Source organism: Escherichia sp. WS1118, from assembly GCF_046487695.1.
GTDB lineage: Bacteria > Pseudomonadota > Gammaproteobacteria > Enterobacterales > Enterobacteriaceae > Escherichia > Escherichia coli.
The window spans coordinates 1-115,343 of sequence record NZ_JBJQIZ010000006.1 but is presented as its reverse complement, the minus strand read 5'-3'; the positions used below and the strand labels follow the sequence as shown (position 1 = coordinate 115,343).

At 50.4% G+C, this 115,343-nt stretch carries 110 protein-coding genes, 1 tRNA gene and 1 other annotated feature (1 of these 112 running past the window's edge); of the genes, 43 read left to right on the top strand and 68 right to left on the bottom strand.

Annotation, left to right across the window (positions count from 1 at the left end; genetic code table 11):
- Together yicI and ACJHYO_RS12520 are read right to left on the bottom strand one after the other, a co-directional pair.
- A protein-coding gene (yicI, locus tag ACJHYO_RS12525) for an alpha-xylosidase (RefSeq protein ID WP_000702873.1) crosses the window boundary here: on the bottom strand, nucleotides 1-404 show its 5' end (the start). The gene continues 1,915 nt to the left of window position 1, outside the view; 404 of the gene's 2,319 nt are visible here — the first part of the coding sequence; the start codon lies at nucleotides 402-404; the stop codon falls past the left edge of the window.
- A 9-nt stretch (nucleotides 405-413) separates the two neighbouring features.
- Nucleotides 414-1,796 (bottom strand): glycoside-pentoside-hexuronide family transporter, encoded by a 1,383-nt coding sequence (locus ACJHYO_RS12520; RefSeq protein WP_000834420.1) that lies wholly within the window; start codon nucleotides 1,794-1,796, stop codon nucleotides 414-416.
- Between the two features lie 292 nt (nucleotides 1,797-2,088).
- Here ACJHYO_RS12520 and ACJHYO_RS12515 point away from each other — a divergent pair.
- The 3 genes from ACJHYO_RS12515 (at nucleotide 2,089) to ACJHYO_RS12505 (ending at nucleotide 6,242) form a co-directional block, all read left to right on the top strand.
- Nucleotides 2,089-2,183: transfer RNA gene (locus tag ACJHYO_RS12515), tRNA-Sec, on the top strand.
- 162 nt (nucleotides 2,184-2,345) lie between these two features.
- The gene (locus tag ACJHYO_RS12510) at nucleotides 2,346-3,509 is read left to right on the top strand and encodes a tyrosine-type recombinase/integrase (RefSeq protein WP_001218976.1); all 1,164 of its coding nucleotides are present in this window, start codon (nucleotides 2,346-2,348) and stop codon (nucleotides 3,507-3,509) included.
- A 12-nt stretch (nucleotides 3,510-3,521) separates the two neighbouring features.
- The gene (locus tag ACJHYO_RS12505; RefSeq protein ID WP_410232477.1) at nucleotides 3,522-6,242 is read left to right on the top strand and encodes an SIR2 family protein; all 2,721 of its coding nucleotides are present in this window, start codon (nucleotides 3,522-3,524) and stop codon (nucleotides 6,240-6,242) included.
- 201 nt (nucleotides 6,243-6,443) lie between these two features.
- On the opposite strand, the gene ACJHYO_RS12500 is transcribed toward ACJHYO_RS12505, so the two are convergent.
- Genes ACJHYO_RS12500 through ACJHYO_RS12490 form a run of 3 tightly spaced genes read right to left on the bottom strand, consistent with a single transcriptional unit; the run spans nucleotide 6,444 to nucleotide 8,007 of the window.
- On the bottom strand, nucleotides 6,444-7,007 hold the full coding sequence (locus ACJHYO_RS12500) for a phage polarity suppression protein (protein WP_000058233.1): 564 nt from the start codon (nucleotides 7,005-7,007) through the stop codon (nucleotides 6,444-6,446).
- Nucleotides 7,008-7,030: 23 nt separating this feature from the next.
- On the bottom strand, nucleotides 7,031-7,276 hold the full coding sequence (locus ACJHYO_RS12495; protein ID WP_000984201.1) for an ogr/Delta-like zinc finger family protein: 246 nt from the start codon (nucleotides 7,274-7,276) through the stop codon (nucleotides 7,031-7,033).
- Nucleotides 7,273-8,007 (bottom strand): hypothetical protein, encoded by a 735-nt coding sequence (locus ACJHYO_RS12490; protein ID WP_001283022.1) that lies wholly within the window; start codon nucleotides 8,005-8,007, stop codon nucleotides 7,273-7,275. Before ACJHYO_RS12490 ends, ACJHYO_RS12495 begins: the two co-directional genes overlap by 4 nt.
- A gap of 552 nt (nucleotides 8,008-8,559) precedes the next feature.
- Here ACJHYO_RS12490 and ACJHYO_RS12485 point away from each other — a divergent pair.
- The 9 genes from ACJHYO_RS12485 to ACJHYO_RS12445 all read left to right on the top strand — a co-directional run bounded on the left by ACJHYO_RS12485 (nucleotide 8,560) and on the right by ACJHYO_RS12445 (nucleotide 16,689).
- Nucleotides 8,560-8,826, top strand: a complete 267-nt coding sequence (locus ACJHYO_RS12485; protein ID WP_001149160.1) for a helix-turn-helix transcriptional regulator — start codon at nucleotides 8,560-8,562, stop codon at nucleotides 8,824-8,826.
- Nucleotides 8,823-9,413 (top strand): host cell division inhibitor Icd-like protein, encoded by a 591-nt coding sequence (locus tag ACJHYO_RS12480; RefSeq protein ID WP_000980222.1) that lies wholly within the window; start codon nucleotides 8,823-8,825, stop codon nucleotides 9,411-9,413. The genes ACJHYO_RS12485 and ACJHYO_RS12480 overlap by 4 nt, the downstream gene beginning before the upstream one ends.
- Nucleotides 9,406-9,693 (top strand): hypothetical protein, encoded by a 288-nt coding sequence (locus tag ACJHYO_RS12475; protein ID WP_001244665.1) that lies wholly within the window; start codon nucleotides 9,406-9,408, stop codon nucleotides 9,691-9,693. Before ACJHYO_RS12480 ends, ACJHYO_RS12475 begins: the two co-directional genes overlap by 8 nt.
- A complete protein-coding gene (locus ACJHYO_RS12470) occupies nucleotides 9,686-10,141 on the top strand; it encodes a hypothetical protein (protein WP_000459327.1) in 456 nt (151 codons plus the stop codon). Before ACJHYO_RS12475 ends, ACJHYO_RS12470 begins: the two co-directional genes overlap by 8 nt.
- 135 nt (nucleotides 10,142-10,276) lie before the next feature.
- The gene (locus ACJHYO_RS12465) at nucleotides 10,277-10,597 is read left to right on the top strand and encodes a DUF5375 domain-containing protein (RefSeq protein ID WP_000856729.1); all 321 of its coding nucleotides are present in this window, start codon (nucleotides 10,277-10,279) and stop codon (nucleotides 10,595-10,597) included.
- A gap of 14 nt (nucleotides 10,598-10,611) precedes the next feature.
- Entirely contained in the window at nucleotides 10,612-12,945 is a 2,334-nt protein-coding gene (locus tag ACJHYO_RS12460; RefSeq protein WP_000783687.1) for a primase-helicase zinc-binding domain-containing protein, read from the top strand.
- Nucleotides 12,946-13,494: 549 nt separating this feature from the next.
- Nucleotides 13,495-14,532 (top strand): virulence RhuM family protein, encoded by a 1,038-nt coding sequence (locus tag ACJHYO_RS12455; RefSeq protein WP_001280585.1) that lies wholly within the window; start codon nucleotides 13,495-13,497, stop codon nucleotides 14,530-14,532.
- 569 nt (nucleotides 14,533-15,101) lie between these two features.
- Nucleotides 15,102-15,599, top strand: coding sequence for a hypothetical protein (locus tag ACJHYO_RS12450; protein WP_000509811.1), 498 nt, complete (start codon nucleotides 15,102-15,104; stop codon nucleotides 15,597-15,599).
- A gap of 166 nt (nucleotides 15,600-15,765) precedes the next feature.
- Entirely contained in the window at nucleotides 15,766-16,689 is a 924-nt protein-coding gene (locus tag ACJHYO_RS12445; protein WP_000535950.1) for a carboxylate/amino acid/amine transporter, read from the top strand.
- 3 nt (nucleotides 16,690-16,692) lie between these two features.
- Here the strand turns inward: ACJHYO_RS12445 and nlpA are convergent, their stop codons facing one another.
- Complete coding sequence (gene nlpA, locus ACJHYO_RS12440; protein WP_000779409.1) at nucleotides 16,693-17,511, bottom strand: lipoprotein NlpA; 819 nt, start codon at nucleotides 17,509-17,511, stop codon at nucleotides 16,693-16,695.
- Nucleotides 17,512-17,732: 221 nt separating this feature from the next.
- On the opposite strand from nlpA, the gene yicS reads away from it, so the two are divergent.
- On the top strand, nucleotides 17,733-18,026 hold the full coding sequence (yicS, locus tag ACJHYO_RS12435; RefSeq protein WP_001297978.1) for a protein YicS: 294 nt from the start codon (nucleotides 17,733-17,735) through the stop codon (nucleotides 18,024-18,026).
- Nucleotides 18,027-18,066: 40 nt separating this feature from the next.
- On the opposite strand, the gene nepI is transcribed toward yicS, so the two are convergent.
- The 3 genes from nepI to adeQ all read right to left on the bottom strand — a co-directional run bounded on the left by nepI (nucleotide 18,067) and on the right by adeQ (nucleotide 21,307).
- A complete protein-coding gene (gene nepI / locus ACJHYO_RS12430) occupies nucleotides 18,067-19,257 on the bottom strand; it encodes a purine ribonucleoside efflux pump NepI (RefSeq protein ID WP_001288559.1) in 1,191 nt (396 codons plus the stop codon).
- A 210-nt stretch (nucleotides 19,258-19,467) separates the two neighbouring features.
- Nucleotides 19,468-19,920, bottom strand: a complete 453-nt coding sequence (locus tag ACJHYO_RS12425) for a DUF1198 domain-containing protein (RefSeq protein ID WP_021513875.1) — start codon at nucleotides 19,918-19,920, stop codon at nucleotides 19,468-19,470.
- Nucleotides 19,921-19,972: 52 nt separating this feature from the next.
- Nucleotides 19,973-21,307 carry an adenine permease AdeQ gene (gene adeQ, locus ACJHYO_RS12420; protein WP_001442062.1) on the bottom strand — a complete coding sequence of 445 codons (1,335 nt, stop codon included), beginning with the start codon at nucleotides 21,305-21,307 and terminating at the stop codon, nucleotides 19,973-19,975.
- A gap of 174 nt (nucleotides 21,308-21,481) precedes the next feature.
- Here adeQ and adeD point away from each other — a divergent pair, with 174 nt between their 5' ends.
- Nucleotides 21,482-23,248 carry an adenine deaminase gene (gene adeD / locus ACJHYO_RS12415; protein ID WP_021513877.1) on the top strand — a complete coding sequence of 589 codons (1,767 nt, stop codon included), beginning with the start codon at nucleotides 21,482-21,484 and terminating at the stop codon, nucleotides 23,246-23,248.
- A gap of 46 nt (nucleotides 23,249-23,294) precedes the next feature.
- On the opposite strand, the gene uhpT is transcribed toward adeD, so the two are convergent.
- From uhpT to uhpA, 4 genes are all read right to left on the bottom strand, one after another.
- Nucleotides 23,295-24,686, bottom strand: a complete 1,392-nt coding sequence (uhpT, locus tag ACJHYO_RS12410; RefSeq protein WP_000879194.1) for a hexose-6-phosphate:phosphate antiporter — start codon at nucleotides 24,684-24,686, stop codon at nucleotides 23,295-23,297.
- A 137-nt stretch (nucleotides 24,687-24,823) separates the two neighbouring features.
- Nucleotides 24,824-26,143 carry an MFS transporter family glucose-6-phosphate receptor UhpC gene (gene uhpC, locus ACJHYO_RS12405; RefSeq protein WP_001298006.1) on the bottom strand — a complete coding sequence of 440 codons (1,320 nt, stop codon included), beginning with the start codon at nucleotides 26,141-26,143 and terminating at the stop codon, nucleotides 24,824-24,826.
- Between the two features lie 9 nt (nucleotides 26,144-26,152).
- Nucleotides 26,153-27,655, bottom strand: a complete 1,503-nt coding sequence (uhpB, locus tag ACJHYO_RS12400; RefSeq protein ID WP_001332272.1) for a signal transduction histidine-protein kinase/phosphatase UhpB — start codon at nucleotides 27,653-27,655, stop codon at nucleotides 26,153-26,155.
- A complete protein-coding gene (gene uhpA, locus ACJHYO_RS12395) occupies nucleotides 27,655-28,245 on the bottom strand; it encodes a transcriptional regulator UhpA (RefSeq protein WP_000633668.1) in 591 nt (196 codons plus the stop codon). The genes uhpB and uhpA overlap by 1 nt, the downstream gene beginning before the upstream one ends.
- 414 nt (nucleotides 28,246-28,659) lie before the next feature.
- Here uhpA and ACJHYO_RS12390 point away from each other — a divergent pair, with 414 nt between their 5' ends.
- Complete coding sequence (locus ACJHYO_RS12390) at nucleotides 28,660-29,520, top strand: DUF6708 domain-containing protein (RefSeq protein ID WP_001259006.1); 861 nt, start codon at nucleotides 28,660-28,662, stop codon at nucleotides 29,518-29,520.
- A gap of 190 nt (nucleotides 29,521-29,710) precedes the next feature.
- Here ACJHYO_RS12390 and ilvN read toward each other — a convergent pair whose 3' ends face one another.
- The 4 genes from ilvN to ysdE form a co-directional block, all read right to left on the bottom strand.
- Entirely contained in the window at nucleotides 29,711-30,001 is a 291-nt protein-coding gene (gene ilvN / locus ACJHYO_RS12385; protein WP_001181706.1) for an acetolactate synthase small subunit, read from the bottom strand.
- Nucleotides 30,002-30,004: 3 nt separating this feature from the next.
- The gene (ilvB, locus tag ACJHYO_RS12380) at nucleotides 30,005-31,693 is read right to left on the bottom strand and encodes an acetolactate synthase large subunit (protein WP_085455603.1); all 1,689 of its coding nucleotides are present in this window, start codon (nucleotides 31,691-31,693) and stop codon (nucleotides 30,005-30,007) included.
- 105 nt (nucleotides 31,694-31,798) lie between these two features.
- The gene (gene ivbL / locus ACJHYO_RS12375; protein WP_085455604.1) at nucleotides 31,799-31,897 is read right to left on the bottom strand and encodes an ilvB operon leader peptide IvbL; all 99 of its coding nucleotides are present in this window, start codon (nucleotides 31,895-31,897) and stop codon (nucleotides 31,799-31,801) included.
- 244 nt (nucleotides 31,898-32,141) lie between these two features.
- Nucleotides 32,142-32,216, bottom strand: a complete 75-nt coding sequence (ysdE, locus tag ACJHYO_RS12370; protein WP_211180519.1) for a protein YsdE — start codon at nucleotides 32,214-32,216, stop codon at nucleotides 32,142-32,144.
- An 81-nt stretch (nucleotides 32,217-32,297) separates the two neighbouring features.
- On the opposite strand from ysdE, the gene emrD reads away from it, so the two are divergent.
- Nucleotides 32,298-33,482: a multidrug efflux MFS transporter EmrD gene (gene emrD / locus ACJHYO_RS12365; RefSeq protein ID WP_001553641.1), complete on the top strand. Its 1,185-nt coding sequence runs from the start codon at nucleotides 32,298-32,300 to the stop codon at nucleotides 33,480-33,482.
- A gap of 7 nt (nucleotides 33,483-33,489) precedes the next feature.
- Here emrD and ACJHYO_RS12360 read toward each other — a convergent pair whose 3' ends face one another.
- The 5 genes from ACJHYO_RS12360 to ACJHYO_RS12340 are packed head-to-tail and all read right to left on the bottom strand — an operon-like array spanning nucleotide 33,490 to nucleotide 37,948.
- Nucleotides 33,490-33,987, bottom strand: a complete 498-nt coding sequence (locus tag ACJHYO_RS12360; RefSeq protein ID WP_000148045.1) for a radical SAM protein — start codon at nucleotides 33,985-33,987, stop codon at nucleotides 33,490-33,492.
- Nucleotides 33,984-34,346 (bottom strand): DUF202 domain-containing protein, encoded by a 363-nt coding sequence (locus ACJHYO_RS12355; RefSeq protein ID WP_001113432.1) that lies wholly within the window; start codon nucleotides 34,344-34,346, stop codon nucleotides 33,984-33,986. Before ACJHYO_RS12355 ends, ACJHYO_RS12360 begins: the two co-directional genes overlap by 4 nt.
- Nucleotides 34,336-34,683: a YidH family protein gene (locus ACJHYO_RS12350; protein ID WP_000703959.1), complete on the bottom strand. Its 348-nt coding sequence runs from the start codon at nucleotides 34,681-34,683 to the stop codon at nucleotides 34,336-34,338. Before ACJHYO_RS12350 ends, ACJHYO_RS12355 begins: the two co-directional genes overlap by 11 nt.
- Before the next feature lie 59 nt (nucleotides 34,684-34,742).
- Nucleotides 34,743-36,236, bottom strand: a complete 1,494-nt coding sequence (locus tag ACJHYO_RS12345) for a sulfatase-like hydrolase/transferase (protein WP_000828477.1) — start codon at nucleotides 36,234-36,236, stop codon at nucleotides 34,743-34,745.
- Complete coding sequence (locus ACJHYO_RS12340) at nucleotides 36,233-37,948, bottom strand: solute:sodium symporter family transporter (protein ID WP_085455606.1); 1,716 nt, start codon at nucleotides 37,946-37,948, stop codon at nucleotides 36,233-36,235. The genes ACJHYO_RS12345 and ACJHYO_RS12340 overlap by 4 nt, the downstream gene beginning before the upstream one ends.
- Nucleotides 37,949-38,114: 166 nt before the next feature.
- Between ACJHYO_RS12340 and ACJHYO_RS12335 the strand changes: the two genes are divergently transcribed.
- Nucleotides 38,115-38,981, top strand: a complete 867-nt coding sequence (locus ACJHYO_RS12335; protein WP_001297975.1) for a helix-turn-helix transcriptional regulator — start codon at nucleotides 38,115-38,117, stop codon at nucleotides 38,979-38,981.
- 89 nt (nucleotides 38,982-39,070) lie between these two features.
- Here the strand turns inward: ACJHYO_RS12335 and ACJHYO_RS12330 are convergent, their stop codons facing one another.
- The 3 genes from ACJHYO_RS12330 to ibpA form a co-directional block, all read right to left on the bottom strand.
- Nucleotides 39,071-40,732 carry a putative transporter gene (locus ACJHYO_RS12330; protein WP_001279776.1) on the bottom strand — a complete coding sequence of 554 codons (1,662 nt, stop codon included), beginning with the start codon at nucleotides 40,730-40,732 and terminating at the stop codon, nucleotides 39,071-39,073.
- Between the two features lie 195 nt (nucleotides 40,733-40,927).
- Nucleotides 40,928-41,356, bottom strand: coding sequence for a small heat shock chaperone IbpB (gene ibpB / locus ACJHYO_RS12325; RefSeq protein ID WP_001243431.1), 429 nt, complete (start codon nucleotides 41,354-41,356; stop codon nucleotides 40,928-40,930).
- A gap of 111 nt (nucleotides 41,357-41,467) precedes the next feature.
- A complete protein-coding gene (gene ibpA / locus ACJHYO_RS12320) occupies nucleotides 41,468-41,881 on the bottom strand; it encodes a small heat shock chaperone IbpA (protein WP_001243437.1) in 414 nt (137 codons plus the stop codon).
- Nucleotides 41,875-41,947: a sequence feature (ROSE (Repression Of Heat Shock gene Expression) occurs in the 5'-region of heat shock genes and acts as an RNA thermometer to modulate expression.), on the bottom strand. (Overlaps the previous gene by 7 nt.)
- A gap of 239 nt (nucleotides 41,948-42,186) precedes the next feature.
- Here ibpA and ACJHYO_RS12315 point away from each other — a divergent pair.
- Nucleotides 42,187-42,519 carry a YceK/YidQ family lipoprotein gene (locus ACJHYO_RS12315; RefSeq protein ID WP_001332265.1) on the top strand — a complete coding sequence of 111 codons (333 nt, stop codon included), beginning with the start codon at nucleotides 42,187-42,189 and terminating at the stop codon, nucleotides 42,517-42,519.
- A gap of 3 nt (nucleotides 42,520-42,522) precedes the next feature.
- Here the strand turns inward: ACJHYO_RS12315 and ACJHYO_RS12310 are convergent, their stop codons facing one another.
- Nucleotides 42,523-43,737: a DUF3748 domain-containing protein gene (locus tag ACJHYO_RS12310; RefSeq protein WP_001683403.1), complete on the bottom strand. Its 1,215-nt coding sequence runs from the start codon at nucleotides 43,735-43,737 to the stop codon at nucleotides 42,523-42,525.
- A gap of 100 nt (nucleotides 43,738-43,837) precedes the next feature.
- Between ACJHYO_RS12310 and cbrA the strand changes: the two genes are divergently transcribed.
- Nucleotides 43,838-44,938: a colicin M resistance lipid reductase CbrA gene (cbrA, locus tag ACJHYO_RS12305; RefSeq protein ID WP_085455612.1), complete on the top strand. Its 1,101-nt coding sequence runs from the start codon at nucleotides 43,838-43,840 to the stop codon at nucleotides 44,936-44,938.
- On the opposite strand, the gene ACJHYO_RS12300 is transcribed toward cbrA, so the two are convergent.
- From ACJHYO_RS12300 to dgoR, 5 genes are all read right to left on the bottom strand, one after another.
- Complete coding sequence (locus ACJHYO_RS12300; protein WP_000253471.1) at nucleotides 44,899-46,236, bottom strand: MFS transporter; 1,338 nt, start codon at nucleotides 46,234-46,236, stop codon at nucleotides 44,899-44,901. The two genes, cbrA and ACJHYO_RS12300, sit on opposite strands and share 40 nt — an antisense overlap.
- Before the next feature lie 74 nt (nucleotides 46,237-46,310).
- On the bottom strand, nucleotides 46,311-47,459 hold the full coding sequence (dgoD, locus tag ACJHYO_RS12295) for a galactonate dehydratase (RefSeq protein WP_000705012.1): 1,149 nt from the start codon (nucleotides 47,457-47,459) through the stop codon (nucleotides 46,311-46,313).
- Complete coding sequence (gene dgoA, locus ACJHYO_RS12290; RefSeq protein WP_001198717.1) at nucleotides 47,456-48,073, bottom strand: 2-dehydro-3-deoxy-6-phosphogalactonate aldolase; 618 nt, start codon at nucleotides 48,071-48,073, stop codon at nucleotides 47,456-47,458. Before dgoA ends, dgoD begins: the two co-directional genes overlap by 4 nt.
- On the bottom strand, nucleotides 48,057-48,935 hold the full coding sequence (dgoK, locus tag ACJHYO_RS12285) for a 2-dehydro-3-deoxygalactonokinase (RefSeq protein ID WP_000127060.1): 879 nt from the start codon (nucleotides 48,933-48,935) through the stop codon (nucleotides 48,057-48,059). The genes dgoA and dgoK overlap by 17 nt, the downstream gene beginning before the upstream one ends.
- Nucleotides 48,932-49,621, bottom strand: coding sequence for a D-galactonate utilization transcriptional regulator DgoR (dgoR, locus tag ACJHYO_RS12280; RefSeq protein ID WP_000174305.1), 690 nt, complete (start codon nucleotides 49,619-49,621; stop codon nucleotides 48,932-48,934). The genes dgoK and dgoR overlap by 4 nt, the downstream gene beginning before the upstream one ends.
- 278 nt (nucleotides 49,622-49,899) lie before the next feature.
- Between dgoR and ACJHYO_RS12275 the strand changes: the two genes are divergently transcribed.
- Entirely contained in the window at nucleotides 49,900-50,556 is a 657-nt protein-coding gene (locus tag ACJHYO_RS12275) for a hypothetical protein (RefSeq protein ID WP_001467792.1), read from the top strand.
- Nucleotides 50,557-50,599: 43 nt separating this feature from the next.
- Here ACJHYO_RS12275 and yidA read toward each other — a convergent pair whose 3' ends face one another.
- The 6 genes from yidA to dnaA form a co-directional block, all read right to left on the bottom strand.
- Complete coding sequence (yidA, locus tag ACJHYO_RS12270) at nucleotides 50,600-51,412, bottom strand: sugar-phosphatase (RefSeq protein ID WP_000985549.1); 813 nt, start codon at nucleotides 51,410-51,412, stop codon at nucleotides 50,600-50,602.
- 114 nt (nucleotides 51,413-51,526) lie between these two features.
- Entirely contained in the window at nucleotides 51,527-51,925 is a 399-nt protein-coding gene (locus ACJHYO_RS12265; RefSeq protein ID WP_001467791.1) for a YidB family protein, read from the bottom strand.
- 239 nt (nucleotides 51,926-52,164) lie between these two features.
- Complete coding sequence (gyrB, locus tag ACJHYO_RS12260) at nucleotides 52,165-54,579, bottom strand: DNA topoisomerase (ATP-hydrolyzing) subunit B (RefSeq protein ID WP_001334472.1); 2,415 nt, start codon at nucleotides 54,577-54,579, stop codon at nucleotides 52,165-52,167.
- 28 nt (nucleotides 54,580-54,607) lie between these two features.
- Nucleotides 54,608-55,681, bottom strand: coding sequence for a DNA replication/repair protein RecF (recF, locus tag ACJHYO_RS12255; RefSeq protein WP_000060112.1), 1,074 nt, complete (start codon nucleotides 55,679-55,681; stop codon nucleotides 54,608-54,610).
- Complete coding sequence (gene dnaN / locus ACJHYO_RS12250; RefSeq protein WP_000673464.1) at nucleotides 55,681-56,781, bottom strand: DNA polymerase III subunit beta; 1,101 nt, start codon at nucleotides 56,779-56,781, stop codon at nucleotides 55,681-55,683. The genes recF and dnaN overlap by 1 nt, the downstream gene beginning before the upstream one ends.
- A 4-nt stretch (nucleotides 56,782-56,785) precedes the next feature.
- Nucleotides 56,786-58,189, bottom strand: coding sequence for a chromosomal replication initiator protein DnaA (gene dnaA / locus ACJHYO_RS12245; RefSeq protein ID WP_000059111.1), 1,404 nt, complete (start codon nucleotides 58,187-58,189; stop codon nucleotides 56,786-56,788).
- 296 nt (nucleotides 58,190-58,485) lie between these two features.
- Here dnaA and ACJHYO_RS12240 point away from each other — a divergent pair, with 296 nt between their 5' ends.
- From ACJHYO_RS12240 to yieF, 13 genes are all read left to right on the top strand, one after another.
- Nucleotides 58,486-58,566 carry a hypothetical protein gene (locus ACJHYO_RS12240; protein WP_122134670.1) on the top strand — a complete coding sequence of 27 codons (81 nt, stop codon included), beginning with the start codon at nucleotides 58,486-58,488 and terminating at the stop codon, nucleotides 58,564-58,566.
- Between the two features lie 229 nt (nucleotides 58,567-58,795).
- A complete protein-coding gene (gene rpmH, locus ACJHYO_RS12235) occupies nucleotides 58,796-58,936 on the top strand; it encodes a 50S ribosomal protein L34 (RefSeq protein WP_000831330.1) in 141 nt (46 codons plus the stop codon).
- A 16-nt stretch (nucleotides 58,937-58,952) separates the two neighbouring features.
- The gene (gene rnpA / locus ACJHYO_RS12230; RefSeq protein ID WP_000239730.1) at nucleotides 58,953-59,312 is read left to right on the top strand and encodes a ribonuclease P protein component; all 360 of its coding nucleotides are present in this window, start codon (nucleotides 58,953-58,955) and stop codon (nucleotides 59,310-59,312) included.
- Nucleotides 59,276-59,533 (top strand): membrane protein insertion efficiency factor YidD, encoded by a 258-nt coding sequence (yidD, locus tag ACJHYO_RS12225; RefSeq protein WP_001307474.1) that lies wholly within the window; start codon nucleotides 59,276-59,278, stop codon nucleotides 59,531-59,533. The genes rnpA and yidD overlap by 37 nt, the downstream gene beginning before the upstream one ends.
- Before the next feature lie 2 nt (nucleotides 59,534-59,535).
- Nucleotides 59,536-61,182: a membrane protein insertase YidC gene (gene yidC, locus ACJHYO_RS12220; protein WP_000378258.1), complete on the top strand. Its 1,647-nt coding sequence runs from the start codon at nucleotides 59,536-59,538 to the stop codon at nucleotides 61,180-61,182.
- Between the two features lie 105 nt (nucleotides 61,183-61,287).
- The gene (gene mnmE / locus ACJHYO_RS12215) at nucleotides 61,288-62,652 is read left to right on the top strand and encodes a tRNA uridine-5-carboxymethylaminomethyl(34) synthesis GTPase MnmE (RefSeq protein ID WP_001282368.1); all 1,365 of its coding nucleotides are present in this window, start codon (nucleotides 61,288-61,290) and stop codon (nucleotides 62,650-62,652) included.
- A 241-nt stretch (nucleotides 62,653-62,893) separates the two neighbouring features.
- Entirely contained in the window at nucleotides 62,894-62,968 is a 75-nt protein-coding gene (tnaC, locus tag ACJHYO_RS12210; RefSeq protein WP_001364348.1) for a tryptophanase leader peptide, read from the top strand.
- 220 nt (nucleotides 62,969-63,188) lie between these two features.
- On the top strand, nucleotides 63,189-64,604 hold the full coding sequence (tnaA, locus tag ACJHYO_RS12205) for a tryptophanase (protein WP_001295247.1): 1,416 nt from the start codon (nucleotides 63,189-63,191) through the stop codon (nucleotides 64,602-64,604).
- A gap of 91 nt (nucleotides 64,605-64,695) precedes the next feature.
- Nucleotides 64,696-65,943, top strand: coding sequence for a low affinity tryptophan permease TnaB (gene tnaB, locus ACJHYO_RS12200; protein WP_000132074.1), 1,248 nt, complete (start codon nucleotides 64,696-64,698; stop codon nucleotides 65,941-65,943).
- A gap of 131 nt (nucleotides 65,944-66,074) precedes the next feature.
- Nucleotides 66,075-67,250 carry a multidrug efflux MFS transporter MdtL gene (gene mdtL, locus ACJHYO_RS12195; RefSeq protein ID WP_000085966.1) on the top strand — a complete coding sequence of 392 codons (1,176 nt, stop codon included), beginning with the start codon at nucleotides 66,075-66,077 and terminating at the stop codon, nucleotides 67,248-67,250.
- On the top strand, nucleotides 67,225-68,184 hold the full coding sequence (gene yidZ, locus ACJHYO_RS12190; RefSeq protein ID WP_000748500.1) for an HTH-type transcriptional regulator YidZ: 960 nt from the start codon (nucleotides 67,225-67,227) through the stop codon (nucleotides 68,182-68,184). Before mdtL ends, yidZ begins: the two co-directional genes overlap by 26 nt.
- Nucleotides 68,185-68,340: 156 nt before the next feature.
- A complete protein-coding gene (locus ACJHYO_RS12185; RefSeq protein WP_001350414.1) occupies nucleotides 68,341-69,090 on the top strand; it encodes a 4'-phosphopantetheinyl transferase family protein in 750 nt (249 codons plus the stop codon).
- Between the two features lie 21 nt (nucleotides 69,091-69,111).
- The gene (yieF, locus tag ACJHYO_RS12180; protein ID WP_410232476.1) at nucleotides 69,112-69,678 is read left to right on the top strand and encodes a class I chromate reductase YieF; all 567 of its coding nucleotides are present in this window, start codon (nucleotides 69,112-69,114) and stop codon (nucleotides 69,676-69,678) included.
- A gap of 52 nt (nucleotides 69,679-69,730) precedes the next feature.
- Here the strand turns inward: yieF and adeP are convergent, their stop codons facing one another.
- Entirely contained in the window at nucleotides 69,731-71,068 is a 1,338-nt protein-coding gene (gene adeP, locus ACJHYO_RS12175; protein ID WP_000082693.1) for an adenine permease AdeP, read from the bottom strand.
- Nucleotides 71,069-71,234: 166 nt separating this feature from the next.
- On the opposite strand from adeP, the gene yieH reads away from it, so the two are divergent.
- Nucleotides 71,235-71,900 carry a 6-phosphogluconate phosphatase gene (gene yieH, locus ACJHYO_RS12170; protein ID WP_000078058.1) on the top strand — a complete coding sequence of 222 codons (666 nt, stop codon included), beginning with the start codon at nucleotides 71,235-71,237 and terminating at the stop codon, nucleotides 71,898-71,900.
- Between the two features lie 66 nt (nucleotides 71,901-71,966).
- Nucleotides 71,967-72,440 (top strand): protein CbrB, encoded by a 474-nt coding sequence (locus ACJHYO_RS12165; RefSeq protein ID WP_000116758.1) that lies wholly within the window; start codon nucleotides 71,967-71,969, stop codon nucleotides 72,438-72,440.
- 81 nt (nucleotides 72,441-72,521) lie between these two features.
- Here ACJHYO_RS12165 and ACJHYO_RS12160 read toward each other — a convergent pair whose 3' ends face one another.
- The 26 genes from ACJHYO_RS12160 to asnC all read right to left on the bottom strand — a co-directional run bounded on the left by ACJHYO_RS12160 (nucleotide 72,522) and on the right by asnC (nucleotide 100,757).
- Nucleotides 72,522-73,244 (bottom strand): glucosamine-6-phosphate deaminase, encoded by a 723-nt coding sequence (locus ACJHYO_RS12160; protein ID WP_000766886.1) that lies wholly within the window; start codon nucleotides 73,242-73,244, stop codon nucleotides 72,522-72,524.
- 14 nt (nucleotides 73,245-73,258) lie between these two features.
- A complete protein-coding gene (locus tag ACJHYO_RS12155) occupies nucleotides 73,259-74,428 on the bottom strand; it encodes an alpha/beta hydrolase (protein ID WP_001346611.1) in 1,170 nt (389 codons plus the stop codon).
- Nucleotides 74,429-74,454: 26 nt separating this feature from the next.
- Nucleotides 74,455-76,071 carry a carbohydrate-specific porin BglH gene (bglH, locus tag ACJHYO_RS12150; protein ID WP_410232475.1) on the bottom strand — a complete coding sequence of 539 codons (1,617 nt, stop codon included), beginning with the start codon at nucleotides 76,069-76,071 and terminating at the stop codon, nucleotides 74,455-74,457.
- A gap of 85 nt (nucleotides 76,072-76,156) precedes the next feature.
- Nucleotides 76,157-77,551 (bottom strand): 6-phospho-beta-glucosidase BglB, encoded by a 1,395-nt coding sequence (bglB, locus tag ACJHYO_RS12145; protein ID WP_085455608.1) that lies wholly within the window; start codon nucleotides 77,549-77,551, stop codon nucleotides 76,157-76,159.
- 18 nt (nucleotides 77,552-77,569) lie between these two features.
- Nucleotides 77,570-79,444 carry a PTS beta-glucoside transporter subunit IIABC gene (gene bglF / locus ACJHYO_RS12140; RefSeq protein WP_085455609.1) on the bottom strand — a complete coding sequence of 625 codons (1,875 nt, stop codon included), beginning with the start codon at nucleotides 79,442-79,444 and terminating at the stop codon, nucleotides 77,570-77,572.
- 133 nt (nucleotides 79,445-79,577) lie between these two features.
- Nucleotides 79,578-80,414, bottom strand: a complete 837-nt coding sequence (gene bglG, locus ACJHYO_RS12135; RefSeq protein WP_001312208.1) for a transcriptional antiterminator BglG — start codon at nucleotides 80,412-80,414, stop codon at nucleotides 79,578-79,580.
- A gap of 285 nt (nucleotides 80,415-80,699) precedes the next feature.
- Complete coding sequence (gene phoU, locus ACJHYO_RS12130) at nucleotides 80,700-81,425, bottom strand: phosphate signaling complex protein PhoU (RefSeq protein ID WP_000377784.1); 726 nt, start codon at nucleotides 81,423-81,425, stop codon at nucleotides 80,700-80,702.
- A 14-nt stretch (nucleotides 81,426-81,439) separates the two neighbouring features.
- Nucleotides 81,440-82,213 carry a phosphate ABC transporter ATP-binding protein PstB gene (gene pstB / locus ACJHYO_RS12125; RefSeq protein ID WP_000063125.1) on the bottom strand — a complete coding sequence of 258 codons (774 nt, stop codon included), beginning with the start codon at nucleotides 82,211-82,213 and terminating at the stop codon, nucleotides 81,440-81,442.
- Between the two features lie 90 nt (nucleotides 82,214-82,303).
- Entirely contained in the window at nucleotides 82,304-83,194 is an 891-nt protein-coding gene (gene pstA, locus ACJHYO_RS12120) for a phosphate ABC transporter permease PstA (RefSeq protein ID WP_001251985.1), read from the bottom strand.
- Complete coding sequence (gene pstC / locus ACJHYO_RS12115; protein WP_000741620.1) at nucleotides 83,194-84,153, bottom strand: phosphate ABC transporter permease PstC; 960 nt, start codon at nucleotides 84,151-84,153, stop codon at nucleotides 83,194-83,196. The genes pstA and pstC overlap by 1 nt, the downstream gene beginning before the upstream one ends.
- A gap of 86 nt (nucleotides 84,154-84,239) precedes the next feature.
- On the bottom strand, nucleotides 84,240-85,280 hold the full coding sequence (pstS, locus tag ACJHYO_RS12110; protein WP_000867146.1) for a phosphate ABC transporter substrate-binding protein PstS: 1,041 nt from the start codon (nucleotides 85,278-85,280) through the stop codon (nucleotides 84,240-84,242).
- Nucleotides 85,281-85,593: 313 nt separating this feature from the next.
- Nucleotides 85,594-87,423 (bottom strand): glutamine--fructose-6-phosphate transaminase (isomerizing), encoded by a 1,830-nt coding sequence (gene glmS / locus ACJHYO_RS12105; RefSeq protein ID WP_000334083.1) that lies wholly within the window; start codon nucleotides 87,421-87,423, stop codon nucleotides 85,594-85,596.
- A gap of 160 nt (nucleotides 87,424-87,583) precedes the next feature.
- Complete coding sequence (gene glmU, locus ACJHYO_RS12100) at nucleotides 87,584-88,954, bottom strand: bifunctional UDP-N-acetylglucosamine diphosphorylase/glucosamine-1-phosphate N-acetyltransferase GlmU (protein ID WP_000933729.1); 1,371 nt, start codon at nucleotides 88,952-88,954, stop codon at nucleotides 87,584-87,586.
- A 352-nt stretch (nucleotides 88,955-89,306) separates the two neighbouring features.
- Complete coding sequence (locus ACJHYO_RS12095; protein WP_001251965.1) at nucleotides 89,307-89,726, bottom strand: F0F1 ATP synthase subunit epsilon; 420 nt, start codon at nucleotides 89,724-89,726, stop codon at nucleotides 89,307-89,309.
- A 20-nt stretch (nucleotides 89,727-89,746) separates the two neighbouring features.
- On the bottom strand, nucleotides 89,747-91,129 hold the full coding sequence (gene atpD, locus ACJHYO_RS12090) for a F0F1 ATP synthase subunit beta (RefSeq protein WP_000190506.1): 1,383 nt from the start codon (nucleotides 91,127-91,129) through the stop codon (nucleotides 89,747-89,749).
- Nucleotides 91,130-91,155: 26 nt separating this feature from the next.
- A complete protein-coding gene (gene atpG, locus ACJHYO_RS12085; RefSeq protein ID WP_000896498.1) occupies nucleotides 91,156-92,019 on the bottom strand; it encodes a F0F1 ATP synthase subunit gamma in 864 nt (287 codons plus the stop codon).
- 50 nt (nucleotides 92,020-92,069) lie between these two features.
- On the bottom strand, nucleotides 92,070-93,611 hold the full coding sequence (gene atpA / locus ACJHYO_RS12080; RefSeq protein ID WP_001176745.1) for a F0F1 ATP synthase subunit alpha: 1,542 nt from the start codon (nucleotides 93,609-93,611) through the stop codon (nucleotides 92,070-92,072).
- 12 nt (nucleotides 93,612-93,623) lie between these two features.
- A complete protein-coding gene (atpH, locus tag ACJHYO_RS12075; RefSeq protein WP_001288583.1) occupies nucleotides 93,624-94,157 on the bottom strand; it encodes a F0F1 ATP synthase subunit delta in 534 nt (177 codons plus the stop codon).
- Nucleotides 94,158-94,171: 14 nt separating this feature from the next.
- The gene (gene atpF / locus ACJHYO_RS12070) at nucleotides 94,172-94,642 is read right to left on the bottom strand and encodes a F0F1 ATP synthase subunit B (protein ID WP_001052219.1); all 471 of its coding nucleotides are present in this window, start codon (nucleotides 94,640-94,642) and stop codon (nucleotides 94,172-94,174) included.
- Nucleotides 94,643-94,703: 61 nt separating this feature from the next.
- Entirely contained in the window at nucleotides 94,704-94,943 is a 240-nt protein-coding gene (atpE, locus tag ACJHYO_RS12065) for a F0F1 ATP synthase subunit C (protein WP_000429386.1), read from the bottom strand.
- A 46-nt stretch (nucleotides 94,944-94,989) separates the two neighbouring features.
- Entirely contained in the window at nucleotides 94,990-95,805 is an 816-nt protein-coding gene (atpB, locus tag ACJHYO_RS12060) for a F0F1 ATP synthase subunit A (RefSeq protein WP_000135618.1), read from the bottom strand.
- An 8-nt stretch (nucleotides 95,806-95,813) separates the two neighbouring features.
- The gene (gene atpI, locus ACJHYO_RS12055; RefSeq protein WP_000116695.1) at nucleotides 95,814-96,194 is read right to left on the bottom strand and encodes a F0F1 ATP synthase subunit I; all 381 of its coding nucleotides are present in this window, start codon (nucleotides 96,192-96,194) and stop codon (nucleotides 95,814-95,816) included.
- A gap of 616 nt (nucleotides 96,195-96,810) precedes the next feature.
- A complete protein-coding gene (rsmG, locus tag ACJHYO_RS12050; protein ID WP_000932839.1) occupies nucleotides 96,811-97,434 on the bottom strand; it encodes a 16S rRNA (guanine(527)-N(7))-methyltransferase RsmG in 624 nt (207 codons plus the stop codon).
- Between the two features lie 63 nt (nucleotides 97,435-97,497).
- On the bottom strand, nucleotides 97,498-99,387 hold the full coding sequence (gene mnmG, locus ACJHYO_RS12045; RefSeq protein ID WP_000499788.1) for a tRNA uridine-5-carboxymethylaminomethyl(34) synthesis enzyme MnmG: 1,890 nt from the start codon (nucleotides 99,385-99,387) through the stop codon (nucleotides 97,498-97,500).
- A gap of 378 nt (nucleotides 99,388-99,765) precedes the next feature.
- A complete protein-coding gene (mioC, locus tag ACJHYO_RS12040) occupies nucleotides 99,766-100,209 on the bottom strand; it encodes an FMN-binding protein MioC (protein ID WP_000763758.1) in 444 nt (147 codons plus the stop codon).
- A gap of 89 nt (nucleotides 100,210-100,298) precedes the next feature.
- Entirely contained in the window at nucleotides 100,299-100,757 is a 459-nt protein-coding gene (gene asnC, locus ACJHYO_RS12035; protein WP_000432970.1) for a transcriptional regulator AsnC, read from the bottom strand.
- A 151-nt stretch (nucleotides 100,758-100,908) separates the two neighbouring features.
- Here asnC and asnA point away from each other — a divergent pair, with 151 nt between their 5' ends.
- Nucleotides 100,909-101,901, top strand: a complete 993-nt coding sequence (asnA, locus tag ACJHYO_RS12030) for an aspartate--ammonia ligase (protein ID WP_000845129.1) — start codon at nucleotides 100,909-100,911, stop codon at nucleotides 101,899-101,901.
- A gap of 4 nt (nucleotides 101,902-101,905) precedes the next feature.
- On the opposite strand, the gene viaA is transcribed toward asnA, so the two are convergent.
- Complete coding sequence (viaA, locus tag ACJHYO_RS12025; RefSeq protein WP_000956636.1) at nucleotides 101,906-103,357, bottom strand: ATPase RavA stimulator ViaA; 1,452 nt, start codon at nucleotides 103,355-103,357, stop codon at nucleotides 101,906-101,908.
- Nucleotides 103,351-104,847, bottom strand: coding sequence for an ATPase RavA (gene ravA / locus ACJHYO_RS12020; RefSeq protein ID WP_001296585.1), 1,497 nt, complete (start codon nucleotides 104,845-104,847; stop codon nucleotides 103,351-103,353). The genes viaA and ravA overlap by 7 nt, the downstream gene beginning before the upstream one ends.
- A 222-nt stretch (nucleotides 104,848-105,069) precedes the next feature.
- On the opposite strand from ravA, the gene kup reads away from it, so the two are divergent.
- The 7 genes from kup (at nucleotide 105,070) to rbsR (ending at nucleotide 112,973) form a co-directional block, all read left to right on the top strand.
- Nucleotides 105,070-106,938 carry a low affinity potassium transporter Kup gene (gene kup / locus ACJHYO_RS12015; RefSeq protein WP_000102319.1) on the top strand — a complete coding sequence of 623 codons (1,869 nt, stop codon included), beginning with the start codon at nucleotides 105,070-105,072 and terminating at the stop codon, nucleotides 106,936-106,938.
- A 166-nt stretch (nucleotides 106,939-107,104) separates the two neighbouring features.
- Nucleotides 107,105-107,524, top strand: a complete 420-nt coding sequence (gene rbsD, locus ACJHYO_RS12010) for a D-ribose pyranase (protein ID WP_001314250.1) — start codon at nucleotides 107,105-107,107, stop codon at nucleotides 107,522-107,524.
- A 7-nt stretch (nucleotides 107,525-107,531) separates the two neighbouring features.
- On the top strand, nucleotides 107,532-109,037 hold the full coding sequence (gene rbsA / locus ACJHYO_RS12005) for a ribose ABC transporter ATP-binding protein RbsA (RefSeq protein ID WP_000387770.1): 1,506 nt from the start codon (nucleotides 107,532-107,534) through the stop codon (nucleotides 109,035-109,037).
- A 4-nt stretch (nucleotides 109,038-109,041) separates the two neighbouring features.
- The gene (gene rbsC / locus ACJHYO_RS12000; RefSeq protein ID WP_000211858.1) at nucleotides 109,042-110,007 is read left to right on the top strand and encodes a ribose ABC transporter permease; all 966 of its coding nucleotides are present in this window, start codon (nucleotides 109,042-109,044) and stop codon (nucleotides 110,005-110,007) included.
- Between the two features lie 24 nt (nucleotides 110,008-110,031).
- Nucleotides 110,032-110,922: a ribose ABC transporter substrate-binding protein RbsB gene (gene rbsB / locus ACJHYO_RS11995; RefSeq protein WP_001297966.1), complete on the top strand. Its 891-nt coding sequence runs from the start codon at nucleotides 110,032-110,034 to the stop codon at nucleotides 110,920-110,922.
- 125 nt (nucleotides 110,923-111,047) lie between these two features.
- Nucleotides 111,048-111,977 (top strand): ribokinase, encoded by a 930-nt coding sequence (gene rbsK, locus ACJHYO_RS11990; protein WP_001361791.1) that lies wholly within the window; start codon nucleotides 111,048-111,050, stop codon nucleotides 111,975-111,977.
- Between the two features lie 3 nt (nucleotides 111,978-111,980).
- A complete protein-coding gene (gene rbsR / locus ACJHYO_RS11985; protein WP_000224470.1) occupies nucleotides 111,981-112,973 on the top strand; it encodes a ribose operon transcriptional repressor RbsR in 993 nt (330 codons plus the stop codon).
- On the opposite strand, the gene mdtD is transcribed toward rbsR, so the two are convergent.
- Nucleotides 112,939-114,366, bottom strand: coding sequence for a multidrug transporter subunit MdtD (mdtD, locus tag ACJHYO_RS11980; protein ID WP_001280828.1), 1,428 nt, complete (start codon nucleotides 114,364-114,366; stop codon nucleotides 112,939-112,941). The genes rbsR and mdtD overlap by 35 nt on opposite strands.
- Nucleotides 114,367-114,388: 22 nt before the next feature.
- The gene (locus tag ACJHYO_RS11975) at nucleotides 114,389-115,081 is read right to left on the bottom strand and encodes a FadR/GntR family transcriptional regulator (RefSeq protein WP_001131161.1); all 693 of its coding nucleotides are present in this window, start codon (nucleotides 115,079-115,081) and stop codon (nucleotides 114,389-114,391) included.
- Nucleotides 115,082-115,343 lie beyond the last annotated feature (262 nt).

Here is a 115,343-nt window from a genome sequence, read left to right as displayed (position 1 = left end):
TTCACCTGACTACCGGTAATACGTTCGCCGTTGCGCAGAAAATCCAGTGACCAGAACTCACCTTTGCTGACACGCGCACTTAAGTTGCCACTTTTAAACTCAGCGTAACGTTCTGTGTTTTCGATAGTGACCTTCACGTCCTGCAAAATATTGAGCGGGTAATGAGGACCGTTATTCAGCGCCCCCTGAAAATGCTCAATCCGTACACCGACAATACCTTCCTGTGGGGAGAAAAAGCGCAGCGTAAATAAAGACGTATCAAGCTGCCAGGTACGTTCACGCACATCACGAGGGGCAGCATAGACCACCATTTCATTACCCTGCTGTTCAACCTCGAACATCTGAAGCGGGTGAATCAAATTGAGGCCAGGTTGAATCAACCAGTTTCCGTCGCTAATTTTCATTGCCGTTCCTTAGTTCTGCACTTCTTGAGAGGTGAATTGTTGCTGGCAACGGCGTTTGCCCTGCGCCAGCTGTTCCATAACGGTTTTCAGATTGTGCGTCGTGAGCGAGTAGTAGCGTTTAGCGATAATCGCGCTCAGCAAGTAACAGATCGCCGGAACAATCGTGAATAGCGCGATAATGATGCTAATTGTGACGCTGTTCTGCGCTTTTTCTGCCGCATCATATCCGCCATAAGCCAGCATCCAGCCGATAAGGGCACCACCGAAGGCCAACCCCAGTTTGAGCACAAACAGCGTGCCAGCAAAACTGATCCCGGTCAGGCGTTTACCATTACACCACTCGCCGTAGTCGACGGTATCGGACATCATTACCCACTGGATAGGTGTCACCAGTTGATGCAACACACCAATCACGAAGATGAAGACAAACATGGTGATGCTGGCCTGCATAGGAACAAAGAACATCGCCAGGCTAATCACTGCCAGCAGGGCGTTCGTCCACCAGAAGATAGTGACTTTACATTTCCAGTCGGTCAGCGGTTTCGCCAGTGCGGAGCCAATCAGGTTACCCACGCAATAAGTGGTGAGAAAAGCGACAAACACTTCCGGCGTACCCAAAATCCATGTGACGTAATACATCATCGCCCCACCGCGTACGCACACCGCCAGGATATTGAAAATTGTCAGGAAACCGACAATACGCCACTGGTCGTTTTGCCAGATATCACGTAAATCATCCCGCATAGACGTCGTTGTAGGTGGTGCTTCAACGCGTTCTTTAGTGGTGAAGAAACAGAATGCCAGCATCATAAATGCCACCACGGAAAGGACCGCGATACCGCCCTGGAAACCGAGTGGTTTATTATCACCACCAATTAAATTAACCAGTGGCATCATCAGAACAGTAGAGAGCATGCCTCCCGCGGTCGCCAGCACAAAACGCCAGGATTGCAGCGAGATACGCTGAGTCGGGTCATTGGTGATTACACCACCCAATGCGCAGTAAGGGATATTGACGATGGTATAAAGTAAGGTAAGTAGAGTGTAAGTAATTGCTGCATAAATCATTTTTCCGTTCATACTGAGATCTGGCGTGCTATAGGCCAGTACACAGACGATCCCGAATGGCAGTGCGCCAAACAGTACCCACGGACGAAATTTACCCCAGCGAGAGCGCGTTCGATCGGCCAACAACCCCATGCAAGGATCGGAAATCGCATCCAGTGCACGAGCGACCAAAAACATGGTTCCGACAAATCCGGCAGGAATGCCAAAAATATCGGTATAAAAGAACATCATATATAACATTACGTTATCGAAAATAATGTGGCTGGCGGCGTCTCCCATGCCATAACCAATTTTCTCTTTAACGGACAACACTTCACTCTTCATCTGCTTTTCCTTGATGCTATAGGGGTGCTGAGACCGATAACGCATTTTGTAAACCATCCCTGCGAGAGCGAATATTCCGATATCTGGTTATTAATTTATGATTCTTGTTTTATGTGATCGTGGTAGCGTTAATTTCGCTCATATATCATTGTAAAATATGAGTTTTATATGAACTATAATGTTTTCGTGATAATACGCTGCGTGTATTAGGCGGAAAAAACTGATCTGGGGGATGTAGAAACTCAAGGAAGTAGCTATAATGCGCCCCGCCTCCATGTAGCAATCGAGGCGCGGAAGATCGTCGTCTCCGGTGAGGCGGCTGGACTTCAAATCCAGTTGGGGCCGCCAGCGGTCCCGGGCAGGTTCGACTCCTGTGATCTTCCGCCAAACTTCATCCAGCCAGTTCCGAGATGATCCATAAAACCCTTTATATTCAATATGATGAATAATCATCTTATCCGTAACAGTCCGAGATCGTCTCCCTAAATCCGCGAAAAATATGTATAGTAATGTGTATAGATTTTTTATAAGTAGTTTTCAGTTATACACATGGCTCTCACCGATATACAGATCAAACGTGCAAAACCACAAGACAAGCCATACACATTGAACGATGGACAAGGTCTGTCATTGCTTATCAATCCCGATGGCTCGAAAGGCTGGCGTTTCCGTTTCCGGTTTGCAGGGAAAGCGCGGTTAATGTCATTTGGCAGCTACGATTTAGTAAGCCTCGCAGAAGCACGTGAGAAGCGTGATATCGCCCGTAAGCAGGTTGCTAATGGCATTGACCCGGTAGAGGAACGCAAAGCTTTAAGACTCGCCCAAAAGCTATCAACAGAAAATTCTTTCGAAGCAATATGTCGAGAATGGCATACCAACAAAGCTGACCGCTGGACTGTGGCCTATCGAGAAGAAATCATTAAGACATTCGAGCAAGATGTCTTCCCGTTCATTGGTAAACGTCCTATCAGTGAAATCAAACCATTAGAACTGCTTGAAGTATTACGACGAATCGAAAAACGTGGAGCACTAGAGAAAACACGCAAGGTGCGTCAAAGATGCGGTGAGGTTTATCGCTATGCAATCATAACTGGCCGTGCTGAGTACAATCCTGCACCTGATTTAGCTATCGCTCTGGCCGTTCCCAAGCAAAAACACCATCCATTTTTATCCGCTGAAGAGTTGCCTCATTTTATTCGAGATCTTGAAGCGTATACCGGTAGCATCATCACCAAAAATGCTACGAAGATAGTCATGCTGACTGGTGTAAGAACGCAGGAGATGCGCTTTGCTACGTGGGAAGAAGTAGACCTCGAAAAAGGTATATGGGAGATACCAGCGGAACGTATGAAAATGCGTAGACCTCACATTGTTCCTTTATCTACTCAGGTAGTTGACCTTTTCAAACAGCTCAAACCTATTACCGGCCATTACCCTTACATCTTTATTGGCAGGAACAACCGCAGCAAGCCAATCTCAAAAGAAAGTGTTTCACAAGTGATTGAGTTAATTGGCTACAAAGGCCGTGCTACAGGTCACGGTTTTCGGCATACCATGTCGACAATATTGCACGAACAAGGGTTTGATAGCGCATGGATTGAAATACAATTGGCACATGTTGATAAAAACAGAATCCGAGGGACTTACAATCATGCTCAATATCTTGAACATAGAAAAAAAATGATGCAATGGTATTCAGATAAATTATATTGAGAGGTATATACAATGGATTTGCTAAACAAACATATAGCTAGTATTTTAAGAGCAAAAGATGAGGAGTCTTTAGCTATTTTTGTAGGGGCTGGTGTTTCAAAATCCTCTGAAACAAAAACTATCAAAATGCCTTCATGGGGGGACTTAATTGACACTCTCATTTCAGATCTCAATATCAAAGATGAATCAGATTATTTAAAAATAGCACAGCTTTATTACCTCACATTTGGTGAGCATCTTTACTACAAAAGAATCAAAGATTTCTTTCCTGAAAATGTTCCCCATTCAAAGATTCACGATCTAATATTTAAACTGAATCCTCACTCTGTTATCACAACGAATTGGGACACTTTGCTTGAAGCAGCTATAAATGCCAAATCTTACTTTTATAATATAATAAGCAGTGACAAAGATTTGATGAAATCTTACCTTGGCAAAAAATTGATAAAAATGCATGGTGATTTTAAAAATCACAACATCGTCTTTAAAGAAGATGATTACTTAAATTATAGCTTCAATTTTCCCTTAATTGAAAATTATGTTAAAAGTGTTATTTCCACCCATACTGTGCTATTTTTGGGGTATTCATATAATGATATAGATCTAAAGCAAATAATTAAATGGACTCAGAATCATTCATCTGTTAGACCCCCTATGTATTTAGTAGTATTCGAAGATATTCCTGCTCAAAGAAAATATCTTGAAAGTCATGGTATAACCACTATTATTTTAACCGATGAAACAATCAAACCTTTCAATAACAATTCATATTCAAACAAGTTATATACTTTCCTGCATAGCCTAAATAGCCTAGAACTATGTGCAGACTTAGATGATATCGAAATAATTAATGCTATTTATTCAAGAGTGAGATCTCTTCAATCGTTAAATGCAATACTTGCTGAACAAGTTACCAGATGTTTCACTAATTGCGGTTTAATGTATATTGATGACAATGGACCAAAAGCTTTATTGCAATTTTATGACACCGAAGTAACCTCTAATGATAATAATATAGAGCTAAGAGGATTTTATAAGAAGTTTTTGAGTATACTCAGTAATGATAAAAAAGTTAAAGACTATAAGCCGCATCTCCAAAAATTATTTTTTATATTAAAAAAAGCAAGTATATATGGTATTGTTTTAAACGATAAACATGATGAAGTGCTACTGATTACTGAAGTGCTACCAAATGATTCATTAATTAAAATAGATAAGGAAATTAATTTCAACTATAACGAAATAGTTACCTATACACGCCCCCATAAGGTTGCAAATAGTATAGACAAGACTAAGAAATATAATTGCTTCCAGTTAAATAAATACGATGAGGCTTACAGTATTATAGAGGAGGAATTATCAGAAGAGATCAGACGAAAGGACTATGCAAATATTCTCATATCGCTTTTCAATCAAAATATTATTTTGAATAGATTGAAGTATGATTTTTCAATTAATAGAGAAAGATACTCAACTCTTGAGGAGAATAAAATTCATGAATTATATGATAACTTACCGAGAAATATAAAAAAAACCGTCTCCGTAATCTATGATTTAGTAACCTTTAATTATTTATTAAATCTTCACTACACCGTTAGCTCATTATTAACAAAGTATAGCGATATAAGAAAAAGAAATACAAAGTTATTAGTTGACGGGGATCTTCATAAAACGGAATTTCTTTTCGAAAACCTTATAATTTTTGTTGTAAAAAATGGATGTTTAATTGATGTTTATAAAGAATTCAAGGATGTGATTCGCAAATTCATTGAAATAAAAATAATCAAGGATTCTGATAAAGACGAGATTTCTCTAACAAGATTAGAATTATATTCATGCATTAAATACATTGATAATAAAACCCTATCTCTTATACTAAGGAAAGAAGATAAAAAACTATTATCGCTGTCTGTTCAACCCAAAGAATTAGATTGGTTAATAAATACTGTACTGCAAAACCTAGCGAAGTCATATAGCAAGTTCGCTACGTTTCTCAACCCTATAGAAGGAAAGTTAATCAACGCATTAAAACTACTATCTTTAATGAAAATAACCACAGAGCAAGACGCGGTAGTATTAAAAACATTAAACGACACTTTAAAGTCCTCATACCACAACCTAGCATTCTATGATGCTATTTCCGAATATGTCGTTATAAGGTACAACACCCACAGTGAAACTTTATCCACTGACAGCATAAAAACTTTAATATACACGATTCTCGATAAGTTAATAAGTAGAAACCTTGGTAGGTATGAGGTGATAGCTATAGTCAATAGAGGCCTTGCTAATATTTTTTCAGTAGCCAAAAAACTGGGCGTTAATATAGAAGACGACAGCAAGGTCGATAAATTACTTCATGAAATTAGTTCTTATCCGAATACAGATAAAGCAAGAGCTGCTGAAACAATACTATATGATCTGTACAGAATATCAACAGAAAAGAATAGAGATAAAATAAAATCATTTATCAAAAATATTTCCACAACTGATTTCAATGAAGAAAGAAAGATTAAATTTGAATTATTTTTATTAGCATCAGAGATTTCAGACAGCTATGACAATCTTCCTGAGAAAGTATCCAAGCTTGTTGAAAACTATAAAGGATTTAGATTTAACTCAGAAGCAGAGACAATCAGAGGTTTATTACGCTATATAGTCAACACACGGAAATTAAGTGATTTCTCACAAGCACTTTTGAAGATTGAAGAGATAATAAATAATTACAAATAATTTCGTTCCTAGCGCGCAGTGCTTTCCCCGCCTCGCCCGCCCGCTTTGCGGGGCGGTTTTAATGCAGTTGCACTGACACGCTCAGACCGCGCCGGGAATGGCGCGGTCTGCAGAAAATGAGGCAGGAAAACGCATGCAAAGCCATGCACCTTATCGATGCATGGCTTTTTTCAGTAAAAACGGGCGGATTTTCGGGGAATTTTACACAGACTGACGTGATGCCAGTTGCGCACTTTTACGCGAAAAAATCATGTTCTGCGCAGGGGTGAATTTTTCACGGTTGTCATCCACCGAAGCCGCGTCAGGCCTGAATCCGATGGTCGTTAAAATGTCGCTATCCTGCGCGGAATAATTAATTTTTTCCCCCTTCGCAAGCCAGGACAGAAGGGCTTCACGCAGGGCATCTGTGGCACGCTGTATGGCACAGTTTCGGGCAATGGCCGTCAGCTCACTGTAGCCCATCAGCTCCGGTGCCAGTGCGGCCGCCAGTGCTGTGCCGTGCTGCTGCATAAAATCATTCAGCCGCTCGCGGATGCTGATGTGCTGAACGGCTTCATGCGAACGAATATAACGACCGGCGGCCTGATTCACCTGCCATTTTCTGACTTCGATAATATTGCGTAATTCGTCCAGGCGGCTGACGTTTCTGCCTTCCCCGGACAGAAGCCGCAGATATTCCTGTTCGGCTGCAGCCAGCTCATTTTTGCGTTGCAGCCATGCCGCTTTGTTATTCTGGCAGACCTCAAAAGCCTGCTGTAATGACATTGTGGTCACACCCCGTCTCCTGATTAATGGTTGAATGGTGAGCTGTAACAGCCTTTAACTTTTCGGACAACAGCCGGTGCTGTGCTTGCCGGTGCTGGTTTTTCCTCCGTGACCGGAGAACGAATCACGGCACAAATTGACTCATGCGTTTTAAATGTCGCCGAACAGTAAATATTCTGGCACTGCAGATAACTTTCTTTGACATTGTCACTCACATACCGGCTGGTGCGGGTATGCGCTGAATGACGACAGAAAGGGCAGCGCATCATGACAGCAGCCCTCTGGCCTTAAGCTCTGCTCCCTGCTGGTCTATTTTGTCCTGCCACACCTTGCGCTGTGCCGGTGTGCCTGCCACCTCATAATCCATGTGCGGGAGTGTTGCCGCTGACAGTCCTGCCAGCCGGAGAACCGGCTCACCGCTGAGGCTGATTTGCATCTGTTTAATTTTCTGTTCCAGCGATGATTTCACCTGCTGCATGACAGCTTTATCGGGTGCGACGTAGCCCTGATGGCCGGTGGTGTTGGCGAGCGGATTTTCCTGTACCAGGATACTCAGATGCATTGCCCGGACAAGCGCCTCACAGGTTTCATTCAGGGCGTGTTCCAGCTCATTCTCTGCATACAGACTCAGAAGGTGATGATGTGCCTTCCGGTAGGCGGTGGCCGTGCTGTCACACGCCCCTTTCAGGCGTTCACGTTCAAAATTCAGCACCACGGCCAGATTGTCATATTCCTGTACCAGCTCCCGGCGTGCCACGCGCTCAATGTGGCGCTGTTTCAGCTCATCGCTCAGGACACCACCGGCTGCACGAAAGGCCGTGCGCCAGTCGTCAGCGTCGTTTCCGTCGGCCTGCGCCAGCGCATTTTTTTCCTGCTCTGCCCGTTCAATGGCCGTGACGGTCTCATCCATCAGGCGGGCGTTCTCAAGGTGGGCGGCTCTGGCCTTTTCCAGTTGTGCCAGTGCGGGTTGCAGATATTCAGGGATGGTGTTGTCAGACATTTTCCGGCTCCTCGTCACTTCAGGTTAAGAAAATTGTGACGTACACCGGACAACAACACGACGCATTGCAGATGTGCCAGTCCTGACACAGGAGACTCATCCTCAGACCGGCAAGCCAGGAAAAGGTCGCAGGAAAAACCGGCTTACTGTTTGTTTTTTTATATTTTACTGTTCACCTCTGTTCACCATAAGAAAAAAGATAAGTAATACAGTAAGTTAAAGGGTGAACAATCGCAGTAATGACTGTTCACCGTCTGTTCACCACTGTTCACCCGCTCATGGACTTTTTGTGCTGTTTACTACTGTTTGTTTTTATTAATTCGCTGTGAATGAATAAGAAGAAACGATTTGTATTTCACTATAAAAATTACGAATTGCTTTAAGTGGCTTTAAATGACTTTAAGTGGGAATGAACAAAAAACACACAAGCATTGTAAGGCTGCCGGAACAAATCCCCCCTGTTGCGTCTGCCAAAAATATTCACAAAATAAAGCGCTACCCGAAGCCGGACGGACTTATCCGGTGCTGTATGGACATTAACGAGGTAGCCCGATGCAAGCTGTTTTTTCTTCCCCGTCTCCCGCCCCTGTGACGCCACTGATGCCGCTGCCGGACATCACGCAGGAGCGTTTTTTACGTCTGCCGGAAGTGATGCACCTGTGCGGCCTGTCACGCTCGACCATCTATGAACTCATCCGTAAGGGGGAATTTCCGCCGCAGGTGAGTCTTGGCGGTAAAAATGTGGCCTGGCTGCACTCTGAAGTCACCGCATGGATGGCCGGACGCATTGCCGGACGCAAACGGGGGTACGACGCATGATGATGCCCGCTCTGCAAAAACTCCCTTTTTCTGGCTTGCCTTTTTCCGGCATTTGCGGATATAGTTTTTCCGCTGCCGCAAAATCGGCAGCCGGGCGTGAGAACCCGAGTATGTTATCGGCGACATATGACGCGCCATGCGTCTTTTTTTGTGTCGCAATCAACGCCACAGAGCACCAGATTATGGTGTGGCGTGTGGTTTGCCGTGCAGGTATGATCCTGTTCGCAATCGCATGTTATGCCACTGAGTCAATGGTAGCTCAGGCGGGGCAGCCTCCGGGCTGGCCGGTTTCCGATAACGCCGGTATTCTCACCCCCGTCTGGGCTATCGCCATCGAGCGTGAGAACTCCGGCGATAGCGTCATTTACGCTGTTATCGGAGGTTGCCTTATGGCTACGACCCTTACCCCCTCACACCCTGAATTTGTCTTTGTGTTTGCGGCTGTCCGTCGCGCAGACCGTCATCCCCGTATCTGTATGCTTCGCACCGTCGCCGGTGATGAACGCAGCGCCCGCCGTTCCCTTGTCCGTGACTATGTGCTCTCCCTTGCTGCCCGTCTGCCGGTGGTGGAGGTGTCCCGTGCGTAATAAAAAAGCCCCTCAGACCGTCTCAGCGCGTCATGACGCCCGTGAACACCTCAGCATTGAGGCTTACCATAAGCTCAACCGCGCCAGCGCCGTATCCCAGTTTGTTGGGGGTGATTTGATTCACCGTGAACTCTCCGGCCTGCATCAGCTCTACATTCCGCATATTTTCAGCTACCTGAATGAAGATATTGATTTTGTGCTGAATGAGCTGAAAGCCAAAGGCCTGTGCCGCGATTTTCTCGCCCAGCAGAAAGACCGGGGAGACAGGACGCATGTTTGATTTTCCCCAGCCCGGTGAGATTTACCGTTCTGCCGGTTTTTCCGATGTGGCCGTGGTCGGCATTCTGGAAGACGGTATTCCGTGGGAAATGCCGTACCGCTGCCCGGACATTGTCTGGAATCCGTACCGCCGTAAATTCAGTATCCTTGTGCGTATCCTCGCCGACGGGCGCACCACAGACATCCCGCTGGGGCGTTTTCTGCGGGAATTTACCTGTGACCGTCCTGACCTGTTTAAACGCAGCCCCGTAAACCGGCATGCGGTACTGAAAGAAATGGCCGGAGACCCGGAATTACAGAAATGGCGGGAGAAATATCTGGATATTTACCCGCAGGATCCTGTTCCGGTCAGCCGGGCGGCACCGGTGGCGCGGGAATGGCGGGAAATTCCCCGCACGGAGCCTGACCCGGAAACCACCCCGGATAACAGTTACCGCAATTATCTGTAATTAAAAAACGACACCCGAAAAATTAAATGTGCGTATTCGCGCAGGGATACGCATGTCTTCAGGAGACGCAGATATGCCTTATCAGTTAATGCAACCGGCACGGAATGCAGTCATCTGTCACAGGGAGGAAAGCAAATGAAAACACCCTTACCGCCCGTCTTACGCGCTGCCCTTTACCGTCGCGCTGTCGCCTGTGCCTGGCTGACCGTGTGCGAACGTCAGCACCGCTACCCGCATCTCACCCTTGAGTCACTGGAGGCGGCCATCGCCGCTGAGCTGGAAGGCTTTTATCTGCGCCAGCACGGTGAGGAAAAAGGGCGTCAGATAGCCTGTGCCCTGCTGGAAGATTTAATGGAATCCGGCCCCCTGAAGGCCGCGCCGTCGCTGTCCTTTCTCGGGCTGGTTGTGATGGATGAACTCTGTGCCCGTCACATAAAAGCGCCGGTACTGCACTGAAGGAGAACAACACCATGAAAATGAACGTAACCGCCACCGTCAGCCATGCGCTCGGCCACTGGCCGCGTATCCTCCCGGCGCTGGGGATTCAGGTGCTGAAAAACCGTCATCAGCCCTGTCCGGTCTGTGGCGGGAGTGACCGCTTCCGTTTTGATGACAGGGAGGGGCGCGGCACCTGGTACTGCAATCAGTGTGGTGCCGGTGACGGCCTGAAACTGGTTGAAAAGGTGTTTGGTGTCTCCCCGTCCGACGCGGCCACAAAGGTGGCTGCCGTGACCGGCAGCCTGCCCCCGGCTGACCCGGCAGTGACGGCCGCCGCCGGTGCTGAAACAGACGCTGCCCGGAAGAACGCCGCCGCACTGGCACAAACCCTGATGGCGAAAACCCGTACCGGAACCGGTAACGCCTACCTGACCCGCAAGGGCTTTCCCGGCCGGGAATGCCGGATGCTGACCGGCACACACAGAGCCGGTGGCGTGAGCTGGCGTGCCGGTGACCTTGTGGTGCCACTGTATGACGACAGCGGCGAACTGGTTAACCTTCAGTTAATCAGTGCTGACGGCCGTAAGCGCACCCTGAAAGGCGGACAGGTCAGGGGCACCTGTCACACCCTTGAAGGACAGAATCAGGCCGGAAAACGTCTGTGGATAGCGGAGGGATACGCGACCGCACTTACCGTGCATCACCTGACCGGTGAAACGGTGATGGTGGCGCTTTCTTCCGTGAACCTCCTTTCTCTGGCCAGCCTTGCCCGGCAGAAGCATCCGGCCTGTCAGATTGTCCTTGCCGCAGACCGTGACCTCAGCGGTGACGGCCAGAAAAAAGCCGCCGCAGCCGCAGATGCGTGTGAGGGCGTTGTTGCCCTGCCGCCGGTCTTCGGTGACTGGAATGATGCCTTCACGCAGTACGGCGGGGAAGCCACCCGTAAGGCCATTTACGATGCCATCCGGCCACCGGCTGAAAGCCCGTTCGACACCATGAGCGAAGCAGAGTTTTCCGCCATGAGTACCAGCGAAAAGGCCATGCGTATCTATGAGCATTACGGTGAGGCGCTCGCGGTCGATGCCAACGGCCAGCTTCTGTCCCGCTATGAAAATGGTGTCTGGAAGGTGCTGCCGCCACAGGACTTTGCCCGGGATGTGGCCGGGCTGTTTCAGCGTCTGCGCGCGCCGTTCTCCTCCGGGAAGGTGGCCTCCGTGGTGGACACCCTGAAGCTGATTATTCCACAGCAGGAAGCCCCCTCCCGCCGCCTGATTGGCTTTCGTAACGGCGTGCTCGACACGCAGAACGGCACGTTCCACCCGCACAGTCCGTCACACTGGATGCGCACCCTGTGCGATGTGGATTTCACCCCGCCGGTGGACGGTGAAACGCTGGAAACCCACGCTCCCGCGTTCTGGCGCTGGCTTGACCGTGCTGCCGGTGGTCGTGCGGAAAAACGCGACGTAATTCTGGCCGCACTGTTTATGGTGCTGGCAAACCGCTACGACTGGCAGCTCTTTCTGGAGGTGACCGGTCCCGGCGGCAGCGGCAAAAGTATCATGGCCGAAATAGCCACCCTGCTGGCCGGGGAGGATAACGCCACGTCGGCCACCATTGAGACGCTGGAATCCCCGCGTGAACGTGCCGCGTTAACTGGCTTCTCACTGATACGCCTGCCGGACCAGGAAAAATGGAGCGGCGACGGTGCCGGACTCAAGGCCATCACCGGCGGCGATGCGGTGTCCGTGGACCCGAAATACCGGGATGCGTACTCCACGCATATCCCGGCGGTGATTCTGGCCGTGAACAATAACCCGATGCGCTTCACCGACCGCAGCGGCGGCGTGTCACGCCGGCGGGTGATTATTCACTTCCCGGAACAGATAGCCCCGCAGGAGCGCGACCCGCAGCTTAAGGACAAAATCACCCGCGAGCTGGCGGTCATCGTGCGTCACCTGATGCAGAAGTTCAGCGACCCGATGCTCGCCCGGTCACTGCTTCAGTCCCAGCAGAACTCAGACGAGGCACTGAACATCAAACGGGATGCCGACCCGACGTTTGATTTTATCGGCTATCTGGAAACCCTGCCGCAGACCAGCGGCATGTATATGGGGAACGCCAGTATCATCCCGCGTAATTACCGTAAATACCTCTATCACGCCTATCTGGCCTACATGGAGGCAAACGGCTACCGGAATGTACTCAGTCTGAAAATGTTCGGGCTGGGGCTGCCGGTGATGCTGAAGGAATACGGACTGAATTACGAGAAGCGCCATACCAAACAGGGGATACAGACCAACCTGACGCTGAAAGAGGAAAGCTACGGCGACTGGCTGCCAAAATGTGACGACCCTGCGACAGCCTGACCCACCTGACCGGCATCTGCCGGTCTTTTTTTATCCCTGAATTCCCCGAAGGTGAACAATCCACTGTTCACCCTTCACCGTATATTCACCCGTTATCACACTGAAATTTAAAGAGAAAAATGAAAGGTGAACAGTGTGAACAATCAAATCAAAAAAAAACTTTTTTCTCCCTGTGTGATTTCAGTTCGGGGGATTAATCACCGGTATGAGTCACACCGGCAGAATGCCGGAGGTGAAGAATCGAATGTTCACCCTTCACCCATTATTCACCACCTATCACTCTGAAATAAAAGGAGAAAACAGAAAGGTGAACAGTGTGAACAGTTCTTTCGAAAAAAAATTTTTTTCCTGAGTTAACATGCGTGAAGATACGTGTAAAAATTAATCGATAGATATTATATGTATAAGGATGTGTATAAATGAATTATAATAGAAAAATATAAACGATTTGAATCAAATGGTTATATGGCAATTTTGACTCCTGTGATCTTCCGCCAAAATGCCTCTCCTGAACTCTCCCGACGTCAACAACACTCCTTCGGAGGCGACATGTCAGACAAAGACTTAACCCAGCCCCCAGCAGGCGAGTTTATTATGTTTGCCAGCGGTGACGGAAGAGTGCGTGTTGAATGTCGCTTTGAGTCAGACACAATCTGGTTATCCCAGGCGGCAATGGCTGAACTGTACGATAAAGATGTTCGCACTATTAACGAACATTTAATCAATATATTTTCCGAAGGTGAACTTGTTCAAAACTCAACCATCCGGAAATTCCGGATAGTTCGCCAGGAAGGAAAACGTCAGGTTTCCAGAGAGATAGACCATTACAACCTCGAAGCCATTCTCGCTGTCGGCTATCGCGTTCGCTCGCCTCGAGGCACGCAATTCCGCCAGTGGGCCACCCAGACGCTTCAGGAATACCTGATCAAAGGTTTTGTGATGGACGATGAGCGGCTGAAGAATCCGCCTGTCGGTTCATCGGTTGTGCCCGACTATTTTGATGAGATGCTTGAACGCATCCGCGATATTCGCGCCAGCGAGCGTCGGGTATATTTGCGGGTGCGGGAGATCTTTGCTTTAGCTGCCGACTATCAGCCATCGCTTAAAGAAACCACGCAATTTTTTCAAACCATCCAGAATAAACTGCATTTTGCCTGTACCGGGCATACCGCTGCGGAACTCATCCACAAACGAGCAGATGCCAACCAGCCGCACATGGGCTTGACCAGTTATAAAGGTGAAGAGGTACGTAAGGGCGACGTGACGGTGGCAAAAAATTATCTCACCCAGGATGAGGTCAGCGAACTTAATCGCGTGGTTAATATGTGGCTGGACTTTGCCGAGGATCAGGCCCGTCGTCGTCAGCAAGTCTTTTTGCGCGACTGGCAGGATAAGCTGGATCAGTTCCTGCAATTTAACGACCGAGAGGTTCTACAGGGCGCTGGTAAAATCAGCAAGAAAATGGCCGATGAAAAAGCGCAGGCGGAGTATGTTCAGTTTGCCGAACAACAACGGCGCTTAAAAGAAGCCGAAGGCGAGAAGGATATCGCTGGTTTGCTACAGTGGAATAAAGAGTCGAAAAAGTAGCCCGGAATCCCCCCAAACGCCATACGCAAAACCATTTGGTGGTACTTATGGGGTGACTCATTTATCAAATTCAAAATATAAACATTAAATCAATAAATTAACCATCAAATGCGACTCCTGTGATCGCCAAAATGCCTCTTCAGTGATCCCCATCCTGCTTATTTCTGAGCAACCTGACCCTGCTGATGTATCTGGTAGTATGACAGAGTGATTCGTTTTTCTTGCCGAGTGTACGAAAACGTCTTCCTTGCCACCGACTATCAACCGTCACTCAAAAAAACCTCTCTTTTTTTCAAGCTATCAAGAATAAGTTGCATTTTATCTGCACCGGACACCAGCCATCCATATATGGCTTTTACCTGCTACAAAGATGAAGAAGTGCATAAATGTGATGTTAAAACAATCAAAGAAAAATTACATGCGCAATAATTTCACTATAACATTATAATCAATGGTGAAAATAACACTGCACAAGGATTGTCATCATCAAACTCATCGGAACTATTTTTTCTGTCGTCATTGGTGTAATACTGATTGTAAGTATCCTTTCAGGAGATTATTTTTGCCGTGTGGGGCATGGAACTTGTAAAGCAGCCAAAAGCGCTAGGCATTTAATTGAAAGTAAAGAGAAAAACAGAAGTAGTCGCGTCAAAGTCTTTAGCACGCATATTAATTTGAGTCATCCAGCGGCATCCTGGCTAGCAACTCAAACTTGCGCTACCAATATATTCAATCTGTTTCAAAACAATAATGCCATTTATTTATTCGAAAACGATAATAAAATTGAACTGCGAATGGGGCATGATTCTTTTTTCTCTATTGAAACGATTGATAAAATTAACAAAGAAAACATCAAAGAAATAAAACTAAAAAATGAGACAACATATATTTATCTTCCTAATCCAACCATTTTAATAACCACGACATCAACACCTGAACGACAGTTTTCTATTTCTGTTCTGAATGATGACAACAAAGAAAATATACCTACCGATACCGCACCTTGTTTTACAATTGGTATTCCTGATGAATATACTAAAGCCATAGAGTTATTGAACATTAAATAATTAAATTTCATAGTGAGTTTTTTTAAATACCATATGAATAATTGTTATATGTCATTATTTCCTCCATTCACTAAAACTGATTGATTACTCTACTCCCTCACCGTCATCGGTAGTGGTATCCTTAACGTATATTGATGAAAAGACAAAACAGTATGCAGAGGGAAAAATGGGTTCCACCAGAAAGGGGATGCTGAACGTTCTGATTGCCGCCGTGTTGTGGGGAAGTTCAGGGGTCTGCGCGCAATACATCATGGAGCAAAGCCAGATGTCGTCGCAGTTTTTGACTATGACGCGTTTGATATTCGCCGGTTTGATTCTGCTGACGCTATCATTTGTTCATGGTGATAAAATCTTTTCTATTATTAACAATCACAAAGATGCCATTAGCCTACTGATTTTTTCCGTGGTTGGCGCGCTAACCGTACAGCTCACTTTTTTGCTAACCATCGAAAAATCGAACGCAGCCACGGCAACGGTGCTGCAATTCCTCTCACCGACTATTATCGTCGCCTGGTTCTCACTGGTGCGTAAATCCCGCCCGGGCATTCTGGTTTTCTGCGCTATTTTGACATCGCTGATCGGGACTTTTTTATTGGTGACACACGGTAATCCGACGTCATTATCGATCTCTCCTGCCGCGTTATTCTGGGGGATTGCCTCGGCATTTGCTGCTGCATTCTATACCACCTATCCCTCAACGCTGATTGCCCGCTATGGCACGTTACCGGTCGTCGGCTGGAGTATGCTGATTGGCGGTCTGATCCTGCTGCCCTTTTATGCCAGACAAGGGACAAACTTTGTCGTTAACGGCAGTTTGATTCTGGCGTTTTTTTATTTGGTGGTCATTGGTACGTCCCTGACATTTAGTCTGTACCTGAAAGGAGCACAATTAATTGGTGGTCCAAAAGCCAGCATTTTAAGCTGTGCAGAACCATTAAGTAGCGCGCTGCTCTCTTTGTTGTTGCTGGGGATCACCTTCACATTGCCGGACTGGCTGGGAACGCTGCTGATTCTGTCATCGGTGATTTTGATTTCAATGGATTCCCGCCGCCGCGCCAGAAAAATAAATCGTCCGGCGCGGCATGAGTGAGAATTACCAGCCAGGCACCGCGCCTCCGTTAAAGATGGTTTCTGCCGCTTTAGCGACTTCGGGTGATTGATAAGATTGCAGAAATTCCTTCACGTTTTCTGCATTCTTATTATCTTCCCGTGCCACCAGAATATTCACATACGGCGAATTTTTATCTTCAATAAATACGCTGTCGTTAACCGGAGAAAGTCCTGTTTGCTGGATGTAAGTGGTGCTGATAATCGCTACATCCACTTTCGGGTCGTCCAGTACACGTGGCAACTGTGCCCCTTCCAGCTCCATTATCTGCAAATGGCGTGGATTATCGGTTATATCCAACGCGGTAGGTAATAACCCTTTTCCCTCTTTCAGAGTAATTAGCTTCTCTTTTTGCAGCAGTAAAAGCGCGCGACCAAGGTTAGTCGGGTCGTTGGGGATCGCCACTGTCGCGCCTTCTTTTATTTGCGCCACGGTTTTGATTTTTTTGGAATAACCCGCCATGGGGAAGACAAACGTATTTCCCACCGCTACCAGTTTATAACCATGCGCCTGATTATCTTGTTCAAGAAAGGGTCGATGCTGGAAGACGTTCGCATCAAGCTCGCCATGATTTGTCGCATCGTTCGGTAGCAACGAACCGCTAAATCCTACCAGTTCAACATCGAGGCCATATTTCTCTTTTGCTACCTTTTTAGCGACTTCCGCGACATCTTGTTCTGCGCCATTAATAACGCCAACTTTAATATGCTTTTCATCGCTGCTGCTCTGGTCGCAACCTGCCAGCAGAACTCCTGCCAGTAATAATGCGGCCCCCGCCCGTAGATGATGTGTTGTCAGTTTCATTTTTTTATCCTTTTATTAATGATTACCTGACTATAGCGGTAAGGTCGCTGCAGTTTAAAAAACGAAACGCTATCGATAAGAATAAAAAGGAATAAAAGTGGAATATAAAGTCTGGCACTTCTTACTGACCACGCAAACACCTTTCGTACAGCATGATGAGAGCGGCAAAAGCAAACTACACTTATGCTTCATTCGATGCACATTTGCAGAAGGTTGCCGCTATGAAGCCAACGATGCTACTCATGATTACCGTATTCCTGATTTTTCCAGCCATTTCTCAGGCCGAGTCGCCATTCAGTTCTCTACAGTCGGCAAAAGAGAAAACCACGGTATTGCAAGATTTACGTAAAATTTGCACGCCACAGGCGTCATTATCAGATGAAGCGTGGGAAAAGTTAATGTTGTCAGATGAAAACAATAAACAACATATACGCGAGGCCATCGTGGCGATGGAACGTAATAATCAGAGCAATTATTGGGAAGCGTTGGGTAAGGTAGAATGCCCGGATATGTAAGAACGGCAACAACCACTGACCAACGCTTCTTTACCTGATATCAGGATTTCTTCATTTTCACCTTTGCAGTCACCAACAATGCAGTCAGCAACATCAATGTGCCGGACAACATCAGCGGCGAAGTCAGACCAATGTTATCCAACGCATAACCGCCGATTGCCGCACCGCAGGTATTGGCAAGCTGAATAACGGCCACCTGAATAGATCCAGCCTTTTCTGCCTGATCGGCCAATGAGCGAGTGATCCACGTTGACCAACCAACGGGAATTAAAGCAAAGGTCAGCCCCCAGATAATCGCCACACCAGTAGCAACAATTTTATCGCTTCCCCACAGCGTCAGTACCAGCGCGCTCAGGGCGAGCACAAACGGTGCGCCCGCTAAGGCCAGTTTCACCGAACGTTTGAGAATAAACGACGAAAGCGATGTCCCGACAAAGCTGGCGATACCAAAACTCAGCAGCACCAGGGTTAAGCCATCAACACCGAATCCCGCCAGATTCATATACACTGGGCGAATATAAGTGAAAAAAGCAAACTGTCCGGCAAAGGACATAAAGATGGCGATCATCCCGGCCATCACTCCCGGACGTTGTAATAAGCGGAAAGTATTTTGTTTCTGATGCGAAGGTTCACCTGGCAGCGAAGGCAGTGATTTGATAATCCAGAAAATACACAGCACACCCATCGCCGCCGCCGCATTAAAGACATTGCGCCAACCGATAAGCTCGCCTAAAAAACTGCCCAACGGCGCGGCAATCACCAGCGCAATAGAAACCGCGCCGAAGATCACCGACAGCGCCTTCGGCACCGTACGCGGCGGTACCAGACGCATGGTCAGCGACGCCGACATCGCCCAGAACCCGCCCAGCGCCAGCCCCAGACAGGCGCGACCGATTAACAACAGACTGAATGAGTTGGCAAAGGAAACCAGCAAACAGGAAAGCGTCAGCAAAACGGCGAACAGAATGACAACGTAGCGGCGGTCAGTGGCCTGAATGGTCTGGGTAATAAACAAACTGGCAAACATCGCCACAAAGGCGGTCACGGTCACCGATTGGCCGGCAACCCCTTCCGAAATGCCTAAATCCTGGGCCATTGGCGTCAACAAACTGACAGGCAAAAACTCAACGATAATCAGACAGGCGACGCAAAACGCCACTGAGAAAACGGCTGACCAGTTCGGTCGGGTGATGGCATTCGCGCCGCGGTTTTCAGCAATAAATTCACTCATGGTGTTACCCGTGGCATGTTTCAGAGGGAAAGCCGACCACTTTAACATTGAAATGTGTGACGTATTTAACGTTTTTGCAACTTTTACGGTGTTGCTTGAGCTGGAGTTAAGATCGAAACGGAACAGGGCAAAGATTACCGGATGCGGTGTGAACGTCTTATCCACCCACCAGGTCAGGCGCGGTCTGTAGGCTGATAAGACGAAGCGGTTTTAATGCAGCCAGTGAACGCCCTCGGCAGGCTGAAAGAACGCGTTATAGCGCATCTGAAAAGCATTGATATCCTGCATTTCAGGTTCGGTTTCGCGCAGAAAACCCAGCGCCAGCCTGACCTGAGCATCGGTAATCGGCGCGGCAAGGCGGGCTTTTTGTAAAAGCCGATGCCATTGCAGCAGGTTCTGTTCGCTACCATCGACAATGACAATTTGCCAGATGAGCAACACCTGCGCGGCGTTTTGCAGGTGCGACTCATCCGGGCGATGCAAATAACGTAAAAATTCGTCACCTGCTGACTTTCCCATTTGATCGACCATCGACTCCACGGGTACGACATCGATGTTCAGCCGATCGCTGAGACGGCGAATCGCTTTTCTGGCCCCGGATGTCAGCACCCGAAAACCAACCACAAACACTACCGCCAGCGTGGCGAGCATTATCCAGATCATGAGTTCTCCTGCGTAATCAGAACTCATGATATCTGGAAACCCTCGCCAGTTACTAATCCACCAGAATAATCTTCAGTGCAAACAGAGTTGCGACCACCACCACACACAGGTTCAGATCGCGCCAGCGCCCGGTGCACACTTTCATGATGCAGTACGACATAAAGCCTAGTGCAATCCCTTCGGTGATCGAGAACGTAAAGGGCATCATCACCGTGGTAATAAACGCAGGCACCGATTCGGTAAAATCATCCCAGTTAACGCGTGCCAGGCTCGATGTCATCAATACGCCAACAAAGATTAACGCTCCGGCGGTTGCGTAAGGAGGAACCATCGCCACTAGCGGTGAGAAGAACATAACCAGCAGGAACATAACGCCAACAACAACCGCAGTCAGCCCCGTGCGACCGCCGACAGCCACACCTGAAGTACTTTCAATATAGGCGGTAACAGACGAGGTACCGATAAACGCACCCGCCACCGAACTGACGCTATCAACATACAGCGCCTTATTCATATTGGGGAATTTACCGTTACTATCTATTAAGCCAGCTTTATCAGTCACACCAATTAATGTCCCTGATGAATCAAATAAGTTGATCAGCATAAAGGAGAAAATGATACCGGCGAGTTCAAGTGATAACGCACCGCTCAAATCCACTTCACCAATGACGCCGCTAATATCAGGCGGAATGGAATAGACGCCGCTAAAATGAACATCACCGAAAAATAATCCACAGCAAGACGTCACCACAATAGAAACAAGCACCGCGGCATGAAAATGACGTGATGACAACACAGTTATAATAAAAAACCCTAAAATACCTAACAACACGCCGTGAGAACTTAAATCACCAATCATCACCAGGGTGTCTTTATTGGCGACAATAACGCCAGTATTTTTTAATCCCATTAAGGCGATAAATAATCCGATTCCGCTGGTGATACCAATACGTAAACTTAATGGAATGTTGGAGATCATCCAGTACCGGATACGAAACAGCGTGAGCAAAAATAGCCCAACTGCGCCCCAGAATATCGCGCCCATCCCGGTCTGCCAGGAGATACCCATCGCCCCCACGACCACGAAGGCAAAGAAGGCGTTCAGGCCCATTGCCGGAGCCAGTGCCACGGGTAAGTTAGCAAATACCCCCATCGCAATACTGCCGATACCGGCAATCAAACAGGTGGTAACAAACACCACTTTCGGGTCCATTTGTGCCGCGCCGAGGATTTGCGGGTTCACAAAAACGATGTACACCATGGTTAAAAAAGTGGTCATCCCCGCAATCAATTCTGTGCGGACGGTGGTCCCATGCTGAGGTAGTTTAAATAATCGCGAAAGCGTCCCTGATTCATTACTCACGTAATCGGTATTGTCATTATTCATTTTTTTGTCCATTGGAGGAGATTTAATCCCTTGCTTTTGTAAAACAAATGACAACAACGGTTCAGTGATAATTATCACATTTCAATTGCACATTAATGGATATTCTTTAATAATCTCGCGACGTTTCTTTATGATAAATAATAATCAAATTGATAAAATCAAAATGAGAAAAATATGAATAATTCTATTAACCATAAATTTCATCACATTAGCCGGACTGAATACCAGGAATTGTTAGCCGTTTCCCGTGGAGACGCTGTTGCCGATTATATTATTGATAATGTCTCTATTCTCGACCTGATCAATGGCGGAGAAATTTCCGGCCCAATTGTGATTAAAGGACGTTACATTGCCGGTGTTGGCGCAGAATACGCTGATGCTCCGGCTTTGCAGCGGATTGATGCCCGCGGCGCAACGGCGGTGCCAGGGTTTATTGATGCTCACCTGCATATTGAATCCAGCATGATGACGCCGGTCACCTTTGAAACTGCTACCCTGCCGCGCGGCCTGACGACCGTTATTTGCGACCCTCATGAAATCGTCAACGTGATGGGAGAAGCCGGATTCGCCTGGTTTGCCCGCTGTGCCGAACAGGCAAGGCAAAACCAGTACTTACAGGTCAGCTCTTGTGTACCCGCCCTGGAAGGCTGCGATGTTAATGGTGCCAGTTTTACCCTTGAACAGATGCTCGCCTGGCGGGACCATCCGCAGGTTACCGGCCTTGCAGAAATGATGGACTACCCTGGCGTAATTAGCGGGCAGAATGCGCTGCTCGATAAACTGGACGCATTTCGCCACCTGACACTGGACGGTCACTGCCCGGGTTTGGGTGGTAAAGAACTTAACGCCTATATTGCTGCGGGTATTGAAAACTGCCACGAAAGTTATCAGTTGGAAGAAGGACGCCGGAAATTGCAACTCGGCATGTCATTGATGATCCGTGAAGGGTCCGCAGCCCGCAATCTCAACGCGCTGGCACCGTTGATCAACGAATTTAACAGCCCGCAATGCATGCTCTGTACCGATGACCGTAACCCGTGGGAGATCGCCCATGAAGGACACATCGATGCCTTAATTCGCCGCCTGATCGAACAACACAATGTACCGCTGCATGTGGCATATCGCGTAGCCAGCTGGTCGACGGCGCGCCATTTTGGTCTGAATCACCTCGGCTTACTGGCACCCGGCAAGCAGGCCGATATCGTCCTGTTGAGCGATGCGCGTAAGGTCACGGTGCAGCAGGTACTGGTGAAAGGCGAGCCGATCGATGCACAAACCTTACAGGCGGAAGAGTCGGCGAGACTGGCACAATCCGCCCCGCCATATGGCAATACCATTGATCGCCAGCCAGTTTCCGCCAGCGACTTTGCCCTGCAATTTACCCCCGGAAAACGCTATCGCGTTATTGAGGTAATCCATAACGAACTGATCACGCACTCCCGCTCCAGCGTCTACAGCGAAAACGGTTTTGATCGCGATGATGTGTGCTTTATTGCCGTTCTTGAGCGTTACGGACAACGACTGGCTCCGGCCTGTGGTTTGCTCGGCGGCTTTGGCCTGAATGAAGGTGCGCTGGCTGCGACGGTCAGCCATGACAGCCATAATATTGTAGTGATCGGTCGTAGCGCAGAAGAGATGGCGCTGGCGGTCAATCAGGTGATTCAGGATGGCGGCGGGCTGTGCGTGGTCCGTAACGACCAGGTACAAAGTCATCTACCGTTGCCCATTGCCGGGCTAATGAGCACCGACACGGCGCAGTCACTGGCGGAGCAAATTGACGCCCTGAAAGCCGCCGCCCGTGAATGCGGTCCGTTACCGGATGAGCCGTTTATTCAGATGGCGTTTCTTTCCCTGCCAGTGATCCCCGCGCTGAAACTAACCAGTCAGGGGCTGTTTGATGGTGAGAAGTTTGCCTTCACTACGCTGGAAGTCACGGAATAATAAAAAAAAGCCCGGCGTCATGCCGGGCAAAAGTCACCAGTTACGTTTATGCCACTGTCAACTGCTGAATTTTTTTCTCGCGGCGGATTTTGCGTTCTTCCATCACCGCCACTATCGCCATCAGGCAGATACAACCAATCGCGGCGATATCCAGCGCGGCGAAGGTGCCTGCCCAGCCGGTAAGGCCAAATACCGGCGTCCCATCGGCAATCATTCCCAGACCTAACTTGGCAAAGCTGTCACCAATCAGGTAAGCGAAGGTGCCTTTAATACCATCGGCAGCGCCAATCGCTTTTTTAGGTACAAAGCCAACAGCAGCCACACCAATCAACAATTGCGGGCCAAAGACCAGGAAACCCAACGCAAAGAGAGAAGCCAGGTAGATATATTCGTTGCTGGCGTGTTGATACACACCGAGCGTGGCGATAATCAGCGCCAGCGCGATACAGGCCACCAGGCCACGGCGACCGTTCGCCAGGTCAGAGAGCCAGCCCCACAGCAGCGTACCGACCAGCGCACCAGCTTCAAACAGCGTAAAGCCCTGAATCGCCACCGCTTTAGAGAGTTTCAGTTCCTGGAACGCATACACGGTTGACCACTGGTCGATACCAATACGCACCACATAGAGGAAAATGTTGGCAAAGCACAGCAGCCAGATCACTTTGTTTTTCAGCACATACTCAACAAAGATCTGCCACTTGGTCATATCGGTAGATTCTGTCTCTTTATCCTCTTCACTGATCTCCTCGCCAAACAGCTCTTCAGCTTTGCCGAGGCCATAAGATTCCGGGGAGTCGCTGCCGTAACGCAGACCGATAAAACCAACAATCAGCGCGATAATCGACGGGAAAATAAACATGCCGATGACATGACCATCGAACAGGTAATTTGCGCCGAACAGCGCCACACCTGCTGCGCCTGCACCACCAAGGTTGTGAGAAATGTTCCAGAAACCGAGGAATGTCCCGCGTTTACGACGCGGCGTCCATTTGGTGATGGTGGAGTAACTGCACGAACCGCCGGTACTCTGGAAAAAGCCGCTTAAGGCGTAGAAGGCAATCATCAGGAACAGGCTAACCGAGCCGCTGCCCATACTGGCACTGAAGCCCAGCATACAAATGGCAGACAGGATCAGCATGAACGGCAGGAATTGTTTGGTGTTTTTGCCGTCGGCGTAGTAAGAAACCAGCGTTTTACCCACGCCATAAGTGATGGAGAAGCCCAGGCCGATCATCCCCAGCTGCGTCATGCTCAACCCGTAGGTCGAGATCATGTCGTTCTGCGCGATGTTAAAGTTCTTGCGAATCAGGTACATCGTAAGGTAGCCGATAAAGACCACCAGGTAGGATTGCATGAACGGTTTGAACCACATTTTGCGCCGCACTTCGAGCGGAAGGTCCAGGGTCGGCTTGCGAACCTGGTTTAAGAAAGCCAGCATGGGTTACTCCTGAAATGAATACCTGCGTGAGGCATGCATTGTAAAAATCAGCAGCAAATCAGGCCTGAGATAGCGTCCAGGCAAAACCTGGAAAATTTCTTAGTTTTGCCGGATATGAAGTGAAAAGGTGAGATGCATCACGCTTCTCGCGGTGTCTGGGCGTTCAAAAAGGGCAGTAATAGCAGTGCGGAAATCCCGGCGGCGATGGCGATAACCACAAAAAATCCGCTCCAGTGCCAGGTATCGAGTACTTTCGCCAGCGGCCAACCAGCAAGCGACGCACCAAGATAAGCAAACAAGCCGACAAACCCCGTCGCCGCCCCTGCCGCCTCTTTGTGGGAACACTCTGCCGCCGCCATGCCGATTAACATCTGCGGGCCAAAGACAAAAAAACCAATGGTGAAGAAGCAGGTTGCCTGCATCACGTAGCTGGCAAATGGCATCAGCCACAGCGAGCCGACTGAAAGCAAAATTCCGGCGGCGAAAATCAAATTCATCGGCCCGCGGTTGCCGTTAAACAGTTTGTCCGAACCCCAACCCGCTACCAGCGCACCGATAAATCCGCCCAGTTCAAACATTGTCACTGCCGTATTCGCCGTGACCAGATCGACGCCCAGCGTCTCGGACATATACAAATTGCCCCAGTCGTTTATCGCCGCCCGGACCACATAGACCAGCACATAGCAAAACGAAAGCAGCCAGATATACGGATTCAGCAACACATATTTGGTGAGGATCTCTTTACGCGTCAGCCCTGCCCCTTCTTGTTGTTGAGCAATCTCCAGTGCGTCGTGCCGCCATTCACCAACCGCCGGTAAACCTAACGCCTGCGGGCGATCGCGCAGCCGCCAGCAGAGAAAAATCCCCACGACTATCGCCATACAACCCGCAATCATCATCCCGGCACGCCAGCCGTAATGCAGCGCGCTCGCTGCCATCACAATGGGAATGAGTGCGCCGCCGACGTTATGCGCCGTGTTCCATAATGCCCACCAACCGCCGCGCTCGGTACGAGAATACCAGGCGGTTAACAGACGCGCACACACCGGTGAACCCCAGCCCTGGAAAAAGGCGTTCAACACCCAAAGCACGGCAAACGCCCATAGCGACGTCGAGAAGCCAAACAGAATGTTGATAATGCCCGTGGCAATAAGCCCTATCCCCATAAAATAACGGGCATTTGAGCGATCGCTGACAATGCCGGAGACAAACTTCGACACACCGTAGGTAATGTAAAACAGGGTCGCTAACAGGCCAATATCGCTACGGCTGAGCACGCCGTTAGCAAGGATTTCTGGTACGGCGGCGTTAAAACTTTTACGCGTGAAGTAAAACAGCGCGTAACCCAGCCAGATGGTCAGCAGAATATGCCGACGCCAGTAGCGATAGCGGGCATCAATTTCATGTTTATCAGTCATTAATGGCGCATCGGCGGGCGCTTTCAGAAACGGCAACATCATCGAACCTTAGACATAACGTTGAGGTAGAGAAACGCTGACACGCGTGCCGTGCAGGCAGGAGATGGTCAATGTGCCACCCAGCGCCGTTACGCGCTCGCGCATTCCGGTAAGGCCAAAACCGTGTTGCCCGGAATCTGGCGGTAAACCGCTGCCATCGTCTTCAATCACCAGCATTAACCGCTCATCCTGCTGCCAACCTTGCAGCGTGACCGCGCTGGCATCGGCATGTTTCACAATGTTGTTCAACCCTTCCTGGCAGACGCGAAATAGCGTCACGCGCTGGTTTTCGCTTAACGCTGATTCATCGATTCGCCATTCGAGATGACTGACAATGCCGCGCCCTTCCAGCTCCATTTCCCGCATCAGTGAGCGGATGGCCTGCTCCAGGGTGAGATCATCCAGCTGGCGCGGACGTAACCGCCCTAACAAACGGCGCACCGCGTCGTAAACGCCCAGCGATAGTTGTTCGATGAGCTGCCCGCTCTGTTTCACGCTGGCGTTATCTGCCGCCAGCCGCTGAACAATGCCCGCTTGAGTTCGAATAGCAGTAATGGTCTGACCGATATCATCGTGCAGCTCACGTGCCACATCACGGCGCACGCTCTCTTCGGTTTCCAGCAACCGTTCAGCGAGATGCTGATTGCGCGCCAGTTCCTTTTGCAGCGACTGGTTAAGTTCACGCAACCGCTGGATGCCTGCGCCCAGTAACAACCCTGTCAGACTTTGCACCAACAGCGAGAGCAATAAATCCACCGGATGATCGCGCCAGGTTTGACTGGCGATCAGCGCGATGGCGTTCATCAATGTCGCAATCAGCGCTCCTTGCCAACCATAGTGCCAGGCCAGCGCGATAATCGGCAGCGCCAGACAGAATGGCGTAAAGCGCGACAGTTCGTCTGGCAATCCCAACTGGAGCCAGAGACTGATAACAAACAGCAGTAAGTACCAGACCAGATGTCGCCCGCGCCAGTTGATTGGCTGAGAAACCAGTGACGGGCCGAGCGGCAGCCAGGTGTTATTCGCCAGATAGTGCCAGAACACCAGACATATCGGGGCCAGCGTCAGGCCGCCAGTTAAAGTCAGCAGCAGCGCATTCCACGACTCTTTGCCGTGCCAAAGCCAGGGCAGCGACTGCAACAACGCCGCCGCAGTTAACGCCGCACCCTGTAACAGCAAGGTGCGCCAGTCACGTTGATGGCGATAGCGCGAGATCAGCGCCACGGGCAATAACGTCAGTAAACTACCGATCATCAATAAGGAGAAATGGGTTAAACCGACCGCCTGCATTAGCCAGTAAATCAGCAGCCACTCCGCACCCAGTAGCACCGGCCAGTATCCGCGCGGGCATTGCAGCATTAGCCCTAGCCGCAGGCCAAACGGAAATAACAGCACCGCCATATCAGGGCGCTCAACCAGGTGCAGGCTGATACTCCACAGGCAAAACCATGCGGCAGAGAAGATAAAAAAGCAGGCAATAACGGTAATTAAGCGGGAGAACAACGTCTTCATCACCAGCCATCAAACATGCGGCGCGCCAGTTCAACGTCGTTACTGACGCCCAGTTTTTCCATCAGGTTGGCGCGATGGACATGTACCGTTTTCGGTGACAAGCCCAGTTCGGCAGCAATCTCTTTCACCGCCATTCCTTGCGCCAGTTTTTCCGCCACCTGGCGTTCGCGTTTGGTTAGCGGGTCCTGGCGACCGGATGCCAGTTTAATGGCAATATCCGGCGTCAGATAACAGCCGCCCGTGGCAACCGTATGCACCGCAGCAATGAGTTCATCCGGGCTACAGCGTTTGGAGAGAAAGCCGCGCGCCCCCGCGTTAAGCGCCTGCTCAACCAGCGCCGGACTGTCATGAACGGAGAGCATAATTGTCGCCATGCCTTTCGGCAGCTGGCTTAGAAGCTCCAGACCGGAGATATCAGGCATGGAGATATCGCAAATACACACCTGCACACCGCGCCCCGGCAGCCCCGCCAGCGCCTCGCGCCCCGAACCAAACTCGGCAACTACCTGCAAATCAGGTTCCAGCCCCAGCAGCTGCGCAAAGCCGGAGCGGACGATAAGGTGATCGTCTATAAGGGCAACGGTGATCATGGTCTTGTCCTGGCGGGTAATAAAACGCGCTTACCTTAACGATAAGCGCGCCACTGTTCAAGCCTTGAGCGGTTACTGAAAAAAGCTGCGCTCCTGTTGCTTGTGAAAAGAAATGATGCCTTCAAGGTTTGGTATATCGACTAATCATTAAAAACGCTGGCAGCATTAATACCTTGTTAGTATCCATTTTGAATAAGAAAAATATATATTTTATATTTATAGTTTGATTGTTTGTATATTTATGAATTATTACTTCAGTATAAAAACCACTCTCTAAATAATTCGCAGACACAGCACATGCAACTTGAAGTATGACAAGCATGCCTGCTTCATTATTACACTTTAATAATAAAACCCACCGATTAATGTACAAAAAAATCCCTGCGTGATATTGTCTGTAAAAAAGGAGCAGATATGCGCACTCACCCTCACTTAATAAAACAAACTATTGATCCACGACTCATTAATGAAATAAACAAAAGAACACAAAGCAACAGTGAGAAGTTATCAAACAGTGATAAATTAACATATATTAATGACAACTACTGTGAGATAACGCGAAACTACACGTCATTTTATGGTATGAACATGCTGAGCATCGTTCTTTTCTTACCTATCGTTATTTTATGTTTTGCCTCTGTTTTATTCTTTATATATGACATAACATTTAACTTCGAACGATACTTAGATACGTGGAGATACAGAGCAGACTCTGAGTTAATGCTACATATTGCTTACTGCGCAATTTTTTTCATGTCTTTTGTTTTTGCTGCTATTCTAAATTATTTTATCTTTGCTCCGCGACATTACCCAATCCGTTTTAATAGAAAAACAGGAAAGGTCTATATTTGTGATTATATTCTTAATGATATGAGTCATAAATCAACCTATACTTTCTGGTGGCACTATCCATTCTATAAACATACCAAGCCTGAATATAAAGAGTACGACTGGGAACAAATTCAAGGTATAGCTTTTTTTGCACAAAATCGCCATTCCTCATACTCCACTATTCGCTGTATTGTTTATGAATCATTAGACAGTACAAATATTATTGACACCTTTAACCTGATAACGACAGAGAGTGCTATAGATGCATTGCATATGACAAATCACAAATTATGGTTATGGATTAATAGCTTTATGAATTTTGACGATGAGTTTTTAGAGAAATCTATCAATACTGCTCCAGGTATTTGGGGCCGTGAAGTGAATTGGCCTGAAGATATGAATAAGAAATCAATGTTGTCTTCAATGGACGAATATATACTCTGAATAATTCGAGTTACAGAATATACTCGTCATACTTCAAGTTGCATGTGCTGCGTCTGCGTTCGCTCCCCCCAGTCACTTACTTATGTAAGCTCCTGGGGATTCACTCGCTTGTCGCCTTCCTGCAACTCGAATTATTTAGAGTATATAAGCTCGCCCGGATGTAAATATCCCATCCAGGCGAGAAAATCACTTACTGAAAAAACACCGCAATCTTGTTAAACATCGTCGGATCGGACTGATTACGCTGCACTTTCACCACATCTTCCAGCTTGTCTATCTGGCTTATCATCTGCTCCAGACGCTGGTCGTCATTGACCAGTAGCCAGATGTGGCTTTTGTCGCTGTCCTGAATCGGCAGGCAGAGAATGCCTTCAACGTTAAAAGCGCGACGGGCAAAAAGGCCACAAACGTGGGTCATTACACCCGGATGGTTGCGAACGGTGAGTTCCAGAATCACGTTATCATGAGTTGTGTTTTGCATGGCTTATTCCCCCACCATTTCAGTATTCGCCGCACCTGGCGGCACCATCGGGTACACTTTTTCTTCGGCATCAATGCGCACATGGATCAGCGCCGGGCCAGGGCGATTGATGATTTCCTGCAATGCAGCCTGCGGATCGGCTTCGTTATTCAAATCACAGGTTTCGAGGCCGAATCCGGCGGCAATCTGCATAAAGTTGATTTTGCCCGGATAGGTAGCGGCAAAAACGCCCTGCTTGTAGAACAGACTCTGTTGCTGATGCACCAGCCCCAGCGCTTCGTTGTTCATCAAAATGATTTTAACATCCAGCTGATTTTCACTGGCGGTCGCCATCTCCTGAATATTCATCATCAGGCTGCCGTCGCCGGAGAAGCACAACACTTTGCGGTCCGGGTTCGCCAGCGCCGCGCCAATCGCCGCAGGCAGGCCAAAACCCATCGTGCCCAGCCCGCCGGAGGTCAGCCACTGGCGTGGGCGATTGAGCGGATAGGCTTGCGCGGTCCACATCTGATGCTGACCCACGTCGGTGGTGATAATCGCATTGTCATCGACACAGGCGGCAACGGCGTTGATCAGGCCGTAATGGCTTAATGGATCGCACGCTTTCGGGATTGGACACGGGAATTCACGCTGCAAATCCGCCACCAACTGGTGCCACTCTGCACGCGGTTGCGCTTCCACCAGCGGGATCAACTGCGCCAGCACGTCATCAACATCCGCCTGAATTGCCACATGCGGTTGCTTGATTTTGCCCAGCTCTGCGCGGTCGATATCGACATGAATAATTTTGGCATTCGGACAGAACTGCTCGGTTTTGCCAATCGCCCGGTCATCAAAACGCGCACCGAGAACAATCAACAAATCCGCCTCCTGCAAAATATAGTTGGTGCTGCGCACGCCGTGCATCCCCAGCATACCCAGCGACAGCGGATGCACTTTTGGCAACATACCCAGCGCCATTAAAGTCATGGTGGTAGGCAGTTGCGCTTTCTCCGCCAGTTCACGCACTCGCGCAGGCGCGTTGATCACACCACCACCCAGATAAAGCACCGGGCGTTTGGCGGCGTTAATCATCGCCGCCGCGTCACGAATACTTTCTTCGCTAAAGGCGGGTGCGGCGGCTTTTTCTGCCATAGCGGGCTGTGTTTCAATCTCAAAAACTGCCGTTTGCACATCCTTAGGAATGTCTATCCACACCGGGCCAGGGCGGCCTGATTGCGCAATACGGAAGGCATCGCTCATGACCTGCGGGAGTTCTTCGATATGTCTGACCAGATAGTTGTGTTTGGTGATGGGGATAGAGATGCCGTAGGTGTCGACTTCCTGGAAGGCGTCGGTGCCGATCATCGAGGCGGGAACCTGACCAGTGATGCAAATCAGCGGGATGGAGTCCAGCCTCGCATCGGCAATGGCGGTCACCAGGTTAGTCGCACCCGGTCCACTACAGGCCATACAGACCGCCGGTTTACCGTCGGTGCGCGCCATTCCCTGAGCGATAAACCCCGCGCCCTGTTCATGGCGAGCCAGAATATGGCGGATTTGCGTGCTTTGGCTTAAGGCATCGTAAACAGGCAGGATAGAACCGCCCGGAATACCCGTCACAATCTTAATGCCCTGCTGTTCCAGGAAATGAACGATAAATTCTGCGCCGGTAAAGCGCTTACGCGTCGATGTTGTGCCCGAACTTGCCATGCTCCAGTCCTTTTCTTCTGGGCCGACTTTCCGGGAGGAGCTTAAACGAAAAACCCCGCCCGGTTTGCGCCGGCGGGGTTTTGGAATCGTGTGTTGTTCCAGTCCCTACGGCGCATTGCCGACGACCACCACCACACGCACGACGACCACTGCGGCGGATGGCGCAATTGGTAGTAGTTTTGCGTTGAACATGGAAGTAGTCATTGGGGACCTTGTTGGTTTTGTGTTTAACAATATTTATACAAGCACAGCTTTACAGGGGAGACAATGGAAAATTTTTCTTCCGGATAAAAATACGTGGCAGATCACATTTTGAACTGAAACTCAGGCAATAAAGCATCATCACCTGAAAGACGGTCAGATTGTTGACAGAGTGCGCCTTATTCATGTCGAATACAGCGTAAACATCTTACCCTACCAACCGCACCATCACTGTTTCCGGCAACATTTATTGCCGCTTTTGTTTACATATTCTGCCGCTAAACAATTCCCCATTCCTGGCGTATATCTGGCTAACATTCATCAATGTGATAGATTCCTCTCCCGCATTTATGGGAATGCGTAGTGACTTATTCTAATTATTTTTATAAAAGCATCCGTGATAATGAAAAGGCATAGAAACGTCAATTTGTTATTGATGTTGGTATTACTCGTGGCCGTCGGTCAGATGGCGCAAACCATTTATATTCCAGCTATTGCCGATATGGCGCGCGATCTCAATGTCCGTGAAGGGGCGGTGCAGAGCGTAATGGGCGCTTATCTGCTGACTTACGGTGTCTCACAGCTGTTTTATGGCCCGATTTCCGACCGCGTGGGTCGCCGACCGGTGATCCTCGTCGGAATGTCCATTTTTATGCTGGCAACGCTGGTCGCGGTCACGACCTCCAGTTTGATGGTATTGATTGCCGCCAGCGCGATGCAGGGGATGGGCACCGGCGTTGGCGGCGTAATGGCGCGTACTTTGCCGCGCGATTTATATGAACGGACACAGTTGCGCCACGCTAACAGCCTGTTAAACATGGGGATTCTTGTCAGTCCGCTGCTCGCACCGCTAATCGGCGGTCTGCTGGATACGATGTGGAACTGGCGCGCCTGTTATCTCTTTTTGTTGGTTCTTTGTGCCGGTGTGACCTTCAGTATGGCCCGCTGGATGCCGGAAACGCGTCCGGTCGACGCACCGCGCACGCGCCTGCTTACCAGTTATAAAACGCTTTTCGGTAACAGCGGTTTTAACTGTTATTTGCTGATGCTGATTGGCGGTCTGGCCGGGATTGCCGCCTTTGAAGCCTGCTCCGGCGTGCTGATGGGCGCGGTGTTAGGGCTGAGCAGTATGACGGTCAGTATTTTGTTTATTCTGCCGATTCCGGCGGCATTTTTTGGCGCATGGTTTGCCGGACGTCCTAATAAACGCTTCTCAACGTTGATGTGGCAGTCGGTTATCTGCTGCCTGCTGGCTGGCTTACTGATGTGGATCCCCGACTGGTTTGGCGTGATGAATGTCTGGACGCTGCTCGTTCCCGCCGCGCTGTTCTTTTTCGGTGCCGGGATGCTGTTTCCGCTGGCGACCAGCGGCGCGATGGAGCCGTTCCCTTTCCTGGCGGGCACCGCTGGCGCGCTGGTCGGCGGTCTACAAAACATTGGTTCCGGCGTGCTGGCGTCGCTCTCTGCGATGTTGCCGCAAACCGGTCAGGGCAGCCTGGGGTTGTTGATGACCTTAATGGGATTGTTGATCGTGCTGTGCTGGCTACCGCTGGCGACGCGGATGTCGCATCAGGGGCAGCCTGTTTAAGCTCACGTCACCGCAGCATCGTCATCAGCTCCATGGGAGAACGATGCTGCTTTATCAGATCACGCATCACCCGCATATGCGGCGCGGAGTAAGAATAAAACGCCTGATAGCCCGCACAAAGCACGTTGTCTGGCGTCTCCTCCCGAGCGTGCGGGCACAGGCGATGCCAGTCGCACGCCTGGCAGCCACGACGCGGTTGCGGGTTTTCGCTGCCACACCATTTTTGTAGGGTGGCGTCAAAAAGCTCAATCGAAATACGACTGATATCTGCCCGTACCCAACACTCGAACAGGGCAATTAAAAATTTCCCCCACAGCTCTGCTGTCACCGAAGCGGCCGTCAGATCGCCCCGGTCATCAAATTCAAGATGGGGAATAAGCTGTACGGAGCGGATACCCCGTTGTTTGAAATTGTGATAAAAATCGGCAGGTTGCAGAGCATCCTTGTACTCTACAACCAGTTTATGCCTGTCCTCTTCAGCATCAATGACCTGACTTCCTGTCATGCGACTCTCTCAATAAATACGATAAGTTGATGTATATGCGTTACAGCAAACAGTATTGCGAGAGATAACACCGCGAGGGAGATCAAAAATTTGTCACGGACTACGTGAAATTGGGAAAAATCGCTATTCGTGACATCCATTAAATTGCGATTACGGGTGTAGTGCCAGAGGATCAGCGCCACGATGGCGAGGATGCCAATCGAAATCCAGAATAACATGCCCGCCTGGTGCCAGTTGTGTTTGATAGCCAACGCCATCAACGCGCCGTAGCCCAGCATAGTACGAAACCACGCCAGTGATGTGCGTTCCGGCTGCAGCCCTGGGTCGGCAATGCGTCTGGCTTTGCGGCTATCCGGCATACAACACCAGTCCCATGACGATCACTGCCACGACCATCAATATTAAGCTGATGATTAATAAGCTGTTGGTATAGGGCAGGTCCTCTTTCAGGCGCATCGCTTTTTCATTGCGTAACCAGCGCAAGTAGCCATACATCGCTAACCCGCCGGAAAACAGACACAACAACAACGCCAGCAGTTCGCGGATGACGGGCGTGGCGAAATCTGGCGCAAGTTGATCAAGCCCAACCCCCGCCGCCAGAAATCCTAGTGCAGTACGGATCCACGCCAGAAAAGTACGCTCATTAGCCAGCGAGAAGCGGTAATCGGGCGCTTCTCCGAGGCGGGAAATTTTCATTGTTGCTCCTTGTAAACTGTTCCTCGCCGAAAAATTAGGCCAGGAACAGCAATAATGCATCAGAACTTCTGTTTTTTCTCTTCCACCTTCACCCCTTGTGTCGGTAAACCGGTGTCATAGTCGCGTACCACTGGAGAATAACCATCCTGTGGGCGTGGACGAAACGCCCCCATCCAGCGCGGTTGTGCATCTTTGCGCCACGGACGCAGGTTCCATTGATAACTGCGGAACGGATCGCGAATTTTGTCCATGTAATCCAATAAGGCGTCATGCATTTTGCTGCGAACGTCGGCAAAATGGATATCATCGATCAGGTTATGCATTTCATTTGGGTCATTACGGCGATCGTAAAGTTCATCACTGGTGAAGAGGTTGAGCACCAGTTTAAAGTCATCCGTTACCCAGCAACGCACCGGAATAAAACCGCCAAAGCTGTCATGCTCAATCTCGTAGCGATTAAATTCCACCAACACGCCACGTGGTTCTTTTACGGCAAGGATATTTTCCCCCGGCAGAATCTCTGGTTTTTCAATATCTGCCAGCGCCATCATTGTCGGCAGTAAGTCAATATGACTGACTGGCGTATCGACCTGTCGCCGCTCCCCTTGCGGCGAACGGATGATCAGCGGAATGCGGGTGATGTCGTCATACATCGCCGCTCCTTTACTGATCAGCTTATGTGCGCCCATCATTTCGCCGTGATCGGAGGTATAAATAACCCACGTATTTTCACGTTGCTCTGGCGTTAAGGCATTGATGACCCGTCCGATTTGGTCATCAACAAAGTCATTGCAGGCAAAATAGAGCGGATGGTGATAAAGCCCGTCATCACCGACTGGCGATGGCATCGCCTGCGCCCATAAGCGGTGATGTTCCGGTTTGTTCGCCAGGTCATCCTCTGCTTTCTCACCCAGTTCGTAGTAAAAATCAGTGTATTTCTCTAAATACTCCACCGGACAGGTGAACGGGTGATGCGGCTCATCATACGAAATCACCATCAGGAAAGGTTCGTCGGCGCGCGCGGGCTGTTGCAGAAAATCCACCGCCCGATTGCTGATGCGGTGCGCCCAGGTGAAGGTTTCGTCAATATGGTTCGCCTGTAAATCCTCAACGCTGTTTAGGCCATTGCGCCACAGGCTAATCTCTTTCTCCGTCAGTTCACTAAGATAGTTCGCGCCATCGAACCAGTAATCAGCGTCCCACTCCGGCGGACACTCGCCAGTGCCGAAATAGTCATGTCCATCGAGATGCCATTTGCCGATGTAGCAGGTGTGATAGCCCGCATCCTTAAAGTAGCGCCCCATGGTGGAAATGTTTTTGCCCGGCGCGACGTTGTTGGTCCACGGGCCGGACTGGTTAGCGTAGATACCGGTGAATAGTCCGGCGCGTGCAGGTGTACAAACCGGTGAACAGGTGTAGGCAGAATTAAAGCGAATACCTTCTGCCGCCAGACTATCAATATTTTGCGTATTCAGCGGCTTACCGCTATAGCAACCGACCATATTGGTGGCCTGGGTATCGGTCATGATGAACAGAAAATTGGGGCGTTTCATAGGCTATCCTTCGCATCGGGAGTAAAGGTGACGGCTGGGTCGTGACGATGCCGCCAGCTGTCAAAAATCAGGTAGACAATCACTACGGCGGCGATGAAATAACTGATCATCGCTAACCAGCGCGTACCGTAGCCACCGAATTCAGCCAGCCCGGCATAGACGCCAATCATCGCGAACAGGATACCAATTGACGCAATCTTGACGTTTTTCCACGGTTTCATGTCCACCGCAAACGCATCTTTGAAGGTGAACGGCGTGGCGCGCGGTTTGATAAAACCGATCACCAGCATCACGACCACGTTGATGCAGAACGTACAGGCCAGCACATAGAGGAAATGGAAGTCGAACTTCACCAGATAGTTGATGGTGATGTAGCTGATTATGCCAATCCCCATCGCCACTTTTGCCGCCAGCGCCGGAATGCGCGGGAAGAAAAAGCCCATAATGATGATGGTAACCAGCGGCACGTTGTAAATACCGTTGAGCTGTTTCATCCAGCTATACAGCCCCTGCGGCGCGTTGGCGATCCACGGCGCGACTATCACCGAAACGATGGCGATAAAGAAACCAAATTTGCGCCCGACGGTGACCAGCTGTTGCGGCTCGGCATTCTGGTTAATGATGCGCCGGTAAATACCCATACTGAATAACGTACTGGCGCTATTCAGAAAGCCGTTGAAGGTACTGATCACCGCACCAAATAACACCGCACCGAAGAAGCCCACCAGTGGCACCGGCAGAACGTTATTGACCAGCGTCGGGTAGGCCATGTCGGCTTTCGGTAAATCCTGATACAGATGAAACGCAATCAACCCTGGCAGCACCAGTACCAGCGGGTCGAGCATTTTCAGCACCGCCGTTAACAGCGCCCCCTTTTGCCCTTCCGCCAGGCTTTTTGACGCCAGCGTGCGTTGCACGATGCCCTGATTTGTACACCAGTAAAAGGTGTTCACCAGAATCAAACCGGTAAATGCCGCGCCAATCGGCAAGGGATCGGTCGGGCCGCCGACTGAGTTTAATTTCTCGGAGTGAACGGTGGTGAGTTGCTCAATGCCCTGCATAAAGCTGCCCTTGCCCATCGCGATCAGGCCAAATATCGGCACCATCAACCCGCCAATAACCAGCCCAATACCGTTAATGGAGTCCGCCACTGCCATTGCGCGCAGTCCGCCGATCACCGCATACAAAATTCCCGCCAGACCAAGCAAAATAACCAGTAACCAGATAGCCGCACCATCGGAAAGTTGTAGCGACTCACCCACATGAAACAGGCTGTTGAGCGCCAACGCGCCGGAATAGAGAACAATCGGCAGAAAGCAGACGCCGGTGGCAATGAGGAAGCAGAAGTCGATGATAATACGCGTCGTTTTATCATAACGTTCCTCCAGAAAATCGGGGATGGTGGCAATGCCGCGCTTCAGATAGCGCGGTAAAAAGATTAGCGCGAGGAAGATCAGCGTCACTGCAGAGGTGACTTCCCAGCCCATCACCGACATGCCGCTTTTGTAGGCCTGCCCGGAAAGGCCGACCAGTTGTTCCGTGGAAAGGTTGGTTAGCATTAACGAAGCGGCAATAACCGGCGCTTTTAGTGAACGTCCGGCAAGAAAATAGCCTTGTTGCGATCCAGTATCTGTTTTGCGGACTTTCCACCAGGTGATGACCGCCACCAGCAGCGTAAAACCGACAAAACTCAAGATTTGTAACGAATTCATCTCATAGCCCTTATTTATGTTTATGTCCCGGACGCATGAATATAGGGAGAGGTAAAATGTGTCGGGTCAGGCAGTCAGATTCTTAAAATACAAACGTCATATCCCTGAACGGATTGTTTTCTGTTAAGTTCAGGTTGTGAGCATAATTCGCCGGAGGGATATTAAAATGAATGGAAAATTGCAAAGTTCGGATGTAAAAAACGAAACTCCGTACAATATTCCCTTATTGATTAACGAAAATGTGATCTCCAGCGGAATTTCTCTGATATCGCTCTGGCATACCTACGCCGACGAGCATTATCGGGTGATCTGGCCGCGGGACAAGAAGAAACCGCTTATCGCCAACTCATGGGTTGCGGTGTATACCGTACAAGGATGTGGGAAAATTCTTTTAAAGAATGACGAACAAATAACTCTGCATGGCAACTGTATTATATTTTTAAAGCCAATGGATATTCACTCTTATCACTGTGAAGGTTTGGTCTGGGAACAGTACTGGATGGAATTTACCCCCACCAGTATGATGGATATTCCCGTCGGTCAGCAAAGCGTTATTTATAATGGCGAAGTTTATAATCATGAACTCACCGAAGTTGCTGAGTTAATTACTTCACCAGAAGCAATAAAAAATAATCTGGCAGTCGCTTTTCTGACGAAAATTATTTATCAGTGGATTTGTCTTATGCACACAGTCGGTAAAAAAGATCCACAACGGCGGCAAATTGAAAAATTAATTGCCACTTTACATGCCAGTCTACAACAACGCTGGAGCGTAGCTGATATGGCTGCCACGATCCCCTGTAGCGAGGCCTGGTTGCGTCGTCTGTTTTTACGCTATACCGGCAAGACGCCGAAAGAATATTACCTCGATGCGCGTCTGGATCTGGCGCTATCGCTATTAAAGCAACAAGGGAACTCGGTTGGCGAAGTCGCTGATACGCTCAACTTCTTCGACTCCTTTCATTTCAGCAAAGCCTTTAAGCATAAATTTGGTTATGCGCCGTCAGCTGTGCTGAAGAATACGGACAGGTAATAACCAGAATGGCGAGTGTGTAAATGACTCGATGATGTTCAGAAATACCAGGCGGAGTACCATTTACGGCGACTCCACCGGGAAAAGAGTTAACCGATACTCCAGAAGAGCACCGCCAGTAATTGGGGTGTGATAATGCGCAGGAACATCACTAACGGATAGACAGTGGCGTAAGAGAGCGCCGCCGCACCGCTGGTTGGATGAAGATTATTAGCAAACGCCAGCGCCGGAGGATCGGTCATGGAACCTGCCAGCATCCCGCACATGGTCAGGTAATTCATTTTGGCTAACATCCGCGCCAGAATGCCAACAGTAATCAGCGGAACGGCGGTGATCAGGGCACCATAACCAATCCAGCTTAGCCCTTCGCCATCCACCAGTGTATGGATAAAATCGCCACCGGATTTCAGGCCAACCACCGAGAGAAAGAGCACAATGCCTAACTCGCGTAGCGCCAGGTTAGCGCTTGGTGGCATAAACCAGTACAGCTTGCCGATACTGCCGATACGCCCGAGGATCAACGCCATAATCAGCGGACCGCCCGCCAGCCCGAGTTTCAACGCCGCCGGGAACCCAGGCACAAAGACGGGAATAGAACCTAACAATACGCCAAGCCCGATACCAATAAACACTGGCAGCATCTGAACCTGTTGCAGTTTTTGCTGCGCATTCCCCAGCACATTGGCAACGGCATCAATTGCGGACGGACGCCCCACCAGGTTGAGGATATCGCCGAACTGCAGGCTGATATCGCTACTTGCAACTAATTCAACACCAGCACGGTTCAGGCGCGAGATAACAACGTCATAGCGTTCTTTAAAGTGCAGGTCGCGAATACGTTTACCGAGCACGTTTTCATTGGTGACCACCACACGCGCGACGCGCAAATCAGTGCCTTTCGTAGACAGCGAGGTATCGACCTCCTGACCAATCACCAGTTGCGCATTATGTAAATCCGCAGGCTGCCCCACCAGATGCAGCAAATCGCCCAGTTGAATAACGGTTTCTGGCGAAGGCACTTTTAGGGTTTCTTCTCGTTTCAATCGTGAGCAAATAACTTTATCGCCATTGAGAATCGGCACATCTTTAATGGCTAAATTATGCAAATTAGGATTCTCAACTCGGATGTTAATCGTCCTGATTAGCGCACCGCCGTTGGTTCGCGTGGACTCGTGCTGCTGGGCCTCAGTCTCAACATTGACGCGGAAAATAACCCGCAGCATCCACATAGTGAACAAAATGCCGCAAATCCCAAATGGATACGCCATCGCATAGCTCATCCCCATTTGATCGACCATTTCCATTGGTGTCCCCAGGTCGCGCAAGATCTGCTGCCCTGCCCCCAGCGCTGGCGTATTGGTGACCGCGCCGGAAAAAATCCCCAGCACTACCGGCAGTGGAATATCAAACAGTTTATGCAGGATGGCGGTAACCAGACCACCGATGATGACGATCAGAACAGCAAACAGGTTGAGGCGTAATCCGGAGACGCGCAATGAGGCAAAGAAGCCCGGCCCTACCTGAATCCCGATGGTATAAACGAACAGGATCAGGCCAAACTCCTGAATAACATGCAGCATATCGCTACTTAATGTCATCCCCGCCTGAGAAACAAAATGGCCGACGATGATCCCACCGAACAGCACGCCGCCAATGCCCAATCCAACACCGCGAAACTTGACGTTGCCGATAAACAACCCGACGACCGCCACCAAAGCCAGAATACTGACCGTTAATGCTATATCACTCATCGTCCATTTCTCTTGAAATAACATTTTAATTGCTACGGATTATGGCTGAATCGGTGAAGCAGATTTGCCTTATAGCGCACATTATCACGGGAAATAACGTGCCGAAATATCTTAAACAGGCGAAATTTAACGCATTGCTGAAGAAAAAAGACAAAAAAAGCCCCACCAGAATGGCGGGGCAAAGAGAATAGCTAGTTAGCTATTTAACGCGGGACGTTCGCTGATAGCGATACGCTGCGCTGCGATGGGTTCAGGCTCATTACGAATTAAATCAATATGCAGTAAACCGTTTACGAAGGTTGCGCCAGAGACTTCCATATTTTCAGCCAGCGTAAAGCTCAGACTAAAAGGCTGATTCATAAGCCCTTGATGCAGCCATTTTTTCTCTTCTTTTGGCTGCTCCGGCGTGCCTTTTACGCTCAGGCGCGTACCTTCCAGTTGAATCTCTAAATCTTCCTGACGGAAACCTGCCAGCGCAAGGGTAATGCGGTAGTGGTTATCGTCGCTTTTCTCAATGTTGTACGGCGGGAAGCTCTGGCTTTCACCGGCGTTTTGCAGTGCGTTGGCCAGTTTGTCAAAACCGATCCATTGACGCATCAGTGGGGATAAATCGAAGTTACGCATAGTCATTTCTCCTTCTAAGAAGCGAGTAAGTACCTGCAAATCCGAAGATTCGCATATGCTCCCTGACGGCGAGCATGGAAATGTCAGGCCGCGCCAGGCGGCCTTAGGGAATTAGTTGATTTCGATACGGCGCGGTTTTTTCGCTTCCGGAATCACGCGTTCGAGATCGATATACAGCAGACCATTCACCAGGTTAGCACCACGAACATGAATGTTCTCAGCTAACTGGAATTTACGTTCAAAGTTGCGTTCAGCGATGCCCTGGTACAGATAGGTGCGCTCTTTTTGTTCGTCGGCGTGAGCACCTTTCACCACCAGCAGATTATCCTGGGCGGTAATTTCCAGTTCGCTCTCAGCAAAACCAGCCACAGCGATAGCAATGCGATAATGGTTTTCGTCTACCAGTTCAACGTTATACGGAGGGTAGCCGCCATTACTCTGGCTCTGGTTGTTTTCTAAGTGGTTAAACAAACGGTCAAATCCAATAGCAGAACGGTAAAGCGGGGATAAATCAAAGTTACGCATAATCAATAGCTCCTGAAATCAGCGAGAATCTAAGACCTTCCACAATGGACAGGTCAGGTAGCCAGAACACCCATCAGGCGCGTCCTCATCGGCTACGATGTAAAAATGGGTCTGGAAATGAACTTTTCAAGCCTTATCAGCGGACTTTTTTTTGCAGTTTATGGTCTATTGCATAGACTGAGGGGGCAGCACGAAACGTTAAAGTGCGATAGCCGCCACAGTGCGACGTAATGATGATGTTATTTTCAGCAAGGGATCGCTATAACTCATCAGGCCAACACCCACGATCAACAGATGAATTTATTATGATAAGAAATGTGTTGTTAGCGTTCATGATATGCAGCGGAATGACATTACTCGGAGGATGCTCCAGCGTGATGTCCCATACCGGGGGGAAAGAAGGAACGTATCCTGGCACCCGCGCCAGCGCAACCATGATTGGCGACGATGAAACCAACTGGGGCACAAAATCGCTGGCGATACTCGACATGCCATTTACCGCAGTACTGGACACAATATTGCTACCGTGGGATGTGTTCCGCAAAGACAGCTCAGTGCGCTCGCGCGTTGAAAAAAGCGAAGCCAACGCGCAAGAAACCAATAACGTCATTCCCCCCGCCAAAATGCCTGCAAACTGAGAGCTAGCGGTCAGTTTCGGTGATCCACAACTGACCGTCCTCCATCCACGCCAACCATTGACCATCCGGCGAGAAAACCACGGCGTCCGCAGAAGGTGGATTGGCGTGGTTTTCGGTTAAATACTCAACCTCGCCGCTTTGCGCATGGGCACAAGCAATCCGATTATCCAGCACAAATCCCAGCCATTCGCCTGATGGATGCCAGTTAAATGCAGACTGAATATCCGTTTTATTATGGGTTAACTGGCGTGGTTCACCGCCCTGTGGCGAGATAAGCCACAGTTGCACAATGCCGTTATCATCACGCATTAAAAACGCAATTTGTGTTCCTTGAGGATTACAACGCACCCAGTGGCGCGGAATGTTAACCAGGCCCGGGTAAATACGATGGTGCGTAAAGGTTAAACGTCGCTGCACGACGCCACGCGGTGGCGCAGGCAGGGTTGTTTCCGTTCCGCTTAACGGCGCATCACCTGCCACTTTCCAGCCAGCTTCATCTTGCGGCAACTCGACAATAAACAGCTCCGGCACTTTCTCGCCCTTTGCCGAAAGTGTGTCGCCAATAAACGCCAGTGCGTGATTTCCTACCCATCCTTCTTCATAAGCACGATTGATTTCATCACTGCCAGGCTGTGGCGTGGGCGTGGTTTTACTTACCAGCACGCACCAGTGGCTACCGCTGTATTCACGCGGATGCTGCTTTTGTACGTTGACCGGGCAAAACGGTGCAGCAACACCGACATTTCGCAAATCCAGCGCCGGATCGAGTTCATGCATTACATGGTCGTTGTAGGTAAAGCTCACCCTTTCACCGTTTGGGCTAAAGACATGTACATGACTGCCGCCGCGCAGCGCTCCTGGCGTATATGGCGCGGTAATATCCATTGCATCGAGATTGCTCACCTTGCCGCTTTCAACAATCACTCCGCGCCGATGATGAAAGTCGTAATACCATGTTTCATCAGGATTTTCCGGGCCGTGGATGAAGACATACTTCTCTGACTTCGGATGAACGGTCACCACGCCGACGTGTGCGCCCTGTGACGCGCGATAGATAACCTCGACCTTGCCGGTATGGATATTCACACGCTCAATGGTCTCGCCGGTAAACGACGCCCCAGAAGGCCGCACGTCAAACACCAGCCACTGGCTGTCGGGCGTCCAGGTATTGGTGTTGGTGAGCAGGTGATTACGGGGAGCAAAGGTTATCTGTTTCATGGCGCGGTCCTGATACAAAACGGTTCCCGCCATCATACTTCACAAGGACTTCACTTTCAGACAATAGTCTTTTGCCATCGTGATGAATGTGAGTGAAAAGATGGAACATTTCGACGTGGCGATTATTGGCCTCGGCCCGGCAGGGTCGGCGTTGGCGCGAAAGTTAGCAGGCAAAATGCAGGTGATCGCGCTGGATAAAAAGCACCAGCATGGTACTGAAGGTTTCAGCAAACCTTGTGGCGGTCTGCTGGCACCGGACGCGCAGCGATCTTTTATTCGCGATGGACTGACGCTTCCTGTCGATGTCATCGCCAACCCGCAGATTTTCAGCGTCAAAACCGTCGACGTCGCCGCATCGCTCACGCGTAACTACCAGCGAAGCTATATCAATATTAATCGCCATGCTTTCGACTTGTGGATGAAATCGCTGATCCCCGCCAGCGTTGAGGTTTACCACGACAGCCTGTGTCGAAAAATCTGGCGTGAGGATGATAAATGGCATGTCATTTTTCGCGCAGACGGCTGGGAGCAGCATATTACCGCCCGCTATCTGGTCGGTGCCGATGGTGCCAACTCGATGGTGCGGCGACATCTCTACCCGGATCATCAGATTCGTAAATATGTCGCCATCCAGCAGTGGTTCGCAGAGAAACATCCGGTGCCGTTCTACTCCTGCATCTTTGATAATGCGATAACTGACTGTTACTCATGGAGTATCAGCAAAGACGGTTATTTTATCTTTGGCGGTGCCTATCCGATGAAAGACGGTCAGACGCGTTTCACGGCGCTGAAAGAGAAAATGAGTACCTTTCAGTTCCAGTTTGGTAAGGCGGTGAAAAGCGAAAAATGCACGGTGCTGTTTCCCTCACGCTGGCAGGATTTTGTCTGCGGCAAGGACAACGCCTTTCTGATTGGCGAAGCGGCGGGATTTATCAGCGCCAGCTCGCTGGAGGGGATTAGCTATGCGCTGGATAGCGCAGAGATTCTGCGTTCGGTATTACTGAAGCAGCCAGAGAAGCTCAATACCGCTTACAGGCGCGCCACTCGCAAACTGCGTTTAAAACTCTTCGGCAAGATAGTAAAAAGCCGATGCCTGACCGCACCGGCTTTAAGAAAGTGGATTATGCGCAGTGGAGTGGCGCATATTCCACAGTTGAAAGATTATCCAACGCGCTTCACATCGCCCACCAGCAGGATGTAAGAGAGCGCGCCAATCAACGCGACGGCGGAGATATAAACCAGTGCAGGTGCGAAACCGTAACCCTGCGCCAGGTACCCCACCACCAGCGGAACAGTGATGCCGCCCAGGCCACCGGCAAAGTTAAACACGCCGCCGGTTAAACCAATCAGGCGCATCGGTGCCAGAGAAGAGACCAGCGACCAGGTAATCGAAGCAAAACCGTTGCCGAAGAATGCCAGCGCCATCAGGCACATAATCATCATCGGATCGTTGGTGTAGTTCGCACCCATAATGCAGGTGGAGATCAGCAAGCCGCAGATAATCGGCGTTTTACGCGCAAAGCCCAGTGAAAAGCCCTTACGTACCAGCAGATCCGCGACCCAGCCAGAGAGCAGGACGCCGACAAACGCCGCGAGGAATGGCACCGTGGTCATAAAACCTGCTTTCAGCGCCGTGATTCCTTTTTCCTGGGTTAAATAGTTCGGGAACCAGGTTAAGAAAAACCACAGTGTAGAAGCCACCGCAAATTGCCCAAGATAGACACCGATCAGTTTACGATGGAACACCAGTTTCCAGTCTTTGGCTGTTAACGGCTGACGCGCCTCTTTCTTCACCGGCGCATCGCCATCCACCAGACCGCCGCCATCACGAATGTAATCCAGTTCAGCTTTGCTGATGCCTTTGGTCAGACGCGGCGGCTGATAAACCTTAAACCAAATCAGCGACCAGATAATGCCGATACCACCGGTGACAATGAACACCCAGTGCCAGCTCAACATCTCCTGAATCCAGATCAGCAGCGGAGTCAGAAACGCCAGACCGACAAACTGACCAGACGTATAAAAACCAACGGCAGAAGCGCGTTCATGTTCCGGGAACCAACTGGTTACCATCCGGTTATTGGTCGGGAACGCGGGCGCTTCGAAAATACCGGTTATCGCGCGCAGACCAATTAATGACATTAAGCCCGTGGCAAAGCCCTGGAATAACGTCGCCACTGACCAGCCAAATATCGCAATAAAATAAGTCACGCGTGAACCTACGCGATCTAAAAACCAACCACCGGGGATCTGACATAGCGTATAAAGCCAGGCGAAGGCCGAAAATACATAGCCCATTTGCGCTTTAGTAATACCAAACTCTTCCTGAATATGGGCAGAAGCCACGGCCAGGTTAGCGCGGTCAACATAACAAATGACCACCGTAATAAAGATCATCACCAGCGTCAGATAACGCCGACGCCCCGGCTTTGCTGCATTAACGGGAATATCCATAGCGAGCTTTCTCCAGATTTTGGGCATAGCGAAGCCGCTCACCATGCCCTGTAATTTACAGAGGGTTATATTTTTGTATTGCTGTTTTAGTGCCCGATGAGGGGCTTACGTGGCAGGAATTACCACTCTGCTACGCTGTTATCTTCATGACGCCAGAGCGGATTACGCCAGTCCGGGGCATTTTTACTGAACTCAATAACTTTAGCTTCGTCGATTTCCACGCCTAAGCCCGGTTTCGTTAATGGTTTAAAGAAACCGCCGACCATGCTGAAGTCCTCTTTGTTTTTCACAAAGTCGAGTAACTCCGCGCCTTTGTTGTAATGAATGCCCATACTTTGTTCCTGAAGGACGGCGTTATAGGAAACAAAGTCGATATGCAGGCAAGCCGCCAGTGCAATCGGTCCGAGCGGACAGTGCGGCGCAAGGGTCACGTCATAGGCTTCTGCCATTCCGGCAATTTTGTAGCATTCGGTAATACCGCCTGCGTGGGAGAGATCCGGTTGCAGAATCGAAATACCGCCTGCCTCCAGCACACGTTTAAAATCGAAGCGTGAGAACATGCGCTCACCCGCCGCCAGTGGAATATGCGTTTGTGCCGCCAGTTTCGGGTAGTATTCGGCCTGTTCCGCCAGCACCGGCTCTTCAATAAACAGCGGACGATACGGTTCCAGCTCTTTAATCAGCACTTTCGCCATCGGCGCGCTGACGCGACCATGGAAATCAAGACCAAACTCAATCTGATTGCCAAAAGCTTCACGAATTTGTGCCACGGTGTTGACTGCCGCATCTACCGCGCGGGAGTTATCAATTAGCCCCAGTTCTTCACAACCGTTCAGTTTGAAGGTATCGAAGCCGATTTCGCGTAGCGTTTTAATGCCGTCGATAACATCCGCCGGACGATCGCCGCCGACCCAACTGTAGGCTTTAATTTTGTCGCGAACCAGGCCGCCCATCAGTTGCCAGACCGGCGCATTCAGCACTTTACCTTTGATATCCCATAACGCCTGGTCGATCCCGGCGATGGCGCTCATCAGGATTGGACCGCCACGATAAAATCCGGCGCGATACATCACTTGCCATAAGTCGTTGATGCGTGACGGGTCCTGACCAATCAAATAGTCACTCAGCTCGTGGACTGCCGCTTCCACCGTGCGAGCGCGGCCTTCAATCACGGGCTCGCCCCAACCGACCACGCCTTCATCGGTTTCAATTTTCAGGAACATCCAGCGGGGAGGTAAACGATACGTGGTAATTTTGGTGATTTTCATTGCACTGCCTCTCGATACGCCTTAACAAATGCTGCTGCCTGCTGCGCAGTCCGTTCTACGGACTGCCCGGCGCGATAGAGATCGCTACCTAAGCCCGCCCCTGCACAACCTGCGTCTATCCACTGCGCCAGGTTTTCTGGCGTCACACCGCCAACGGCAAAGACCGCGATGTCCGGTGGTAATACCGCTTTTAATGCTTTGATGTATTGCGGACCAAAAGCCGATGACGGAAATATTTTCAGCGCCTGCGCGCCCGCTTCGAGCGCGGTAAAGGCTTCGGTCGCCGTCGCGCAGCCGGGGCAGACGGTCATGCCGTAGCCCACCGCACGGCGGATCACTTCACTATGGATATTGGGCGTAACGATGAGCTGACAGCCCATTCTGGCGAGCGCATCGACCTGTTCAGGTTTCAGTACCGTACCTGCGCCAATCAACGCCTTATCGCCGTATGCATCAACGATGGCGGGAATGCTCTGCTCCCATTGTGGAGAATTCAGCGGGATTTCAACCGCGTCGAACCCGGCGTCAATCACCGCGCCAACATGTGCCAGTGCCTCGTCGGGCGTAATGCCGCGCAAAATGGCGATCAGCGGGAGTTTAGTTTGCCACTGCATGAGCGATGCTCCTTATACCAGCCTGAAATGCCGTGTCGCCTGCCACCGCCGTCACGTCGCAACCCATCGCCTGAAAGGCTTGCTGGTAGCGCGCGGTCAGCGATGTTCCGGCGACAAGGGTGATGACTTGTTGATGGGTCACATAGTCGCGCATACTGGCGACCTCTGCGCCAATCAACAAACCAGAGAGAAATTCGCTGACCTGTTCGCGGGGAAGTGTTCCCAGCACATGCGAGGCGCGAACTTCAAAAAGCTGCGGCAATATGTCGGGAGCATTAAGGCCACGCTCAAGACCAGCCGCGAAAGCATCGGCAGAGTTTTCCTGCGGCGGCAAACCTGCGCCAATCAATGAGTGATTTAACAGTAAATGATGTAATTCACCGGTCATCACGGTGCGAAAATCGTTAATTTGCTGGCTATCGGCCTGCACCCATTTGCAATGCGTACCGGGCATGACATAAAGAGAGGAAGGAGCGAGAGTGCGCGCGCCGATCAATTGTGTTTCTTCGCCGCGCATCACATTGTGGTTATCGTCATGAGAGACGCATAATCCGGGAATAATCCAGATATTGTCGCCAGCAGATGTTAATTGTTCGCCAATAGACGAGAAACGGGCTGGAACGGATAAATACGGCGCAACTTTCCAGCCGACATTGCTGCCGACCATTCCTGCCATTACCACTGGCGTATTCTCTTCACGCCAGTCGGTCGTCACTTCTGCTAACACCGCAGCCGGAGATTTTCCGTTCAGGCGCGTGACGCCTGCTTCTGATTGCCTGCTGTCCAGGCAGTGGTCGCCCTGATAAAGCCAGGCGCGCAGATTGGTCGATCCCCAGTCAATTGCGATGTAGCGAGCTGTCATGTGATTTCCTTTAACCTTCGTGTCGAGCTGGCGATCATGGTAAGCGCCGCCTGCTCTGCCGCATCGCCGTCCTGATGCCTTATCGCATCGAACAGCGCCTTATGTTCCTGGAGCGTTTGCGGCATGTTGGCCTCATCGCCCATCCAGGTTCGTTCAAAAACCGCCCGCTGCAGCGAACTGATCGCAATGCTCAGTTGCTGTAACACCGGGTTATGCACCGACTGCAGCACCGCCTCGTGGTAGCGAATATCCGCTTCGTTAAACGCTTCGCGGTCCTGATTGTTAGCAATCATCTCGTTCAGCGCCGATTCAATCTGCGCCAGATCGCTGGAGGTCGCGCGCTCTGCTGCCCAACGGGCAATAGCCGGCTCTACCAGGTTTCGCACTTCGCTCATTGCACTGATAAGCCGTGGGTCATAGTCGTTTTCCAGCACCCATTGCAGTACGTCAGTGTCGAGGTAATTCCACTGGTTACGCGGAGCCACAAACGCCCCGCGATAACGTTTCATTTCAATCAGCCGCTTCGCCATCAGCGAACGAAATACCTCACGGATGATGTTGCGCGAGGTTGCAAACTCCTCACAGAGTTCTGCCTCAGCCGGAAGCGGCGAGCCTGGCACGTATTTGCCGTGAACGATCTGTTTACCCAGCGTAATAACGATGCGATCGGTTTTATTGAGAGTCATGGAGAGTCCTTGTGCTCTGTATGTTCTTCTCTACTTTACCCCGATCGATGCATAACGCGGCAATTTTGTAGTACCAGCGTGATGACGTTCGCGTTTGCTGTGCGCCTAATGTAGTACAAACTTATATAGTTGTACTACAATTTAGATCACAAAAAGAACAACCCATAAGAAAATGTTCTACGTCGGGCAAAAATCTGAAAAGGGAGATCAGGCGCTAAACTGGGGGGAAAGAAGAGTATGCTTTCAACGGCTTAGTACTCTTGTTTAAAGGATTAATCATGAAGTTGAATCTTAAGGGATTTTTCAAGGCTGCCAGTTTGTGTTCTTTGGCATTTGCGTTGACCGGATGTATCACCTGGGGATTGGTTTCCAATACTGCAAGCCGTCCACATGCCGAGCAATGGCGGTCAGACACGATTAAGGGTTTATCGCTGGCAGAAGATAGTAACGGTACGAAAGGCTATGTTTTTGTTGGTGAATCGTTGGACTATCTGTTGACCACCGGCAGCGATGAGGTAGTTAACATGCTGAACGATCCGGCAATCCATGGTGAAAGAATCACCGTTTCTGATAACGCGAAATTTATTTTAAGCAGCAGTAATAAGAATTTCTCTGGTGCTATTACGCTCTATTACGACTGGAACAACGAAGAAGATAAGGCACTGGCAACACAATATGGTTTTATTTGTGATACCCGGCGTTGTACATGGATGCTGGACGGTTTGAAAGGCTCAATCCACCAGAAAAATAAAAAAGCGGATTACTCAAACGTGATGGTTTTCCATCAACCCTTTACGGTGGGATTTTATGAGTACAAAGCAACAGATGGCGTCCCGCACGGCCTCGTTAATGCGCTGCTGCCAGTCACTCTTACGCTGGATATAGTAACGTCACCACTCCAGTTCCTGATTTTATGCACGACCAGAAATTGTTAATCGCTGCGGGCAAACGCATTCATGCCGTTTGCCCGTTCACTGATTAATTCAGCACATACTTCTCAATAGCAAATGCCACGCCATCTTCAAGGTTGGATTTGGTGACAAAGTTCGCCACTTCTTTCACCGAAGGAATAGCGTTATCCATCGCCACACCGACGCCTGCATATTCAATCATTGCGATGTCGTTTTCCTGATCGCCAATCGCCATGATTTCTTCCGGTTTAATACCTAACACGTCGGCCAGTGATTTCACACCCGTACCTTTGTTAACGCGTTTATCGAGGATTTCGAGGAAGTACGGCGCACTTTTCAGCACGGTGTATTTTTCTTTCACTTCCTGCGGAATACGCGCAATGGCCTGGTCGAGGATGGCGGGTTCATCAATCATCATCACTTTCAGGAACTGGGTATTGGGGTCCATTTTCTCCGCTTCGCAGAACACCAGCGGAATGGTGGCAACGAAGGATTCATGCACCGTGTAGTAGCTGATATCACGGTTGGCGGTGTACAGTGTGGTGCGGTCCAGGGCGTGGAAATGAGAACCGACTTCGCGAGAGAGTTTTTCCAGGAAACGGTAGTCGTCATAGCTCAAAGCAGTTTGCGCCACGGTGCTACCATCAGCGGCCTTCTGTACCAGCGCGCCGTTGTAAGTAATGCAGTAGTCGCCCGGCTGTTCCATGTGCAGCTCTTTCAGGTAATTGTGAACACCTGCATAAGGGCGGCCCGTCGTCAGCACGACATTTACGCCACGGGCGCGAGCTGCGGCAATCGCATTTTTAACGGCGGGTGAAATGGTGTGATCGGGCAGCAGAAGGGTGCCATCCATATCGATAGCAATGAGTTTGATAGCCATGAGTTCCCCAGGTAGATTGGTTCCTGACCCATGCTAACGCGATTCCGCTCAAAAATCAGTACAACACCCGAGGGAAAAGGGGGATGCAACGCGCATTGCGTGCTCCCCTTTTGCTTAGCGGAAAAGTTTCCCTTTCAGCAGTTCCATGCCTGCGGAAAGCAGATCGTTATTGGCTTGTGGTGACACTTCACCTTGCGGTGAGAGTGCATCAATAATCTTCGGCAATTGTTCTGCCAGTAAACTGGAAGCTGTACTGGTATCCACGCCAAGTTTTTGCCCGAGATCGAACACCGCATTTGTGCCGAGCGCCGATTCCACTTGCTCGCCGCTAACTGATTGATTGCTCTGTTGATTACTCAGCCAGGTTGAGAGAATGGCCCCTAAGCCGCCACTTTGCAGTTTTTCCAACAGCACCTGAATGCCGCCCTGTTCCTCAACCCAGCTCAAAATGGCCTGATATTTCCCCGCATCGCCTTTCAGAAAGGCACCGACAACGTCATCAAAAAGCCCCATGATAATCACCTGTAAAGCGTTACGTGTTGACCCAAAAAGTATAGATCTGCGGGATGATAATTGCGGATTGCAGGAATAAAAAGGGCGGAGATGATCTCCGCCCTTTTCTTATAGCTTCTTGCCGGATGCGGCGTGAACGCCTTATCCGGCCTACAAAAACATGCAAATTCAATATATTGCAGGAGTCTCGTAGGCCTGATAAGCGTAGCGCATCAGGCACGCTCGCATTGTTAACGCCATTAAATATCGATATTCGCCGCTTTCAGAGCGTTCTCTTCAATAAACGCACGGCGCGGTTCAACGGCGTCGCCCATAAGCGTAGTGAACAACTGGTCGGCAGCAATCGCATCTTTAACGGTAACGCGCAGCATACGACGGCTTTCCGGGTCCATGGTGGTTTCCCACAGCTGTTCCGGGTTCATCTCGCCCAGACCTTTATAACGCTGGATGGAGAGGCCGCGACGGGACTCTTTCACCAGCCAGTCCAGCGCCTGCTCGAAGCTGGCTACCGGCTGACGACGTTCGCCACGTTCGATAAATGCATCTTCTTCCAGCAAGCCACGCAGTTTCTCACCCAGCGTGCAGATACGACGATATTCGCCGCCAGTGATAAATTCGTGATCCAGCGGATAGTCAGTATCCACACCGTGGGTACGCACGCGAACAATCGGCTCGAACAAGTTTTGCTCAGCATTGGTGTGGACATCAAACTTCCACTGGCTGCCGTGCTGTTCTTTATCGTTCAGTTCGCTGACCAGCGCGTTCACCCAGCGGGTAACGGTCTGCTCGTCAGAAAGGTCGGTTTCCGTCAGCGTCGGCTGATAGATAAGCTCTTTCAGCATTGCTTTCGGATAACGACGCTCCATGCGGTTGATCATTTTCTGCGTCGCGTTGTACTCAGACACCAGTTTCTCTAACGCTTCGCCAGCCAGCGCCGGTGCACTGGCGTTGGTGTGCAGCGTTGCGCCATCCAGCGCGATAGAGATCTGGTACTGATCCATCGCTTCGTCGTCTTTAATGTACTGTTCCTGCTTACCTTTCTTCACTTTGTACAGCGGCGGCTGAGCGATGTAGACGTGACCACGTTCAACGATTTCCGGCATCTGACGATAGAAGAAGGTCAACAGCAGCGTACGAATGTGCGAGCCGTCGACGTCCGCATCGGTCATGATGATGATGCTGTGATAACGCAGTTTGTCCGGGTTGTACTCGTCACGACCGATACCACAACCAAGCGCGGTGATAAGCGTCGCCACTTCCTGAGAAGAGAGCATCTTATCGAAGCGCGCTTTCTCGACGTTGAGGATTTTACCCTTCAGCGGCAGAATCGCCTGGTTCTTGCGGTTACGCCCCTGCTTCGCAGAGCCGCCCGCGGAGTCCCCTTCCACAAGGTACAGTTCGGAAAGCGCCGGATCGCGTTCCTGGCAGTCTGCCAGTTTGCCCGGCAGGCCAGCTAAATCCAGCGCACCTTTACGGCGGGTCATTTCACGCGCGCGACGCGCAGCTTCACGGGCACGGGCAGCATCGATAATTTTGCCGACCACGATTTTCGCGTCGGTTGGGTTTTCCAGCAGGTATTCCGCCAGCAGTTCGTTCATCTGCTGTTCAACCGCCGATTTCACCTCAGAAGAAACCAGTTTGTCTTTGGTCTGTGAGGAGAATTTCGGGTCCGGCACTTTCACGGAAACGACCGCAATCAGGCCTTCACGCGCATCGTCACCGGTGGCGCTGACTTTGGCTTTTTTGCTGTAGCCTTCTTTGTCCATGTAGGCGTTCAGAGTACGGGTCATCGCCGCACGGAAGCCTGCCAGGTGAGTACCGCCGTCACGCTGCGGAATGTTGTTGGTAAAGCAGTAGATGTTTTCCTGGAAGCCATCGTTCCACTGCAACGCCACTTCGACGCCAATACCGTCTTTTTCGGTGGAGAAGTAGAAGATATTCGGGTGGATCGGCGTTTTGTTCTTGTTCAGATATTCAACGAACGCCTTGATGCCGCCTTCATAGTGGAAGTGGTCTTCTTTGCCGTCGCGCTTGTCGCGCAGACGAATGGAAACGCCGGAGTTGAGGAACGACAACTCACGCAGACGTTTCGCCAGAATGTCATATTCGAACTCGGTCACATTGGTGAAGGTTTCAAGGCTTGGCCAGAAACGCACCATAGTGCCGGTTTTTTCAGTCTCGCCGGTAACCGCCAGCGGGGCCTGCGGTACACCGTGTTCGTAGATCTGACGGTGAATTTTACCCTCGCGCTGGATAACCAGCTCCAGTTTTTGCGACAGGGCGTTTACTACCGAAACACCAACGCCGTGCAGACCGCCGGACACTTTATAGGAGTTATCGTCAAATTTACCGCCTGCGTGCAGAACGGTCATGATCACTTCCGCCGCCGATACGCCCTCTTCCGGGTGAATACCGGTCGGAATGCCGCGCCCGTCATCCTGTACAGAGACAGAGTTATCGGCGTGAATGGTGACGATAATTTCTTTACAGTGACCCGCGAGCGCTTCGTCGATAGCGTTATCTACCACCTCGAATACCATGTGGTGCAGACCGGTGCCGTCATCCGTGTCGCCGATATACATACCCGGGCGCTTACGCACCGCATCCAGCCCTTTCAGGACTTTGATACTGGAGGAGTCATAAGAATTCGACATCAACGTTTCTCGCTCATTTATACTTGGGTTAATCCGTTATTTTACCCTTTTCCACGGTAAACATCTTCGAATTTTCGTCCGACATGTCTATAACGTGTTCAGCACTGATCGCGCTGACAAAGACCTGTGATTGCGTCGCTTTTAAGCGGCTGGCAAGCAGCCCGCGACGCTCATCATCAAGCTCAGAGGCAAAATCATCTATCAGGTAGAGACACCGCCGCCCGCTTTCACGGGTGAGGAACTCTCCTTGCGCCAGACGTAAGGCGCACATCAACAGCTTAAGCTGCCCACGCGATAAGGTATCTTCCACCGGCGCACCGTCGGCGCGAATGCGTAAGTCCGCTTTATGCGGGCCGTGCGCGGTGTAGGTTAGCTGGCGATCGCGTTCAAAATTACGTTCCAGCACCTCAGCGTACTCTGTCTCTTTCTCCCAGCCGCGCTGGAAAGAGAAAGTCAGAGAAAACTCAGGGAGAAATTGCTTACAGGTATCAGCCATATCGGCTGCGATACCGGCGCTATACTCCGCGCGCCAGGTGCTGATTTGCTCCGCCAGCGGGATCAGTTCTTTATCCCACGGGCGTAGCTGTTCGTAACGAGTCACCTGGCGCAGCGCCGCATTGCGCTGCTTGAGCAATCGCTTGAGATTGCTCCAGGCGGTGAAAAATCCGGGTTCGTTGTGAAAGCATCCCCAGTCGAGGAATGCTCTTCTGTATTTGGGGCCGCCGTTGAGTAAAGTAAACCCTTCTGGCGTTATCAGCTGCATTGGCATCAGGTGCGCCAGCTCCGCGACTTTATGCCCGTCTGTACCGTCAATACGGACTTTGCTGTCGCCTTGTTTGTCTTTGGTTAAACCAATCGCCGTCTCGCGCTCTTCGCCCTGTAATCGCCCGTGGAGAACAAACGCCTCCTGCTCGTGGCGAATGACGCGACCAATCTGCAAACTGCGAAACGCCCGACCGTGGCCGAGCGTATAGATGGCTTCCAGCACGCTGGTTTTGCCACTGCCGTTGGCACCTACCAGAAAGTTAAAGCCGGGAGATAAGGCGAGATCCGCGGTTTCAATGTTGCGGAAATCGCGGATCAACAAGCGGGTGAGGGACATTACAGTCTCATTGGCATGACAACATAAGCCGCGCTCTGGCTGGCCGCATCTTCAATCTGCACGCTGGAAACCGAATCGGTCAGCATCATGCGGACGTTTTCGCATTTCAGCGCGTTGAGAACATCCAGCACATAGCTGACGTTGAAGCCGATTTCCATCTCCGCACCGCTATAGGTAACGTCGAGGATCTCTTCCGCTTCTTCCTGTTCTGGGTTGTTGGCGGTGATTTTCAGCTGGTTTTCGCTGACATACAGACGCACGCCGCGGAATTTCTCGTTAGAGAGAATTGCCGCACGGGCAAACGCCTGCTTGAGCAGATCACAGCCAGCTTCCAGATGCTTGTCCGGGTTCTTCGGCAGAACGCGACGGTAATCCGGGAAGCGACCATCCACCAGTTTCGAGGTGAAGATAAAGTCGCCAACGTGGGCGCGAATGTTGTTGCTGCCAATCTGCACGCGCAGCGGATTGTCGCCGCCGTCGAGCATACGCATCAGTTCAATCACGCCTTTACGCGGCACGATCACCGAATGGCTTGGCAAAGATTGACCAATTGGCATTGAACAGACTGCCAGACGGTGGCCGTCGGTCGCCACGGTGCGCAGTTCTTCACCTTCGGTTTCAAACAGCATACCGTTTAAGTAATAGCGAACGTCCTGATGCGCCATAGAAAACTGGGTCGCTTCAATCAGACGCTTCATCGTCGCCTGCGGCAGGGTAAATTCGACTTCGCTCTGCCAGTCATCGAGGTTCGGGAAATCTGCCGCTGGCAGGGTAGACAACGAAAAACGGCTACGCCCGGAGCGCACCAGCATCCGCTCACCTTCCAGCTGCACGGCAATTTCCGCGCCTTCAGGCAGACCACGGCAGATATCAAAGAATTTGCGCGCCGGAACGGTCGTCGCCCCTGGTTCGTGCGGCTGAACCAGCGCAACGCGTGCCACCATTTCCATCTCGAGATCAGTACCGGTCAGCGACAACGTACCGTCAGCAACCTGTAACAGCAGATTACCGAGAATCGGTAGCGTAGGACGACCACCTAACGGACCGCTCACCTGTTGTAGCGGTTTTAATAAATGCTCACGTTCTACGGTAAATTTCATAGGTTTACGATGACAATGTTCTGATTAAATTAGAAAAATCTTCTTTGATATCGTGGCTCTCTTCACGCAACTGCTCGATCTTCCGGCAGGCATGAAGCACCGTCGTGTGGTCACGACCACCAAAGGCATCGCCAATCTCCGGAAGACTGTGGTTAGTCAGCTCTTTCGCCAGCGCCATCGCCATCTGGCGCGGACGGGCCACCGAGCGGGATCGACGCTTGGAAAGGAGATCCGCGACTTTGATCTTGTAGTACTCCGCCACCGTCTTCTGAATATTGTCGATGGTGACCAGTTTTTCCTGCAATGCCAGCAAGTCACGCAGCGCCTCACGCACGAAGTCGATGGTGATCGCCCGTCCGGTAAAGTTGGCGTTGGCAATGACGCGGTTCAGCGCGCCTTCCAACTCACGTACGTTAGATCGTAGACGCTTGGCGATAAAAAACGCCACTTCGCCCGGCAAACGAATGTCGTTTTCGTCGGCCTTTTTCATCAGGATCGCCACGCGGGTTTCCAGCTCTGGCGGTTCGATCGCCACAGTCAGTCCCCAGCCGAAGCGGGATTTCAAACGATCCTCAACGCCGTTGATCTCTTTCGGATAGCGATCGGAGGTGAGAATGATCTGTTGATTACCTTCCAGCAGGGCGTTGAAGGTGTGGAAAAACTCTTCCTGAGATCGTTCTTTATTAGCAAAAAACTGAATATCGTCGATCAGCAGTGCATCTACGGAACGGTAGTAGCGTTTAAACTCTTCGATCGCGTTGTTTTGCAGGGCTTTAACCATGTCCTGAACAAAGCGCTCGGAGTGCATATAAACCACTTTGGCATTCGGCTTGCGCGCCATAATGCCGTTACCCACCGCATGCAGCAGGTGAGTTTTACCCAAACCCGTGCCACCATAAAGGAACAACGGGTTATAAGCACCGCCAGGGTTATCTGCCACCTGGCGAGCCGCCGCGCGCGCCAGTTGGTTAGATTTACCTTCAACGAAGTTATCAAACGTGTGTTTGACGTTTACGTTAGAACGATAGGTCGGTTCTGCCGGAGCAGGGACGTTATCCCAACCCGAGCGCGTAGAAGGCGCAGCACGTTGCGGCTGCGTTTGCGCCACCTGTGCAGGGGCCGCGACGTTGCTCGTCACTGCCGCTTGTGGCGTTTGCGTCACCGGTTTGGTGCCGACTTCAAAACGCAGCTGTGGGGCATCCGCTCCGCAGAAACTGGTTAGCAGTCCATTGATATTATTAAGGTACTTGTCCCGTACCCAATCGAGGACAAAACGGTTTGGCGCGTACAGGGCCAGCGTGTTATCGCTCAGTTCCGCCTGCAATGGGCGTATCCACATACTGAATTCTGTGGCTGGTAACTCATCCTGCAATCGGGCAAGACACTGCTGCCAAAGCGAAAGTGACACGGCGGACTCCACTCGAACAAAAGTCGATAATGACTAAGGCTGAAACATTCATGATTGTTGACGTACGTCGAAAAGACCCTGCATGAGGGTGACGCACGAACCGCTGTCTGCGGTTATATGCCCGATCAAGATCCTGCAAAACGATCGGGACCGCGGATCATAGCCTAAACTGCGCAAGAGATCTTCTGTTTCTCACAGATTTTCCCGATTTATCCACAGGATGATCCAGAACTCGCTAAGTGTAAACGATCCTGCCGCGGGCCGGGCACGATTTACGCCGCATATTGGAAAATTTAATGACCATAGACAAAAATTGGCTTAATCGATCTAATAAAGATCCAGGACGATCCTTGCGCTTTACCCGTCAGCCCGTATAATCCTCCACCCGGCGCGCCATGCTGGTTTTCACTGGTGTGAGGCCGTACGTTTTCCCCGCGAAAAGGTGCGGAAAAGCGCGGTAAATAAGGAAAGAGAATTGACTCCGGAGTGTACAATTATTACAATCCGGCCTCTTTAATCACCCATGGCTTCGGTGTCCATCGTTTCATTTTTCGGCGGATATCCAATAAAGCCATTGAATTTATTCAAGTTTAGGTAGAAATCGCCATGAAACGCACTTTTCAACCGTCTGTACTGAAGCGCAACCGTTCTCACGGCTTCCGTGCTCGTATGGCTACTAAAAATGGTCGTCAGGTTCTGGCACGTCGTCGTGCTAAAGGCCGCGCTCGTCTGACCGTTTCTAAGTAATAAAGCTAACCCCTGAGTGGTTAAGCTCGCATTTCCCAGGGAGTTACGCTTGTTAACTCCCAGTCAATTCACATTCGTCTTCCAGCAGCCACAACGGGCTGGCACGCCGCAAATTACCATTCTCGGCCGCCTGAATTCGCTGGGGCATCCCCGTATCGGTCTTACAGTCGCCAAGAAAAACGTTCGACGCGCCCATGAACGCAATCGGATTAAACGTCTGACGCGTGAAAGCTTCCGTCTGCGCCAACATGAACTCCCGGCTATGGATTTCGTGGTGGTGGCGAAAAAAGGGGTTGCCGACCTCGATAACCGTGCTCTCTCGGAAGCGTTGGAAAAATTATGGCGCCGCCACTGTCGCCTGGCTCGCGGGTCCTGATAGCCCTCATTCGGGTCTATCAACGCCTGATTAGTCCGCTACTCGGGCCGCATTGTCGTTTCACTCCAACCTGTTCAAGCTACGGAATTGAGGCATTGCGCAGGTTTGGAGTGATAAAAGGCAGTTGGTTGACGGTGAAACGCGTATTAAAATGCCACCCTTTACACCCTGGTGGTGACGATCCCGTCCCGCCCGGACCATTTGATACCAGAGAACACTAACGATGGATTCGCAACGCAATCTTTTAGTCATCGCTTTGCTGTTCGTGTCTTTCATGATCTGGCAAGCCTGGGAGCAGGATAAAAACCCGCAACCTCAGGCCCAACAGACCACGCAGACAACGACCACCGCAGCGGGTAGCGCCGCCGACCAGGGCGTACCGGCCAGTGGCCAGGGGAAACTGATCTCGGTTAAGACCGACGTGCTTGATCTGACCATCAACACCCGTGGTGGTGATGTTGAGCAAGCCCTGCTGCCGGCTTACCCGAAAGAGCTGAACTCTACCCAGCCGTTCCAGCTGCTGGAAACTTCACCGCAGTTTATTTATCAGGCACAGAGCGGTCTGACCGGTCGTGATGGCCCGGATAACCCGGCTAACGGCCCGCGTCCGCTGTATAACGTTGAAAAAGACGCTTATGTGCTGGCTGAAGGTCAAAACGAACTGCAGGTGCCGATGACGTATACCGACGCGGCAGGCAACACGTTTACCAAAACGTTTGTCCTGAAACGTGGTGATTACGCTGTCAACGTCAACTACAACGTGCAGAATGCTGGCGAGAAACCGCTGGAAATCTCCACCTTTGGTCAGTTGAAGCAATCCATCACTCTGCCACCGCATCTCGATACCGGAAGCAGCAACTTCGCACTGCACACCTTCCGTGGTGCGGCGTACTCCACGCCTGACGAGAAGTACGAGAAATACAAGTTCGATACCATTGCCGATAACGAAAACCTGAACATCTCTTCGAAAGGTGGTTGGGTGGCAATGCTGCAACAGTATTTCGCGACGGCGTGGATCCCGCATAACGACGGTACCAACAACTTCTATACCGCTAATCTGGGTAACGGCATCGCCGCTATCGGCTATAAATCTCAGCCGGTACTGGTTCAGCCTGGTCAGACTGGCGCGATGAACAGCACCCTGTGGGTTGGCCCGGAAATTCAGGACAAAATGGCAGCTGTTGCTCCGCACCTGGATCTGACCGTTGATTACGGTTGGTTGTGGTTCATCTCTCAGCCGCTGTTCAAACTGCTGAAATGGATCCATAGCTTTGTGGGTAACTGGGGCTTCTCCATTATCATCATCACCTTTATCGTTCGTGGCATCATGTACCCGCTGACCAAAGCGCAGTACACCTCCATGGCGAAGATGCGTATGCTGCAGCCGAAGATTCAGGCAATGCGTGAGCGTCTGGGCGATGACAAACAGCGCATAAGCCAGGAAATGATGGCGCTGTACAAAGCTGAGAAGGTTAACCCGCTGGGCGGCTGCTTCCCGCTGCTGATCCAGATGCCAATCTTCCTGGCGTTGTACTACATGCTGATGGGTTCCGTTGAACTGCGTCAGGCACCGTTTGCACTGTGGATCCACGACCTGTCTGCACAGGACCCGTACTACATCCTGCCGATCCTGATGGGCGTAACGATGTTCTTCATTCAGAAGATGTCGCCGACCACTGTGACCGACCCGATGCAGCAGAAGATCATGACCTTTATGCCGGTCATCTTCACTGTGTTCTTCCTGTGGTTCCCGTCAGGTCTGGTGCTGTACTATATCGTCAGCAACCTGGTAACCATTATTCAGCAGCAGCTGATTTACCGTGGTCTGGAAAAACGTGGCTTGCATAGCCGCGAGAAGAAAAAATCCTGATTCGGTGAGTTTTCGCTAAAATAAGGGCGGTCAGTTGACCGCCTTTTTTCTTTTCGTAGGACGGATAAGCACCGCACATCCGCCACACAAAGCAACAGGAACATCATGAGCGATAATGACACTATCGTAGCCCAGGCCACGCCTCCGGGACGTGGCGGCGTTGGCATCCTGCGCATCTCCGGCCTCAAAGCCCGTGAAGTTGCCGAAACCGTGCTGGGTAAACTGCCTAAGCCACGCTACGCCGATTATCTTCCGTTTAAAGACGCCGATGGCAGCGTGCTCGATCAGGGGATTGCGCTATGGTTCCCTGGCCCGAACTCGTTCACCGGCGAAGATGTGCTGGAACTGCAAGGTCATGGCGGTCCTGTGATCCTCGACCTGCTGTTAAAACGCATTCTGACCATTCCCGGCCTGCGGATTGCCCGCCCTGGTGAGTTTTCCGAACGCGCATTTCTGAACGATAAACTCGACTTAGCCCAGGCCGAGGCGATTGCGGATCTTATCGACGCCAGCTCGGAACAGGCGGCCCGTTCGGCGCTAAACTCGCTGCAAGGCGCGTTCTCCGCACGGGTCAACCATCTGGTGGAAGCCCTCACCCACTTGCGCATTTACGTCGAAGCGGCAATTGATTTCCCGGATGAAGAGATCGATTTCCTCTCCGACGGCAAAATTGAAGCCCAGCTCAATAACGTAATTGCCGATCTCGACGCGGTACGCGCCGAAGCTCGTCAGGGTAGTTTGTTGCGCGAAGGGATGAAAGTGGTGATTGCCGGACGTCCTAACGCCGGTAAATCGAGCCTGCTGAACGCGCTGGCGGGCCGTGAAGCAGCAATCGTAACCGATATCGCCGGAACCACGCGTGACGTGCTGCGTGAGCATATCCACATTGACGGAATGCCGTTGCATATCATCGATACCGCCGGGCTACGTGAAGCCAGTGACGAAGTTGAACGTATTGGTATCGAGCGCGCATGGCAGGAAATTGAACAGGCAGACCGCGTGCTGTTTATGGTCGATGGCACCACGACAGACGCCGTTGATCCGGCAGAGATCTGGCCGGAATTTATCGCCCGTCTGCCAGCGAAACTGCCGATCACCGTGGTGCGCAATAAAGCCGATATCACCGGCGAAACGTTGGGGATGAGCGAAGTGAACGGTCACGCGTTAATTCGTCTTTCGGCGCGGACTGGCGAAGGTGTGGATGTACTGCGTAACCATCTCAAACAGAGCATGGGCTTTGACACCAATATGGAAGGCGGCTTCCTGGCGCGTCGTCGTCACCTACAGGCGCTGGAACAGGCGGCAGAGCATTTGCAGCAAGGTAAAGCGCAACTGTTAGGTGCCTGGGCGGGTGAACTGCTGGCGGAAGAGTTGCGCCTGGCGCAGCAGAACTTAAGCGAGATCACCGGGGAATTTACTTCAGACGACCTACTGGGGCGGATTTTCTCCAGCTTCTGTATCGGTAAGTAACCGCGCTTGCGAAGCCGCATTCTGACTGTCAGATGCGGCTTCGCTTCATTGTTAGCACTCCTGTTATTCCTCAACCCTTTTTTAAACATTAAAATTCTTACGTAATTTATAATCTTTAAAAAAGATATTTAATATTGCGTCCCGAACGATTGTGATTCGATTCACATTTAAACAATTTCAGAATAGACAAATTCCTTGAGTATTATACTGTAGCCTCGTGTCTTTCGAGGATAAGTGCATTATGAATATCTTACATATATGTGTGACCTCAAAATGGTTTAATATTGACAACAAGATTGTCGATCACCGCCCTTGATTTGCCCTTCTGTAGCCATCACCAGAGCCAAACCGATTAGATTCAATGTGATCTATTTGTTTGCTATATCTTAATTTTGCCTTTTACAAAGGCCATCTCTCGTTTATTTGCTTGCTTTAGTAAATGATGGTACTTGCATATATATCTGGCGAATTAATGAATATTGCAAATGTAATATTCACAGGGATCACTGTAATTAAAATAAATGAAGGATTATGTAATGGAAAACTTTAAACATCTCCCTGAACCGTTCCGCATTCGTGTTATTGAGCCAGTAAAACGTACCACTCGCGCTTATCGTGAAGAGGCAATTATTAAATCCGGTATGAACCCGTTCTTGCTGGATAGCGAAGATGTGTTTATCGATTTACTGACCGACAGCGGCACCGGGGCGGTGACGCAGAGTATGCAGGCCGCGATGATGCGTGGCGACGAAGCCTACAGCGGCAGCCGCAGCTACTACGCGTTAGCCGAGTCAGTGAAAAATATCTTTGGTTATCAATACACTATTCCGACTCACCAGGGCCGTGGTGCAGAGCAAATCTATATTCCGGTACTGATTAAAAAACGCGAGCAGGAAAAAGGCCTGGATCGCAGCAAAATGGTGGCGTTCTCTAACTATTTCTTTGATACCACGCAGGGCCATAGCCAGATTAACGGCTGTACCGTGCGTAACGTCTATATCAAAGAAGCCTTCGATACTGGCGTGCGTTACGACTTTAAAGGCAACTTTGACCTTGAGGGATTAGAACGCGGTATTGAAGAAGTTGGCCCGAATAACGTGCCGTATATCGTTGCAACCATCACCAGTAACTCCGCAGGTGGTCAGCCGGTTTCACTGGCAAACTTAAAAGCGATGTACAGCATCGCGAAGAAATACGATATTCCGGTGGTCATGGACTCCGCACGCTTTGCCGAAAACGCCTATTTCATCAAGCAGCGTGAAGCAGAATACAAAGACTGGACCATCGAGCAGATCACCCGCGAAACCTACAAATATGCCGATATGCTGGCGATGTCCGCCAAGAAAGATGCGATGGTGCCGATGGGCGGCCTGCTGTGCATGAAAGACGACAGCTTCTTTGATGTGTATACCGAATGCAGAACCCTTTGCGTGGTGCAGGAAGGCTTCCCGACATATGGCGGCCTGGAAGGCGGCGCTATGGAGCGTCTGGCGGTAGGTCTGTATGACGGCATGAATCTGGACTGGCTGGCTTATCGTATCGCGCAGGTGCAGTATCTGGTCGATGGTCTGGAAGAGATTGGCGTTGTCTGTCAGCAGGCGGGCGGTCACGCGGCATTCGTTGATGCAGGTAAACTGTTGCCGCATATCCCGGCAGATCAGTTCCCGGCACAGGCGCTGGCCTGCGAGCTGTATAAAGTCGCCGGTATCCGTGCGGTAGAAATTGGCTCTTTCCTGTTAGGCCGCGATCCGAAAACCGGTAAACAACTGCCATGCCCGGCTGAACTGCTGCGTTTAACCATTCCGCGCGCAACATATACTCAAACACATATGGACTTCATTATTGAAGCCTTTAAACATGTGAAAGAGAACGCGGCGAATATTAAAGGGTTAACCTTTACCTACGAACCGAAAGTATTGCGTCACTTCACCGCAAAACTGAAAGAAGTTTAATTAAAACACTCAGAGTGGCTATAAGGATGTTAGCCACTCTATTACCCTACATCCTCAATAACAAAAATAGCCTTCCTCTAAAGGTGGCATCATGACTGATCAATCAGAAAAAAAACACTCTGCATTTTGGGGTGTTATGGTTATAGCCGGTACAGTAATTGGCGGTGGGATGTTTGCTTTACCTGTTGACCTTGCCGGAGCCTGGTTTTTTTGGGGCGCTTTTATTCTTATTATCGCCTGGTTTTCAATGTTACATTCAGGGCTATTATTATTAGAAGCAAACTTAAATTATCCCGTCGGATCCAGTTTTAACACCATCACCAAAGATTTAATCGGTAACACCTGGAACATTATCAGCGGTATTACCGTTGCCTTCGTTCTCTATATCCTCACTTATGCCTATATCTCTGCTAATGGTGCGATCATTAGTGAAACGATATCAATGAATTTGGGCTATCACGCTAATCCACGTATTGTCGGGATCTGCACTGCCATTTTCGTTGCCAGCGTATTGTGGATAAGTTCGTTAGCCGCCAGTCGTATTACCTCATTGTTCCTTGGGCTGAAGATTATCTCCTTTGTAATTGTTTTTGGTTCTTTCTTCTTCCAGGTCGATTACTCCATTCTGCGCGATTCCACCAGCACCACTGCGGGGACGTCTTACTTCCCGTATATCTTTATGGCTTTGCCGGTGTGTCTGGCGTCATTTGGTTTCCACGGCAATATTCCCAGCCTGATTATTTGCTATGGAAAACGCAAAGATAAGCTCATCAAAAGCGTGGTCTTCGGTTCGCTGCTGGCACTGGTGATTTATCTCTTCTGGCTCTATTGCACGATGGGGAATATCCCGCGAGAAAGCTTTAAGGCGATAATCTCCTCAGGCGGCAACGTTGATTCGCTGGTGAAATCGTTCCTCGGCACCAAACAGCACGGCATTATCGAGTTTTGCCTGCTGGTGTTCTCCAACTTAGCTGTTGCCAGCTCGTTTTTTGGTGTCACGCTGGGATTGTTCGATTATCTGGCGGATCTGTTTAAGATTGATAACTCCCACGCCGGGCGTTTCAAAACCGTGCTGTTAACCTTCCTGCCACCCGCGTTGTTGTATCTGATCTTCCCGAATGGCTTTATTTACGGGATCGGCGGTGCCGGACTGTGCGCCACCATCTGGGCGGTAATAATTCCTGCTGTACTGGCAATCAAAGCCCGCAAGAAGTTTCCCAATCAGATGTTCACGGTCTGGGGCGGCAATCTTATTCCGGCGATTGTCATTCTCTTTGGCATAACCGTAATTTTATGCTGGTTCGGTAACGTCTTTAACGTGTTACCTAAATTTGGCTAAATCCTTCAGGAAGCCAGCCATTCGCTGGCTTCTTGCCTGTCAGGAAATCACTTATGTCCAAATGGCAACTCGCCTGATTCTCCTTCACCACGTATGCTTTGCGTCACCTTACTATCAGGACGCTTTAGCCCATGTCCCGCTTTTTGATTTGTAGTTTTGCCCTGGTTTTACTTTATCCCGCAGGGATTGATATGTACCTCGTTGGTTTACCGCGCATCGCCGCCGATCTCAATGCCAGCGAAGCGCAGTTGCATATTGCGTTCTCCGTTTATCTGGCGGGGATGGCGGCTGCGATGTTATTTGCCGGTAAAGTGGCCGATCGTTCAGGGAGAAAGCCTGTCGCCATACCCGGCGCGGCGCTATTTATTATCGCCTCGGTGTTCTGTTCACTGGCTGAAACCAGCGCGTTATTTCTTGCAGGGCGATTTCTACAGGGACTGGGCGCGGGCTGTTGTTACGTAGTGGCGTTCGCCATTTTGCGCGACACGCTGGATGATCGACGTCGGGCTAAAGTGCTGTCGTTACTCAACGGCATTACCTGCATCATTCCGGTGTTAGCGCCGGTGCTCGGACACCTGATTATGCTTAAATTCCCCTGGCAGAGTCTGTTCTGGACGATGGCAACGATGGGCATCGCGGTACTGATGCTGTCTTTGTTTATTTTAAAAGAAACGCGCCCTGCGGCCCCCGCAGCTTCGGACAAACCACGAGAAAATAGCGAGTCACTGCTTAATCGGTTTTTCCTCAGCCGTGTTGTTATCACCACCCTCAGCGTTTCGGTGATCCTCACCTTCGTCAACACGTCGCCGGTATTACTGATGGAAATCATGGGTTTTGAGCGCGGAGAATACGCCACCATTATGGCGTTGACCGCTGGCGTCAGCATGACCGTTTCATTCTCCACGCCGTTTGCGCTGGGAATTTTTAAGCCACGTACGTTGATGATCACCTCACAGGTGTTATTCCTGGCGGCGGGGATCACCCTTGCTGTTTCACCTTCCCATGCGGTTTCGCTGTTTGGTATCACGCTGATTTGCGCCGGTTTCTCGGTAGGTTTTGGCGTAGCGATGAGTCAGGCGTTAGGGCCGTTTTCATTACGCGCGGGCGTAGCCAGCTCGACCTTAGGTATTGCGCAAGTTTGCGGTTCGTCACTGTGGATTTGGCTGGCGGCGGTGGTTGGTATCGGCGCATGGAATATGCTGATCGGGATTCTGATTGCCTGTAGCATAGTGAGCCTGTTGCTGATTATGTTCGTCGCGCCTGGACGCCCGGTTGCCGCTCATGAAGAAATCCATCACCACGCTTGATCTCAATCTGCTGCTCTGTCTGCAACTGCTGATGCAGGAGCGCAGCGTGACCAAAGCGGCGAAGCGGATGAACGTGACCCCTTCGGCGGTGAGTAAGTCGCTGGCAAAGTTAAGAGCATGGTTTGACGACCCGCTCTTTGTGAACTCACCGCTGGGGCTGTCGCCCACACCGCTAATGGTCAGCATGGAGCAAAATCTGGCGGAGTGGATGCAAATGAGCAACCTGCTGCTGGATAAACCGCACCACCAGACACCGCGCGGCCTGAAGTTTGAGCTGGCAGCAGAATCACCGCTAATGATGATCATGCTTAATGCGCTGTCGAAACGGATCTACCAACGTTACCCGCAGGCGACCATCAAATTACGTAACTGGGATTACGATTCCTTAGATGCCATTACTCGTGGTGAAGTGGATATTGGTTTTTCCGGTCGCGAAAGTCATCCCCGTTCGCGGGAGCTGTTAAGCTCGCTACCGTTAGCCATTGATTATGAAGTGCTGTTTAGTGATGTGCCCTGCGTCTGGTTACGCAAAGATCATCCGGCACTGCATGAAGCATGGAATCTGGACACCTTTTTACGTTATCCGCATATCAGCATTTGCTGGGAACAGAGCGATACCTGGGCGCTGGACAATGTGTTACAGGAGCTGGGGCGCGAACGCACGATTGCTATGAGCCTGCCGGAATTCGAGCAGTCACTGTTTATGGCAGCACAGCCCGACAATCTGCTACTGGCGACCGCGCCGCGCTACTGCCAGTACTACAATCAACTCCACCAACTGCCGTTGGTTGCTCTTCCTCTCCCGTTTGATGAAAGCCAGCAAAAAAAGCTGGAAGTCCCTTTTACCCTTCTGTGGCATAAACGGAACAGCCGTAATCCGAAGATCGTCTGGTTACGGGAAACCATTAAAAATCTTTACGCGTCGATGGCATAACCGAATCGAATGAAACGCGACCCAATTTCACAATGAAATGTAAAAAAGTTGTAATAAACTTATCTGAATCGAACTTTTAGCCGCTTTAGTCTGTCCATCATTCCAGTAAATGATTACTCTTGTATTCATAATGGACCATTAAGCATGGAGCGAAAAATGGCGACTCACTTTGCCCGAGGGATTTTAACGGAAGGACATCTGATTTCTGTTCGTCTCCCCTCCCTGTGTCATCAAGAAGCCCGAAACATTCCCCCTCATCGTCAAAGCCGTTTTCTGGCGTCCAGAGGTTTACTCGCAGAACTGATGTTCATGCTGTATGGCATTGGCGAATTGCCGGAAATCGTCACCCTGCCGAAAGGAAAACCGGTTTTCAGCGATAAAAATTTGCCTTCGTTTTCTATTTCCTATGCCGGGAATATGGTCGGCGTGGCGTTAACAACCGAAGGTGAATGTGGCCTCGATATGGAACTACAGCGTGCGACACGCGGGTTTCATAGCCCACACGCGCCCGATAACCACACCTTTTCCAGCAATGAATCGCTATGGATCAGTAAACAAAACGATCCTAACGAAGCGCGGGCGCAGCTCATCACGCTGCGCCGAAGCGTGCTAAAACTAACCGGTGATGTTTTGAATGACGATCCGCGCGATCTGCAACTACTGCCCATTGCCGGACGCCTGAAATGTGCTCATGTAAATCATGTAGAAGCGTTATGCGACGCGGAGGACGTGCTGGTGTGGTCCGTGGCGGTCACGCCCACGATTGAAAAGCTCAGTGTCTGGGAGTTAGATGGCAAACATGGCTGGAAAAGCCTGCCCGATATTCACAGCCGCGCCAACAATCCTACCAGCCGGATGATGCGTTTTGCCCAGCTCTCTACCGTGAAGGCTTTTTCGCCAAATTGATAGACAACCACAGGAGTCATCATGTCTGAAAAATTGCAGGTGGTTACGTTACTGGGGAGCCTGCGCAAAGGCTCATTTAATGGCATGGTTGCACGTACCCTGCCGAAAATTGCTCCGGCGAGCATGGAAATCAATGCGTTACCTTCCATTGCCGACATTCCCCTGTATGACGCTGACGTACAGCAGGAAGACGGTTTTCCAGCAACAGTTGAATCTCTGGCGGAACAGATCCGTCAGGCTGACGGTGTGGTGATCGTCACGCCGGAATATAACTACTCGGTACCGGGTGGGCTGAAAAATGCCATCGACTGGCTTTCCCGCCTGCCGGATCAACCGCTGGCAGGTAAACCGGTATTGATTCAGACCAGCTCAATGGGCGTGATTGGCGGCGCGCGCTGTCAGTATCACCTGCGCCAGATTCTGGTTTTCCTCGATACAATGGTGATGAACAAGCCAGAATTTATGGGCGGCGTGATTCAGAACAAAGTTGATCCGCAAACCGGGGAAGTGATTGATCAGGGTACGCTGGACCACCTGACCGGGCAATTGACCGCATTTGGTGAGTTTATTCAGCGAGTTAAGATCTAAATAAAAACCCGCCAGCAATCATGCATGGCGGGTTTTTAACGCGCTATCGATTTTAGTGAGCGTCGATAAAGACAATCTTCAGGATAAACAGCAGCGCAACGATGATTACGCACGGGCTAAGGTCACGCAGACGTCCGGTACCAATCTTCATCACGCAGTAGGAGATAAAGCCCAGCGCGATACCTTCAGTAATCGAGAAGCTGAACGGCATCATCACAGCGGTAATAAACGCCGGAACAGATTCAGTAAGATCCTGCCAGTTCACGCGAGCAAGACTTGAGGTCATCAACACGCCAACGTAAATCAGCGCACCAGCTGCAGCGTAGCCTGGCACCATCCCCGCCAGCGGCGACAGGAAGATAACCAGCAGGAACAGCAGACCAACAACCACTGCCGTCAGACCGGTACGACCGCCAACGGAAACGCCGGAAGAAGACTCGATATACGCCGTAACAGAAGAAGTCCCGATAAACGAACCGGTCACGGAAGAGATGCTGTCGACATACAGTGCCTGCTTCATGCGCGGGAATTTACCTTTTTCATCCGCCAGTCCTGCTTTATCGGTCACGCCAATCAGTGTACCGGAGGAGTCAAACAGGTTGACCAGCATGAAAGAGAAAATCACCCCTGCCAGCCCGAGGTTAAACGACCCGGCTAAATCTACATGACCCACGACAGTCATTACGCTCGGCGGCGCAGAAACGATGCCATTGTAGTGGACATCACCCAGCATCCAGCCCAGCAGCGTCGTCACCACGATGGAAACCAGCACCGCCGCGTGAATGTTGCGTGAGGCCAGAATAGCAATGATGAAGAAGCCGAGGATCCCCAGCAGTACGCTGTGAGAAGTCAGATTACCGATGCTCACCAGCGTTTCCGGGTTAGCGACAATCACACCTGCGTTTTTCAGCCCCATCATGCCAATAAACAGACCGATACCGCTGGTAATGCCCACACGCAGACTCACCGGAATGTTGGCTATCATCCAGTAGCGAACGCGGAAAATCGTCAGTAACAGCAGACCAATCGCGCCCCAGAAGATTGCGCCCATCCCGACCTGCCACGGCAAGCCCATCGCCTGCACAACCACAAAAGCGAAGAACGCATTCAGGCCCATTGCCGGTGCCAGTGCAACTGGCAGGTTAGCAAACAGCCCCATCATAATACTGCCGAATGCAGCAATCAGACAGGTCGTGACGAAGACGGCGCTGGTATCCATGCCAGCAACGCCAAGAATTTGCGGGTTAACAAAAACGATGTAAACCATCGTCAGGAAGGTGGTAAAACCGGCGATCACTTCGGTCCGTGCCGTCGTGCCATGTTCGCGCAGTTTAAACACGCGTTCCAGCATCCCCTGGCCAGAAGCCTGGGTTGTGTGTTGTTGACTCATTATCTATTTCCGAACAAGGAGGGAAAATCCGTCGCTATCGTATACCAAAATGAGACAATATGGACGGCTGAATATAACTTTTTTTCATTGTATTTGCTTATACGGCAACGATTGCGTCATGCGAATTGGCATGACGAAAACGTTAAACTAACGATAAAGGAAAGACATGTCCCAGATAGAAGCGGTATTTTTCGACTGCGACGGTACGCTGGTCGATAGCGAGGTCATTTGCTCTCGCGCCTATGTCACGATGTTCAGGGAATTTGGCATTCACGTTGACCTGGAAGAGATTTTTACCCGTTTTAAAGGCGTAAAACTCTACGAAATCATCGACATCATCAGTAAAGAACAGGGCGTGACGATGGTCCAGGCCGATGCCGAGCACGTTTACCGCGCAGAAGTAGCACGTCTGTTTGATACCGAACTTGAGGACATCGCAGGAGCGAACGAATTGCTGGCAAGCATTAACGTGCCGATGTGCGTCGTCTCTAACGGTCCGGTCAGCAAAATGCAGCATTCGCTTGGTAAGCTCAACATGCTGCACTACTTCCCGGAAAAACTGTTCAGCGGCTATGATATCCAGCGTTGGAAGCCCGATCCGGCATTAATGTTCCATGCGGCAAAAGCGATGAATGTGAACGTTGAAAACTGCATTCTGGTCGATGACTCCAGCGCAGGTGCGCAATCAGGGATAGATGCCGGAATGGAAGTGTTTTACTTCTGCGCTGACCCGCACAATAAACCGATCGTTCACCCGAAAGTCACCACCTTTACCCATCTTTCGCAATTACCGGAACTGTGGAAGGCGCGTGGTTGGGATATTACGGCATAGTTATTCACACTCCCTTCACTTACTCCACTTAAATTGGCACGCAAAGGTAAGTAAAGGGAGTTTGATATGTCTGTTTCACGTCGGGTAATTCATCACGGACTGTATTTTGCGGTTTTAGGGCCGTTAATTGGTGTTCTGTTTCTTGTCCTCTACATATTCTTCGCAAAAGAACCGCTGATTCTTTTGGTAATAATACAGGTACTTCCATTGTTTCTCTTAATGTCGATAACTACGGGAGCTATTCCTGCAATGTTAACTGGCGTAATGGTCGCCTGTCTGCCGGAAAAGATCGGGTCACAGAAACGTTATCGTTGTCTGGTTGGCGGCATAGGTGGAGTCGTTATCACCGAGATCTATTGCGCTGTTATCGTACATATTAAGGACATGGCTTCCTCAGCGTTGTTTGAAAACATTCTTTCTGGTGAAAATCTCGTTGTCCGCATCATCCCAGCATTGCTGGCAGGCGTAGTGATGAGCAGAATCATTACACATCTACCCGGATTGGATATTTCATGTCCTGAAACAGACTCTTTAAGCTAAGCGGAATGCTTTATCTATTTGTCATTAAATGTTGGAGAACAGGCCGGAGCGTAATTCACACATCCGGCCTTATTTTTAAGCTTAACCGAGCGCTAATTCTGCGGCAGCGGCTTTATCAGCGATTACCATCAGCGAAGGATGCAGCTGCAACACGGAAGCTGGAACATCTTCGGTAACCGGACCTTGCAGAACATTTTTCAGTGCCTGCGCTTTACCTGCGCCACTGACAATTATCAGCAAGTTTTTCGCCGCCATGATGCTTTTCGGCCCCATCGTCACGTAGCTGTCAGGCACTAATGAAAAGTCGCCGCCCAACTCGCCATGCGCCACAATATCAACCATCTCTCCCTGGATCGGGAACTCCACGGTTTGCTCATGGAAATGGGTCGTATTTGGCAGATTGCCACAAAAATGACCATCTACACCTAATCCCAACACCACCAAATCCAGGCCGCCTTCACGCGCCAGTTTCTGATCATGCTCGCGGTAGTTATCAATAGTGAGCTTCTGGATATTCTCTTCTTTGATCCCCGCAGGGGTGAAAAACAGATTACGCAGATTGGTAATCGTTACGCCTTCTCCCTCTTTGCCGCGAAATGGAATTTCATCGAAATTATAGAAATAGCAGTTATCGTACCAGGGCTTACCTTTAACCAGAGTGATGAGATATTCGTACATGCCTTTGGGCGTGCTCCCGGCGGTAATTGCCAGGTTAACACGACGCGTCTTCGACATATAACCAAGCAGATGGTGTGCCGCGACACGGCTCATTTCCTGGTAATCTTCGGTAATGATTAATTTCATCTTAATGCCTTATATTATTTGAATAATTTCTGTACGAAGGCTGCATAGGCAGGCCGCCAGACATCCATTTCATGGTTCAGACCCGGATATTCCTGGTAATCAAACTTAATTTTTTTCTGCTCAAGCTCAGTTTTCAGCCCGGCGATATCCTTGCCGGTTACAACATCTTTATCCCCAACAACCACAGTAAAATTACGTAGTTGCTGGTTAATAGCTGCCGGCTCGTTCAGCCGGGCAGCGACCCCTTCATCTGGTACGGTCGTCGTGGTAACACCACTGAATGTGGCCAGCCAGCCAAAGCTTTCCAGATGATTCATTCCCGATACCAGTGCCTGATACCCACCTTGTGAAAGCCCTGCCAGTGCGCGACCATCGGCATCTTTACGGACATTAAAACGCTTGCTAATCAGCGGGATAATATCGTTCATCAGTTCGCGATCTGCCGCTTTAGCATTTAACGGATAAAAGACTTTACGTCTCTCCTGAGGAACGAAATCTTCGGGAATAATGCCCTTCGCATCGGTTTCGGTATCCGGGATCACCACCAACATCGGTTTAATTTTCCCTTCAGCCAGCAGGTTATCCATGATTTGCGGGATACGCCCCTGATCAATAGCGGAACGTCCGGTATCACCAAAGCCGTGATAGAAATAGAGCACTGGCAAAGGCTCGCCTATGCCGGTGTATCCTGGCGGGGTCCAGACATACATCTGACGTTCGGATTGCAATGCGTTGGAGTGGTAAGTTATGGCGATCAAATCACCATGCACAACAGAACGTGTATCCAGATAACTGCCCGGTACCAGAATCATACTGGAGTTAACCTGACGCTGAGGCTTAGTCATTGCCGTGCCTGTATCAATGCTGCGTACACCATCAACATTGAAAAAATACTCGTACAGATTGCCTTTCAGGACAGGCGTGCGCCACGACCAGACTCCCGCTTCATCTTTGGTCATCGGGTGAATATTGTCCGGAACCGGAACACCCACCACTACGGAGACATTTTTTGCCCCAGGGGCAAAGTAGCGAAAGGTCACGCTGTTATCGGTATTGACCTGAGTCACATACTGTTTCACCGGAATAGTGGGTGCCGGGCTGGCTGGCATATCCGCTGCTATGGCCCATTGAGCAGAAATACCGCTGGCAATAGCCAGCGTTAAAGCAGCAATTTTTATATTCATCGTAATATTCCTTTTATTAAGTTCCATTACCACCAGATTTCAGCCTGGGCACCGACAGCAAACTGGTCGTCTTTATTGTCTTCAAAGGTGAAGCCATCCAGTTCATTTTCCAGAGCTTTGATATACGTAGCGTAGAAACGAATTTCCGGGCGCGAGATCAACATACTGGTATTGACTTTAAAGGTATGGAAGAGTGTGGTTTTATAACCAGACTCATTATATTTATTGCTATTCGCATCTTTGTTTTGCTGGGTGAAATAGCCCAGTTCAACACCTGTCTGGTTATATTGGTCCCAAATATAGGCCGGGCGAACAACCGCACGAATAGATTCGAAATCAGAATGTGCGCCTGTTTCGTAGCTATAAATATCGTTACCGAAGGAGTAAACAATCGCGTTAGCCACAATGAAATGATCGCCGATATAAGCTTCGCCCTGCGAAGTCAGACGAACTGCAGTTCCGCCTGTGTGATCACCATAATAACGACCATTAAAGGTAGTAAATGGACTTGCACCAGCATAACGACCAAAGTTACTGGCGATAGAGTTATTCGCAACCAGGAAGGAGAATTCGTTGAAGCCACCCTTATCAAATTTCTGCGTTAAAGATGTACCAAACATCCAGGTATCTTTCCAGTCATAATACCCGTTATTATCCTGATTATCTTTTTCCGATGCGCTTTCATTTGCTGAGACATAACGACCGCTCACCATTAAGGTGGCTTTATCCCATAACGGGATATCTTTATAGCGTAAATCAATGGTATTGGTATTAATCTGCTGTTTGTTTTGCAGGCTGCGATCGTAATCATCGACATCTTCACGAACCAGCGCGATATCAATTTTACCCGGACCGACTTTCCAGTTTTCCAGACCTACACCTGCGGCAGCATCGGTACGCTGCGTTTTCCAGTCAAGCATCTGGATTTCAATTTTCGGCGCACCGTGTTTACCCACCCAGAAATCAGCCTCTGGCGCAAAGGGCAGGAAACCTTTGGTGGTAACGTACATATCAGAGAACTGCATAAAGTTCTCACCACCGGCGTTATCGCCAAACCAGCCAGTAGAGTACTGCTGACCCACGTTACCATCCATCATCACGATGACATCAACCCGTTTGCCGTTTTCGTTGTAGACACGTTGTTTTAACTGCAAATCAAACCAGCCGGAGTATTCGTTACCAAAGCGGCCCAGAGAACCAATTGCCCATGATTTAGGTGAACCATGAGAGGCTGTTCCCCAACCAGAACGGTAGTAGCCGTTGTAACTAAAGCCGATTTCATCTTTCACAAATTTACTGAAATCTTTCAGAGTCATGGAAGAATAAATCGAGCCTGTCTCACTGGCATTTTTCTCTTCATTTTTAACCAGTACAGCATCAGGCTTTGCGGCACGACTGGTCGGGAATGGATTGGCGGCATACCCTTGATCATTCGTACTTACGCTACGATTCACCGTCGCTGGCGTATACTTTTTCTTCTCTTCATCTTTATATTTTTTCAGTTCGCTTTGCGTTTCTCTTAACGCCTTTTCTAATAGCTCAAGGCGTTGTTCCACTGTTAATGATTCAGCCAATGATTGTGCGGAAAAGGCTAACGGTGCCATTAATAAGATGGCAGAGGTAATAATATTTCGTCTAAACATAATATCCCTTTATGGTGCAAAGAAAGAATTAATGCATCGCATCCAGACTGTTCTGAATGCGACGATAATTAAGGTGCTTTATTGGTTATTTTTTTAATGATAGCCCCCGAGTATTGATCACTTCTGCATACCATCCGAAGCTTTTCTTGCGTGTTCTTGTGAGGCTTCCTTCGCCATTATCATCACGATCCACATAAATAAAGCCGTAGCGCTTAGACATTTGTGAATGAGATGCACTGACTAAATCAATTGGCCCCCAACTGGTGTACCCCATAATATCCACACCATCGGCAATCGCTTCATTTACCTGTACCAGGTGATCGTTTAAATAGGCAATTCGATAATCGTCCTGTATCGAACCATCCACTTCAACGCTGTCTTTTGCGCCTAATCCGTTCTCGACAATAAATAACGGTTTTTGATAACGATCCCAAAGCGTATTTAACAGAATCCGTAATCCAACCGGATCAATTTGCCACCCCCACTCTGAACTTTTCAGATGCGGATTTGGGATCATATTCAGTATGTTGCCCTGCGCATTTTTATTAATGCTTTCGTCGTGGGAAACACAACCGGTCATGTAATAACTAAAAGAGATGAAATCTACGGTATGTTTTAAATCTTCTGCGTCACTTTCAGTCATCTCAATGGTGATATTGTGGTCGCGGAAGAAACGCTGCATATAGCCGGGATACTGACCACGCGCCTGAACATCACCAAAGAACATCCAGCGCCGGTTCTCTTCCATGGCCTGCAACATATCCTGTGGCTGGCAGGTAAGGGGGTAAACTAGCCCACCGAGAAGCATATTGCCAATTTTCGCTTCGGGGATCAGGCTATGACAGGCTTTAACTGCCCGCGCACTGGCAACCAGTTGATGATGGATCGCCTGATAAACTTCCGCCTCGCCACTCTCTTCTGCCAGCCCCACGCCCGTGAATGGCGCGTGTAATGACATGTTGATTTCATTAAATGTCAGCCATAACGCAACTTTATGTTGGTAGCGGGTAAAGACCGTGCGTGCGTAATGCTCGAAGTGATCGATGACCGCCCGATTAGCCCAACCGCCGTAGTTTTTCACCAGCCCATATGGCATTTCGTAATGGGATAACGTTACCAGCGGCTTGATCCCCGCCTGCGCCATTTCATCAAACAGCCGCTCGTAAAACGCTAACCCCGCTTCATTCGGTTCGGCTTCGTCGCCCTGAGGGAAAATTCGCGCCCAGGCAATGGAAATACGCAGACAGGTGAAGCCCATCTCGGCAAATAACGCGATATCTTCCGGGTAACGGTGATAAAAATCGATGGCGACATCTTTGATATTCTCTTTCCCCAGGATGCGCGGTTCCATTTTTTCCATTACGCCATGAGGCTGTAAATCTGAGGTCGTGATCCCTTTGCCATCTTCCTGCCAGGCGCCTTCCACCTGATTGGCAGCTGTTGCACCACCCCAAAGAAATGTTTCTGGAAATGCTTTCATAATTAACTCCTTTTATCGTTAGCGAATGATGGATAACAGCGGCTCACCAGCGTTTATCTGCGCCGTGCCGTGGGGTAATACGTCCGTAAAATCATCGCTATTACTGATTAATACCGGCGTCGTCAGATCAAATCCGGCCTCGCGAATAGCAGGGATATCAAAAGAAATCAGCCGATCGCCTGTATTGACCTTGTCACCCACATTGACGTGAGCGGAAAAGAATTTGCCGTCCAGTTTTACGGTGTCGATACCGACATGAATCAGGATCTCCACGCCATCATCTGACTCAATGCCAATGGCGTGTAATGTGGCGAACAACGAAGCAATTCGACCTGCCACCGGAGAACGCACTTCACCAACCGAGGGCATAATGGCAATACCTTTACCCAACAGGCCGCTGGCAAACGTGGTATCAGCGACGTGAATGAGCGGCACAATCTCTCCCGTCATCGGTGAACAGATACCGCCCTGCTCAGGTGTAATAACCTCTGGTGTTTTCTCTTGCTGGGCAACTTGCGCTGACTGACGTTTAGCGGTGATGAAATGAAGCATTACCGTACCGACAAATGCGCAACCGATGGCAATGACACCACCAATAACGCTGGCCCATACGGTGAAATCAATCCCCGTTGACGGGATGGTTTGCATGAAGGTGAAAATACCTGGCAAACCAAAGGAGTAAACTTTCGTTTGCGCGTAGCCAATGATGGTGGCCCCCAATGCCCCACTTATGCAGGCGATAACGAAGGGGTACTTACGCGGCAGGTTGACGCCATATACTGCCGGTTCGGTGATACCAAACAGCCCCGTCAACGCCGCCGATCCCGCTACCACTTTTTTCTGCGCATCGCGTTCGCAGAGGAATACGCCGAGCGCCGCCCCGACCTGCGCCATAATGGCGGGCATTAACAGCGGGATCATGGTGTCGTAGCCCAGCACGGTGAAGTTATTGATAATTAAAGGTATCAAACCCCAATGCAGACCGAACATCACAAAGATTTGCCAGAAGCCGCCCATTACCGCGCCTGCAAATGCAGGAACCGCCTGATAAAGCCAGAGATAACCGGCAGCAATCAGTTCACTTATCCAGGTTGATAGCGGCCCCACCAGCAGAAATGTGATGGGCGTGATGACCATCAGACATAGCAAGGGTGTGAAGAAATTTTTGATTGCCGAAGGTAACCACGCATTAAGTCGGCGTTCCAGAATGCTGCACAACCAGGCAGAAAAAATAATGGGAATAACCGATGACGAGTAATTCAACAATGTGACCGGAATACCCAGGAAATCCAGGCCCAGCGCATCCACTTTTTGCCCGTTCTCGAAGGCAGTCAGAATTAATGGATGCACTAACGCTCCGCCAATCACCATGGCAGTAAATGGATTGCCGCCGAAGCGTTTCCCTGCGGTGTAGCCCAGGATTATCGGGAAGAACCAAAACAAGGCATCACTGGCGCTAAATAAAATTAAATAAGTACCACTTTGTTCGGTCGTCCACTGAAAAGTGAGTGCCAGAGCCAACATACCTTTCAGGATCCCGGTTGCCGCCATCAAACCGATCAGAGGCGTAAAAATACCTGAAATAACATAAACAAAGCGGTTTAACAGATTATCTTTATCATCATTTTCCGGTGCCTGTTGCGCTTTTTCGCCAAGGCCTGCCACGCTGTTAACCGCCAGGAAGACATCGGCCACATGGTTACCTATGACAACCTGAAACTGGCCACCGCTTTCCACCACCATAATAATACCGGGGGTCTTTTTCAGTATCTCAGCTTGCGCTTTGCTTTCATCCTTTAACTTAAAACGTAATCGCGTTGCACAATGCATCAGACTCACAATGTTATCTGCGCCCCCGACTCCTGCGACTATTGTTCTGGCTAACTCCGTCATAACTTGCCCTCTACCGCTTTGCGGCAAAACTCCAAAAAAAAACCTGAAAAAAACGGCCTGACGTGAATCAAGCAATTTTTTTCAGGTTTTGCCCGCTTAGTGCGGTAACAATCCTTTATTCAGTAATAATATTTCAGTGTTCTTTGCGCACGCGCTCTATATTTATGGCTAAAAACATAATCTCTGCAGGTGAGATTTTACGTTGATACTGCAAACCAATAAAAATGGCGATCCGCTCCGCACATTGCCATGCTTGCGGGTAATTTTGCTTTACTGCTTGTTGTAATGATTCATCACTATCGTTAATCGATGCATGTTCAAGAATACGCCAGGATAAAAATTTCAGATGCGTAACCAGTCGCTGATAACTCAAGCTTTCTTCCTGGTAATTAAGGCTGAACTGAAATTTTATTAATTGCAGCATTTCTCGCATTAATTGCGTGACACCTGCAACATCCTCCATATTTCCGCTCATTTGGGCACTGACCAGATGCATGGCAATAAAGCCCACTTCATCTTTCGGTAACTGCACGCCCAACCGTTTATCAATAATGGTTAACGCTTCTTCCCCTAGCTGGAACTCTTTCGGGTAAAGTCGCTGGATATCCCACAGCAGCGGGTTGGGCAGTAGCACGTTTTGCTGAAAGCGTTTAATCGCAAACTGGCAATGGTCAGTTAGCGAGATATAAATACTGTCCTGCAACTTTCCCAGACGCTCCTGCGCCAGAGAGATAATACGATCACAGGTTGCCATCACCTCAAGAGGCATATGACTTAAGAGTTCGCTTAATCGCCCGTTCAGTTCATGACTGCTCAAGGCATACTCTTTTTCTATTCCACTTGAATTAATTCTTTCGCCTGGGCGTTTTTGAAAGCCAATTCCGCGCCCCATGACGACTTTTTCCCGCTGTTGATCATCAATAACCACCACAACATTATTGTTGAGAATTTTGGTGATTTGCATGTTCATAGCAAGGACCTTTTTTATAAACAAAAAAACCCGACTTCACCAGTATTCTCTGGTTATGTCAGGTTTTGCCTGCGAATGCAGTAACAATCCAGTCATTAATTAATGGTTTTTATAACGAACATCCAGGTTCGAAAATTAATTTAGTTGCGTGCAGAGAAAATAGCAATGCTCTATTTATAAAAGTATGACCATGCTCGCAGTTATTAATTTTGTGTAATTTTAGGATTTTATAAAGTTATATATAACAAATCCCAATAATTAAATTATTGGGATTTACTTGGTGAATTATTTATCGCTATCTTTTTCTGCCAGCAGTTTATCGAGCTCGTCACCACCGACGTGACGGAAATCCTGCCCCTTCACGTAGTAGAAGATAAACTCACAAATATTCTGGCAGCGGTCGCCAATACGTTCGATAGAACGCGCACAGAATAACGCGGTAAGTACGCTCGGAATGGTACGCGAATCTTCCATCATGTAGGTCATCAGTTGACGAACAATACCTTCGTACTCCTGATCGACTTTTTTATCTTCACGATAAATACGTACCGCTTCGTCAATGTCCATCCGCGCGAACGCGTCCAGCACGTCGTGCAGCATCTGGATGGTATGACGGCCCAGCGACTCCAGACTTACCAGCAATGGCTGATGCTGCTGGGAGAATTTCTCCAGTGCAGTACGGCAGATTTTGTCCGCCACGTCGCCAATACGCTCCAGCTCGGCAATGGTTTTACTGATCACCATAACCAGACGCAGGTCGCTCGCCGTCGGCTGACGTTTGGCGATAATGCGCACGCAGGCTTCATCGATCGCCACTTCCATCATGTTGACGTTCTTGTCGCCTTCGATGACGCGCTTCGCCAGATCGCTGTCCTGGTTATGCATCGCGGTGATTGCATCAGAAAGCTGCTGCTCCACCATGCCGCCCATGGTCATCACCTGCGTGCGGATGCTTTCCAGTTCGGCGTTGAACTGGCCGGAAATATGTTTATTAAGATTGAGACTGTCCATAACGCACTCCTGAATCAACCGTAACGACCGGTGATGTAGTCTTCTGTTTGTTTCTTCGCTGGCTTGGTGAACAGATCGTCCGTGTTGCTGAACTCAATCAATTCGCCCAGGTACATAAACGCCGTGTGGTCGGAACAACGCGCAGCCTGCTGCATGTTGTGGGTGACGATCACCACGGTGTAATCCTGCTTCAGTTCGGTGATCAGCTCTTCAATACGCCCGGTAGAGATGGGGTCGAGTGCCGAACACGGTTCGTCGAGCAGCAGCACTTCCGGGCGAATGGCGATACCACGCGCAATACACAAACGCTGTTGCTGACCACCAGAGAGAGAGTAACCGCTCTGGTGCAATTTATCTTTGGTTTCGTTCCACAATGCGGCTTTGGTCAATGCCCACTGCACGCGCTCGTCCATGTCAGCACGGGAGAGCTTCTCAAACAGACGCACGCCAAAAGCGATGTTGTCGTAGATGGACATTGGGAACGGCGTCGGTTTCTGGAACACCATGCCCACTTTCGCACGCAGCAGGGCGATATCCTGAGAGTTGGTCAGGATGTTGTCGCCATCGAGCAGAATTTCACCTTCCGCACGCTGTTCCGGGTACAGTTCAAACATTTTGTTGAAGGTACGCAGCAGCGTTGATTTACCGCAGCCGGACGGCCCGATAAACGCCGTAACCTGGTTTTTGGCGATATCCAGGTTGATGTTTTTCAGGGCATGGAATTTGCCGTAGTAGAAGTTCAAATTACGAACCTGAATTTTACTCGGGGCAGTTTCAACCATACTCATTGCAATCTTTTCCTCATCGTGCCTGATGCACTTCGCGAATCAGGCTTACCGTAGGCCGGATAAGGCGTTTACGCCGCATCCAGCAAAGTGTTAACCGTGTTTATTCTTCGCAAAAACAACGCGCGCCAGAATGTTCAGCAGCAGTACGCACAGGGTAATGATCAACACCCCGGCCCAGGCCAGTTGCTGCCATTCCGCAAACGGGCTCATCGCAAACTTAAAGATCGTCACCGGCAGGTTGGCGATCGGCTGCATCATGTCCGTGCTCCAGAACTGGTTGGAGAGCGCAGTAAACAGCAGCGGTGCGGTTTCACCAGCAATACGGGCAATCGCCAGCAGGATACCGGTCATGATCCCGGACACCGACGCTTTCAGCGTGATCGCGGCGATCATCTTCCACTTCGGCGTACCCAGCGCATAAGCCGCTTCACGCAGGCTGTCCGGCACCAGTTTCAGCATGTTCTCGGTGGTGCGGATAACAATCGGCACCTGCAACAGCGCCAGCGCAATCACGCCCGCCCAGCCGGAGAAGTGCTCCATCTGCGCCACCACGATGGTGTAAACAAAAAGACCAACCACAATCGACGGTGCGGAGAGCAAAATGTCGTTAATGAAGCGAATCACTTCTGCCAGCCAGGATTTACGACCATATTCAGCCAGATAAATCCCCGCCATAATGCCCAGCGGCGTACCGAATACCGTGGCCCACAAAATTAACAGGCCGCTACCCGCCAGGGCGTTCGCCAGACCACCGCCTTCCGTATTTGGCGGCGGCGTCATTTCGGTGAACAGCGCCAGCGACATACCGTCGATACCGCGAGTGATGGTGGACATTAAAATCCAGATCAGCCAGAACAGACCGAAGGCCATCGTCGCCATTGAGAGCGTCAGCGCAATACGGTTTTTGAGGCGGCGACGCGCCTGCATTTTGCGGCGGGATTCAGCCAGTGCCGCAGTGGTTTGCATTTCAACCATAGCCATTAGCGTGCCCCCTCATTCTTAGCCAGGCGCATAATCATAAACTTCGATGCGGCGAGGACGATGAAGGTAATCACAAACAGGATCAGGCCCAGTTCCATCAGTGCAGCGACGTGCAGACCGGATTCCGCTTCCGCAAATTCGTTGGCCAGCGCAGAGGTGATACTGTTGCCCGGCATATACAGCGAGGCGCTGTCGAGCTGGTAGGTGTTACCAATGATAAAGGTCACCGCCATGGTTTCACCGAGCGCGCGCCCCAGCCCCAACATAATGCCGCCGATAACACCATTTTTGGTGAACGGAAGAACGATACGCCAGATAACTTCCCAGGTGGTGCAGCCGATACCGTAGGCTGACTCTTTCATCATCACCGGGGTTTGTTCGAATACATCGCGCATTACCGCCGCAATGTACGGAATAATCATGATGGCGAGGATCACGCCTGCCGCGAGGATACCGATACCAAAGGCCGGGCCGGAGAACAGCGCGCCGACAATCGGGATATTCGACATGATATTGCCGACCGGCTCCTGGAAGTAAACGGCGAACAGCGGCGCAAAGATAAACAGGCCCCACATGCCGTAAACGATACTTGGAATGGCAGCCAGCAGCTCAATGGCGATACCCAGCGGGCGTTTCAGCCAGCCAGGCGCAAGCTCGGTCAGGAACAGGGCGATACCAAAACTCACCGGGACGGCGATCAGCAGCGCGATAAACGAGGTCACCAGCGTACCGTAGATCGGCACCAGCGCCCCGTAGATATCGTTCGGCGCATCCCACTCTTTGGTCCACAGGAAAGCCAGACCAAATTTCTGAATGCTCGGCCAGGATGAGATGATCAGAGAGACAATAATGCCACCCAACATCAATAGCACAATCAGCGCCGCCAGTTTTACCAGCACGCTGAAAATTATGTCGCCCTTTTTACCCGGTGGGTTAAAAGCAGGCTTGGTTGCAGCCATAAGTTACTCTTCAGTTAAACGCGTTTACAAAGTCATTTTGTAATGCCGGATGCGGCGTAAAACACCGTACCCGGCCTGGAGTTTTATTAGTACAGCGGCTTGCCGCTACTGTCTTTAATATTGGTCTTCCACGCAGCGCGAACCTGTTCAACTACGCTATCCGGCAGGCTGGCATAATCCAGGTCGTTCGCCTGTTTAGCCCCGGTTTTGTATGCCCAGTCGAAGAACTTCAGCACTTCGGTGCCTTGTTCTGGTTTCTTCTGATCTTTATGGATCAGAATGAACGTGGTAGAGGTAATAGGCCATGCATCTTCGCCTTTCTGGTTGGTCAGATCCTGAGCGAATGTTTTGCTCCAGTCTGCGCCTTTTGCTGCATTAGCGAAGTTTTCTTCGGTCGGACTCACCGGTTTGCCATCAGCGGAGATCAGTTTGGTGTACGCCAGGTTGTTCTGCTTCGCGTAAGCATATTCAACGTAACCAATTGCACCCGGCAGACGCTGAACGAACGCGGCGATACCGTCGTTACCTTTACCGCCCAGACCGATCGGCCATTTTACGGTAGAGCCAGTACCAACGTTGTTTTTCCACTCTTCGTTCACTTTCGCCAGGTAGCTGGTGAAGACGAAGGAAGTCCCGGAGCCATCTGCGCGGCGTACTACAGCAATGTTCTGTGAAGGCAGTTTCAGACCCGGATTCAGTTTGGCGATGGCTTCATCATCCCACTTCTTGATTTTGCCCAGGTAGATGTCGCCGAGGGTTTTACCATCCAGCACCAGTTCGCCAGACTTCAGACCCGGAATATTAACCGCCAGCACCACGCCGCCAATCACGGTCGGGAACTGGAACAGGCCTTCCTGAGCCAGTTTTTCGTCAGACAGCGGCGCGTCAGAAGCACCAAAATCAACGGTATTGGCGATGATCTGTTTTACACCACCAGAAGAACCGATACCCTGGTAGTTAACTTTATTACCGGTTTCTTTCTGGTAAGTGTCAGCCCATTTGGCATACACCGGCGCAGGGAAGGTTGCACCTGCACCTGTCAGGCTTGCTTCTGCAAACACAGAGAAAGCGCTCATCGATAAGGTCGCGGCGACAACAGTTGCGACGGTGGTACGCATAACTTTCATAATGTCTCCTGGGAGGATTCATAAAGCATTGTTTGTTGGCTACGAGAAGCAAAATAGGACAAACAGGTGACAGTTATATGTAAGGTTTATGACAGTTTTATGACAGAGAGAGAAAGTCTTTAGTCTGATTTAAATAAGCTTTGATATTCAGTTAATTACAAATATTAATAACGAAGAGATGACAGAAAAATTTTCATTCTGTGACAGAGAAAAAGTAGCCGAAGATGACGGTTTGTCACATGGAGTTGGCAGGATGTTTGATTAAAAACATAACAGGAAGAAAAATGCCCCGCTTACGCAGGGCATCCATTTATTACTCAACCGTTACCGATTTTGCCAGGTTACGCGGCTGGTCAACGTCGGTGCCTTTGATCAGCGCAACGTGGTAAGCCAGTAGTTGCAGCGGAACGGTGTAGAAGATTGGTGCAATCACCTCTTCCACATGCGGCATCTCGATGATGTGCATGTTATCGCTCCCCACAAAACCAGCATCCTGATCGGCGAAGACATACAACTGACCGCCACGCGCGCGAACTTCTTCAATGTTGGATTTCAGTTTTTCCAGCAATTCGTTGTTCGGTGCAACGACGATAACCGGCATATCGGCATCTATCAGCGCCAGCGGACCGTGTTTCAGTTCGCCAGCAGCGTAGGCTTCAGCGTGAATGTAAGAGATCTCTTTCAGCTTCAATGCACCTTCCAGCGCGATTGGGTACTGATCGCCACGGCCCAAGAACAGCGCGTGATGTTTGTCAGAGAAATCTTCTGCCAGCGCTTCAATGCGTTTGTCCTGAGACAGCATCTGCTCAATACGGCTCGGCAGCGCCTGCAGACCATGCACGATGTCATGTTCAATGGAGGCATCCAGACCTTTCAGGCGAGACAGTTTCGCCACCAGCATCAACAGCACAGTTAACTGGGTGGTGAATGCTTTGGTGGAGGCCACGCCAATTTCCGTACCGGCGTTGGTCATCAGCGCCAGATCGGATTCGCGCACCAGAGAAGAACCCGGAACGTTACAGATTGCCAGCGAACCAAGGTAACCCAGCTCTTTCGACAGACGCAGGCCCGCCAGGGTATCCGCGGTTTCGCCAGACTGTGACAAGGTGATCATCAGGCTGTTACGACGCACGGCAGATTTGCGATAGCGGAATTCAGAGGCGATTTCGACGTCGCACGGAATACCTGCCAGCGATTCAAACCAGTAGCGGGAAACCATACCGGAGTTATAAGAAGTACCACAGGCGAGGATCTGAATATGCTCAACCTTCGACAGCAGTTCATCGGCGTTCGGTCCCAGCTCGCTTAAATCAACCTGACCGTGGCTGATGCGCCCGGTAAGGGTGTTTTTGATCGCGTTCGGCTGTTCGTAGATCTCTTTCTGCATGTAGTGGCGGTAAATACCTTTATCGCCCGCGTCATATTGCAGATTGGATTCGATATCCTGACGTTTTACTTCCGCGCCAGTTTTATCGAAGATGTTTACCGAACGGCGAGTGATTTCCGCAATATCGCCCTCTTCAAGGAAGATAAAACGACGAGTCACTGGCAACAGCGCCAGCTGGTCAGAAGCGATAAAGTTTTCGCCCATACCCAGGCCAATCACCAGCGGACTACCAGAACGTGCCGCCAGCAGGGTATCCGGATGACGGGAGTCCATGATCACTGTACCGTACGCACCACGCAGTTGCGGGATAGCACGCAGAACTGCCTCACGCAGAGTACCGCCTTGTTTCAGCTCCCAGTTCACCAAATGTGCAATCACTTCGGTGTCGGTTTCAGAAACGAAGGTATAGCCACGCGCTTTTAACTCTTCACGCAGCGGTTCATGGTTTTCGATGATGCCGTTATGCACCACCACAATGTGTTCAGAAACATGCGGATGCGCGTTAGCTTCTGAAGGTTCACCATGGGTCGCCCAGCGAGTGTGAGCAATACCGGTGCCGCCATGCAGAGGATGTTCTTCCGCTGCCTGAGCCAGCATCTGTACTTTACCGAGGCGACGCAGGCGGGTCATATGACCTTCTGCATCAACAACGGCCAGACCGGCAGAATCATATCCGCGGTATTCCAGACGACGTAAACCTTCAAGAAGGATTTCTGCTACATCACGTTGCGCGATCGCGCCAACAATTCCACACATAGTTTTTGATTCCGATTTATATCGTTGTCGGTCAACCTGTATGCCCGTTTTTCGGGCGCCCCGAGCCTTGTAGAGAGTGGGGTTATTTTTATAGTTACTGCTTGTGGGCGGGAGATTATGTTATCTCCTCATCCCATATGACCGGATTACCCGGCCAGAATTACTTTTTCTTTATCGGACGACGCCAGCCTTCTTTTTGAGTCTGCGGCACACGGCTGATAGCCAGGGCATTTTCGCCGACATTACGCGTCACGGTTGTACCCGCAGCAATGGTCGCGCCTTTGCCTACTGTTACCGGGGCCACCAGTTGAGTGTCGGAACCGACAAACACATCGTCGCCGATAATAGTCTTAAATTTATTCGCACCATCGTAGTTGCAGGTAATGGTTCCCGCGCCGATGTTAACGTTATCGCCAATTTCCGCATCGCCCAGGTAAGTCAGATGACCAGCTTTCGAGCCTTTACCCAGACGCGCTTTTTTCATCTCAACGAAGTTACCGACGTGTGCACCTTCCAGCAACTCAGCACCAGGACGCAGACGGGCAAACGGGCCAATAGTACAGGCCGCTGCCAGATTCGCATCTTCCACGACGGTATACGGGCTAATTTCGCAATCATCGCCAATCACGCTGTTTTTAATCACGCAACCGGCGCCGATTTTCACGCGATGACCGAGAGTCACGTTGCCCTCGATGATAACGTTAGTATCAATTTCAACATCGCGCCCGTGAGTAAGCGTACCGCGCAGATCAAAACGCGCCGGATCGCGCAGCATAACGCCTGCTAACAGCAGTTTTTCAGCCTGTTCGGACTGGTAAACGCGCTCCAGTCGGGAGAGTTGCAGGCGGTTATTCACGCCTTCTACTTCGCTTAAACGTTGCGGATGAACGGCGACGATTTCACGTCCTTCCTGATACGCCAGCGCAATAATGTCGGTGATGTAGTATTCGCCCTGAGCATTATTGTTGGTCAGCTTCGCCAGCCAGCGTTTCATATCTGCGCCGTTGGCAATCAGAATGCCGGTGTTGATCTCCTGAATCTGACGCTGCTCGTCGGTGGCATCTTTGTGCTCAACAATGCCGGTAACTTTGCCGTTTTCACGGGTGATACGTCCATAACCGGTCGGATCATCCAGTTTTACCGTCAGCAGACCAATGCCACCCTGCGGTTTAGCATCACGCAGACGCTGGAGTGTTTCGACAGAGATCAGCGGCACGTCGCCGTAGAGCATTAAAATGTCTTCATCATCGGCAAAGAAAGGTGCGGCCTGCTGCATCGCATGACCCGTACCCAGCTGTTCTGCCTGAAGCACCCAGTTCAGGTTGTCGTCTTTCAGCGCCTGCTTAAGCAGATCGCCGCCGTGACCATACACAAGGTGAACGTGCGCTGCGCCTAATTCATTCGCAGCATCAATGACATGCTGAACCATCGCTTTCCCGGCAAGGGTATGCAGCACTTTCGGAAGATCGGAATACATGCGCGTGCCTTTGCCTGCGGCAAGGATCACTACGCTCATAGCATTATTCAACATACGCGTCCTGACTGTAATTTGAGAACGAATTTAAACCGCTTCACCTTGAAAAAACTACATTTTTTTCATCGTGAAATGGACAGAGGATAAATTGTTCAATAACGGATTATCCCCGCTGACGAAAGCGCCATTTTCGACCATCGTCACGCCTTTTGTCTGCAGAAAATTAAGGCAGTACCTTCATTTAAGCGTCAGGTGGATGTTTTTGCTCTTATTTCGATCAATGAATAAACGGGAAAACAGGGGTGTTTTATATCATCAGGATCTATGTGAACGCTTTTCAGGACGGGTCAATACGCGTAAAAAAAGCCAGCCTGTTGCCAGACTGGCTTTTGTGCTTTTCAAGCCGGTGTTACATCGCTTTTTTGGTCAACTCGATAACGCGCAGCTGCGCGATCGCTTTGGCCAGTTCCGCAGACGCCTGAGCGTAATCTACGTCGCCGTGAGAGCTGCTAATGTGCTCTTCAGCCTTACGTTTCGCTTCCATGGCTCGCGCTTCGTCGAGATCCTGGCCGCGAATTGCGGTGTCGGCCAGAACGGTCACGTTGCCAGGCTGCACTTCAAGAATGCCGCCAGACAGATAGATAAACTCTTCGTGACCGTGCTGTTTCACGATGCGAATCATACCAGGCTTAATGGCGGTGAGCAGCGGTGCGTGGCCAGGGTAGATCCCCAGTTCACCTTCGCTACCCGTTACCTGGATTTTCTCGACCAGACCAGAGAACATTTGTTGCTCTGCGCTGACGACGTCCAGGTGGTAAGTCATTGCCATATCACCCTCCGATTAAGGCGTTAAAGTTTTTTGGCTTTTTCCACAGCTTCTTCGATGGAACCGACCATGTAGAACGCCTGCTCCGGCAGGTGATCGTATTCGCCTTCCATGATGCCTTTAAAGCCACGGATGGTGTCTTTCAGGGAGACGTATTTACCCGGAGAACCGGTGAATACTTCTGCCACGAAGAACGGCTGGGACAGGAAGCGCTGGATCTTACGAGCACGCGCTACCACCAGTTTGTCTTCTTCAGACAGTTCATCCATACCCAGGATGGCGATAATGTCTTTCAGTTCCTGATAACGTTGCAGGATGGACTGAACGCCACGCGCGGTGTCGTAGTGTTCCTGACCAACCACCAGCGGGTCCAGCTGACGGCTGGTGGAGTCCAGCGGGTCAACGGCCGGGTAGATACCCAGAGACGCGATCTGACGGCTCAGTACCACGGTTGCGTCAAGGTGCGCAAAGGTGGTTGCCGGAGACGGGTCAGTCAAGTCATCCGCAGGTACGTATACTGCCTGTACGGAGGTGATAGAACCGGTTTTGGTGGAGGTGATACGTTCCTGCAGAACGCCCATCTCTTCCGCCAGGGTCGGCTGATAACCTACCGCTGAAGGCATACGGCCCAGCAGTGCGGATACTTCCGTACCGGCCAGGGTGTAACGATAGATGTTGTCAACGAACAGCAGAACGTCACGACCTTCGTCACGGAATTTCTCAGCCATGGTCAGACCGGTCAGAGCAACGCGCAGACGGTTTCCCGGCGGCTCGTTCATCTGGCCATACACCAGGGATACTTTGTCGATAACGTTGGAGTCGGTCATTTCGTGGTAGAAGTCGTTACCCTCACGAGTACGTTCACCTACGCCCGCAAACACAGAGTAACCGGAGTGCTCGATCGCGATGTTACGAATAAGCTCCATCATGTTTACGGTTTTACCTACACCCGCACCACCGAACAGACCAACTTTACCGCCCTTAGCGAACGGACACATCAGGTCGATAACTTTGATACCGGTTTCCAGCAGTTCCTGAGAGTTTGACAGCTCTTCGTAGGAAGGTGCTGCGCGGTGAATCGCCCAACGCTCTTCTTCACCGATCTCGCCTTTCATGTCGACCGGTTCACCCAGTACGTTCATGATACGGCCCAGAGTCGCTTTACCTACCGGGACTTCGATCGGGTGTTCGAGGTCTTTTACATCCAGACCGCGACGCAGACCGTCGGAGGAACCCATTGCGATGGTACGCACGATACCGCCGCCGAGCTGCTGCTGAACTTCCAGCACCAGACGCTCATTACCATTTTGCACCTCAAGAGCATCGTACACGCGCGGTACGGCATCCTGAGGGAATTCGACGTCAACTACGGCGCCGATTACCTGGACAATCTTTCCAGTAGCCATCTTAAATCCTCTACGAAATAACCTGTTTAAACCGCGGCGGCCCCCGAGACGATCTCGGTGAGTTCCTGAGTAATGCTGGCCTGACGAGCTTTGTTGTATACCAACTGCAGCTCTTTAATCAGGCTGCCGCCATTGTCGGTCGCGGCTTTCATCGCCACCATACGGGCGGCCTGCTCGCTGGCCAGGTTTTCAACCACGCCCTGATAAACCTGAGATTCGACATAACGACGCAGCAGGGTATCCAGCAACGCCTTCGGATCGGGTTCGTACAGGTAATCCCAGGATTTATGTTTCAGATCATCATCATCTGATGCCGGTAACGGCAGCAGCTGGCTGATGGTCGGAACCTGAGACATGGTGTTAATAAATTTGTTGCTGACAATGTAAAGCTTGTCCAGACGGCCTTCGTCGTAGGCCTGCAACATCACTTTTACCGGACCGATCAGTTCGGACAGGGAAGGGTTATCCCCCATGCCGGTGACCTGGGCAACAACATTGCCGCCCACGGAGTTGAAGAACGACACGCCTTTCGAGCCGATCATTGCGAGGTCGCATTGAACGCCTTTGTCGGTCCAGGTCTTCATTTCCGCCAGCAGTTTTTTGAACAGGTTAATGTTCAAACCACCGCACAAACCACGGTCGGTCGACACCACCAGGTAGCCCACGCGTTTAACGTCGCGGTCTTCCAGGTAAGGGTGCTTATATTCCAGATTACCGTGTGCAAGGTGACCAATCACTTTGCGCATGGTTTCTGCATAAGGACGGCTGGCCGCCATGCGATCCTGCGATTTACGCATTTTGGAAGCGGCGACCATCTCCATCGCTTTAGTGATCTTTTGCGTGTTCTGGACGCTTGCGATCTTACTACGTATCTCTTTTGCGCCGGCCATGAGCTTCTCCTCAATGCCTTGCGGCCTGCCCTAAGGCAAGCCGCCAGACGTTACCAGGATTGGGTTGCTTTGAAGGAATCGAGGATGCCTTTCAGCTTGCCTTCGATTTCGTCGTTGTAGCCACCGGTCTGGTTGATCTCTTGCATCAACGGAGCGTGATCACGGTCGACGTAAGCCAGCAGAGCGGCTTCGAAGCTGCCGATTTTCGACAGTTCAACATCCGCCAGGTAACCACGTTCTGCTGCGAACAGAACCAGAGACTGTTGCGCTACGGACATCGGCGCATACTGTTTCTGTTTCAGCAGTTCGGTCACTTTCTGACCGTGGTCAAGCTGCTTACGTGTTGCATCGTCAAGGTCGGATGCAAACTGAGAGAACGCTGCCAGTTCACGATACTGTGCCAGAGCGGTACGGATACCACCGGACAGTTTTTTCATGATCTTGGTCTGTGCTGCACCACCAACACGGGATACGGAAATACCCGGGTTAACCGCAGGACGAATACCGGCGTTGAACAGGTTGGTTTCCAGGAAGATCTGACCATCGGTAATGGAGATTACGTTGGTCGGAACGAACGCAGAAACGTCACCCGCCTGAGTTTCGATAATCGGCAGCGCAGTCAGAGAACCGGTTTTCCCTTTCACTTCACCTTTGGTGAAAGCTTCAACGTATTCGGCGTTAACACGCGCAGCACGCTCCAACAGACGAGAGTGGAGGTAGAATACGTCGCCCGGGAATGCTTCACGTCCTGGCGGACGACGGAGCAGCAGGGAGATCTGACGGTAAGCAACAGCCTGTTTAGACAGGTCATCGTAAATGATCAGCGCATCTTCACCGCGGTCACGGAAGTATTCACCCATTGCGCAACCAGCGTACGGTGCCAGGTATTGCAGTGCTGCGGATTCAGACGCGGTTGCTACCACAACGATGGTGTTAGCCAGTGCGCCGTGCTCTTCCAGTTTACGTACCACGTTAGAAATGGTGGACGCTTTCTGGCCGATAGCGACATAGATACATTTGATACCGGAATCGCGCTGGTTGATGATGGCATCGATAGCCAGTGCGGTTTTACCGGTCTGACGGTCACCGATGATCAATTCACGCTGACCACGACCGATTGGGATCATGGAGTCAACGGCTTTATAACCGGTCTGTACCGGCTGATCTACGGACTGACGTTCGATAACGCCCGGAGCGATTGCTTCTACAGCAGAGAAGCCGTCGTGATCCAGCGGACCTTTACCGTCGATTGGTGCACCCAGAGTGTTAACCACACGGCCCAGCAGGCCACGGCCAACCGGAACTTCCAGGATACGGCCAGTACACTTAACTTTCATGCCTTCGGCAAGGTCAGCGTACGGACCCATAACAACCGCACCTACAGAGTCGCGCTCGAGGTTCAGTGCGATAGCGTAACGGTTACCCGGCAGGGAGATCATTTCACCCTGCATACAATCGGCCAGGCCGTGAATGCGGATAACACCGTCACTTACAGAAACAATAGTACCTTCGTTGTGAGCTTCACTCACAACATTGAACTGAGCAATGCGCTGCTTGATCAGTTCGCTGATTTCGGTGGAATTCAGTTGCATGCTCCAGTCCCCTTAAGACTGCAAGACGTCTGCAAGGCGCTCAAGACGACCGCGTACGCTGCCATCAATGACCATATCACCCGCTCGGATGATAACGCCTGCCATTACAGACTTATCGATTTTGCAATTCAGCTTAACTTTGCGTGACAGACGTTTTTCCATCGCAGCAGAAATTTTCGCGAGCTGTTGTTCACTCAGTGCGGCAGCGGAAATGACGTCTACCTCAGCGGTAGCCTCACTCACGGCACGCAGGTGAATAAACTGCTCCAGAACATCCGGGAGCGCCTTAAGACGACCATTTTCAGCCATTACCCGAATCAGGTTCTGACCGTTTTCGTCCAGTTGCTCACCACAAACTGCGATAAACGACTCGGCGAGCGTTTCTGGCGCAAGCGCGCCAGAGAGAAGCTCTGCCATTTGTTCGTTTTTGGTTACCTCGGCGGCAAACGCCAGCATGTCCTGCCAGCGTTCTACACTTTGGTGTTCGACGGCAAAGTCAAAAGCTGCTTTGGCGTAGGGGCGAGCTACCGTAATAAATTCAGACATCAGCCCCTCCCTCCTTACAGTTCAGCGACAAGTTTATCCACGATGTCGCTGTTAGCAGCTTCATCCACGGAACGTTCGATGATCTTCTCGGCGCCAGCAACAGCCAGGATAGCAACTTGCTTACGCAGCTCTTCACGGGCACGTTTACGCTCGGCTTCAATTTCCGCCTGCGCCTGGGCCACGATTTTAGTACGTTCCTGTTCTGCCTCAGCTTTCGCTTCATCCAGAATCTGCGAGCGGCGTTTGTTAGCCTGCTCGATGATTACCTGGGCTTCCGCTTTCGCTTTTTTCAGCTGGTCGGTCGCGCTGGCCTTTGCAAGGTCAAGGTCCTTATGTGCTCGTTCTGCGGAAGCAAGGCCGTCAGCAATTTCTTTTTGACGTTTTTCGATGGCTGCCATTAATGGCGGCCATACGTACTTCATGCAGAACAGAACGAACAGGACAAACGCGATGGCCTGGCCGAGGATTGTTGCGTTAAGATTCACAGCACAATGCCTCTATTTAGTTAACGTTCTGATATTGCTCTTTAAATAAAAGCAACGCTTACTACGCGACAGCGAACATCACGTACAGACCCAGACCTACAGCGATCATCGGGATAGCATCCACCAGACCCATAACGATAAAGAACTGAGTACGCAGCAGAGGAATCAGATCAGGTTGACGCGCTGCGCCTTCCAGGAATTTACCCCCGAGGATGCCGATACCGATCGCAGCACCGATTGCCGCCAGACCCATCATCACAGCGGCAGCCATGTACAGCAGATCCATATTCAGGTTTTCCATGACAGTCTCCAGTTTGTTTCAGTTAAAACGTAGTAGTGTTGGTAAATTAATGTTCTTCAGACGCCATCGACAGATAGACGATCGTCAGAACCATGAAGATGAAGGCTTGCAGCGTAATGATCAGGATGTGGAAAATGGCCCACGGCACATTCAGGATCCACTGTGACCACCACGGCAACAGACCAGCAATCAGAATGAAAATCAGCTCACCGGCATACATGTTACCGAACAGTCGCAAACCGAGTGAAACTGGTTTGGACAGCAGGCTTACCCCTTCAAGGATTAAGTTGACAGGAATGAACGCCCAGTGATTGAACGGCTGCAGCGTCAACTCTTTCGTGAAGCCGCCGATGCCTTTCATTTTGATGCTGTAGAACAGAATCAGGATAAATACGCCCAGTGCCATAGACAGCGTTACGTTCACGTCAGCAGACGGAACCACACGCAGTGCAGGCAGACCCAGTACATGTTCAGCAATGTACGGCAGCAGGTCGATAGGCAGTAAATCCATCAGGTTCATCAGGAATACCCAGACGAAGATCGTCAGGGCCAGCGGAGCAATCAGCTTGCTTTTGCCATGGTACATGTCTTTCACGCTACCATTAACAAAGCCGATCACCAGCTCAATCGCGGTCTGAAACTTACCTGGCACGCCGCTGGTTGCCTTTTTGGCTACACTACGGAATAAAACCAGGAACAACAGACCCAGCACCACCGAGAAGAACATGGAGTCAATATTGATTGTCCAGAAGGTGGCTGGGGGGTTATGTGGATCCACCAGCGAGAATGTACGCAGGTCCAGCTGAAGGTTATTCAGGTGGTGTCCTATGTAATCCTGCGGCGTCATATTTTCTGAAGCCATGATGCCTTTTACCCTTTGTTGTTAATTACAGCCGGTGCCAGTATCTGAACCACCAGCACCAAAACCCACGTAACGATCAGCGGCAAGAATACCGCCTTTAAAACCGCCAACGCCACCACCAGTAACACCAACATCGCCAGAACTTTGAAAGCTTCGCCAAATGCGAATGTCCAGGCCACCCGGCCTTTCGCTGGTGTATGCGCCTGGTGACGCCAGGCAAATATCATAAACAAAACGTTAGGCAGAAAGACTGCCAGGCCCCCGCTTATTGCAGAGACGCCCCAGAAGGGGTCTTTGAGGCTGAACAGCAATCCACTTGCTATCACCACCAGTAACTGAACGAGCAGAAGCTTCCGAGCAACGTTTCGACTCACGAGCGACACAGACATCACGTTTTTCACTCCTGCTCCCTTCGAGGTATGCCGCGTGTCGTATAAAACTTTCTTTAAGGCTTAGAGTCAAGCATCAAAAAGCGGTCAAATTATACGGTGCGCCCCCGTGATTTCAAACAATAAGTAGCCAAAAGGTGAATAAATGTTTAAATATTTTTCCAGTGCATACAATTGCGACTTTTCTGCAAACCCTGTTCGATCATGAAAAACTGTAAATAACGCGTAAACACTGGTGATAAAGCGTGCTTCAGATCACATATTGCGCATGTTCGCGCACAGCATATTTATTTACTTGGCAAATGATGCCTTTGCAAGTTTATGATATTTCAGTCTAAAAACAGATACTGTTTTAATAAATGACATTTACATAACAAAAACCACCCATTGACATTTTTAATAATGTTTTAACAGTCAATGATGATTCTTAGCGCCGATTTTTAGCAGACTGATATTTTCACTTATGACTTATTTTCTGCTTACCAAAAAAAGCCACGTTATCTTGTTGATACAAAAGAGTGAACGTGGCGTTAAATGTAACCAGTTATATCAGTAGAAAACCTGGTTGTTGTTAACAGTCTAACCGGTCAATTTTTTATGATTTTTTTGATAAAAATTAAATTTTATTTGCTTTAATCACCACCAGATGACGTTCGCCATCCAGGGCTGGAACCTGAAGTTTAACCACTGATTCGACCTGATATTCCTCGGGCAACAAAGCGATTTCATCTTCCGGCATTTGCCCTTTCAGCGCGTAGAAACGGCCTTGCTCACCAGGAAGATGGTGGCACCAGCTCACCATATCGTTCAGAGAGGCAAAAGCGCGGCTAATTACGCCATCAAATGGCGGCTCTGACGGAAACTCTTCTACCCTGCTCTGTACTGGCTCAATATTCTCCAGTTTAAGCTCATGTTGCACCTGACGAAGGAAACGCACGCGTTTACCAAGGCTATCCAACAACGTGAAATGAGCTTCAGGACGCACGATAGAGAGTGGAATGCCAGGCAGTCCCGGTCCGGTGCCGACATCGATAAACCGTTCACCTTGCAGATACGGTGCCACCACAATGCTATCGAGAATATGGCGTACCAGCATCTCATTAGGATCACGAACCGAAGTCAGGTTGTACGCTTTATTCCATTTATGCAGCATATTCACGTAGGCAATAAGCTGGTTTTTCTGGTGATCGGTAAGCGAAATACCTGCGTCTTTCAGCAGTAAGGAGAGTTTGTTGAGCACGGTGATTACCTGTTCTTGATGCGTTGCCTGGTAAGCGGGTGCTTACCAGGCATTTTTAATGCGTTATGCGCTACGACGCAGCATACCCTGTTTTTTCAGCCACACCAGCAGAATGGAGATAGCCGCAGGCGTGACGCCAGAAATACGCGAAGCCTGGCCAATAGAGGCCGGTTTGTGATCGTTAAGTTTGGCGATCACTTCGTTAGAAAGACCGGATACCTGGCGGTAATCCAGCGTCGCTGGTAGCAGGGTATTCTCGTTACGCAGCTGCTTTTCGATCTCATCTTGCTGGCGCGCGATATAACCTTCGTATTTAACCTGAATCTCAACCTGTTCCGCAGCCTGTTCATCTGTCAACGCAGGGGCAAACGGCGTCAGCGTGGTTAATTTTTCATAAGTCATTTCAGGACGACGCAGCAGATCTTCACCACTGGCTTCACGGGAAAGCGGCGCAGTCAGGTGAGCATTCACTTCGGCTGCAGCTTCCGCCGACGGGGTTACCCAGGTCGATTTCAGACGCTGACGCTCACGCTCGATATTCTCAAGTTTCTCGTTAAAGCGCGCCCAACGTTCGTCATCCACCAGGCCCAGTTCGCGACCGATTTCAGTCAAACGCAGATCCGCATTATCTTCGCGCAGCATCAGACGATATTCTGCGCGCGAGGTAAACATACGATACGGTTCTTTGGTTCCTAAAGTGCACAGGTCATCAACCAGTACGCCGAGATATGCCTGAGAACGCGCCGGAGCCCAACCTTCTTTGTCAGCAGACAGACGGGCAGCGTTAAGACCAGCCAGCAAACCTTGCGCAGCGGCTTCTTCGTAACCGGTAGTGCCGTTAATCTGACCAGCAAAGAACAGCCCCTGGATAAACTTGCTCTCCAGCGTCGGTTTCAGGTCGCGTGGATCGAAGAAGTCATACTCAATGGCATAACCCGGACGCACGATCTTCGCGTTTTCCATCCCCTGCATGGAGCGGACGATTTGCATCTGCACATCGAACGGCAGGCTGGTGGAGATACCGTTCGGATAAATTTCGTTTGAGGTCAGCCCTTCCGGTTCAAGGAAGATCTGATGCTGATTTCTGTCGGCGAAGCGCATGACTTTGTCTTCGATCGACGGGCAGTAGCGTGGGCCGACACCTTCGATCACCCCTGCATACATTGGGCTACGATCGAGGTTACTGCGGATCACATCATGGGTTTTCTCGTTGGTATGGGTGATATAACACGGCACCTGCTGTGGATGCTGGGACGCATTACCCATAAACGAGAATACCGGCATTGGGTTATCGCCATGCTGTTGCGCCAGCACGCTGAAGTCGATAGTACGTGCATCAATACGCGGCGGTGTCCCGGTTTTCAGACGACCAACGCGCAGCGGCAGTTCACGCAAACGGCGAGAGAGCGGAATGGACGGCGGATCACCAGCACGGCCACCGCTGTAATTATCCAGACCGATATGAATTTTACCGTCGAGGAACGTCCCAACGGTGAGCACGACAGCTTTGGCACGGAACTTCAGTCCCATTTGGGTAACGGCACCGACCACGCGATCGTTTTCGACAATAAGATCTTCAACCGCCTGCTGGAAGATCATCAGGTTCGGTTGGTTCTCCAGCGCCGTACGTACCGCCTGACGGTAGAGCACACGATCTGCCTGAGCTCGGGTAGCGCGAACCGCCGGTCCCTTGCTTGCGTTTAGTATCCTAAACTGGATACCCGCCTGATCGATCGCTTTCGCCATCAGACCGCCGAGTGCATCCACTTCTTTTACCAGATGTCCCTTCCCAATACCGCCGATCGCCGGGTTGCAGCTCATCTGCCCCAGAGTGTCGATATTGTGTGTCAAAAGCAGAGTCTGTTGACCCATACGCGCCGCGGCCATCGCGGCCTCGGTGCCTGCATGACCCCCGCCAATGATGATGACGTCAAAAGGATCCGGATAAAACATGGTGATTGCCTCGCATAAAGCGGTATGAAAATGGATTGAAGCCCGGGCCGTGGATTCTACTCAACTTTGTCGGCTTGAGAAAGACCTGGGATCCTGGGTATTAAAAAGAAGATCTATTTATTTAGAGATCTGTTCTATTGTGATCTCTTATTAGGATCGCACTGCCCTGTGGATAACAAGGATCCGGCTTTTAAGATCAACAACCTGGAAAGGATCATTAACTGTGAATGATCGGTGATCCTGGGCCGTATAAGCTGGGATCAGAATGAGGGGTTATACACAACTCAAAAACTGAACAACCGTTGTTCTTTGGATAACTACCGTTTGATCCAAGCTTCCTGACAGAGTTATCCACAGTAGATCGCACGATCTGTATACTTATTTGAGTAAATTAATCCACGATCCCAGCCATTCTTCTGCCGGATCCTCCGGAATGTCGTGATCAAGAATGTTGATCTTCAGTGTTTCGCCTGTCTGTTTTGCTCCGGAATTTTTGAGTTCTGCCTCGATTTTATCGATAGCCCCACAAAAGGTGTCATATTCACGACTACCAATACCGATTGCGCCAAAGCGGACCGCAGAAAGATCGGGCTTCTGTTCCTGCAATGCTTCATAGAAAGGAGAAAGGTTGTCCGGAATATCTCCGGCACCGTGGGTTGAGCTGATAACCAGCCAGATCCCCGAGGCAGATAAATCTTCCAACAGCGGACCGTGCAGCGTTTCGGTGGTTAAACCCGTCTCTTCCAGCTTTTCAGCCAGGTGTTCTGCTACATATTCGGCACCGCCGAGGGTGCTGCCGCTGATAAGAGTGATATCTGCCATAAACCGCCACCTTTATTAAGAGTGGCGTATTGTACGCTGTGAACGCGTTGGGATCTACCTGTGGAAAAGTATGGGATTAAAAAAGCCGATCAGGGCTTAATGGTACGCATGATCGGATTCTGCAGGACGATCAGTGTCTCGGTGGACTGAATTTCATCAATTGTTTGGATCTTGTTGATAAGTACATGCTGGAGAGCATCGATCGAACGGCACATCACTTTTATAAAGATGCTGTAGTGGCCGGTTGTGTAATAGGCTTCAGTGACTTCATCGAGGCTTTCCAGCTTTGCCAGCGCGGAAGGATAGTCTTTGGCGCTCTTTAATATAATGCCGATAAAGCAGCCTACGTCATAACCAAGCTGCTTCGGGCTGACATCAATACGCGCCCCGGTAATGATCCCCGCCTGCTTCATTTTCTCTACTCGAACGTGAATCGTCCCCGGGCTGACGCCAAATTGTTTCGCCAGTTCGGCGTAAGCGGTGCGCGCATTGCCCATTAATGCTTCCAGGATGCCTCGGTCCAGATTGTCGATCAGATAATTTTCCATAGGATTTTCTTATGCGGATTGATGATTCATTCTATTTTAGCCTTCTTTTTTAATGAATCAAAAGTACGTGAGGCTTTTTATTGAATGATTATTGCATGTGTGTCGGTTTTTGTTGCTTAATCATAAGCAACAGGACGCAGGAGTATAAAAAATGAAAACCGCTTACATTGCCAAACAACGTCAAATTAGCTTCGTGAAATCTCACTTTTCTCGTCAACTGGAAGAACGTCTGGGGCTGATCGAAGTCCAGGCACCGATTCTTAGCCGTGTGGGGGATGGCACGCAGGATAACTTGTCGGGCTGTGAAAAAGCGGTGCAGGTAAAAGTGAAAGCTCTGCCTGATGCCCAGTTCGAAGTGGTTCATTCACTGGCGAAGTGGAAACGTCAGACCTTAGGGCAACACGACTTCAGCGCGGGCGAAGGGCTGTACACGCACATGAAAGCCCTTCGCCCCGATGAAGACCGTCTTTCCCCGTTGCACTCGGTCTATGTAGACCAGTGGGACTGGGAACGCGTAATGGGCGACGGCGAGCGTCAATTCTCGACTCTGAAAAGCACGGTAGAGGCGATCTGGGAGGGAATTAAAGCAACCGAAGCTGCGGTTAGCGAAGAGTTTGGCCTGGCACCGTTCCTGCCGGATCAGATCCACTTCGTACACAGCCAGGAGTTACTGTCTCGTTATCCGGAGCTCGATGCCAAAGGGCGTGAGCGGGCGATTGCGAAAGATCTTGGCGCGGTATTCCTGGTCGGGATTGGCGGCAAGCTGAGCGATGGTCATCGTCACGACGTGCGCGCACCGGATTATGATGACTGGAGCACCCCGTCAGAGCTGGGCCATGCGGGTCTGAACGGCGATATTCTGGTATGGAACCCGGTACTGGAAGATGCGTTTGAGCTTTCTTCCATGGGGATCCGCGTGGATGCCGACACGCTGAAGCATCAGCTGGCGCTGACCGGTGACGAAGATCGCCTGGAGCTGGAGTGGCATCAGGCGCTGCTGCGCGGTGAAATGCCGCAGACCATCGGCGGCGGTATCGGCCAGTCTCGTTTGACCATGCTGCTGCTGCAACTGCCACATATCGGCCAGGTTCAGTGTGGTGTATGGCCGGCAGCTGTTCGTGAGAGCGTCCCTTCTCTGCTGTAATAATTTATCGCCGCCAGCGTCTGAGCAGGCGGCTTCGCATCCCGGTATCAAAGCGCCAGATATGATCGAAAATGCGCATGATGCCGGGTTTGCCATGTGCCGACATCGCCACGGCATGAAAGCGATGCTGATGTACCCGCTGCAACTCTTTCACTTTGCTCGTCACGTCGTCAGGCAACCGCTGGGCGATAAAATCAGAAATCACCACCGCATCGGCATCAAACCATTCCCGGCTTTGCAAGCGTTCCATAATGGCGCGAAAACAACTGGCCAGATCGGTGCCGCCACGAAACTGCTGGCTTAAAAAACGGATTGCTTGTTCGATGCCTTGTGGGCCTGAAAGCTCATAACGGACGATCTCGGTGGAAAATAGCATAATATAGCAGCGCCGGTTTTCAGCGAGGGCTATGCGCATCAAGGCCAGGCAGAACGCTTTCGCACACTGTTCATTAAAGCCGCCCATTGAGCCGGAAGTATCCACGCAGACAATAAACGGTCCGCGCGGCTGTTCGTCGTAATCTTTATGCACCACCGGGCGTTCGATCATTTTTTCACGCCACGACTCACCATGCAGGCGATAGGTGAGCAACTGTTTTTCCACCAGCCGACGGTAAAACTCATACTCCAGTTCCGTTATCCCTAGTGTCGCCAGTTCTGGCGGCAAGAGACGTAAAATATCATCGCTTTGCTGCAGACCATCAACCTGCTCAGGAACTGTCGCCGGTTCGCGCACCATGGTGCGGAAGGTTTCCATCTGCGCATCGTTGCGCGGTATTGATTTGGCTTCCCGGGAACGCCCCAGCTGTTCTGCCAGACGTTTCAGTTCCGGCTGTTCGTTAAGAAATTCACCGTATTTCACAATCAACTGATAGTCGCCACGTTTAAGCTGACCGGCGCTCATATCCCACAGACGACCAGCTGCGGTATTGTTATCTGCGAGAATCGGTTCAAGTTGCCCGCTCAGCGTCATGCGTTCCTGAACTTCACTCAACAGTTGTTCGCGTTCTTCTTCTAATAGCTGCTGATTTAACGTCGTTGCTTGCACGATCAGGCTTAAACGCCAGCGCTGGAGAAAAAGCGTGTGTAACGCTGAAGTGATCGTGCTGTTAGCATCAACCAACTGGCGGGCTTGTTCTGCCCATGGGGAATTCAGACGATGCAGTAAGTCCAGGATTTGTGGTAGCTGCACAATAAACTGCGGCGTGGAGAGGAGCTGGCTTTGCTGATAGCACATCACCTCTTCGGTGAGTTCCGGCGGGACTCGGGCATCTTTCAGCCGACTGCGCAGCGCCTCACGCCAGCGGGGAACATCATCAGTGATTGCCGCCTTCAGTCGTGGGAATTTTTCAAAGAAGACTGCCAGCTGCGGTGAGGCCAGCAGCGCGATGATCATCTCTTCGATCAATCCCTCTTCGCTGACGGCCAGCATCACATTAAGCGTATCCAGCGTTAGCATTGTTGTGCCTGGCGAATCTGTGCGCCGACATCCTGTAGGCTGGCTTCAATGCGACCTAACCAGTCGCCAGGGATAAACAGACATTTTTGCTGTTCGCTGAATAAAGCGTGTTGCTTGCGCCAGTCGCTTTCAAGCTCTTCCAGTTGTTGTTTTATTTCACCTGGCAGACCTTCAGCCGATGAACCTGGAAGTGCTAGCGTACTGCCTTGTAAACTTACATCGCGTACAACAAGATGTTGGGCGCTATCGACTTCCAGATTCAGTTTCTGGGCAAAGCCGATACCGTTCAGTTTGCCGCGAATCTCACCACCTTTACTCAGCCACTGTTCCAGCGCGCTACGCTCAAAGGAGATATGAACCACTTCCATATCATGCAGTTTTAACGGTTTTTGCAGCAGCAGAGTCAGAGTGGAAGCAGTAACGTTAACAGGGAGTTGATACTGCTGACGACGGCTAAAAATGCCGCCCAGACGAATTACCGTTAAGGCTGTTTTATCGCTTTGTTGCTGCTGAAGTTGCAGGTGACGTTGCACAATCGCGCCCAGGCGGGTCAACATCCCTTGCTGTTGCCAGGCGTGACCGGTCATCAATACATCAATTTGTTGTTGTATCAAATTCAGGCTTTGCGCGTCATACCACAGGCAATCTTTCAGCAAAATGAGATCAACCGGGGCGACAGCACTGCGACCGCTAAAAAAGGCGCTGGCCTGCAATAAGCGGATCGCTTTTTTCCAGCGACGATCCGAGACATAAGGCGCATCCGGTAATTTATCCAGTTGCTGGCGCAGCATAAAAATCAGCTCAAATACATGATCGGGCAGCGTAATTTCACCAATCTCTTTCTGCCAGCGTTCATATTCTTCATCTGTGATCTGCAAGGAGGCAGGAACCGGATTGTCATTTTCATCCTGTTGACTGGTCAGCATGGAGCGGAAATTCGCTTTATCCTGCACTTTATCTAACCACAGACGAATCAGCATGCGGTCATATAACGCTTCCAGACTGCTGTCTGCTTCCGGCAGCTCGTTGGAGGCCGCCACCAGCAGACGCATCGGGATTTTTTCTACGAGTGCGCCGTTGCGGAACTGGCGCTCGTTAATGGCGGTGAGCAGGGTATTAAGAATTGCCGGACCCGCTTTCCAGATCTCATCCAGAAAGACGATTTCAGCTTCCGGCAGGTAACCGCTGGTTAAACGTTCATAGCGCCCTTCATCTTTTAGCGCCTGAATAGAAAGGGGACCAAAAACTTCTTCCGGCGTGGAGAAGCGGGTCATCAGATATTCAAACGCGCGGGCATTCTGAAAGGCGAATTTTAAGCGCCGGGCGATCAAACTTTTGGCAATACCTGGCGGGCCAAGGAGGAACACACTTTCACCACTTAATGCCGCTAATAAACACAAGCGGATGGCGTGGCTACGTTCATAAAGCCCCTTTTCCAACGAACTGCTCAGGCGGGAAATTCTTTCCGCTAATAAATGAGGGTGAGCCATAATGAAGTGGCGTCCTTTCGTCAAAAGTTCTGCGTAAATTGCGAGTATAGACGTTTCTTGCTGGTGGCTAAAATAGTCTCAAAGGAGGGGTATTTTTCTTTGAGCCAGGTTAATGTGGCCGCATTTAGGAGTACGATTTTGCCGTTAATCGTGCATACTGTGCGCTTTTTTGTGGGCCAAGGGACTAAGCACACATTTCATATTTCAACGAAAGACTAGTCTATGAGCACTGATAATAAGCAATCATTGCCCGCGATTACCCTCGCGGCGATTGGAGTTGTCTACGGCGATATTGGTACCAGCCCGTTATATACACTTCGTGAATGTTTGTCCGGCCAGTTTGGTTTTGGCGTTGAACGCGATGCCGTATTTGGCTTTTTATCGCTGATCTTCTGGCTGCTAATCTTTGTGGTTTCCATTAAATATCTCACCTTCGTGATGCGGGCAGATAACGCCGGTGAAGGGGGGATCCTGACGTTGATGTCGCTTGCCGGGCGTAATACGTCGGCGCGAACCACATCAATGCTGGTGATTATGGGGCTAATCGGCGGCAGCTTTTTCTATGGTGAAGTCGTCATAACACCCGCTATTTCGGTGATGTCCGCCATTGAAGGTCTGGAAATCGTCGCCCCGCAGCTGGATACCTGGATAGTTCCCCTCTCAATTATCGTTCTCACATTATTATTCATGATTCAAAAACATGGCACGGCTATGGTCGGTAAGCTGTTTGCGCCGATCATGCTGACCTGGTTTTTGATTCTGGCAGGGCTGGGGTTACGTAGCATTATTGCTAACCCGGAAGTGCTGCATGCACTGAATCCGATGTGGGCGGTGCATTTCTTCCTTGAATACAAAACGGTTTCTTTTATTGCATTAGGGGCAGTGGTGCTGTCGATTACGGGGGTCGAGGCGCTGTATGCTGATATGGGGCACTTTGGTAAGTTCCCTATTCGTCTGGCGTGGTTCACCGTCGTATTGCCTTCCTTAACCCTTAATTACTTCGGCCAGGGAGCGCTGTTGTTAAAGAATCCGGAAGCGATTAAGAACCCGTTCTTCCTGTTGGCACCGGACTGGGCGCTGATCCCGCTGCTGATCATCGCCGCACTGGCGACGGTAATTGCCTCGCAGGCGGTTATCTCTGGCGTCTTCTCATTGACGCGTCAGGCGGTACGTCTGGGATATTTGTCGCCGATGCGCATTATTCACACTTCCGAAATGGAGTCAGGGCAAATCTATATTCCCTTTGTGAACTGGATGCTCTATGTCGCGGTCGTGATTGTGATTGTCAGCTTTGAGCACTCCAGCAACCTGGCGGCGGCGTACGGGATTGCGGTGACCGGAACCATGGTGCTGACGTCTATTCTCTCGACTACCGTGGCACGTCAGAACTGGCACTGGAATAAGTATTTTGTTGCGCTGATCCTGATTGCTTTCCTTTGTGTCGATATTCCCTTGTTCACCGCTAACCTCGATAAACTGCTCTCCGGCGGCTGGTTGCCATTGAGCCTCGGTACGGTGATGTTTATCGTGATGACCACCTGGAAGAGCGAGCGTTTCCGCTTGCTGCGGCGGATGCATGAACATGGTAACTCTCTGGAAGCGATGATTGCTTCGCTGGAGAAATCACCGCCCGTTCGCGTGCCTGGGACCGCGGTGTATATGTCGCGTGCAATCAACGTCATTCCCTTTGCGCTGATGCATAACCTGAAACATAACAAGGTATTGCATGAGCGGGTGATTCTGTTAACTCTGCGCACCGAAGACGCGCCATATGTCCATAACGTCCGTCGGGTACAGATTGAACAACTGTCGCCCACTTTCTGGCGCGTGGTGGCAAGTTATGGTTGGCGAGAAACGCCAAACGTGGAAGAAGTTTTCCACCGCTGCGGTCTGGAAGGATTAAGTTGCCGGATGATGGAAACCTCCTTCTTTATGTCGCATGAGTCGTTGATCCTCGGCAAACGCCCGTGGTATTTGCGTCTGCGCGGCAAGCTGTACTTGCTGCTGCAACGTAATGCGCTGCGGGCACCGGATCAATTTGAAATCCCGCCAAACAGAGTTATCGAACTGGGTACTCAGGTCGAAATCTAACGCCAGACGCCTCCTTTCTCCATAAGGGGGCGTTTTTGTTTTCATGGTTAATCACCATGTAAAACGTTTCGAGGTTGATCACATTTCCGTAACGTCACGATGGTTTTCCCAACTCAGTCAGGATTAAACTGCGGGTCAGCGAAACGTTTCGCTGATGGAGAAAAAAATGAAAAAAGGCACCGTTCTTAATTCTGATATTTCATCGGTGATCTCCCGACTGGGACATACCGATACGCTGGTGGTGTGTGATGCTGGTTTACCCATCCCCAAAAGTGCAACGCGTATCGATATGGCATTAACCCAGGGTGTACCTTCTTTTATGCAGGTGCTGGGCGTCGTCACAAATGAAATGCAGGTCGAGGCTGTCATTATCGCGGAAGAGATCAAACAACATAATCCGCAACTCCACGAAACGTTGCTCACTCACCTTGAGCAGCTGCAACAACACCAGGGAAACACCATTGAGATTCGTTACACCACGCATGAACAATTCAAACAACAAACCGCAGAAAGTCAGGCGGTAATTCGCAGCGGAGAATGTTCTCCGTATGCGAATATCATTCTCTGTGCTGGCGTGACGTTCTGAGGCCGTCATGGAAGCATTACTTCAGCTTAAAGGCATCGATAAAGCCTTCCCGGGCGTAAAAGCCCTCTCGGGCGCAGCGTTAAATGTCTATCCGGGCCGCGTGATGGCGCTGGTGGGCGAAAACGGCGCGGGTAAATCCACCATGATGAAAGTGCTTACTGGTATCTATACTCGCGATGCCGGTACGCTTTTATGGTTGGGGAAAGAAACGACATTTACCGGGCCGAAATCTTCCCAGGAAGCCGGGATTGGGATTATCCACCAGGAACTGAACCTGATCCCGCAGTTAACCATTGCCGAAAACATTTTCCTCGGTCGTGAGTTTGTTAATCGCTTTGGCAAAATTGACTGGAAAACCATGTATGCCGAAGCGGATAAATTGCTGGCTAAACTTAACCTGCGCTTTAAAAGCGACAAGCTGGTGGGCGATCTTTCCATCGGTGACCAGCAAATGGTTGAAATCGCCAAAGTGCTGAGTTTTGAGTCGAAAGTCATCATTATGGATGAACCGACCGATGCGCTGACCGATACCGAAACCGAATCCTTGTTCCGCGTCATCCGCGAGCTGAAATCGCAAGGCCGCGGTATTGTCTATATCTCCCACCGCATGAAAGAAATCTTCGAGATTTGCGATGACGTTACCGTTTTTCGTGACGGACAATTTATTGCTGAGCGCGAAGTGGCATCACTGACCGAAGATTCTCTGATTGAGATGATGGTGGGCCGCAAGCTGGAAGATCAATATCCGCACCTGGACAAAGCGCCGGGAGATATCCGCCTGAAAGTCGATAATCTCTGCGGACCTGGCGTTAACGATGTCTCTTTTACTTTACGCAAAGGCGAAATTCTTGGCGTCTCTGGTTTGATGGGCGCTGGGCGTACCGAACTGATGAAAGTGCTCTACGGTGCACTGCCGCGCACAAGCGGTTACGTCACCCTGGATGGGCATGAAGTCGTTACCCGTTCGCCGCAGGATGGCCTGGCAAACGGCATTGTTTATATCTCCGAAGACCGTAAACGTGACGGTTTAGTGCTGGGCATGTCAGTAAAAGAGAACATGTCGCTGACCGCGCTGCGCTACTTCAGCCGCGCTGGCGGCAGTTTGAAGCATGCCGATGAACAGCAGGCTGTGAGTGATTTCATTCGTCTGTTTAATGTGAAAACGCCATCGATGGAACAGGCAATTGGTCTGCTTTCCGGTGGCAATCAGCAAAAAGTAGCGATTGCCCGTGGTCTGATGACACGCCCTAAAGTGTTGATCCTCGATGAGCCTACCCGTGGCGTAGATGTCGGCGCGAAAAAAGAGATCTATCAACTGATTAACCAGTTCAAAGCCGATGGCTTGAGCATCATTCTGGTGTCATCGGAGATGCCAGAAGTATTAGGCATGAGCGATCGCATCATCGTCATGCATGAAGGGCATCTCAGCGGGGAATTTACTCGTGAGCAGGCCACCCAGGAAGTGTTAATGGCTGCCGCTGTGGGCAAGCTTAATCGCGTGAATCAGGAGTAAAAAAATGACAACCCAGACTGTCTCTGGTCGCCGTTATTTCACGAAAGCGTGGCTGATGGAGCAGAAATCGCTTATCGCTCTGCTGGTGCTGATCGCGATTGTCTCGACGTTAAGCCCGAACTTTTTCACCATCAATAACTTATTCAATATTCTTCAGCAAACCTCGGTGAACGCCATTATGGCGGTCGGGATGACGCTGGTGATCCTGACGTCGGGTATCGACTTGTCGGTAGGTTCTCTGTTGGCGCTGACCGGCGCAGTTGCTGCATCTATCGTCGGCATTGAAGTCAATGCGCTGGTGGCTGTCGCTGCCGCTCTCGCGTTAGGTGCCGCAATTGGTGCGGTAACTGGGGTGATTGTAGCGAAAGGTCGCGTCCAGGCGTTTATCGCTACGCTGGTTATGATGCTTTTACTGCGCGGCGTGACCATGGTTTATACCAATGGTAGCCCAGTGAATACCGGCTTTACTGAGAACGCCGATCTGTTTGGCTGGTTTGGTATTGGTCGTCCGCTGGGCGTACCGACGCCAGTCTGGATCATGGGGATTGTCTTCCTCGCGGCCTGGTACATGCTGCATCACACGCGTCTGGGGCGTTACATCTACGCGCTGGGCGGCAATGAAGCGGCAACGCGTCTTTCTGGTATCAACGTCAATAAAATCAAAATCATCGTCTATTCTCTTTGTGGTCTGCTGGCATCGCTGGCCGGGATCATTGAAGTGGCGCGTCTCTCCTCCGCACAACCCACGGCGGGGACTGGCTATGAGCTGGATGCTATTGCTGCGGTGGTTCTGGGCGGTACGAGTCTGGCGGGCGGAAAAGGTCGCATTGTTGGGACGTTGATCGGCGCATTAATTCTTGGCTTCCTTAATAATGGATTGAATTTGTTAGGTGTTTCCTCCTATTACCAGATGATCGTCAAAGCGGTGGTGATTTTGCTGGCGGTGCTGGTAGACAACAAAAAGCAGTAATAACGACTACAGGACATCTTGAATATGAACATGAAAAAACTGGCTACCCTGGTTTCCGCTGTTGCGCTAAGCGCCACCGTCAGTGCGAATGCGATGGCAAAAGACACCATCGCGCTGGTGGTCTCCACGCTTAACAACCCATTCTTTGTATCGCTGAAAGATGGCGCGCAGAAAGAGGCGGATAAACTTGGCTATAACCTGGTGGTGCTGGACTCCCAGAACAACCCGGCGAAAGAGCTGGCGAACGTGCAGGACTTAACCGTCCGCGGCACCAAAATTCTGCTGATTAACCCGACCGACTCCGACGCAGTAGGTAATGCTGTGAAGATGGCTAACCAGGCGAACATCCCGGTTATCACCCTTGACCGCCAGGCAACGAAAGGTGAAGTGGTGAGCCACATTGCATCTGATAACGTACTGGGCGGCAAAATCGCCGGTGATTACATCGCGAAGAAAGTGGGTGAAGGTGCCAAAGTTATCGAGCTGCAAGGCATTGCCGGTACATCCGCAGCCCGTGAACGTGGCGAAGGTTTCCAGCAGGCCGTTGCTGCTCACAAGTTTAATGTTCTTGCCAGCCAGCCTGCAGATTTTGATCGCACCAAAGGTTTGAACGTAATGCAGAATCTGTTGACCGCTCATCCGGATGTTCAGGCTGTATTCGCGCAGAATGATGAAATGGCGCTTGGCGCGCTGCGCGCACTGCAAACTGCCGGTAAATCGGATGTGATGGTCGTCGGATTTGACGGTACACCGGATGGCGAAAAAGCGGTGAATGATGGCAAACTAGCAGCGACTATCGCTCAGCTACCCGATCAGATTGGCGCGAAAGGCGTCGAAACCGCAGATAAAGTGCTGAAAGGCGAGAAAGTTCAGGCTAAGTATCCGGTTGATCTGAAACTGGTTGTTAAGCAGTAGTTTTAATCAGGTTGTATGACCTGATGGTGACATAAATACGTCATCGACAGATGAACGTGTAATATAAAGAAAAGCAGGGCACGCGCCACCCTAACACGGTGGCGCATTTTATGGACATCCCGAATATGCAAAACGCAGGCAGCCTCGTTGTTCTTGGCAGCATTAATGCTGACCACATTCTTAATCTTCAATCTTTTCCTACTCCAGGCGAAACCGTAACCGGTAACCACTATCAGGTTGCATTTGGCGGCAAAGGCGCGAATCAGGCGGTGGCTGCTGGGCGTAGCGGTGCGAATATCGCGTTTATTGCCTGCACTGGCGATGACAGCATTGGTGAGAGCGTTCGCCAGCAGCTCGCCACTGATAACATCGATATTTCTCCGGTCAGCGTGATCAAAGGCGAATCAACAGGTGTGGCGCTGATTTTTGTTAATGGCGAAGGTGAGAATGTCATCGGTATTCATGCCGGCGCTAATGCTGCCCTTTCCCCGGCGCTGGTGGAAGCGCAACGTGAGCGTATTGCCAACGCGTCAGCATTATTAATGCAGCTGGAATCACCACTCGAAAGTGTGATGGCAGCGGCGAAAATCGCCCATCAAAATAAGACTATCGTTGCGCTTAACCCGGCTCCGGCTCGCGAACTTCCTGACGAACTGCTGGCGCTGGTGGACATTATTACGCCAAACGAAACGGAAGCAGAAAAGCTCACCGGTATTCGTGTTGAAAATGATGAAGATGCAGCGAAGGCGGCGCAGGTACTGCATGAAAAAGGTATCCGTACTGTACTGATTACTTTAGGAAGTCGTGGTGTATGGGCTAGCGTGAATGGTGAAGGTCAGCGCGTTCCTGGATTCCGGGTGCAGGCTGTCGATACCATTGCTGCCGGAGATACCTTTAACGGCGCGTTAATCACGGCGTTGCTGGAAGAAAAAACATTGCCAGAGGCGATTCGTTTTGCCCATGCAGCCGCTGCGATTGCCGTAACACGTAAAGGCGCACAACCTTCCGTACCGTGGCGTGAAGAGATCGACGCATTTTTAGACAGGCAGAGGTGACGCTTGGCTACAATGAAAGATGTTGCCCGCCTGGCGGGCGTTTCTACCTCAACAGTTTCTCACGTTATCAATAAAGATCGCTTCGTCAGTGAAGCGATTACAGCCAAAGTTGAAGCGGCGATTAAAGAACTCAATTACGCGCCATCAGCTCTGGCGCGTAGCCTCAAACTCAATCAAACACATACCATTGGCATGTTGATCACTGCCAGTACCAATCCTTTCTATTCAGAACTGGTGCGTGGCGTTGAACGCAGCTGCTTCGAACGCGGTTATAGTCTTGTCCTTTGCAATACCGAAGGCGATGAACAGCGGATGAATCGTAATCTGGAAACGCTGATGCAAAAACGCGTTGATGGCTTGCTGTTACTGTGCACCGAAACGCATCAGCCTTCGCGTGAAATCATGCAACGTTATCCGACAGTGCCTACCGTGATGATGGACTGGGCTCCGTTCGATGGCGACAGCGATCTTATTCAGGATAACTCGTTGCTGGGCGGAGACTTAGCAACGCAATATCTGATCGATAAAGGTCATACCCGTATTGCCTGTATTACCGGTCCGCTGGATAAAACTCCGGCGCGCCTGCGGTTGGAAGGTTATCGGGCTGCGATGAAACGTGCGGGTCTCAACATTCCTGATGGCTATGAAGTCACTGGTGATTTTGAATTTAACGGCGGGTTTGACGCTATGCGCCAACTGTTATCACATCCGCTGCGTCCTCAGGCCGTCTTTACCGGAAATGACGCTATGGCTGTTGGCGTTTACCAGGCGTTATATCAGGCAGAGTTACAGGTTCCGCAGGATATCGCGGTGATTGGCTATGACGATATCGAACTGGCAAGCTTTATGACGCCACCATTAACAACTATACACCAACCGAAAGATGAACTGGGGGAGCTGGCGATTGATGTACTCATCCATCGGATAACCCAGCCGACCCTACAGCAACAACGATTACAACTTACTCCGATTCTGATGGAACGTGGTTCGGCTTAGATTTACGCTGTCTTTTGATCAAATTATTACCATCGGTTGTTTTCAGTAGCATGAACATTGCTGCTGAAGCAACAGTAATAATGCCCATCGTGATAAACGTATAGTGGAATTGTTCGACTGTCGTTGTGCCTTCCATCCCTTCGTAAACGCGAAGGACTGCCGCACTTACAGCAACGCCTAAACTGATCGACAGTTGCTGCGTGACCGCCAGAACACTGTTACCGCTGCTGGCGTTGTCATCGGTCAGATCGGCAAGTGTGATGGTATTCATCGCGGTAAATTGTGTCGACATAGCCATCCCTAATATAAACAACGGCAAGATCAGCATCCATATCGCCATTGCTGGTGATTGCAAAGAGAACTGAGCGATCATTAGCCCTATAATCACCGTGATCCCCACTAACGTATGGCGATAGCCCAGACGACGTAAGACTTGGGTAACCATCGATTTTGCAATAATGGAACCTAACGCTGTCGGTGCCATCATACAGCCAGCAATAAACGCCTGATACCCAAATCCTACCTGTAACATCAATGGCATAAGGAACGGTACACAGCCGGTCCCCAGACGGGTTGCAATATTGCCTACGATACCGATCGAGAAAGTGCGGGTTTTAAATAAATCTAATGAAATTAATGGGTTTGGCGTGCGTCGCGCATGGAGAATATAGAGAAGCAGTAACCCGATGCTGGTGACAATTACCGTCAAGGCAATCCAGCTGGCGACAATCTTTTCCCCGAATAGCTCTATTCCGCTTGAGAAGAGAACAAGGCTGAGGCCAAACAGCAAAAAGCCAGTGGTATCGAATCTGCGTCGTGCGGTGGTGAAATTGGGCATATGTTTGTGCGCGTAAAGAAGGCCCGCAATACCTATGGGGATATTGATTAAAAATATCCAGTGCCAGGTTGCCCAGGTGACCAGCACGCCGCCAAGAACGGGGCCTAAAATTGGCCCCACCAGACCCGGCATGGCGACAAAATTCAATACAGGAAGAAGCTCATTACGAGGATAAGCGCGCAGTAAGGCCAGCCGAGCAACAGGCATCATCATTGCGCCGCCTATCCCCTGAATAACCCGGAAGACAACCAGTTGTGGTAGCGAGTTAGAAAGTGCGCAGGCCAGAGAACCCAACGTGAACAGACTCACGGCAAGGGTAAATATGCGACGCGTACCGAAGCGATCGGCTAGCCATCCGCTTACCGGAATAAGCATCGCCACCGTCAGCGTATAACTGATGATGGCTGATTGCATCGCGAGAGGAGAACGATTAAGGCTATGAGCGATTGCGGGTAAGGCGGTATTCAGAATAGTGGCATCAAGTGCCTGCATGAAGAAGGCCATCGCCGCGATCCACGGCAAACCCGCCATACTGCGCTTCTTTTTATCGCTCATTCAATGTCCTGTTATCGGGTTATCACTTATCTGGTGAGCGTAGCAGCGCCTGACAAGCTTTAAATGCCGCGTCGCCATCGCTTTGGATAATCGCATCGACAATCGCCTGGTGCAGATCCAGCTTTATCACTGTGTCGCTGGTAATTGACGTGAAGTAAGTGTGATAAACCGAATGGAATAGCGAGGCGAATGAGGTCAAAAACGGATTGGCGCTCATTTCATAGATATGCTCATGCCAGGCCATATCGACTTCGATCCAGCGTTCACGGCGAAAGTTCTCTTTTAATGCCGCCATTTCGGCCATTAACGTATTGAGATGCGCCTTCTGTTCCGCGGTGCCAACCTTTGCTGCCAGTAGGCAAGCTTGCGGCTCCAGACAGATACGCATAACCAGAAAGTGATCGATGACCTGATGAAAGTTCTCTTCTGTCATCCACCAGGTAAGCAATTCCTGATCAAGAAAATTCCAGTTCGATTGTGGCATGACTCGGGTACCAATTCGCGGTCGCGGTAAAACCATCCCTTTTGCCGTTAACGTTTTGACCGCTTCGCGTACCGCTGTACGACTCACTCCAAATTGCTCGCCCAGCTCAATCTCACCAGGCAAAATGGTGCCGGGTTCATATTCACCTTTTAAGATCCGCTGCGCCAGCTTCTCAGCCAGAACATACGAAAGGTTTTTCTGTGCAGCTAACTGTTGTGCGCTTAAAGGCATTACTAATCTTCCTTTTTCTTTTTATTCCTTCTTAGTATGCCACCAGGAAGTGTGATTACGGTTGCAAAAACGGCAAATTGCTTGTTTTATGGCACATTAACGGGGCTTTTGCTGAAAAAATGCGCGATCAGAAAATTATTTTAAATTTCCTCTTGTCAGGCCGGAATAACTCCCTATAATGCGCCACCACTGACACGGAACAACGGCAAACACGCCGCCGGGTCAGCGGGGTTCTCCTGAGAACTTCGGCAGGGAAAGCAAA

Bases quoted from the DNA above. Each gene is read 5' to 3' on its own strand.
- nlpA (WP_000779409.1), bottom strand. From the start codon at position 17,511: ATGAAACTGACAACACATCATCTACGGGCGGGGGCCGCATTATTACTG.
- ACJHYO_RS12465 (WP_000856729.1), top strand. From the start codon at position 10,277: ATGAAAACACCCTTACCGCCCGTCTTACGCGCTGCCCTTTACCGTCGC.
- recF (WP_000060112.1), bottom strand. From the start codon at position 55,681: ATGTCCCTCACCCGCTTGTTGATCCGCGATTTCCGCAACATTGAAACC.
- atpE (WP_000429386.1), bottom strand. From the start codon at position 94,943: ATGGAAAACCTGAATATGGATCTGCTGTACATGGCTGCCGCTGTGATG.
- ACJHYO_RS12240 (WP_122134670.1), top strand. From the start codon at position 58,486: ATGACCATAGACAAAAATTGGCTTAATCGATCTAATAAAGATCCAGGA.
- yieF (WP_410232476.1), top strand. From the start codon at position 69,112: ATGTCTGAAAAATTGCAGGTGGTTACGTTACTGGGGAGCCTGCGCAAA.
- atpG (WP_000896498.1), bottom strand. From the start codon at position 92,019: ATGGCCGGCGCAAAAGAGATACGTAGTAAGATCGCAAGCGTCCAGAAC.
- viaA (WP_000956636.1), bottom strand. From the start codon at position 103,357: ATGCTAACGCTGGATACGCTTAATGTGATGCTGGCCGTCAGCGAAGAG.
- glmU (WP_000933729.1), bottom strand. From the start codon at position 88,954: ATGTTGAATAATGCTATGAGCGTAGTGATCCTTGCCGCAGGCAAAGGC.
- ACJHYO_RS12460 (WP_000783687.1), top strand. From the start codon at position 10,612: ATGAAAATGAACGTAACCGCCACCGTCAGCCATGCGCTCGGCCACTGG.
- ACJHYO_RS12485 (WP_001149160.1), top strand. From the start codon at position 8,560: ATGCAAGCTGTTTTTTCTTCCCCGTCTCCCGCCCCTGTGACGCCACTG.
- tnaA (WP_001295247.1), top strand. From the start codon at position 63,189: ATGGAAAACTTTAAACATCTCCCTGAACCGTTCCGCATTCGTGTTATT.
- ACJHYO_RS12155 (WP_001346611.1), bottom strand. From the start codon at position 74,428: ATGAATATAAAAATTGCTGCTTTAACGCTGGCTATTGCCAGCGGTATT.
- ACJHYO_RS12350 (WP_000703959.1), bottom strand. From the start codon at position 34,683: ATGAAAATTTCCCGCCTCGGAGAAGCGCCCGATTACCGCTTCTCGCTG.
- mdtL (WP_000085966.1), top strand. From the start codon at position 66,075: ATGTCCCGCTTTTTGATTTGTAGTTTTGCCCTGGTTTTACTTTATCCC.
- ACJHYO_RS12510 (WP_001218976.1), top strand. From the start codon at position 2,346: ATGGCTCTCACCGATATACAGATCAAACGTGCAAAACCACAAGACAAG.
- ACJHYO_RS11975 (WP_001131161.1), bottom strand. From the start codon at position 115,081: ATGCCTTTAAGCGCACAACAGTTAGCTGCACAGAAAAACCTTTCGTAT.
- atpD (WP_000190506.1), bottom strand. From the start codon at position 91,129: ATGGCTACTGGAAAGATTGTCCAGGTAATCGGCGCCGTAGTTGACGTC.
- ACJHYO_RS12455 (WP_001280585.1), top strand. From the start codon at position 13,495: ATGTCAGACAAAGACTTAACCCAGCCCCCAGCAGGCGAGTTTATTATG.
- ibpB (WP_001243431.1), bottom strand. From the start codon at position 41,356: ATGCGTAACTTCGATTTATCCCCACTGATGCGTCAATGGATCGGTTTT.
- adeP (WP_000082693.1), bottom strand. From the start codon at position 71,068: ATGAGTCAACAACACACAACCCAGGCTTCTGGCCAGGGGATGCTGGAA.
- pstC (WP_000741620.1), bottom strand. From the start codon at position 84,153: ATGGCTGCAACCAAGCCTGCTTTTAACCCACCGGGTAAAAAGGGCGAC.
- mnmE (WP_001282368.1), top strand. From the start codon at position 61,288: ATGAGCGATAATGACACTATCGTAGCCCAGGCCACGCCTCCGGGACGT.
- ACJHYO_RS12500 (WP_000058233.1), bottom strand. From the start codon at position 7,007: ATGTCATTACAGCAGGCTTTTGAGGTCTGCCAGAATAACAAAGCGGCA.
- adeD (WP_021513877.1), top strand. From the start codon at position 21,482: ATGAATAATTCTATTAACCATAAATTTCATCACATTAGCCGGACTGAA.
- pstA (WP_001251985.1), bottom strand. From the start codon at position 83,194: ATGGCTATGGTTGAAATGCAAACCACTGCGGCACTGGCTGAATCCCGC.
- ACJHYO_RS12265 (WP_001467791.1), bottom strand. From the start codon at position 51,925: ATGGGGCTTTTTGATGACGTTGTCGGTGCCTTTCTGAAAGGCGATGCG.
- ACJHYO_RS12445 (WP_000535950.1), top strand. From the start codon at position 15,766: ATGGGTTCCACCAGAAAGGGGATGCTGAACGTTCTGATTGCCGCCGTG.
- uhpA (WP_000633668.1), bottom strand. From the start codon at position 28,245: ATGATCACCGTTGCCCTTATAGACGATCACCTTATCGTCCGCTCCGGC.
- yidA (WP_000985549.1), bottom strand. From the start codon at position 51,412: ATGGCTATCAAACTCATTGCTATCGATATGGATGGCACCCTTCTGCTG.
- ibpA (WP_001243437.1), bottom strand. From the start codon at position 41,881: ATGCGTAACTTTGATTTATCCCCGCTTTACCGTTCTGCTATTGGATTT.
- ACJHYO_RS12470 (WP_000459327.1), top strand. From the start codon at position 9,686: ATGTTTGATTTTCCCCAGCCCGGTGAGATTTACCGTTCTGCCGGTTTT.
- ACJHYO_RS12335 (WP_001297975.1), top strand. From the start codon at position 38,115: ATGAATGGAAAATTGCAAAGTTCGGATGTAAAAAACGAAACTCCGTAC.
- ACJHYO_RS12390 (WP_001259006.1), top strand. From the start codon at position 28,660: ATGCGCACTCACCCTCACTTAATAAAACAAACTATTGATCCACGACTC.
- rbsB (WP_001297966.1), top strand. From the start codon at position 110,032: ATGAACATGAAAAAACTGGCTACCCTGGTTTCCGCTGTTGCGCTAAGC.
- ACJHYO_RS12160 (WP_000766886.1), bottom strand. From the start codon at position 73,244: ATGAAATTAATCATTACCGAAGATTACCAGGAAATGAGCCGTGTCGCG.
- dgoA (WP_001198717.1), bottom strand. From the start codon at position 48,073: ATGCAGTGGCAAACTAAACTCCCGCTGATCGCCATTTTGCGCGGCATT.
- bglH (WP_410232475.1), bottom strand. From the start codon at position 76,071: ATGTTTAGACGAAATATTATTACCTCTGCCATCTTATTAATGGCACCG.
- yidD (WP_001307474.1), top strand. From the start codon at position 59,276: ATGGCGCCGCCACTGTCGCCTGGCTCGCGGGTCCTGATAGCCCTCATT.
- ACJHYO_RS12520 (WP_000834420.1), bottom strand. From the start codon at position 1,796: ATGAAGAGTGAAGTGTTGTCCGTTAAAGAGAAAATTGGTTATGGCATG.
- dgoR (WP_000174305.1), bottom strand. From the start codon at position 49,621: ATGACTCTCAATAAAACCGATCGCATCGTTATTACGCTGGGTAAACAG.
- kup (WP_000102319.1), top strand. From the start codon at position 105,070: ATGAGCACTGATAATAAGCAATCATTGCCCGCGATTACCCTCGCGGCG.
- bglF (WP_085455609.1), bottom strand. From the start codon at position 79,444: ATGACGGAGTTAGCCAGAACAATAGTCGCAGGAGTCGGGGGCGCAGAT.
- rpmH (WP_000831330.1), top strand. From the start codon at position 58,796: ATGAAACGCACTTTTCAACCGTCTGTACTGAAGCGCAACCGTTCTCAC.
- dgoD (WP_000705012.1), bottom strand. From the start codon at position 47,459: ATGAAAATCACCAAAATTACCACGTATCGTTTACCTCCCCGCTGGATG.
- atpA (WP_001176745.1), bottom strand. From the start codon at position 93,611: ATGCAACTGAATTCCACCGAAATCAGCGAACTGATCAAGCAGCGCATT.
- yidZ (WP_000748500.1), top strand. From the start codon at position 67,225: ATGAAGAAATCCATCACCACGCTTGATCTCAATCTGCTGCTCTGTCTG.
- ACJHYO_RS12340 (WP_085455606.1), bottom strand. From the start codon at position 37,948: ATGAATTCGTTACAAATCTTGAGTTTTGTCGGTTTTACGCTGCTGGTG.
- cbrA (WP_085455612.1), top strand. From the start codon at position 43,838: ATGGAACATTTCGACGTGGCGATTATTGGCCTCGGCCCGGCAGGGTCG.
- ACJHYO_RS12480 (WP_000980222.1), top strand. From the start codon at position 8,823: ATGATGATGCCCGCTCTGCAAAAACTCCCTTTTTCTGGCTTGCCTTTT.
- yidC (WP_000378258.1), top strand. From the start codon at position 59,536: ATGGATTCGCAACGCAATCTTTTAGTCATCGCTTTGCTGTTCGTGTCT.
- nepI (WP_001288559.1), bottom strand. From the start codon at position 19,257: ATGAGTGAATTTATTGCTGAAAACCGCGGCGCGAATGCCATCACCCGA.
- rbsD (WP_001314250.1), top strand. From the start codon at position 107,105: ATGAAAAAAGGCACCGTTCTTAATTCTGATATTTCATCGGTGATCTCC.
- tnaB (WP_000132074.1), top strand. From the start codon at position 64,696: ATGACTGATCAATCAGAAAAAAAACACTCTGCATTTTGGGGTGTTATG.
- emrD (WP_001553641.1), top strand. From the start codon at position 32,298: ATGAAAAGGCATAGAAACGTCAATTTGTTATTGATGTTGGTATTACTC.
- ACJHYO_RS12360 (WP_000148045.1), bottom strand. From the start codon at position 33,987: ATGACAGGAAGTCAGGTCATTGATGCTGAAGAGGACAGGCATAAACTG.
- dnaN (WP_000673464.1), bottom strand. From the start codon at position 56,781: ATGAAATTTACCGTAGAACGTGAGCATTTATTAAAACCGCTACAACAG.
- dgoK (WP_000127060.1), bottom strand. From the start codon at position 48,935: ATGACAGCTCGCTACATCGCAATTGACTGGGGATCGACCAATCTGCGC.
- atpH (WP_001288583.1), bottom strand. From the start codon at position 94,157: ATGTCTGAATTTATTACGGTAGCTCGCCCCTACGCCAAAGCAGCTTTT.
- ACJHYO_RS12345 (WP_000828477.1), bottom strand. From the start codon at position 36,236: ATGAAACGCCCCAATTTTCTGTTCATCATGACCGATACCCAGGCCACC.
- ACJHYO_RS12495 (WP_000984201.1), bottom strand. From the start codon at position 7,276: ATGATGCGCTGCCCTTTCTGTCGTCATTCAGCGCATACCCGCACCAGC.
- bglB (WP_085455608.1), bottom strand. From the start codon at position 77,551: ATGAAAGCATTTCCAGAAACATTTCTTTGGGGTGGTGCAACAGCTGCC.
- gyrB (WP_001334472.1), bottom strand. From the start codon at position 54,579: ATGTCGAATTCTTATGACTCCTCCAGTATCAAAGTCCTGAAAGGGCTG.
- ravA (WP_001296585.1), bottom strand. From the start codon at position 104,847: ATGGCTCACCCTCATTTATTAGCGGAAAGAATTTCCCGCCTGAGCAGT.
- mnmG (WP_000499788.1), bottom strand. From the start codon at position 99,387: ATGTTTTATCCGGATCCTTTTGACGTCATCATCATTGGCGGGGGTCAT.
- ilvN (WP_001181706.1), bottom strand. From the start codon at position 30,001: ATGCAAAACACAACTCATGATAACGTGATTCTGGAACTCACCGTTCGC.
- glmS (WP_000334083.1), bottom strand. From the start codon at position 87,423: ATGTGTGGAATTGTTGGCGCGATCGCGCAACGTGATGTAGCAGAAATC.
- ACJHYO_RS12505 (WP_410232477.1), top strand. From the start codon at position 3,522: ATGGATTTGCTAAACAAACATATAGCTAGTATTTTAAGAGCAAAAGAT.
- ACJHYO_RS12095 (WP_001251965.1), bottom strand. From the start codon at position 89,726: ATGGCAATGACTTACCACCTGGACGTCGTCAGCGCAGAGCAACAAATG.
- ACJHYO_RS12275 (WP_001467792.1), top strand. From the start codon at position 49,900: ATGAAGTTGAATCTTAAGGGATTTTTCAAGGCTGCCAGTTTGTGTTCT.
- bglG (WP_001312208.1), bottom strand. From the start codon at position 80,414: ATGAACATGCAAATCACCAAAATTCTCAACAATAATGTTGTGGTGGTT.
- rbsA (WP_000387770.1), top strand. From the start codon at position 107,532: ATGGAAGCATTACTTCAGCTTAAAGGCATCGATAAAGCCTTCCCGGGC.
- ivbL (WP_085455604.1), bottom strand. From the start codon at position 31,897: ATGACTACTTCCATGTTCAACGCAAAACTACTACCAATTGCGCCATCC.
- ACJHYO_RS12330 (WP_001279776.1), bottom strand. From the start codon at position 40,732: ATGAGTGATATAGCATTAACGGTCAGTATTCTGGCTTTGGTGGCGGTC.
- uhpC (WP_001298006.1), bottom strand. From the start codon at position 26,143: ATGTTGCCGTTTCTGAAAGCGCCCGCCGATGCGCCATTAATGACTGAT.
- ilvB (WP_085455603.1), bottom strand. From the start codon at position 31,693: ATGGCAAGTTCGGGCACAACATCGACGCGTAAGCGCTTTACCGGCGCA.
- uhpB (WP_001332272.1), bottom strand. From the start codon at position 27,655: ATGAAGACGTTGTTCTCCCGCTTAATTACCGTTATTGCCTGCTTTTTT.
- ACJHYO_RS12425 (WP_021513875.1), bottom strand. From the start codon at position 19,920: ATGATCTGGATAATGCTCGCCACGCTGGCGGTAGTGTTTGTGGTTGGT.
- ACJHYO_RS12300 (WP_000253471.1), bottom strand. From the start codon at position 46,236: ATGGTGAGCGGCTTCGCTATGCCCAAAATCTGGAGAAAGCTCGCTATG.
- ACJHYO_RS12315 (WP_001332265.1), top strand. From the start codon at position 42,187: ATGATAAGAAATGTGTTGTTAGCGTTCATGATATGCAGCGGAATGACA.
- atpI (WP_000116695.1), bottom strand. From the start codon at position 96,194: ATGTCTGTGTCGCTCGTGAGTCGAAACGTTGCTCGGAAGCTTCTGCTC.
- phoU (WP_000377784.1), bottom strand. From the start codon at position 81,425: ATGGACAGTCTCAATCTTAATAAACATATTTCCGGCCAGTTCAACGCC.
- ACJHYO_RS12490 (WP_001283022.1), bottom strand. From the start codon at position 8,007: ATGTCTGACAACACCATCCCTGAATATCTGCAACCCGCACTGGCACAA.
- uhpT (WP_000879194.1), bottom strand. From the start codon at position 24,686: ATGCTGGCTTTCTTAAACCAGGTTCGCAAGCCGACCCTGGACCTTCCG.
- ACJHYO_RS12355 (WP_001113432.1), bottom strand. From the start codon at position 34,346: ATGCCGGATAGCCGCAAAGCCAGACGCATTGCCGACCCAGGGCTGCAG.
- yieH (WP_000078058.1), top strand. From the start codon at position 71,235: ATGTCCCAGATAGAAGCGGTATTTTTCGACTGCGACGGTACGCTGGTC.
- adeQ (WP_001442062.1), bottom strand. From the start codon at position 21,307: ATGAATAATGACAATACCGATTACGTGAGTAATGAATCAGGGACGCTT.
- rbsC (WP_000211858.1), top strand. From the start codon at position 109,042: ATGACAACCCAGACTGTCTCTGGTCGCCGTTATTTCACGAAAGCGTGG.
- ACJHYO_RS12185 (WP_001350414.1), top strand. From the start codon at position 68,341: ATGGCGACTCACTTTGCCCGAGGGATTTTAACGGAAGGACATCTGATT.
- mdtD (WP_001280828.1), bottom strand. From the start codon at position 114,366: ATGAGCGATAAAAAGAAGCGCAGTATGGCGGGTTTGCCGTGGATCGCG.
- asnC (WP_000432970.1), bottom strand. From the start codon at position 100,757: ATGGAAAATTATCTGATCGACAATCTGGACCGAGGCATCCTGGAAGCA.
- mioC (WP_000763758.1), bottom strand. From the start codon at position 100,209: ATGGCAGATATCACTCTTATCAGCGGCAGCACCCTCGGCGGTGCCGAA.
- atpB (WP_000135618.1), bottom strand. From the start codon at position 95,805: ATGGCTTCAGAAAATATGACGCCGCAGGATTACATAGGACACCACCTG.
- pstS (WP_000867146.1), bottom strand. From the start codon at position 85,280: ATGAAAGTTATGCGTACCACCGTCGCAACTGTTGTCGCCGCGACCTTA.
- asnA (WP_000845129.1), top strand. From the start codon at position 100,909: ATGAAAACCGCTTACATTGCCAAACAACGTCAAATTAGCTTCGTGAAA.
- ACJHYO_RS12310 (WP_001683403.1), bottom strand. From the start codon at position 43,737: ATGAAACAGATAACCTTTGCTCCCCGTAATCACCTGCTCACCAACACC.
- rbsK (WP_001361791.1), top strand. From the start codon at position 111,048: ATGCAAAACGCAGGCAGCCTCGTTGTTCTTGGCAGCATTAATGCTGAC.
- pstB (WP_000063125.1), bottom strand. From the start codon at position 82,213: ATGAGTATGGTTGAAACTGCCCCGAGTAAAATTCAGGTTCGTAATTTG.
- yicS (WP_001297978.1), top strand. From the start codon at position 17,733: ATGAAGCCAACGATGCTACTCATGATTACCGTATTCCTGATTTTTCCA.
- ACJHYO_RS12165 (WP_000116758.1), top strand. From the start codon at position 71,967: ATGTCTGTTTCACGTCGGGTAATTCATCACGGACTGTATTTTGCGGTT.